The 115,343-nt window shown below is 62.0% G+C and carries 95 protein-coding genes, 1 tRNA gene and 2 pseudogenes; 52 read left to right on the forward strand and 46 right to left on the reverse strand.

The window, feature by feature from the left end; genetic code table 11:
- The coding region (locus tag CRP40_RS22095) for a hypothetical protein (RefSeq protein ID WP_204904880.1) at positions 1–276 on the forward strand (276 nt) is incomplete at its 5' end.
- 66 nt (positions 277–342) lie between these two features.
- Here CRP40_RS22095 and tyrS read toward each other — a convergent pair.
- Positions 343–1,542: a tyrosine--tRNA ligase gene (gene tyrS / locus CRP40_RS04655; protein WP_027913656.1), complete on the reverse strand. Its 1,200-nt coding sequence runs from the start codon at positions 1,540–1,542 to the stop codon at positions 343–345.
- Positions 1,543–1,755: 213 nt separating this feature from the next.
- On the opposite strand from tyrS, the gene CRP40_RS04660 reads away from it, so the two are divergent.
- The gene (locus CRP40_RS04660; RefSeq protein ID WP_027913655.1) at positions 1,756–3,177 is read left to right on the forward strand and encodes a peptidoglycan DD-metalloendopeptidase family protein; all 1,422 of its coding nucleotides are present in this window, start codon (positions 1,756–1,758) and stop codon (positions 3,175–3,177) included.
- Between the two features lie 4 nt (positions 3,178–3,181).
- Complete coding sequence (locus tag CRP40_RS04665; RefSeq protein ID WP_027913654.1) at positions 3,182–4,273, forward strand: anhydro-N-acetylmuramic acid kinase; 1,092 nt, start codon at positions 3,182–3,184, stop codon at positions 4,271–4,273.
- 63 nt (positions 4,274–4,336) lie between these two features.
- Here the strand turns inward: CRP40_RS04665 and erpA are convergent, their stop codons facing one another.
- The gene (gene erpA, locus CRP40_RS04670) at positions 4,337–4,687 is read right to left on the reverse strand and encodes an iron-sulfur cluster insertion protein ErpA (RefSeq protein ID WP_023532751.1); all 351 of its coding nucleotides are present in this window, start codon (positions 4,685–4,687) and stop codon (positions 4,337–4,339) included.
- 132 nt (positions 4,688–4,819) lie between these two features.
- Positions 4,820–5,854, reverse strand: coding sequence for an N-acetyl-gamma-glutamyl-phosphate reductase (argC, locus tag CRP40_RS04675; protein ID WP_027913653.1), 1,035 nt, complete (start codon positions 5,852–5,854; stop codon positions 4,820–4,822).
- A 141-nt stretch (positions 5,855–5,995) separates the two neighbouring features.
- Between argC and hemJ the strand changes: the two genes are divergently transcribed.
- The 5 genes from hemJ to CRP40_RS04700 all read left to right on the forward strand — a co-directional run bounded on the left by hemJ (position 5,996) and on the right by CRP40_RS04700 (position 9,537).
- Positions 5,996–6,421, forward strand: a complete 426-nt coding sequence (hemJ, locus tag CRP40_RS04680) for a protoporphyrinogen oxidase HemJ (RefSeq protein ID WP_023532455.1) — start codon at positions 5,996–5,998, stop codon at positions 6,419–6,421.
- A gap of 167 nt (positions 6,422–6,588) precedes the next feature.
- Positions 6,589–7,371, forward strand: a complete 783-nt coding sequence (locus tag CRP40_RS04685) for an SDR family oxidoreductase (protein ID WP_027913652.1) — start codon at positions 6,589–6,591, stop codon at positions 7,369–7,371.
- Positions 7,372–7,435: 64 nt separating this feature from the next.
- On the forward strand, positions 7,436–7,774 hold the full coding sequence (locus CRP40_RS04690; protein ID WP_027913651.1) for a histidine triad nucleotide-binding protein: 339 nt from the start codon (positions 7,436–7,438) through the stop codon (positions 7,772–7,774).
- 65 nt (positions 7,775–7,839) lie between these two features.
- Positions 7,840–8,487, forward strand: a complete 648-nt coding sequence (gene coq7 / locus CRP40_RS04695) for a 2-polyprenyl-3-methyl-6-methoxy-1,4-benzoquinone monooxygenase (RefSeq protein WP_027913650.1) — start codon at positions 7,840–7,842, stop codon at positions 8,485–8,487.
- Positions 8,488–8,496: 9 nt separating this feature from the next.
- Positions 8,497–9,537 carry a hypothetical protein gene (locus tag CRP40_RS04700; RefSeq protein ID WP_027913649.1) on the forward strand — a complete coding sequence of 347 codons (1,041 nt, stop codon included), beginning with the start codon at positions 8,497–8,499 and terminating at the stop codon, positions 9,535–9,537.
- Between the two features lie 36 nt (positions 9,538–9,573).
- Here CRP40_RS04700 and CRP40_RS04705 read toward each other — a convergent pair whose 3' ends face one another.
- Positions 9,574–9,996, reverse strand: a complete 423-nt coding sequence (locus CRP40_RS04705; protein WP_023532673.1) for an OsmC family protein — start codon at positions 9,994–9,996, stop codon at positions 9,574–9,576.
- A 187-nt stretch (positions 9,997–10,183) separates the two neighbouring features.
- Here CRP40_RS04705 and crp point away from each other — a divergent pair, with 187 nt between their 5' ends.
- Positions 10,184–10,828: a cAMP-activated global transcriptional regulator CRP gene (crp, locus tag CRP40_RS04710; protein ID WP_027913648.1), complete on the forward strand. Its 645-nt coding sequence runs from the start codon at positions 10,184–10,186 to the stop codon at positions 10,826–10,828.
- Here crp and CRP40_RS04715 read toward each other — a convergent pair.
- The 4 genes from CRP40_RS04715 to CRP40_RS04730 all read right to left on the reverse strand — a co-directional run bounded on the left by CRP40_RS04715 (position 10,825) and on the right by CRP40_RS04730 (position 14,148).
- Positions 10,825–11,529 (reverse strand): lipoate--protein ligase family protein, encoded by a 705-nt coding sequence (locus tag CRP40_RS04715; RefSeq protein WP_027913647.1) that lies wholly within the window; start codon positions 11,527–11,529, stop codon positions 10,825–10,827. The two genes, crp and CRP40_RS04715, sit on opposite strands and share 4 nt — an antisense overlap.
- 136 nt (positions 11,530–11,665) lie before the next feature.
- Positions 11,666–12,499: an indole-3-glycerol phosphate synthase TrpC gene (trpC, locus tag CRP40_RS04720; RefSeq protein WP_027913646.1), complete on the reverse strand. Its 834-nt coding sequence runs from the start codon at positions 12,497–12,499 to the stop codon at positions 11,666–11,668.
- Positions 12,496–13,545, reverse strand: a complete 1,050-nt coding sequence (gene trpD, locus CRP40_RS04725) for an anthranilate phosphoribosyltransferase (protein WP_027913645.1) — start codon at positions 13,543–13,545, stop codon at positions 12,496–12,498. The genes trpC and trpD overlap by 4 nt, the downstream gene beginning before the upstream one ends.
- Positions 13,546–13,554: 9 nt before the next feature.
- A complete protein-coding gene (locus CRP40_RS04730; RefSeq protein ID WP_027913644.1) occupies positions 13,555–14,148 on the reverse strand; it encodes an aminodeoxychorismate/anthranilate synthase component II in 594 nt (197 codons plus the stop codon).
- A gap of 368 nt (positions 14,149–14,516) precedes the next feature.
- Here CRP40_RS04730 and estP point away from each other — a divergent pair, with 368 nt between their 5' ends.
- Complete coding sequence (estP, locus tag CRP40_RS04735) at positions 14,517–16,397, forward strand: esterase EstP (protein ID WP_027913643.1); 1,881 nt, start codon at positions 14,517–14,519, stop codon at positions 16,395–16,397.
- Between the two features lie 245 nt (positions 16,398–16,642).
- Here the strand turns inward: estP and trpE are convergent, their stop codons facing one another.
- From trpE to CRP40_RS04780, 9 genes are all read right to left on the reverse strand, one after another.
- Positions 16,643–18,124 (reverse strand): anthranilate synthase component I, encoded by a 1,482-nt coding sequence (gene trpE, locus CRP40_RS04740; RefSeq protein WP_027913642.1) that lies wholly within the window; start codon positions 18,122–18,124, stop codon positions 16,643–16,645.
- Positions 18,125–18,193: 69 nt separating this feature from the next.
- Positions 18,194–19,012, reverse strand: a complete 819-nt coding sequence (locus tag CRP40_RS04745) for a phosphoglycolate phosphatase (RefSeq protein ID WP_027913641.1) — start codon at positions 19,010–19,012, stop codon at positions 18,194–18,196.
- Positions 19,009–19,683 (reverse strand): ribulose-phosphate 3-epimerase, encoded by a 675-nt coding sequence (rpe, locus tag CRP40_RS04750; RefSeq protein ID WP_027913640.1) that lies wholly within the window; start codon positions 19,681–19,683, stop codon positions 19,009–19,011. The genes CRP40_RS04745 and rpe overlap by 4 nt, the downstream gene beginning before the upstream one ends.
- Before the next feature lie 154 nt (positions 19,684–19,837).
- A complete protein-coding gene (locus CRP40_RS04755) occupies positions 19,838–20,665 on the reverse strand; it encodes an ABC transporter permease (RefSeq protein ID WP_023532438.1) in 828 nt (275 codons plus the stop codon).
- 11 nt (positions 20,666–20,676) lie between these two features.
- On the reverse strand, positions 20,677–21,924 hold the full coding sequence (locus CRP40_RS04760; RefSeq protein WP_027913639.1) for an ABC transporter permease: 1,248 nt from the start codon (positions 21,922–21,924) through the stop codon (positions 20,677–20,679).
- A gap of 60 nt (positions 21,925–21,984) precedes the next feature.
- The gene (locus CRP40_RS04765; protein ID WP_023532618.1) at positions 21,985–23,019 is read right to left on the reverse strand and encodes an ABC transporter substrate-binding protein; all 1,035 of its coding nucleotides are present in this window, start codon (positions 23,017–23,019) and stop codon (positions 21,985–21,987) included.
- Between the two features lie 40 nt (positions 23,020–23,059).
- Entirely contained in the window at positions 23,060–24,184 is a 1,125-nt protein-coding gene (locus tag CRP40_RS04770; protein WP_027913638.1) for an ABC transporter ATP-binding protein, read from the reverse strand.
- 291 nt (positions 24,185–24,475) lie between these two features.
- Complete coding sequence (locus tag CRP40_RS04775) at positions 24,476–25,105, reverse strand: response regulator transcription factor (RefSeq protein WP_027913637.1); 630 nt, start codon at positions 25,103–25,105, stop codon at positions 24,476–24,478.
- Entirely contained in the window at positions 25,102–27,504 is a 2,403-nt protein-coding gene (locus CRP40_RS04780) for a sensor histidine kinase (protein WP_027913636.1), read from the reverse strand. Before CRP40_RS04780 ends, CRP40_RS04775 begins: the two co-directional genes overlap by 4 nt.
- Positions 27,505–27,599: 95 nt before the next feature.
- Here CRP40_RS04780 and CRP40_RS04785 point away from each other — a divergent pair, with 95 nt between their 5' ends.
- Positions 27,600–28,598 (forward strand): alpha/beta hydrolase family protein, encoded by a 999-nt coding sequence (locus CRP40_RS04785; RefSeq protein ID WP_027913635.1) that lies wholly within the window; start codon positions 27,600–27,602, stop codon positions 28,596–28,598.
- Between the two features lie 42 nt (positions 28,599–28,640).
- Here the strand turns inward: CRP40_RS04785 and djlA are convergent, their stop codons facing one another.
- The 3 genes from djlA to CRP40_RS04800 are packed head-to-tail and all read right to left on the reverse strand — an operon-like array spanning position 28,641 to position 31,097.
- Positions 28,641–29,408, reverse strand: coding sequence for a co-chaperone DjlA (gene djlA / locus CRP40_RS04790; RefSeq protein WP_027913634.1), 768 nt, complete (start codon positions 29,406–29,408; stop codon positions 28,641–28,643).
- Position 29,409: 1 nt separating this feature from the next.
- Entirely contained in the window at positions 29,410–30,081 is a 672-nt protein-coding gene (murU, locus tag CRP40_RS04795) for an N-acetylmuramate alpha-1-phosphate uridylyltransferase MurU (protein WP_027913633.1), read from the reverse strand.
- Positions 30,078–31,097, reverse strand: coding sequence for a phosphotransferase (locus CRP40_RS04800; RefSeq protein WP_027913632.1), 1,020 nt, complete (start codon positions 31,095–31,097; stop codon positions 30,078–30,080). The genes murU and CRP40_RS04800 overlap by 4 nt, the downstream gene beginning before the upstream one ends.
- A gap of 130 nt (positions 31,098–31,227) precedes the next feature.
- Between CRP40_RS04800 and CRP40_RS04805 the strand changes: the two genes are divergently transcribed.
- The 11 genes from CRP40_RS04805 to CRP40_RS04855 all read left to right on the forward strand — a co-directional run bounded on the left by CRP40_RS04805 (position 31,228) and on the right by CRP40_RS04855 (position 45,224).
- Entirely contained in the window at positions 31,228–34,038 is a 2,811-nt protein-coding gene (locus CRP40_RS04805; protein WP_027913631.1) for an LPS-assembly protein LptD, read from the forward strand.
- Positions 34,013–35,338 (forward strand): peptidylprolyl isomerase SurA, encoded by a 1,326-nt coding sequence (gene surA, locus CRP40_RS04810; RefSeq protein ID WP_088523757.1) that lies wholly within the window; start codon positions 34,013–34,015, stop codon positions 35,336–35,338. The genes CRP40_RS04805 and surA overlap by 26 nt, the downstream gene beginning before the upstream one ends.
- Positions 35,335–36,324, forward strand: a complete 990-nt coding sequence (gene pdxA / locus CRP40_RS04815; protein ID WP_027913629.1) for a 4-hydroxythreonine-4-phosphate dehydrogenase PdxA — start codon at positions 35,335–35,337, stop codon at positions 36,322–36,324. Before surA ends, pdxA begins: the two co-directional genes overlap by 4 nt.
- Positions 36,321–37,121, forward strand: coding sequence for a 16S rRNA (adenine(1518)-N(6)/adenine(1519)-N(6))-dimethyltransferase RsmA (gene rsmA, locus CRP40_RS04820; RefSeq protein WP_027913628.1), 801 nt, complete (start codon positions 36,321–36,323; stop codon positions 37,119–37,121). Before pdxA ends, rsmA begins: the two co-directional genes overlap by 4 nt.
- Before the next feature lie 171 nt (positions 37,122–37,292).
- Positions 37,293–37,673, forward strand: a complete 381-nt coding sequence (gene apaG, locus CRP40_RS04825) for a Co2+/Mg2+ efflux protein ApaG (RefSeq protein ID WP_023532682.1) — start codon at positions 37,293–37,295, stop codon at positions 37,671–37,673.
- Positions 37,673–38,557 (forward strand): symmetrical bis(5'-nucleosyl)-tetraphosphatase, encoded by an 885-nt coding sequence (locus CRP40_RS04830; RefSeq protein ID WP_027913627.1) that lies wholly within the window; start codon positions 37,673–37,675, stop codon positions 38,555–38,557. The genes apaG and CRP40_RS04830 overlap by 1 nt, the downstream gene beginning before the upstream one ends.
- Positions 38,554–38,883, forward strand: coding sequence for a thiosulfate sulfurtransferase GlpE (glpE, locus tag CRP40_RS04835; RefSeq protein WP_023532468.1), 330 nt, complete (start codon positions 38,554–38,556; stop codon positions 38,881–38,883). The genes CRP40_RS04830 and glpE overlap by 4 nt, the downstream gene beginning before the upstream one ends.
- A gap of 282 nt (positions 38,884–39,165) precedes the next feature.
- Entirely contained in the window at positions 39,166–41,088 is a 1,923-nt protein-coding gene (locus CRP40_RS04840) for a PrkA family serine protein kinase (RefSeq protein ID WP_027913626.1), read from the forward strand.
- 138 nt (positions 41,089–41,226) lie between these two features.
- Positions 41,227–42,498, forward strand: a complete 1,272-nt coding sequence (locus CRP40_RS04845) for a YeaH/YhbH family protein (RefSeq protein WP_027913625.1) — start codon at positions 41,227–41,229, stop codon at positions 42,496–42,498.
- Positions 42,495–44,063, forward strand: coding sequence for a SpoVR family protein (locus CRP40_RS04850; protein WP_027913624.1), 1,569 nt, complete (start codon positions 42,495–42,497; stop codon positions 44,061–44,063). Before CRP40_RS04845 ends, CRP40_RS04850 begins: the two co-directional genes overlap by 4 nt.
- Positions 44,064–44,117: 54 nt before the next feature.
- A complete protein-coding gene (locus tag CRP40_RS04855; RefSeq protein ID WP_027913623.1) occupies positions 44,118–45,224 on the forward strand; it encodes a multifunctional CCA addition/repair protein in 1,107 nt (368 codons plus the stop codon).
- A gap of 93 nt (positions 45,225–45,317) precedes the next feature.
- Here the strand turns inward: CRP40_RS04855 and folK are convergent, their stop codons facing one another.
- Together folK and folB are read right to left on the reverse strand one after the other, a co-directional pair.
- The gene (folK, locus tag CRP40_RS04860; protein ID WP_027913622.1) at positions 45,318–45,827 is read right to left on the reverse strand and encodes a 2-amino-4-hydroxy-6-hydroxymethyldihydropteridine diphosphokinase; all 510 of its coding nucleotides are present in this window, start codon (positions 45,825–45,827) and stop codon (positions 45,318–45,320) included.
- Positions 45,818–46,174 (reverse strand): dihydroneopterin aldolase, encoded by a 357-nt coding sequence (gene folB, locus CRP40_RS04865; protein WP_027913621.1) that lies wholly within the window; start codon positions 46,172–46,174, stop codon positions 45,818–45,820. The genes folK and folB overlap by 10 nt, the downstream gene beginning before the upstream one ends.
- Positions 46,175–46,248: 74 nt before the next feature.
- On the opposite strand from folB, the gene plsY reads away from it, so the two are divergent.
- On the forward strand, positions 46,249–46,818 hold the full coding sequence (plsY, locus tag CRP40_RS04870; protein WP_027913620.1) for a glycerol-3-phosphate 1-O-acyltransferase PlsY: 570 nt from the start codon (positions 46,249–46,251) through the stop codon (positions 46,816–46,818).
- Positions 46,819–46,821: 3 nt separating this feature from the next.
- On the opposite strand, the gene tsaD is transcribed toward plsY, so the two are convergent.
- On the reverse strand, positions 46,822–47,847 hold the full coding sequence (gene tsaD / locus CRP40_RS04875; protein ID WP_027913619.1) for a tRNA (adenosine(37)-N6)-threonylcarbamoyltransferase complex transferase subunit TsaD: 1,026 nt from the start codon (positions 47,845–47,847) through the stop codon (positions 46,822–46,824).
- 204 nt (positions 47,848–48,051) lie between these two features.
- On the opposite strand from tsaD, the gene rpsU reads away from it, so the two are divergent.
- From rpsU to CRP40_RS04905, 6 genes and pseudogenes are all read left to right on the forward strand, one after another.
- Complete coding sequence (gene rpsU / locus CRP40_RS04880; RefSeq protein ID WP_003255575.1) at positions 48,052–48,267, forward strand: 30S ribosomal protein S21; 216 nt, start codon at positions 48,052–48,054, stop codon at positions 48,265–48,267.
- A 301-nt stretch (positions 48,268–48,568) separates the two neighbouring features.
- Positions 48,569–50,545 carry a DNA primase gene (dnaG, locus tag CRP40_RS04885; RefSeq protein WP_027913618.1) on the forward strand — a complete coding sequence of 659 codons (1,977 nt, stop codon included), beginning with the start codon at positions 48,569–48,571 and terminating at the stop codon, positions 50,543–50,545.
- Between the two features lie 67 nt (positions 50,546–50,612).
- Positions 50,613–52,460 carry an RNA polymerase sigma factor RpoD gene (gene rpoD, locus CRP40_RS04890; RefSeq protein ID WP_027913617.1) on the forward strand — a complete coding sequence of 616 codons (1,848 nt, stop codon included), beginning with the start codon at positions 50,613–50,615 and terminating at the stop codon, positions 52,458–52,460.
- A gap of 339 nt (positions 52,461–52,799) precedes the next feature.
- Positions 52,800–55,757, forward strand: a pseudogene (locus CRP40_RS04895) (EAL domain-containing protein); the annotation flags it as partial.
- Positions 55,758–55,773: 16 nt separating this feature from the next.
- Positions 55,774–55,850, forward strand: a tRNA-Ile gene (locus tag CRP40_RS04900).
- A 171-nt stretch (positions 55,851–56,021) separates the two neighbouring features.
- Positions 56,022–56,635, forward strand: a pseudogene (locus CRP40_RS04905) (site-specific integrase); the annotation flags it as partial.
- Positions 56,636–56,766: 131 nt separating this feature from the next.
- On the opposite strand, the gene CRP40_RS04910 reads toward CRP40_RS04905, so the two are convergent.
- Both CRP40_RS04910 and CRP40_RS04915 read right to left on the reverse strand, forming a co-directional pair.
- Positions 56,767–57,327: an HNH endonuclease gene (locus CRP40_RS04910; RefSeq protein WP_033694887.1), complete on the reverse strand. Its 561-nt coding sequence runs from the start codon at positions 57,325–57,327 to the stop codon at positions 56,767–56,769.
- A 399-nt stretch (positions 57,328–57,726) separates the two neighbouring features.
- Positions 57,727–58,692, reverse strand: coding sequence for a tetratricopeptide repeat protein (locus CRP40_RS04915; protein ID WP_027913615.1), 966 nt, complete (start codon positions 58,690–58,692; stop codon positions 57,727–57,729).
- A 282-nt stretch (positions 58,693–58,974) separates the two neighbouring features.
- Between CRP40_RS04915 and CRP40_RS04920 the strand changes: the two genes are divergently transcribed.
- The 11 genes from CRP40_RS04920 (at position 58,975) to CRP40_RS04970 (ending at position 70,908) form a co-directional block, all read left to right on the forward strand.
- A complete protein-coding gene (locus CRP40_RS04920) occupies positions 58,975–60,099 on the forward strand; it encodes a Fic family protein (protein ID WP_027913614.1) in 1,125 nt (374 codons plus the stop codon).
- 98 nt (positions 60,100–60,197) lie between these two features.
- On the forward strand, positions 60,198–60,659 hold the full coding sequence (locus CRP40_RS04925; RefSeq protein WP_027913613.1) for an Lrp/AsnC family transcriptional regulator: 462 nt from the start codon (positions 60,198–60,200) through the stop codon (positions 60,657–60,659).
- 184 nt (positions 60,660–60,843) lie between these two features.
- The gene (locus CRP40_RS04930) at positions 60,844–62,526 is read left to right on the forward strand and encodes an NAD(P)/FAD-dependent oxidoreductase (protein ID WP_027913612.1); all 1,683 of its coding nucleotides are present in this window, start codon (positions 60,844–60,846) and stop codon (positions 62,524–62,526) included.
- 13 nt (positions 62,527–62,539) lie between these two features.
- Positions 62,540–63,346, forward strand: a complete 807-nt coding sequence (locus CRP40_RS04935; RefSeq protein WP_027913611.1) for a carbon-nitrogen hydrolase family protein — start codon at positions 62,540–62,542, stop codon at positions 63,344–63,346.
- Between the two features lie 47 nt (positions 63,347–63,393).
- Positions 63,394–65,721 (forward strand): pyrroloquinoline quinone biosynthesis protein PqqF, encoded by a 2,328-nt coding sequence (gene pqqF / locus CRP40_RS04940; protein WP_050587293.1) that lies wholly within the window; start codon positions 63,394–63,396, stop codon positions 65,719–65,721.
- Positions 65,722–65,847: 126 nt separating this feature from the next.
- The gene (gene pqqA, locus CRP40_RS04945; protein ID WP_003243383.1) at positions 65,848–65,919 is read left to right on the forward strand and encodes a pyrroloquinoline quinone precursor peptide PqqA; all 72 of its coding nucleotides are present in this window, start codon (positions 65,848–65,850) and stop codon (positions 65,917–65,919) included.
- Between the two features lie 84 nt (positions 65,920–66,003).
- Complete coding sequence (gene pqqB / locus CRP40_RS04950; RefSeq protein ID WP_027913610.1) at positions 66,004–66,915, forward strand: pyrroloquinoline quinone biosynthesis protein PqqB; 912 nt, start codon at positions 66,004–66,006, stop codon at positions 66,913–66,915.
- A gap of 41 nt (positions 66,916–66,956) precedes the next feature.
- Positions 66,957–67,712, forward strand: a complete 756-nt coding sequence (gene pqqC, locus CRP40_RS04955; RefSeq protein WP_023532576.1) for a pyrroloquinoline-quinone synthase PqqC — start codon at positions 66,957–66,959, stop codon at positions 67,710–67,712.
- Positions 67,709–67,984 (forward strand): pyrroloquinoline quinone biosynthesis peptide chaperone PqqD, encoded by a 276-nt coding sequence (gene pqqD / locus CRP40_RS04960; RefSeq protein WP_023532357.1) that lies wholly within the window; start codon positions 67,709–67,711, stop codon positions 67,982–67,984. Before pqqC ends, pqqD begins: the two co-directional genes overlap by 4 nt.
- Positions 67,956–69,116 carry a pyrroloquinoline quinone biosynthesis protein PqqE gene (gene pqqE, locus CRP40_RS04965; RefSeq protein WP_027913609.1) on the forward strand — a complete coding sequence of 387 codons (1,161 nt, stop codon included), beginning with the start codon at positions 67,956–67,958 and terminating at the stop codon, positions 69,114–69,116. The genes pqqD and pqqE overlap by 29 nt, the downstream gene beginning before the upstream one ends.
- Positions 69,082–70,908, forward strand: coding sequence for a S9 family peptidase (locus tag CRP40_RS04970; protein WP_027913608.1), 1,827 nt, complete (start codon positions 69,082–69,084; stop codon positions 70,906–70,908). The genes pqqE and CRP40_RS04970 overlap by 35 nt, the downstream gene beginning before the upstream one ends.
- A 37-nt stretch (positions 70,909–70,945) precedes the next feature.
- On the opposite strand, the gene CRP40_RS04975 is transcribed toward CRP40_RS04970, so the two are convergent.
- Positions 70,946–71,104, reverse strand: a complete 159-nt coding sequence (locus CRP40_RS04975; protein ID WP_012316587.1) for a YqaE/Pmp3 family membrane protein — start codon at positions 71,102–71,104, stop codon at positions 70,946–70,948.
- 143 nt (positions 71,105–71,247) lie between these two features.
- Positions 71,248–72,480, reverse strand: a complete 1,233-nt coding sequence (locus CRP40_RS04980; RefSeq protein ID WP_027913607.1) for an aminotransferase class III-fold pyridoxal phosphate-dependent enzyme — start codon at positions 72,478–72,480, stop codon at positions 71,248–71,250.
- 202 nt (positions 72,481–72,682) lie between these two features.
- On the opposite strand from CRP40_RS04980, the gene CRP40_RS04985 reads away from it, so the two are divergent.
- A complete protein-coding gene (locus tag CRP40_RS04985; RefSeq protein WP_027913606.1) occupies positions 72,683–73,606 on the forward strand; it encodes a LysR family transcriptional regulator in 924 nt (307 codons plus the stop codon).
- Between the two features lie 310 nt (positions 73,607–73,916).
- On the opposite strand, the gene CRP40_RS04990 is transcribed toward CRP40_RS04985, so the two are convergent.
- From CRP40_RS04990 to bioB, 9 genes are all read right to left on the reverse strand, one after another.
- The gene (locus CRP40_RS04990) at positions 73,917–75,695 is read right to left on the reverse strand and encodes an acyl-CoA dehydrogenase C-terminal domain-containing protein (protein WP_027913605.1); all 1,779 of its coding nucleotides are present in this window, start codon (positions 75,693–75,695) and stop codon (positions 73,917–73,919) included.
- A gap of 122 nt (positions 75,696–75,817) precedes the next feature.
- Positions 75,818–77,101, reverse strand: a complete 1,284-nt coding sequence (locus tag CRP40_RS04995) for a GGDEF domain-containing protein (RefSeq protein WP_027913604.1) — start codon at positions 77,099–77,101, stop codon at positions 75,818–75,820.
- A 152-nt stretch (positions 77,102–77,253) separates the two neighbouring features.
- Positions 77,254–79,059, reverse strand: coding sequence for a phenylacyl-CoA dehydrogenase (locus CRP40_RS05000; RefSeq protein ID WP_027913603.1), 1,806 nt, complete (start codon positions 79,057–79,059; stop codon positions 77,254–77,256).
- 263 nt (positions 79,060–79,322) lie between these two features.
- Complete coding sequence (locus tag CRP40_RS05005; protein ID WP_027913602.1) at positions 79,323–79,619, reverse strand: hypothetical protein; 297 nt, start codon at positions 79,617–79,619, stop codon at positions 79,323–79,325.
- 172 nt (positions 79,620–79,791) lie between these two features.
- The gene (gene bioD, locus CRP40_RS05010) at positions 79,792–80,472 is read right to left on the reverse strand and encodes a dethiobiotin synthase (RefSeq protein WP_027913601.1); all 681 of its coding nucleotides are present in this window, start codon (positions 80,470–80,472) and stop codon (positions 79,792–79,794) included.
- A gap of 9 nt (positions 80,473–80,481) precedes the next feature.
- Entirely contained in the window at positions 80,482–81,300 is an 819-nt protein-coding gene (gene bioC / locus CRP40_RS05015) for a malonyl-ACP O-methyltransferase BioC (protein ID WP_027913600.1), read from the reverse strand.
- Positions 81,293–82,024 (reverse strand): alpha/beta fold hydrolase, encoded by a 732-nt coding sequence (locus CRP40_RS05020; RefSeq protein ID WP_027913599.1) that lies wholly within the window; start codon positions 82,022–82,024, stop codon positions 81,293–81,295. The genes bioC and CRP40_RS05020 overlap by 8 nt, the downstream gene beginning before the upstream one ends.
- Complete coding sequence (gene bioF, locus CRP40_RS05025) at positions 82,017–83,189, reverse strand: 8-amino-7-oxononanoate synthase (RefSeq protein WP_027913598.1); 1,173 nt, start codon at positions 83,187–83,189, stop codon at positions 82,017–82,019. Before bioF ends, CRP40_RS05020 begins: the two co-directional genes overlap by 8 nt.
- A gap of 1 nt (position 83,190) precedes the next feature.
- Positions 83,191–84,249 carry a biotin synthase BioB gene (gene bioB, locus CRP40_RS05030; RefSeq protein WP_023532484.1) on the reverse strand — a complete coding sequence of 353 codons (1,059 nt, stop codon included), beginning with the start codon at positions 84,247–84,249 and terminating at the stop codon, positions 83,191–83,193.
- A gap of 87 nt (positions 84,250–84,336) precedes the next feature.
- Between bioB and CRP40_RS05035 the strand changes: the two genes are divergently transcribed.
- From CRP40_RS05035 to rarD, 4 genes are all read left to right on the forward strand, one after another.
- Positions 84,337–85,071 carry a ComF family protein gene (locus CRP40_RS05035; protein WP_027913597.1) on the forward strand — a complete coding sequence of 245 codons (735 nt, stop codon included), beginning with the start codon at positions 84,337–84,339 and terminating at the stop codon, positions 85,069–85,071.
- A gap of 82 nt (positions 85,072–85,153) precedes the next feature.
- Positions 85,154–85,918 (forward strand): TOBE domain-containing protein, encoded by a 765-nt coding sequence (locus CRP40_RS05040; RefSeq protein ID WP_027913596.1) that lies wholly within the window; start codon positions 85,154–85,156, stop codon positions 85,916–85,918.
- A gap of 96 nt (positions 85,919–86,014) precedes the next feature.
- The gene (locus CRP40_RS05045; protein WP_027913595.1) at positions 86,015–86,989 is read left to right on the forward strand and encodes a serine/threonine protein kinase; all 975 of its coding nucleotides are present in this window, start codon (positions 86,015–86,017) and stop codon (positions 86,987–86,989) included.
- A gap of 62 nt (positions 86,990–87,051) precedes the next feature.
- Positions 87,052–87,939 (forward strand): EamA family transporter RarD, encoded by an 888-nt coding sequence (gene rarD / locus CRP40_RS05050; RefSeq protein ID WP_027913594.1) that lies wholly within the window; start codon positions 87,052–87,054, stop codon positions 87,937–87,939.
- Positions 87,940–88,185: 246 nt separating this feature from the next.
- On the opposite strand, the gene CRP40_RS05055 is transcribed toward rarD, so the two are convergent.
- A complete protein-coding gene (locus CRP40_RS05055) occupies positions 88,186–88,704 on the reverse strand; it encodes an ACT domain-containing protein (protein WP_027913593.1) in 519 nt (172 codons plus the stop codon).
- 444 nt (positions 88,705–89,148) lie between these two features.
- Between CRP40_RS05055 and CRP40_RS05060 the strand changes: the two genes are divergently transcribed.
- On the forward strand, positions 89,149–91,326 hold the full coding sequence (locus tag CRP40_RS05060) for a malate synthase G (protein WP_027913592.1): 2,178 nt from the start codon (positions 89,149–89,151) through the stop codon (positions 91,324–91,326).
- A gap of 67 nt (positions 91,327–91,393) precedes the next feature.
- On the opposite strand, the gene CRP40_RS05065 is transcribed toward CRP40_RS05060, so the two are convergent.
- Positions 91,394–91,846 carry a response regulator gene (locus CRP40_RS05065; RefSeq protein WP_027913591.1) on the reverse strand — a complete coding sequence of 151 codons (453 nt, stop codon included), beginning with the start codon at positions 91,844–91,846 and terminating at the stop codon, positions 91,394–91,396.
- Between the two features lie 209 nt (positions 91,847–92,055).
- Between CRP40_RS05065 and CRP40_RS05070 the strand changes: the two genes are divergently transcribed.
- The 3 genes from CRP40_RS05070 (at position 92,056) to CRP40_RS05080 (ending at position 97,607) form a co-directional block, all read left to right on the forward strand.
- Entirely contained in the window at positions 92,056–93,993 is a 1,938-nt protein-coding gene (locus CRP40_RS05070) for a putative nucleotidyltransferase substrate binding domain-containing protein (protein ID WP_027913590.1), read from the forward strand.
- Entirely contained in the window at positions 93,990–94,700 is a 711-nt protein-coding gene (locus CRP40_RS05075) for a 3'-5' exonuclease (RefSeq protein WP_027913589.1), read from the forward strand. The genes CRP40_RS05070 and CRP40_RS05075 overlap by 4 nt, the downstream gene beginning before the upstream one ends.
- Before the next feature lie 108 nt (positions 94,701–94,808).
- Entirely contained in the window at positions 94,809–97,607 is a 2,799-nt protein-coding gene (locus tag CRP40_RS05080) for a DUF6543 domain-containing protein (protein WP_027913588.1), read from the forward strand.
- Here CRP40_RS05080 and CRP40_RS05085 read toward each other — a convergent pair.
- The 8 genes from CRP40_RS05085 to glnE form a co-directional block, all read right to left on the reverse strand.
- Positions 97,580–99,022 carry a lipopolysaccharide kinase InaA family protein gene (locus CRP40_RS05085; protein ID WP_027913587.1) on the reverse strand — a complete coding sequence of 481 codons (1,443 nt, stop codon included), beginning with the start codon at positions 99,020–99,022 and terminating at the stop codon, positions 97,580–97,582. The genes CRP40_RS05080 and CRP40_RS05085 overlap by 28 nt on opposite strands.
- Positions 99,022–99,774: a lipopolysaccharide kinase InaA family protein gene (locus tag CRP40_RS05090; RefSeq protein WP_027913586.1), complete on the reverse strand. Its 753-nt coding sequence runs from the start codon at positions 99,772–99,774 to the stop codon at positions 99,022–99,024. The genes CRP40_RS05085 and CRP40_RS05090 overlap by 1 nt, the downstream gene beginning before the upstream one ends.
- A complete protein-coding gene (locus CRP40_RS05095) occupies positions 99,771–100,505 on the reverse strand; it encodes a lipopolysaccharide kinase InaA family protein (protein ID WP_027913585.1) in 735 nt (244 codons plus the stop codon). The genes CRP40_RS05090 and CRP40_RS05095 overlap by 4 nt, the downstream gene beginning before the upstream one ends.
- Entirely contained in the window at positions 100,505–101,311 is an 807-nt protein-coding gene (gene rfaP / locus CRP40_RS05100) for a lipopolysaccharide core heptose(I) kinase RfaP (RefSeq protein ID WP_027913584.1), read from the reverse strand. The genes CRP40_RS05095 and rfaP overlap by 1 nt, the downstream gene beginning before the upstream one ends.
- The gene (locus CRP40_RS05105; RefSeq protein ID WP_027913583.1) at positions 101,308–102,432 is read right to left on the reverse strand and encodes a glycosyltransferase family 4 protein; all 1,125 of its coding nucleotides are present in this window, start codon (positions 102,430–102,432) and stop codon (positions 101,308–101,310) included. Before CRP40_RS05105 ends, rfaP begins: the two co-directional genes overlap by 4 nt.
- Positions 102,432–103,490: a lipopolysaccharide heptosyltransferase I gene (gene waaC / locus CRP40_RS05110; RefSeq protein ID WP_027913582.1), complete on the reverse strand. Its 1,059-nt coding sequence runs from the start codon at positions 103,488–103,490 to the stop codon at positions 102,432–102,434. Before waaC ends, CRP40_RS05105 begins: the two co-directional genes overlap by 1 nt.
- Positions 103,491–104,540: a lipopolysaccharide heptosyltransferase II gene (gene waaF / locus CRP40_RS05115; protein WP_027913581.1), complete on the reverse strand. Its 1,050-nt coding sequence runs from the start codon at positions 104,538–104,540 to the stop codon at positions 103,491–103,493.
- A 155-nt stretch (positions 104,541–104,695) separates the two neighbouring features.
- Positions 104,696–107,629 carry a bifunctional [glutamate--ammonia ligase]-adenylyl-L-tyrosine phosphorylase/[glutamate--ammonia-ligase] adenylyltransferase gene (glnE, locus tag CRP40_RS05120; RefSeq protein WP_027913580.1) on the reverse strand — a complete coding sequence of 978 codons (2,934 nt, stop codon included), beginning with the start codon at positions 107,627–107,629 and terminating at the stop codon, positions 104,696–104,698.
- A 384-nt stretch (positions 107,630–108,013) separates the two neighbouring features.
- On the opposite strand from glnE, the gene aceE reads away from it, so the two are divergent.
- The 3 genes from aceE to CRP40_RS05140 all read left to right on the forward strand — a co-directional run bounded on the left by aceE (position 108,014) and on the right by CRP40_RS05140 (position 115,339).
- Positions 108,014–110,659, forward strand: coding sequence for a pyruvate dehydrogenase (acetyl-transferring), homodimeric type (aceE, locus tag CRP40_RS05130; RefSeq protein WP_027913579.1), 2,646 nt, complete (start codon positions 108,014–108,016; stop codon positions 110,657–110,659).
- 13 nt (positions 110,660–110,672) lie between these two features.
- The gene (gene aceF / locus CRP40_RS05135; protein ID WP_027913578.1) at positions 110,673–112,328 is read left to right on the forward strand and encodes a dihydrolipoyllysine-residue acetyltransferase; all 1,656 of its coding nucleotides are present in this window, start codon (positions 110,673–110,675) and stop codon (positions 112,326–112,328) included.
- Positions 112,329–112,651: 323 nt separating this feature from the next.
- Positions 112,652–115,339, forward strand: a complete 2,688-nt coding sequence (locus CRP40_RS05140; RefSeq protein ID WP_027913577.1) for a GGDEF and EAL domain-containing protein — start codon at positions 112,652–112,654, stop codon at positions 115,337–115,339.
- The last annotated feature ends 4 nt before the right edge of the window (positions 115,340–115,343 follow it).

A 115,343-nucleotide genomic window follows, 5' to 3' on the forward strand; every position in this document is an offset into this window, starting at 1 on the left:
TCAAGCGTTTATTTTGAAGGTTGTTTCGAGAAACTCGTTCAACTTCAACCACTTGACTCGCTTCGATCTCTCGTAGCGGGAGGCGAATTCTACAGCGTTTCAACACGCTGTCAACCTTCTTCTCAACCGCCGCCGATCTATTCGATCGTAGCCCTTTCAGCACCACCCGAACTGGCTAACTCATTGAATCTCAAGGAGTTTCGCGTTCCGATGTCGCTGGAAGTGGGGCGCATTATAAGGGGATTCGAAACCGCGTCAACCTTTAATTTCATATAAATCAAAAGCAAAGCGGGGGAGGCCCTTCGGCCTCCCCCGCTTATATAGAGACGCACAACGAACGTCTTACTCTGCTTTGAGCGTTACGCGCGCAAACGACTTCTTACCCGCCTGGCAGACATGGGTCGCACCCAGTGCCACTACAAACTCACGGTCAACCACGACGCCATCGACCTTCACAGCCCCACTGCCCAGCAGGTCCCGCGCCTGCGCCGAGTTCTTGACCAGCCCGGCACGGTTGAGCACTGCAGCAATCGGCAGCGCCTCGGTTGCAGTCACTTCGATTTCGGGCAGGTCTTCCGGCAACTCGCCTTCCTTCATACGATTACCGGCGCCACGATGAGCGTTGGCTGCGGCTTCTTCCCCATGGAACCGCGCCACGATCTCCTCCGCCAGCTGGATCTTGATGTCCCGAGGGTTCGCCCCATTGGCCACATCCATACGCAGCTGATCGATCTCCTCCATGGAGCGGAAGCTCAGCAGCTCGAAGTAACGCCACATCAAGGTGTCCGGAATCGACACGAGCTTGCTGTACATCACACCCGGCGCTTCCTGGATGCCGACATAATTACCCAGGGACTTGGACATCTTCTTGACGCCATCAAGCCCCTCAAGCAGGGGCATGGTCACGACGCTCTGAGCTTCCTGACCGTAGGCACGCTGCAATTCGCGCCCCATGAGCAGGTTGAACTTCTGGTCGGTACCGCCCAGCTCGACATCCGCCTTGAGCGCGACCGAGTCATAGCCCTGCACCAACGGATAGAGGAACTCATGAATGGCGATGGGTTGATTGGTGGTATAGCGCTTGTCGAAATCGTCACGCTCCAGCATACGGGCGACCGTGTACTGCGACGCCAGACGGATGAAGTCGGCGGGCGTCAGTGCATCCATCCAGGTGGAATTGAACGCGACCTCGGTCTTGGCCGGATCGAGAATCTTGAAGACCTGCTGTTTATAGGTCTCGGCATTGTCCAGCACCTGCTCACGGGTCAGTGGCGGACGCGTGGCACTCTTGCCACTGGGGTCGCCGATCATGCCGGTGAAGTCACCAATCAGGAACACCACGGTATGCCCCAATTCCTGGAACTGGCGCAGCTTGTTAATCAGTACCGTGTGACCGAGATGAAGGTCAGGTGCGGTAGGGTCGAAACCGGCCTTGATGCGCAAGGGCTGACCACGCTTGAGTTTTTCAACCAGCTCGGACTCCACCAGTACTTCTTCCGCACCGCGCTTGATAAGCGCCAGCTGCTCTTCAACCGACTTCATAGACAAACCCGCAAGGCTCAGATTCAGGGGGAGCCAACCATACAAGATCGGCCGTCAAATACAAGTTTTGCAAAGGAATGTGACCTGGGGACGTGCTCGCAGCGTCTACGCGCCCTTGCGTGAAAATGGTTTTGGTTATATTTTATACAGTTATTTCATCTTCATCATGTCATTCATCTATTCCATTTCACCTTTTTCAAAGTCTCCTTACCCATGACCAACGAACCGCCTAAAGCGCCTCCGCTTTATCCGAAAACACACCTGTTGGCCGCCAGCGGCATTGCCGCCCTGCTTAGCCTGGCATTGCTGGTATTCCCATCCAGCGACGTGGAAGCCAAAAAAACCACCCTCAACCTCGAGCTGGAAACCCCAGCCGAGCAACTGAAAGACGAATCCCGCGCCGCGCCGCTGGTGCAGGCATCCGGCGAGCAGGGCTCGCCGTTTGCGCAGATCGATGAGGCGGCCGCATCCACCCAGAAAGCGGAACAGCAAACCCCTCCGGCAGAAGCTGCCGCACAGCCCGCCAAGGACCCTGCCCACCGGGAAGTCACCGTCGCCAGCGGGGATACCTTGTCAACGCTGTTCGCCAAGGTCGGACTGCCGGCCAATGCCGTCCACGACATTCTTGCCAGCAGCAAGCAGGCCAAGCAGTTCAGCCAGCTCAAGCACGGCCAGGTCCTGCAGTTCGAATTGGACAAGCAAGGCCAGCTGGCCAGCTTGCACAGCAAGGTCGGCAACCTGGAAACCATCCGCCTGACCAAGACGGCCAAGGGCTACACCTTCAATCGTGAAATCAGCAAACCCGTGGTGCGCACTGCCTACGCCCATGGCGTCATCAAGAGCTCGCTCTCCGCATCGGCACAGCGCGCCGGGTTGTCCCACAGCCTGACCATGGACATGGCCAAGGTGCTGGGATACGACATCGACTTCGCCCAGGATATTCGCCAAGGTGACGAGTTCGACGTGGTCTATGAGCAGAAGGTGATGGACGGCAAAGTGGTCGGCACCGGCAATATCCTCTCGGCGCGCTTCACCAACCGCGGCAAAACCTACACGGCCGTGCGTTATACCAACAAGCAAGGCAACACCAGCTACTACACGGCCGATGGCAACAGCCTGCGCAAGGCCTTCATTCGCACACCCGTGGATTTTGCGCGCATCAGCTCTCGCTTCTCTGCCGGGCGCAAGCACCCGATTCTGAACAAGATCCGCGCCCACAAGGGGGTGGATTATGCAGCCCCGCGAGGCACGCCCATCAAGGCTGCGGGTGATGGCCGCATCGAGCTCGCCGGCCGGCGCGGCGGCTACGGCAATACGGTGATCATCCAGCACGGCAATCGGTACAAGACCTTGTACGGTCATATGCAGGGCTTTGCCAAGGGCATCAAGACCGGGGGTTCGGTCAAGCAGGGCCAGATCATCGGTTATATCGGGACCACGGGGCTTTCTACCGGGCCTCACCTGCACTACGAGTTCCAGGTCAACGGCGTGCACGTCGACCCGCTGAGCCAGAAAGTGCCGATGTCCGACCCGATCGCCAAGAACGAGCGCCAGCGTTTCCTGCAGCAAAGCCAGCCGCTGATCGCACGCATGGATCAGGAAAAAGCCACGCTACTTGCCATGAACAAACGGTGAGCCCATGGGCCTCTACCTAGGCGTGATGTCAGGGACCAGCCTGGATGGACTGGACATCGCCCTGATCGAGCAAGGCGAGCACGTCGAACTGCTCGCCACCCATTACCTGCCCATGCCAACGGAATTGCGGCAAGCGCTGCTTGACCTGTGCACGTCTGGGCCGGATGAAGTGGCGCGGGTCGCCCTCGCTGAAAACGCGTGGGCGACGGTGGCAGCGCAAGGCATACTCGATTTGCTCGACCACCACGCCTTGCAGCCCACCGACATTCGCGCCATCGGCAGCCATGGCCAGACCATTCGCCATGAGCCTGCCCGAGGTTTCACCGTGCAGATCGGCAATCCGGCGCTCCTGGCGGAGCTGTCAGGCATCACGGTCGTGGCTGACTTTCGTCGCCGTGACGTAGCAGCCGGCGGTCAGGGCGCGCCGCTCGTCCCAGCGTTCCACGAAACGTTGTTCGGCCATCTCGAACAGCCGTTGGCCATCCTGAACGTAGGCGGTTTCAGCAACCTCAGCCTGATTGCCAAGGACAAACCGGTCCGAGGTTTCGATTGCGGCCCGGGCAATGTCCTGATGGACGCCTGGATCGAGCGCAAGCGCGGCCAGGCATACGATGCCGACGGCGCCTGGGCGGCCTGTGGGGCTGTGCAACCTGCCCTGCTGGCCTCTCTCATGGCCGACCCATTCTTCGCCGGCAGTGGGCCCAAGAGTACAGGCCGTGAAGTCTTCAACCTGCGCTGGCTGGACAGCCACCTCGCTGCCCTGCCTGCTTATCGCGACGAAGACGTCCAGGCAACGCTGCTGGAGGTCAGTGCACAAAGCATCATCGATTCGCTGAGCACCGCACAGCAGGGCACCAGGACGCTTTTGGTGTGTGGGGGCGGCGCGCACAATGGCGCCTTGATGGCTCGCCTTGCAACAGGCCTGCCTGGCGTGAAGGTGTCCAGCACCGTTGAACAGGGAGTAGACCCTGACTGGGTCGAGGCCATGGCGTTCGCCTGGCTGGCGCATTGCTGCCTCGAAGGCATACCTGCCAACCGTCCCAGCGTTACAGCGGCCAAAGGCCTGCGTGTTCTGGGCGCCATCTATCCGGCTTGAGCCATTGATCTGCCCAACGAAAAACGCCGCGCTTGAGCGCGGCGTCTTGACGAGGGCATGTCGTCAGATCGAGAACGAAGAGCCACAGCCACAGGTAGTGGCGGCGTTAGGGTTCTTGATGATGAAGCGTGAGCCTTCCAGGCCTTCCTGGTAATCCACTTCGGCACCGGCCAGGTACTGGAAGCTCATCGGGTCCACGACCAGCGAAACACCCTCGCGCTCAACGATGGTGTCGTCATCGGCCACTTCTTCATCGAACGTGAAGCCATACTGGAAACCCGAGCAACCGCCACCGGTGACGAATACACGCAGTTTCAGCCGGTCATTGCCCTCTTCGGACACCAGGTTCTTCACCTTCAGCGCAGCACCGTGGGTAAATTCCAAAACCGTAGGGGTGAAGGTTTCGACGCTCATGTTGATTCTCCCGGCGCGGTGGCCGTAATAAAACTCGATGACGGCCATTATCCGCTTTCCCGAGAAAATCGGTCAACAATAGGCGACGGGCAGGTCGCGAATCAGTGCAGCCTGCCGCAAGCCTTCTTCAGCTCACGGCAACAGGCCGGCATGGCTCAGCCCCATCCGCTCATCGAGCCCGAACACGATGTTCAGGTTCTGCACGGCCTGCCCTGAAGCGCCTTTGACCAGGTTGTCGATGACCGACAGCACCACGACCAGGTCACCGCCTTGCGGACGATGAACAGCGATGCGGCAGACGTTGGCGCCGCGCACGCTGCGGGTCTCGGGGTGGCTACCCGCGGGCATCACATCCACGAAGGGCTCGTTGGCGTAGCGCTTCTCGTACAGCGCCTGAAGATCGACCGATGTGTCGGCGACGGTCGCATACAAGGTGGCATGGATGCCGCGGATCATCGGCGTCAGGTGAGGGACGAAGGTCAGCCCAATGTCCTTGCCCGCAGCCAGACGCAGGCCCTGGCTGATTTCCGGAAGGTGACGATGCCCTTTGACCGCGTAGGCCTTCATGCTCTCACCGGCTTCACAGAACAGCGACCCCACGGCCGCACCACGTCCGGCACCGCTGACACCGGACTTGCAGTCGGCGATCAAGCGCGACGCATCGGCCAAGCCAGCTTCCAGCAACGGCAGGAAACCCAGTTGAGTGGCGGTTGGGTAGCAACCCGGAACCGCGATCAGTCGTGCCTGGCGGATCTTGTCGCGGTTGACCTCGGGCAAACCATACACGGCACCGTCGAGCAGATCAGGCGCGCCGTGAGGCTGGCCGTACCACTTGGCCCATTCAACTGCGTCCTGCAGGCGGAAGTCGGCCGACAGGTCGATGACCTTGGTGCCCGCGGCCAGAAGCTCGCCCGCCAAGGCATGAGCGACACCATGCGGGGTGGCGAAAAACACCACGTCACACGCGCCCAGCGCCTTGCTGTCGGGCACGCTGAATGCAAGGCCGTCGTAATGGCCGCGCAGGTTCGGGTACATGTCGGCCACTGCTACACCCGCTTCCGAGCGCGACGTGATGACCGCCACCTCGGCCTGTGGGTGCTGAGCCAGCAGACGCAACAGTTCGACGCCGGTGTAACCCGTGCCGCCGACGATACCGACCTTGATCATAACGCTTGCCCCTTATCAACGAGCCGTCTGGAAAACGCACGATGATAGGGGCGTGATGCGTCTGTCACAACACTTCAGGTGTCCCTGAGGGCGCCTGGGCACTACTATCTGACGACCGTGAATACCTGAAGGAATGCCCCGATGCTCTACCTATGGATCAAAGCGCTGCACATTGTCAGCGTCGTATGCTGGTTTGCCGGCCTGTTCTACTTGCCACGGCTGTTCGTCTACCATGCCCAGAGCCAGGACAGCATCAGCCAGGACCGGTTCGTGACCATGGAGCGCAAGTTGTACCGAGGCATCATGAACCCGGCGATGATCGCCACCTACGTATTCGGTGCCTGGATGCTCTACCTCACGCCTGGGTGGCTGAGCCAGGGTTGGCTGCACGCCAAACTCACCCTGGTGCTTCTGCTGACCGGCTACCACCACGTGTGTGGCGCCCAGCGCAAACGCTTCGCTGCCGGCACCAACACCCGCAGCCATGTCTACTATCGCTGGTTCAACGAGGTACCTGTGCTGATCCTGCTGGCGGTCGTCATCCTGGTGGTGGTCAAACCGTTCTGAGGGTGTTGCCCAGCACTGGGCGGTGCAGCGCTAACGGCCGATCGGCATAAGCGCCACTGACAGGCCCTGCAGCGGCTCATTCCCAGGCTTGGGCGGCCCAGCAAAACGCAGCATCCACCACTGCCAAGCTGTACACTAGATGCCCTCTTCGGCCCCAGGAGCCCTGCATGACCCGTTACGCCATGATCACCGGCGCTTCCACCGGCCTGGGCCTGGCCCTGGCGGAGGCCCTGGCACGGCGCGGGCGCAACCTGATCCTGGTCGCACGCCACCGTGAAACGCTGGAGCCGGTCGCCATCGAGCTTGCCCAGCGTTTCGGCGTCGAGGTGCTGTTGCGTGCGTGCGATCTGAGCCAACCGCTGAGGCTGTCGGGGTTCGTTCTCGAGCTCGAAGAAGGCGAGCGACGCATCGATTTGCTGGTCAACTGCGCCGGTCACCGCACCTACGGGCCATTCCTGGCCCATGAGTGGGCCGACGAACAGGACCTGCTCGAAGTCAATGTGCTGGCGCTGAGCCGCTTGTGTCATGCCATCGGCAATCTGATGGCGGTACAGGGCGGCGGCCAGATCCTCAACGTTGCCGGGCTGGCCGGTGTGGCCCCTGGGCCCTGGATGGCCACCTATGCCGCCAGCAAGGCCTACGTGATGAATTTCTCCCAGGCCCTGCGCGAAGAACTCAAACCCACAGGCATCAAGGTCTCCGTGCTGTGCCCGGGACCGGTACGTTCCTCACGGCGCCGCATAGCCCGGCTCGAAGGCAAAAGCCGCTGCCTCAGCCCCGAGGAAGTGGCGCTGTACACCGTTCGCGCGCTCGCCCGCAACCGCGCCCTGATCCTGCCGGGGCGACGCAATCGCTGGCTGGCGATCGCCCCGCGGCTGCTGCCGAACTGGCTGGTGCGCAAGCTGGCAGGTGTGATTCACCGGCGTTATTGCCCAGCCGGTATGGAATAGTCGCTGGGCGAGCGGCTCCGGCCTGAGTACACTCGGCCCGGACCCTCACCATGGAGCAAGTGCTGTGGACGATTTATTCCTCAAGATCATCAACCGAGAGATCCCGGCGAAGATCATCTACGAAGATGACCAGGTTCTGGCATTTCACGACATCGCCCCCCAGGCCCCGGTGCATTTTCTGGTCATTCCGAAAAAGCACATCCGCACCCTCAACGACCTGACCGAAGAAGACAAGGGCCTGGCTGGGCACATTCTGTTCACGGCCCAGCGCCTGGCCAAGGAGCTGGGCTGCGAGGAAGGCTTTCGCGTGGTCATGAACTGCAATGAACAAGGTGGCCAGACGGTCTACCACATTCACATGCACGTGCTCGGCCAGCGCCAGATGAACTGGCCACCGGGCTGATCCACCGCAAGCGACTCGAGCGCGATTGGGTTAAACTGTCGGGCACATTCTTGCGGAGGTGCCCGATGGCTACCGAACGTCACTATTCCCCGCTCGACCGCTTGTTGCTGCAGGCCGACACCGCCATGCGCACCTTGCTGCCGTTCAGCGGCCAACCCTCTCGCCCGTCCCCGGCTATCGTCAAACCCGCCGTCGAACTCGAAGATCGGCAGGCACGCCACGTGGCAGGGCTGATGCGCATCAACCACACCGGCGAAGTCTGCGCCCAGGCGCTTTATCAAGGCCAGGCCTTGACGGCCAAGCTGCCGTCAGTGCGCAAGGCCATGGAGCGCGCTGCGGATGAGGAAATCGATCATCTGGCCTGGTGCGAACAACGGATCCGTCAACTCAACAGCCACCCCAGCGTCCTGAACCCGCTGTTCTACGGCATGTCATTCGGCATTGGCGCTTTTGCCGGGCTGGTGAGTGACAAGGTGAGCCTGGGCTTCGTGGCAGCCACCGAGCACCAGGTCTGCAAGCACCTGGATGAGCACCTGGTGCAGATCCCTGCCGAAGATGAAAAATCCCGGGCCATCCTTGAGCAGATGCGCGTCGACGAAGAACAGCACGCCGATGCGGCACTGCAAGCCGGTGGCTACCGCTTCCCTGCGCCTGTGCGTTTTGGCATGAGCCTGCTGGCCAAGGTCATGACAAAGAGCACCTATCGCATCTGAAGGCTCGCCATGACAACACGTTTCGACGCCAAGGACCTGGCGCGAGCGGTCGAGGCGGGGATTCTCCAGCCAGACCAGGAACAGGCCCTGCAAGCCTTTCTCAGCCAGCGGCATAGTGCGACGGGCAGCCTGCAGCTGGCCCATGGCGCGTTCTACTTCGGCGCACTGCTGGTCATGGGGGCCATGGGCTGGCTGCTCAATGAAGCATGGCTACGCATCGGCGACACCGCGTTGCTGGCCGTGGCCAGTGCCTACATCGGGTTGCTGACCCTGGTCGCACTCAGCCTTCAGAAGCGTAAACAACCCGTTGCGGCCGGCGTACTGGCCGCAGCCGCGGTCAGTATCGTGCCACTGGCCGTTTTCGCACTGGAGCGATTGCTCGGTTGGTGGCCGCTCGATGACGTGCAAGCCGATTACCACCAGTACTACACCCAGGTACAAGGCGGTTGGCTGGCCATGGAGGCCGCTACCGTTCTTGCAGGTGTGATGATGCTCCGCCTAGTTCCCTACCCGTTTATCGTCATGCCCATTGCCGTTGCCCTGTGGTTCATGTCGATGGACCTTACCGAGTGGGTAGTCGGCGCGCCATTCAGTTGGGAACAACGCCGGGAGGTATCCCTGTGGTTCGGATTGGCGACCTTGCTGGTGTTTCTGCTGGTCGATGGCAGAACACGGCATGATTATGCCCACTGGGGCTATCTTGCCGGTCTGGCGGCCTTCTGGGGTGGGCTGACCATGCTCGACAGCGGCAGTGAATGGGGAAAAGCCACCTACTGCCTGATAAACCTTGTGCTCATGGGGGTGGCAGTGCTGCTGCGAAGGCCCGTTTTCATGGTGTTCGGCGCACTTGGCGTTGCCGCCTACCTGGGGTACCTGGCGTATGACGTATTTGCCGAATCATTGCTGTTCCCGGTGTTGGTCAGCTTGATCGGCCTGGGCGTCATAGGGCTGGGCCTGCTTTACCAGAAACACCGGGAGCCGTTGAGCCAGTCGGTCAGAAGCGCACTGCCAGGCTGGCTATACGCAACGCTGCCAGCACTGCGCCATTGACGGTCGCCGGTACGCCACGCAGCTCGCGCCCTTTGCTCAACCCAGTTCCACGATCTCGTAGCCATGGGTGATCTCGACCCCGGCACGCTCGAGCATGATCGACGCTGAACAGTATTTTTCGGCCGAAAGCTCGACGGCACGCTTGACCTGCGCCTCTTTCAATCCCCGGCCCTTTACCACGAAATTCATGTGGATCTTGGTGAATACCTTCGGGTCTTCACCTGCGCGCTCGGCCTCAAGAAACGCTTCGCAGCTCTCCACCGCTTGGCGCGATTTCTTCAGGATGCTGACCACATCGAAACTGCTGCATCCACCCAGGCCCAGCAACAGCATCTCCATCGGCCTGACGCCCAGGTTTCGGCCGCCGGCTTCGGGTGGGCCATCCATCACCACGACGTGACCGCTGCCGGATTCGCCAAGGAACATTGCCTCACCGGCCCACTGGATACGTGCCTTCATCACCCGAACTCCTGATTTCGCAAAAAGGGTGTCAGCTTAGTCGTTGTGCCGCTGTGGGAAAAGCATGTAAGGACTCGCTTTAATGCCGAAACATTTTGTAGTGTCTGATAAGCTGGCGCCAATCGAATGGCGTTTTTCCAGCCAGCTGCCATGGATGCCCATGGACTGCACAGAACAGGATTTCGCGATGGTAGCCTCTGCCCTACCCCCAAAGATCAAGAACATCGACAAATTGCTGGTGCACTGTCAACGCCGGCGCTACAGCGCCAAGAGCAACATCATCAGTGCAGGTGAACGCGCGCAGACGTTGTCGTTCATCATCAAGGGGTCGGTCACCATCCTCATCGAAGACGAAAACGGCCATGAGATGATCATCGCCTACCTCAACAGCGGTGACTTCTTCGGTGAGCTGGGGCTGTTCGAACCGGTTGAGTCGCAGCAGCATCGCAGCGCGTGGGTTCGGGCCAAGACCGAATGCGAAGTAGCCGAAATCAGCTACGACAAGTTCCGCGAACTGGTACGACATGAGCCAGACATGCTCTATGCCGTCAGCAGCCAGATGGCCCAGCGCCTGCGCGACACTACCCGCAAAGTCGGTGACCTGGCTTTCTTCGATGTAACCGGCCGAGTTGCCCGGTGCTTGCTCGACTTGTGCAAGCAGCCCGACGCCATGACCCATCCAGACGGCATGCAGATCAAGATCACCCGCCAGGAAATCGGGCGAATCGTCGGTTGTTCACGGGAGATGGTCGGCCGCGTCCTGAAGGACCTGGAAGAACGCAGCCTGGTCCAGGTCAATGGCAAGACCATGGTGGTACACGGCACCCGCTAGCTGATGGGCACCTCAGCCAGCACCTGCGCGTACGCTTGCGACAGCTGTGCAAACCACGGCGCCGCCGGTACTACCTCATGCAGGGCGATGTGGGCATCGGGGCGGCATCGCTGTTCGAGGTTGCAGCACGTATTGAAGTGGTTGACGGCGGCTACCATCGCCTCGCGATCGTTGTCCAACAGCAATGCCCCATGTACCAGCACCACCGGGCCTTTGCCTGCGGCGCTCTGGCGCCAGCGCTGGGCGGTCCCCACCAACTTGCGGCCATTGAGGTTGACGTTGTAGCGGCCATCGCAGAATGCGCCCTCGATCTCGCCAACCGAGGCGACACCCCCCCACGCCTGCAGCACCTCGCACAGCGGCAGGCACAAGCGCTGGTAGGCTTTTTCGATACGCCCCTGATCGCCCTCACTGCGCGGGGCCGCATAGACCAGGGCAATATTTACCGTCGAATGGGACTGCGGTACAGGCTCGCCGCCGGTCTCGCGCAGCAGCACTGGCCATCCAGTGCCAGCCAGTTGCGAACTCGCCGCTTCAAAGTGCTCCAGCCGGCTCATCCTGCGAGGCATCACCAGCGCCTGATCAATGGGGCGCCAGAACAACACACCGTTATCGCGCTCGCCCCGGCAAACGGCGGCCAGCAGGTCCTGTTCAGTAGACAGCCCTTGCTCGACGGTAAGGGCCAGAGGCTGGTCAGTCATTGCTTCACCTTCAATTGAGTTACGCAGGCTGCGGCCATCATCGTAAGCGTCACAGCCTCTGCACGACTGGCATTGGGGCGCCCATGAGCCAAATGGCAGCCATGAAAAAGCCGGCAACATGGCCGGCTTGGTTCATTCAGTCCAGTTGCTGGATGGTCTTTTTCACTTGATCAGGGAAGAACAAGCGCTGGAGCTCAATCCCCGGGTTCTCAGCCCGCATGAACGCTTCACCCACCAGGAATGAATAGACGCGGTTGATTTTCATCAGCTGCACATCGGCCTGATTGAGGATGCCGCTTTCGGTAATGGCGAGCCGATCCGCGGGGATACGTGGCAGCAGGTCCAGCGTGGCCTCCAGGCTCACTTCGAAAGTGTGAAGGTTACGGTTGTTGACCCCCACCAACGGCGTGTCCAGCGTCTTGAGCGCGCGCTCCAGTTCATCACCATCATGCACTTCCACCAGCACATCGAGCCCGACCGACTTGGCCGTGGCCGCCAGCTCGGCCATTTTCACATCGTCGAGCGCCGACACGATCAGCAGCACGCAATCTGCACCCAAGGCACGGGCCTCGACGATCTGATAAGGGTCGACCATGAAGTCCTTGCGGATCACCGGCAGTGATACGGCTGCTCGCGCCTGCTGGAGGTAGTCGTCCGCCCCTTGAAAATAATCGACGTCCGTTAACACCGACAGGCAGGTTGCGCCGCCTTTCTCGTAGCTGACGGCAATGTCTGCAGGGACGAAATGCTCCCGGATCACACCTTTGCTAGGAGAGGCCTTCTTGATTTCAGCGATCACCGCTGGTTGCTTGCGCTCAGCCTGACGCAGCATGGCGTTGGCAAAACCACGGGGCGCGTCGGCCGCCTTGGCCAACTGCTCAAGTTCGCCAAGGCTTACGCGGGCACTGCGTTCAGCCACTTCTTCGAACTTGCGGGCGATGATCTTTTCCAGCACCGTTGGCACGCTCATGCTTCGTTCTCCACCTTGAATACGGCTGTAAACGCACCCAGCTCTTGCAGTTTTTCCCAGGCCAACCCGGTGTGCAGCACGTCGTGGGCAAGTTCAACGCCGGCCTTCAGGCTCATGGCGTGATCTGCGGCGTAAAGGGCTGTACCGGCATTGAGCACGATCATCTCGGCGGCCTTCTGGCCGTTCTCGGTCTTGCGTCGACCCAGCGCATCACGAATCAGCGCCAGAGACGCCTGCGAGTCCTCGACCGCCAGGCCATGAAGGCTCTGGCTCTTCATGCCCAAGTTTTCCGGTTCAACCCAGTACTCGGAAATCTCGCCATTTTTCAATTCAGCCACGAAGGTGGGCGCAGCCAGGCTGAACTCGTCCAGCCCATCCTTGGAATGCACCACCAGCACATGCTTGCTGCCCATGCGGTGCAGCACCTCGGCCAGAGGACGGCAGAGCGCCTGGGTGAAGACGCCAACCACCTGATGCTTCACACCTGCCGGATTCGTAAGCGGGCCAAGCATGTTGAACAAGGTCCTGAGCCCCAGATCGCGACGTGGCCCAGCGGCATGTTTCATGGCGCTGTGGTGACTCTGGGCGAACATGAAGCCGATACCCAGGCTGTCGATGCAGCGGGCCACTTGAACGGGTGTCAGGTTCAGGTAGATGCCAGCAGCTTCCAGCAGGTCTGCGCTGCCACTTTTGCCGGACACCGCCCGGTTGCCATGCTTGGCGACGGTGCAGCCGGCAGCGGCCAGGACGAAAGCCGATGCCGTAGACACGTTGAAGATATTGGCGCCATCGCCGCCGGTACCCACAATGTCGACCACCCCATCCAGGGTTTTGAGTTCGACCTTGTCAGCCAACTCCCGCATGACCGACACCGCGCCAACGATTTCGTCGATGCTTTCACTTTTCATGCGCATGCCCATTAGAAATGCGCCAATCTGCGCATCACTGCATTGGCCGGTCATGATCTGGCGCATCACACCGCGCATTTCCTCGGTGGAAAGGTCCAGATGGCCGACGATGCGACCCAGCGCGCTCTTGATATCCATATTCGTTCCTTAGCGGTGGCCGCCGGTCTGCTGGAGGAAATTGGCGAACAGTTCATGGCCCTGCTCGGTGAGTATCGACTCGGGGTGAAATTGCACGCCCTCGATATTCAACGTCTTGTGCCGTACCCCCATGATCTCGTCGACCGAGCCATCTTCGTGTGCGGTCCAGGCCGTCACTTCCAGGCACTCAGGCAGCGTCTCACGCTTGATCACAAGCGAATGGTAGCGGGTCACGGTCACGGGGTTGTTCAGGCCGCTGAATACGCCAAGGTCGCGATGGTGGACCGGGCTCGTCTTACCGTGCATCACCTGGCGTGCCCGCACGACATCGCCACCGAACGCCTGGCCAATGGACTGATGCCCAAGGCACACGCCCAGAATCGGCAATTTACCGGCGAAATGAAGAATGGCTTCGATGGACACACCGGCTTCGCTCGGCGTACAGGGCCCAGGCGAGACGACGATGCGCTCCGGCGCCAGGGCTTCGATCTGGGCGATGGTCATTTCGTCATTGCGAATGACCCGTACATCAGCCCCTAACTCGCCCAGGTACTGGACGACGTTGTAAGTGAATGAGTCGTAATTGTCGATCATCAGTAACATCGAATGAAACCTCTTGAACCTACTGACTTCATGATTCGAACCTTCCTGCACCTGTCGCAGGCGCAACTTAGCCGCTAATGACGTTGAGACAGGAAGGCAAACAAGGGCGGGCCGGACGAACCGGCAGAGGATAAAGTCAGGCGCGCCAACGCCAACGGGCGTGGGCCTTGATAACGCGCATCAAGAGTTTGCTGACGATCAACACAGGGTAGGTCTCGCTCATACGTCTCGGCACAGTAGCCTACCGGGGCGACGGGCGCAATATGCCCGTAAACACTGGGAAACGAATGGCATCAGGTGCGATGCACGCCGTTTTGCTAAGGTCGATGAGGTTGTCCTGATAAAAACAAAGAAAAGGATGTTTATCGATGCTCAACGTACCGTTATTGCGCGTCACCGCCGCCTCCCTGGCATTGGCCTGCGGCCAGGCATTCGCATCCCCTGACCCATACGCTTCATTGATCGTGTTCGGTGACAGCCTGAGCGACGCCGGCCAGTTCGCAGGCCTTCGCTTCACCAACCGCAACGCCGATGGCAGCTATGCACCGGTGTCGCCGATGATCCTGGGCGCTCGCCTGGGCCTGGACGCCAATGCGCTTGGGCCTTCCACATCGCCAGTCAATGCGGCGCTGGGCCTGCCCGATGGTAACAACTGGGCGGTTGGGGGCTATACCACTCGGCAGATCCTGGACTCCATCACCACCACCTCCAGCACGGTCATCCCACCCGGGCGCCCGGGCGCAGGCCTGGTGCTTCGGGAAAAGCCTGGCTATCTGGCCACCGGCCTTCGCGCCGATCCCAATGCACTGTATTACGTGACAGGCGGCGGCAACGACTTCCTGCAGGGCCTGGTCAACAGCCCAGCCGACGCCGTGGCTGCCGGCGCACGCCTGGCCGCCAGTGCTCAGGCCCTGCAACAGGGTGGTGCCCGCTACATCATGGTCTGGCTGTTGCCCGATCTTGGCCAGACGCCCAACTTCAGCGGTACGCCACAGCAAAATCCTCTGTCATTGCTGTCCGGTGCCTTCAACCAGGCACTGGTCAGCCAGCTCAGGCAAATCGACGCTCAGGTCATCCCCTTGAATGTCCCACTGTTGCTGAGCGAGGCCCTCACCAATCCCGCTCAGTTCGGGCTGGGCAGCGACCAGAACCTGATCGGTACGTGCTACAGCGGCGAAAGCTGCGTCGGCAACCCGGTGTACGGCGCCAATGGCAGCACGCCAGACCCTACGAAGTTATTGTTCAACGACGCCGTGCACCCGACCATTGCTGGCCAGCAACTGATCGCCGATTACGCCTACTCCGTTCTGGCCGCCCCTTGGGAGCTCACCCTGCTGCCCGAAATGGCCCACGCCAGCGTCAGAGCTCATCAGGATGAGCTGCGCAACCAATGGCAAGCCCCGTGGCAAGCTGTTGGTCAATGGCAGCCTTTCATCGCCGCTGGTGCCCAAGACCTGGACTTCGGCGGGCAACGCAGCGCCGCCAGTGGTGACGGCCACGGTTACAACTTGACCGTCGGCGGTAGCTACCGGGTTGACGATGCCTGGCGGCTGGGGCTGGCTGGCGGCGTGTACCGGCAGAAGCTGGAAGTGGGCAGCCATGATTCGGACTACACACTCGACAGCTACCTGGCCAGTGCCTTCGCGCAGTACCGTCAGAACCGCTGGTGGGCAGATGCGGCATTGACCGTCGGGCACCTGGATTATGACGATCTGAAACGCACCTTCGCGCTGGGGGTGAGCGAGCGTAGTGAAAAAGGCGATACCCAGGGCGAGACATGGGCCGTGTCTGGCCGACTGGGCTATAACCTGGCGCCGGACAGTGCCCGCTGGCAGCTGGCGCCATTCCTGAGCGCCGACTATGCCAGGGTCAAGGTCGATGGCTATGACGAAAGAAGTGATCGTGCGACCGCGCTGGGGTTCGATGACCAGGAGCGCACGTCACGGCGGCTGGGCCTGGGCCTGCTGGGTAGCGTGCAGGTATTGCCTGCTACCCGTGTATTTGGCGAGGTGGCCCGTGAGCACGAGTTCGAGCATGACCAGCAGGACGTACGCCTGAACTTCACCGCTCTGCCGGACAATGATTTCACGCTCGACGGGTATACCCCCCACAGCAACCTGACCCGAGCCAGCGTTGGGGTCAGTCATGAAGTGGTGGCAGGCGTGAATGTGCGTGCCGGGTACAACTGGCGCAAGAGCGATGAGCTCAAGCAACAAGGCGTGAGCCTCGGCATTAGCGTGGACTTCTAGCAGAGGACCAGCCCTGATCAACACTTGACGCTTATCGAAATCCTGAGGCTGCTGTGGCGCCTGTCGAGGCCACTCATGGACCGTTCTGTAGAAGCGGTCTTGTCGGGGCGACTGACCGGCCGCGACGGGCTGCGCAGCAGACCCAGCATGTCAGCTTCGCAGCACAACTTGTCGGGGCCGGTCCGGCGCCCCGACAAGGCCGCGCCTACAAGGGCATGGGCTGCGATATCTCAAGCGACTGCCACCTACCGCGAAGTGGTCTGTTCGGCCAATGCCACCGCGCGGAACATGGCCCGACGCTTGTTGATGGTTTCTTCCCACTCCAGCGCTGGCACCGAGTCGGCGACAATGCCACCGCCGGCCTGTACGTGCAGCTCTCCATCCTTGATCACAGCGGTACGGATGGCGATTGCCGTGTCCATGTTGCCGTTCCAGGCGAAATACCCCACTGCACCGCCATAAACCCCGCGTTTGACCGGCTCCAGCTCATCGATGATCTCCATCGCACGGATCTTGGGCGCGCCGGACAGCGTACCGGCAGGCAAAATGGCACGCAGTGCGTCCATCGCCGTCAACCCTTCGCGCAACTGGCCGGTGACGTTGGAAACGATGTGCATGACGTTGGAATAACGCTCGATCACCATCTTCTCGGTCAGGCGCACGCTGCCTGTCGACGATACGCGGCCGACATCGTTGCGCCCCAGGTCGATGAGCATCAGGTGCTCTGCAATTTCCTTGTCATCCGACAGCAAGTCGTCTTCCAGCGCGCGGTCGGCCTCCTCCGTTGCTCCGCGTGGGCGAGTACCGGCAATGGGGCGCACCGTGACCAGGTTGTCCTCGACCCGCACCAGCACTTCAGGGGAGCTGCCGACGACATGAAAGTCCCCAAAGTTGAAGAAATACATGTACGGCGTCGGGTTGAAGCAACGCAAGGCGCGATAAAGGTCGATGGGTGCTGCCTTGAAGTCGATGGACATGCGCTGCGACGGCACCACCTGCATGCAATCCCCGGCCAGGATGTATTCCTTGATACGGCCGACGGCATGCTCATAGTCATCGCGCGTATAGCTTGACCGGAATGCAGGCTCGGCGGCCTGAGGCCCGCTCAGGTCCAGCCCGCGGCGTGGCGTAATGGGCTGGCGAAGCGTTTCGAGCAGGCTTTGCAGGCGCGCCTGGCCCTGCTCGTAAGCGTGTTCCTGAGCAGGGTCCACCAGCACGATGGCGTGCATCTTGCCAGCCAGGTTGTCGAACACCACCACGGCGTCCGAGACCATCAGGAGGATGTCCGGCACCCCTAGCGGGTCCGGATTGGGGCTCGCGCCCAGACGCTTCTCCACGTAGCGCACGCAGTCATAACCGAAATAGCCGACCAGTCCACCGTTGAAGCGCGGCAGCCCGGGAACGTCGGCCACGTTGTAGCGCTGCTTGAAGGTTTCGACGAACGCCAGGGGGTCCTCGACGTCATGGCTTTCGACCTCGACACCATCCTGCAGGATGGTCACGTGGTAGCCATGGACGCGCAGCACGGTCCGCGACGGCAAACCAATCATCGAATACCGCCCCCATTTCTCGCCGCCCTGCACCGACTCGAGCAGGTAGGAGTTGGGCTGGTCAGCCAGTTTCAGGTAAATCGACAGGGGCGTATCGAAGTCGGCCAGGGTCTCGCAGGCCAGGGGGATGCGGTTATAGCCGGCAGCGGCCAGGCGCAGGAATTCTTCGCGGATCATGAGTAGCCTCGTGGCAAACAGCGTTGGTTCGGGCAAACGGATGGGCCGGCATGCGCCGGCAGGCAGGCGTCAGGCGCGCCAACGCCATCGGGCCAGGGCCTTGATGACTTTCATCCAGAATTTGCCGGTAACCGCCACGTTGGACCCTTTTTGGTCTGAGGCTTGAAGGTCCGCCAACGTTATCCCAGTGGCAGGGTCTACGCAACCGGGCAACAAAGCCCGCAGGTCATCGATCACGAGGCTGGGCGACTCTTCTTCGATAGGCCGCCCATGATTGTAGCCATAGGTCAGCCCAACGCATTGCACGCCAGCTGCCTTGGCTGCCAGCACATCGCTACGCGAATCGCCGACGAACAACGCTTGCTGCGGCGTCACGCCGGCCATCTGCATCACGAACAGCAACGCTGCTGGGTCCGGTTTCTTCTGCGCCAGGGTGTCTCCGCCGATGATCCAGCGGAAATAGCTGCCCAGCTTCATCTGGTCCAGCAAAGGCCCCACGAAGCGCTCCGGCTTATTGGTGATCAAGGCCATTTCCACGCCCCGCTTGCGCAGCCAGCGCAAGGTGTCCTGCACACCTGGGTACACGACCGTCAGGTCGTGGCTTTCGGCGTAGGCGTCCATGAACAGCGCCAAGGCCTGCTCGGCCAGGGCATCGTCCACTCCAGCGTGGTCGATGTCACCCGCCAGCGCACGACGTACCAGCACCTGCGCGCCATTGCCTACCCACTGGCGCACGGCATCGAGGCCCGCGGCGGGTCGGCCGAGTTCGAGCAGCATGCGGTCCACCGCTGCGGCCAGGTCCGGGACGGAGTCGACCAAGGTGCCATCCAGGTCGAACATCACCAGCCTGGGCAGCGCTCCTGGGAACAGCTGCTCGAAGCCGCTCATGGGCGGGCCTGTGCCAGTTCGCTGCGCATCTGGGCAATGACCTGCTGGTAGTCAGGGGCGTTGAAGATCGCCGACCCGGCCACGAACGTATCGGCACCGGCGGCGGCGATCTCGCGGATGTTGTTCACGTTGACGCCACCGTCGATTTCCAGACGAATGTCGCGGCCGCTGGCGTCGATCAGCGCGCGCGCTTCACGTAGCTTGTCGAGCGTGCCCGGAATGAACTTCTGACCACCGAAGCCTGGGTTGACGCTCATCAGCAGCACCATGTCGACCTTGTCCATCACGTATTTCAGGACGTCCAGACTGGTGGCCGGGTTGAACACCAGGCCGGCCTTGCAGCCGCCGTCCTTGATCAGTTGCAACGAACGGTCGATGTGCTGGGTCGCTTCGGGATGGAAGGTGATGTAGGTGGCGCCGGCCTCGATGAAGTCGCCGATGATACGGTCAACAGGGCTGACCATCAGGTGCACGTCGATCGGTGCGGTCACGCCGTACTTGCGCAGTGCGGAGCAGACCATGGGACCAATGGTCAGATTGGGTACGTAGTGGTTGTCCATCACGTCGAAGTGGACGATATCGGCGCCTGCGGCCAGGACATTATCGACTTCCTCGCCCAGACGGGCGAAGTCGGCGGAAAGAATGGAGGGAGCAATAGCGTAGGGCTGCATGGCGCACCTGTTGGGCAGAATCACGGTGGCGCGCATTGTAACTCAGGCAACGGGGTGAAGGCTGATTGGTATCAACGCGTGGCGAGCAGCGGTTGCAACAGGCGCTGGCTTGTCTGCCGCCACAAGGGCTGACAAGCCAGCGCAGACAGCGCTGTCAGGCCGGTTGCTGGGTCCGCAGCTTCTCGCTGCGCCCCCGCAGCCATTCCAAGGTCAGCAGCAGCACCACCGAAAAACCGATCAGCAGGGTTGCCGCAGCCGCGATGGTCGGGCTCAGGTTCTCGCGAATGCCACTGAACATCTGCCGTGGCAGGGTCGCCTGCTCTGGCCCGGCCAGGAACAAGGTCACCACCACCTCGTCGAAGGATGTGGCGAACGCAAACAAGGCCCCGGAAATCACCCCTGGTGCGATCAGCGGCAAGGTCACCCTGCGAAACGCCAGCAGCGGCGAAGCACCCAGGCTGGCAGCCGCGCGCACCAGGTTGTAGTTGAAGCCTTGCAGCGTCGCCGACACGGTGATGATGACAAACGGGACACCCAACACCGCGTGCACCAGAATCAACGAGGTGAAACTGTTGCCAAGGCCCAGAGGCGCGAAGAACAGGTAGCTGGCCACGCCAATGATCACCACCGGCACCACCATCGGTGATATCACCAGGGCCATTACCAGGGACTTACCGGGGAAGTCACCGCGGGTCAGCCCGATGGCCGCCAGCGTTCCGAAGACCATGGCCAGCACGGTCGCCGCCGGAGCTACGATGATGCTGTTCTTCAAGGCCCGCATCCACTCGGCCGAGCCGAAGAAGTCCTGGTACCACTGCAGCGAGAAGCCTTGCAGGGGGTAGACCAGGAAGCTGCCGCTGTTGAACGACAGGGGCACGATCACCAGCACCGGCAAGATCAGAAACAGCAATATCAGGCCGCAGAGAATGCGCAGGCTGTAGAACCAGACCCGCTCGATGGGCGACATGTAAGGGCTCAGCATGACAAGGCTCCTCAGCTCAGGCGCAGGCGGCTGGCGCCGACCAGCCAGCTATAGATCAGGTACAGCAGCACGGTGGCCAGCAGCAGCAGACCGCCCAGCGCGGTGGCCATGCCCCAGTTGATGCTGGTGTTGGTGTAGAACGCCACGAAATAACTGACCATCTGGTCGTTCGGGCTGCCAAGCAGCGCCGGGGTGATGTAGTAGCCGATGGCCAGAATGAACACCAGCAAGCACCCTGCCCCTACCCCGGCATAGGTCTGCGGGAAGTACACCCGCCAGAAGCTCGCGAAGGGATGGCAGCCCAGCGAGATGGCCGCGCGCATGTAGCTCGGGGAGATGCCTTTCATCACGCTGTACAACGGCAGGATCATGAACGGCAGCAGGATGTGCACCATCGAGATGTACACGCCGGTACGGTTGAAGACCAGCTCCAGCGGCTGATCGATGATGCCCATGGCCATCAGCGCGCTGTTGATCAGCCCGCCTGACTGCAGCAGCACGATCCAGGCTGCCACCCGTACCAGAATCGAGGTCCAGAACGGCAGCAAAACCAGGATCATCAACAGGTTGCTCTGGCGTGTCGGCAGGTTGGCCAGCAGGTAAGCCAGCGGATAGGCCAGCACCAGGCAGATGGCGGTGATCACCACACCCATCCACAGGGTGCGGGTGAAAATGTCCAGGTAGATGGCCTGGTCCGGCGTGGCCTTGGCCAACTCGCCCAGGTCGTCGATGCGGTGGTCCAGCGACGCCAGCAAATAGAAGGGTGTCAGGGTACTGGTATTGCGGCGAATCGCCTGCCAATAGGCAGGGTCGCCCCAGCGCTCGTCCAGCGCCTGCAAGCCGTCCTTGTAGGAGGCAGGCTCGGTCTTGAAGGGCAGCGCCCGCGCGGTCTTGGCCAACAGGCTGCGGTAGCCGGCCAGCTCCATGTTCAAGCGCTTGGACAGGTCACCCAGGGTCTGGTTCTTGCGCGATTCGGCCAAGTCCTGGCTCAACGCCTGGTAGACGTCCTCGCCCGGCAAGCCCTTGCCATCCCACTGTGTAATGATATCGACCGTGCGCGGCAAGCCGGCGACCACTTCCGGGTTACCGACGCTCTTGTACAACAGGGCTGCGATCGGCACCAGAAACACCAGCAGCAAAAACAGCGCCAGGGGCGCGATCAGCGCCTGGGCCTTCCAGCGGTTGACCCGCTCGGCGTGTTTAAGGCGCTGTTTGAGATTGGGACCGGCGCCTTCGTTGAGGGGCACTGCAATGGCCATGGCGAACTCCACGATACACACTGAAAGAGGGGCCGCAGCGCAGCCCCTTGCACTGGACGTTTACTTCTTCGCCGCCCAGGCGTTGAAACGTTGCTCCAGCTGCTCGCTGTTGTCCGCCCAGAACGCCACGTCGATCTGCACCTGGTTGGCGATGTTCTCAGGCGTGGTCGGCATGTCTTTCTTGACCTCTTCGGACAGCAGGTCGACCGCCTTGCTGTTGGCCGGGCCATAGGCGATGTTTTCGGAATAGATCTTCTGCTGTTCAGGCTGCACGCTGAAGGCGATGAATTTTTTCGCCTCGTCGCTGTTCTTGGCGCCCTTGGGAATGGCCCAGGCATCGAAGTCATAGATGCCGCCGTTCCACACCACCTTCAGGTTGCTCTCCTTCTGCACCGCAGCGATGCGCCCGTTGTAGGCCGAACTCATGACCACGTCGCCCGAGGCAAGGTACTGCGGCGGCTGGGCGCCGGCTTCCCACCACTGGATGCTCGGCTTGAGCTGGTCGAGCTTCTTGAAGGCGCGGTCCACGCCCTCTTTGGTGCCCAGCACCTTGTACACGTCCTTGGGCGCCACACCATCGGCCATCAAAGCGAATTCCAGGGTGTACTTGGCACCTTTGCGCAGGCCGCGTTTGCCTGGGAATTTCTCGGTGTCCCAGAAATCAGCCCAGCTGCTCGGGGCGGTCTTGAGCTTGTCGGCGTTGTAGGCCAGCACCGTCGACCAAACGAAGAAGCCGACACCACAAGGCTGAATCGCGCCTGGCACGTAGTCGGCCTCATTGCCAAACAGCGCCGGGTCGAGCTCTTCGAACATGCCCTCGTCGCAGCCTCGGGCCAGTTCGGGTGATTCCACCTCCACCAGGTTCCAGGAGACGCTCTTGGTGTCGACCATGGCCTTGACCTTGGCCATTTCACCGTTGTACTCACCAGCGACGATCTTGCCCTTGCCGGCCTTTTCCCACGGCTCGTAGAACGCCTTGACCTGGGCGGCCTTGTTGGCGCCGCCGAACGAGACCACGGTCAGGTCCGCAGCCATGCTCTGGCCAGCGGCGAACAGCCCCAGGGCCAGGGCGGTCAGTTTCAACTGCTTGCGCATTATTATTCTCTCCACAGTTCAGGGTTGGTGCTGCAAACCATCAATGGGCTTCGGTGATCGGATCCAGTGCACGGGCGTGTTCCACTTCCCAACCCAGTGGCACCACATCGCCCACGGCCAAGGCCGGGTCGAGTTCGGCGATGGGCTGCTTCACGAAGAAGTCGGCCTTGCCACACACTTCAAGGCGAACGCGCACGTGGTCGCCCAGGTAGATGAATTCGGCCACACGGCCGGAAAAGCGGTTGGCGCAGTGCTCACTGTGGCCGTTGAGCCGTACCCGCTCCGGGCGGATCGACAGGGTCACCGCTTCGCCTGGCTGGCCCACGTTGACCGCCAAGGCTTCGACCCGCTCGCCGCGCGCCAGCTGCACCTGGCAGCGGTTACCGTCATGGCTCAGCAAGGTGCCGTTGAGGCGGTTGTTCTCACCGATGAAGTTGGCGACGAACGTGTTGCTGGGCGCCTCATACAAGGTGCGCGGATCGGCAATCTGCTGAATTTCCCCTTGGTGGAACACCGCCACCCGATCGGACATGGTCAGCGCTTCGCCCTGATCGTGGGTCACGTACACCACGGTCACGCCCAGGCGCTGGTGGATGTGCTTGATCTCCATCTGCATGTGTTCGCGCAGTTGCTTGTCCAGCGCGCCCAGTGGCTCGTCCATCAACACCAGCTGCGGCTCGAACACCAGCGCCCGCGCCAGGGCCACGCGCTGTTGCTGCCCACCGGACAATTGGCCCGGATAGCGCTTGGCGAAGCTGTCGAGCTGAACCATGTTCAATACCCGTTTGACTCGCTCGGTGATATCGGTCTTGCTCAGGTTGCGCACGGTCAGCGGAAAGGCGAGGTTCTCGGCCACGGTCATGTGCGGGAACAAGGCGTAGTTCTGGAACACCATGCCGATATCGCGCTTGTGCGGGGGCACATTGTTGATGGAGCGACCGGCCAGCTGAATTTCCCCGGCTGTGGGGGTTTCGAAGCCGGCCAGCATCATCAGGCTGGTGGTCTTGCCGGACCCGGAAGGCCCTAGCAGGGTGAGGAACTCGCCCTTGCGGATGTCGAGGTTGAGGTTCTTGACGATCAGCGACTCGCCGTCGTAGCTCTTCTGCACACCACGGAAGCTGACCAGCGTTTCGCCGGTGGCAGCGTTCGACTTCGCCTCACTCATGCCTGCACCTTATTGTTGGATGACTGCGTGAGGCAAAGCGTAGAAGAGCCGCATCCCCCCGGAAATCGGGCGCCCAGAGAGAATGCCATCGTCCGGATGGAAGATTTGTTGTAGGGAACGCCCTACAAGCATGGCGCTTTCAGAACACAAGCCCACACAGTTTGAGGCGTTCGACCGTCAGTCCTTGAGCGCACGACCGCGCCCATGCAAGCGCCGGCGCTGCGTGCGTGCCGGCAGCCTTGGTCTACGCACCGGCTCACGACAGCGATGGCACGGCCCTGAATGTCGCAATCAGATCAGCTTGTGCTCCATCGCATACTTGACCAGCTCGGCCAGCGAATTCACTTTCAGCTTCTGCATCAAGCGCGCCTTGTGGGTGCTGATGGTCTTGCTCGATAACGCCAGTTGCTGGGCGATGTCATTGACGTTGGCGCCCTGGGCCAGGCGTTCGAACACCGAAAATTCTCGTTCCGACAGCAAGGTGTGCAACGGCCTGGATTCGGTCAGGCCCACTTCGAAGACCATGCGGTCGGCCAGCGCCGGATCGATGTAACGCCCGCCCCCAGCTACCCGACGTATCGCCGCCAGCAACAAGGCCGGGTCGCTGTCCTTGGTCGCGTACCCAGCCGCGCCGGCCTTCAGGGCGCGGGCCGCCATCTGCGCCTCATCGTGCATCGACAGCATCAGGATCGCAGGCGCATCGTGCAGGGCACGGATGCGCGGGATCGCTTCCAGGCCACTCACGCCCGGCATAGAAATATCCAGCAGCACCACGTCACACCGGATGTGCCGCAGGCTATCGAGCAACTGCTCGCCGTTTGCGGCTTCCCCTACCACCTGCATGTCCTTCGCCAGCCCGATCAACTGCTTGATCCCCTCCCGGACAATGGTGTGGTCCTCGGCCACCAGCACTCGAATCACGTTCGCTCCTCCTGCTCTAGGGCAATGGCTACGCTCAAGCGCGTGCCGTCGCCGGGCTCACTGTGCAGCACCATGCTGCCGCCCATCATCAATACCCGCTCGCGCATCCCGACCAGGCCAAAGGAGCTGGGGCGCGGCTGGTCGGGGCAGAAACCCTGCCCGTCATCACTGACCGTCATGCGCAAATGCCCGGCCTCGCGCACCAGCTCGATTTCCACGCTGTGCGCCTGGGCGTGGCGCATCACATTGGTGAGCGCTTCCTGAAGGATACGGAAAAGGCCCGTTGCCCGGGCGTCGCTCAATGCCGGCAGCTGGTCAGGAACCTGCACCAGGCAAGGAATCTGGGTGCGCGCCTCGAAGCGTCGGGCTTGCCACTCGATGGCCGAGGCAATCCCCGCATCCAGAATGGGCGGGCGCAGCGCGGTGGCGACATCGCGTACCAGCTGAAACAGCTGGCTGATCAGGCGCTTCATGGTCGTCAGCCGCTCATTGAGGCCGGGGTCCAGTTCGGCAAAGGCCAGTTCGCACATGGACACTTCGAGTTTGAGCACGGTCAGCATCTGGCCCAACTCATCGTGCACCTCGCGGGCGATTCGGGCTTTTTCCTCCTCGCGCACGCTTTCCAGGTGCGCCGAAAGTTCGCGCAGTTGCTCCTGGGAACGGGCCAGGGCCTGCTCGGCGCGCTTGCCCTGGGTGATGTCCCAGACCACCCCATCCCAGACCAGTTGGCCATTACCCAGGCGCCGGGTGCTGGCCTTGATGTCGGCCCAGCGTTGCTCGCCCTGACGCGTCAGGATGCGCCCCTGCCAGGCCCAGTCCTGCTCATTGGCCAGCGCCAGGTCCTGCACCCGGTGATAATCGGCGCGGTCGTCGGGGTGCACCAGGTTGCGCAGCCCCATCTGTGGGTGCTGGATCTCGCCAGGCGTATAACCCACCAATGCCTCACTCCCCTCGCTGACATAGGGAAATTCAAGCCCCTTTTCAGCCGGGTCCCGCTCCAGGCGAAACACCAACCCTGGCACGTTGCCAGCGATTCCCTTGAGGCGTGCCTCGCTTTCGCGCAAGGCAGCCGTGGCGCGATGGCGCTCGGTGACATCAGCCATGTACACCACCAGGTATTCCGCATCGCGAAATCGCAGGAAACTTAATGACAGCTCCACCGGCAGCAGGCAACCGTCAGCACGCAGGCATTGAGTTTCGAACTGCCCGGCACCGCTGTCGCCTGAACGCGCGCCTTTCCACAGGTCCAGCCAGCGTTCCATGCTCAGCGAGGGTTCGAAGTCTCCCAAAGGCCTTTCCAGCAAGGCGCCTTCGCCATAGCCCAGCATGCGCTCAGCGGCCGGGTTGGCATAGCGCACATGGCTGTCCCAATTGACCCACAGAATACCCACGGTGCTCTGATCGATGGCGAACTGACTCAGGCGCGAGGCTTCATCGCGCGCATGCCGCTCTACCAGTCGCTCACGGGTGGCCAACAGGCTGCGCTCCAGCTGACTCTGCTGGCGGCGCTGCCATACCAAGGTGATCAATGCGCAGATCAGCAACAGCCCCAGCAACAAGGCCAGGTTTTGCCAGAACCCTGGCGACTCGCTGATCCTGGAGTACCTGGGCTGCAACCAGCGCTGATGCAACTGTTCCAGTTCCTTGGCCGGCAATGCCTGCAAGCCACGCTCCAACACCTCGGCCAACCGTGGCCAGTCTGGCCGAGAACCCATGCGCAGCAGTTGCGGCAGGCCGATATCCCCCACGACCGCCAGTTCGCTGAACTCGCTTTCACGGGACAGGCGACTCAGTTGGGCCTCGTCCAGGACGGCATAGCTGGCCTGCCCTCCGACCACCAGTTGCAAGGCTTCACGGTCGTTCGGCACTCCCTGCAGGTTCAGGTTGCCGTAGTTGGCACGCAGGTAGTTGGCCAGTGCCCCTGGCATGCGCACGGCCACGCGCTGGGCTGCGTCCAGTTTCTCCAGCTCAACGCCCAGCGCCGCGTTGCGTGGCCCAACGATCAGCTGCGGCACGCGCATGTAGGGGTCGCTGAACAACCACAGGCGCAACGTGGCCGGTGTCTGAGTCAAGCCTGGTGCGAAGTCGATCTCCCCTGCCTGCAAGGCCCGTTCGAGACTGGCCTGGTCTGGATAATGGCGCCACGTGAGGTCCAGATGCAGCACTTTGGCCAGGCTGCTTACCAGCTCCACGTTAGCGCCGTACAGTTGCTGCAGGCGGCGGTCGAACTGGGCATAGGGGGCTTGCAGTACCAACCCAACGCGCAGGCTGCGGTGGGTGTCGAGCCACTGTTGCTGCGTCGGCTCCAGCGCGACCTCTGGCACCGCCTCAGGCCTTGCCACGGCCATCAGCGGCAGCCACAGGCAGCCGATCATCAACAGGCGATGCAATCGCTTCATCTACACGTTCGTCCACACAGGGGCGGCCATCGACCGTGGCCGTAACGGGCAAATACCATTACGCTGCCGGTATCATTCTTGCCTTGGGTTGAGACATGTTCACACTCTATCGCACGACGCTGGCAATGTGCTGCCTGGTCTCGCTCCTTCCTGTGGCTGCGCTGGCTGACGACGCACCGGCGACCCCGCCTGAGAAAGCGCCGGCAGCCACCGAAGCTGCGCCCTCGCGCCCGCCCCTGATCGAGCGCAGCCAGGAGGACGCCCAGGCACTCGAGCGCCGCGTGCCCAAGGCCGAGCAGCAAACCCTGCAAGCCGGTACTGACAGTTTCCTTGCGTTGTGGAAGGCCGCCAACGACAGCGACCCACAGGGCGCGGTGATCATCGTGCCGGGTGCTGGCGAAACGGCAGACTGGCCCAACGCCGTGGGCCCGCTGCGCCAGAAATTTCCGGATGTGGGCTGGCACAGCCTGAGCGTGAGCCTGCCTGACCTGCTGCTCGACAGCCCATTGGCACGTGTGGAAACCAAGCCCGCCACCGCGCCTGCTCAGGCCGATGGGCAAACGGCGCCTGCCAAGGACGAACCTGCCGACGCCAACGCCAACGTGGCGCAAGCCACCGCTGCCGAGCCCGAAGCGGCTCAAGGCACCGACGCCGAAGCTGCCAGCCAGCAGGCCGACCCTGCCGATGCCGAGCGCATTTTCGCCCGCCTGGACGCCGCCGTCGCGTTCGCCCAGCAACACAATGCTCGCAGTATCGTGTTGATCGGTCATGGCAGCGGCGCCTACTGGGCAGCCCGTTACCTGAGCGAAAAGCAGCCGCCAGAGGTGCAGAAGCTGGTCATGGTGGCCGCCCAGACCCCTGCCCGTGTCGAGCATGACCTGGAAAGCCTGACGCCTACCCTGAAAGTGCCCACGGCCGACATCTACTACGTGACCCGCAGCGCAGACCGTAACGCTGCGATGCAGCGCCTGCAGGCCAGCAAGCGGCAGAAAGACAGTCAATACCGCCAGTTGTCCCTGATCGCCATGCCGGGCAATCAGGCCGCCGACCAGGAACAGTTGTTTCGTCGCGTGCGGGGCTGGATGCAGCCCTGATTTCGCAGGCAGGGCAGGATCACTGCCGGCGCTCGGTGCCGGCTAGAGATCCCGGCGCTTACGGATCAGCGCGTAGGCCTGGTGCAGCTCGCGAGTTCGCTCGGTGGCTTCGCGCAGCTGCGCCTCGCTGGCGCCAGTGCCGGCCAGCTTGTCCGGGTGATGACGACTGACCAGTCGGCGATAAGCCTGTTTGACAAGTGCGCCGTCGGTATCGGTGTCCACGCCAAGCAGGCGCATCGCTGCCGCATAGGTCATGCCGACCCCTGCCATGCCAGCCGTTCGACGAGGTTCGTACTCCTGGGACATGGCCTGCACCTGGCGCCGGCTCATGCCCAGTTTGTGTCCCCAGTCCAGCAGCAGCTCACGCTCCTTGTTGCCCATCTTGCCGTCGGCCCAGACCATGCGCCAGCTGGCGCGCAAGGTGCCTTCGGCCGCATGAGGCTGCTGGCGGATCCGGCGCAGATAGCTGCCCAACCGTTCCTTGCCACCCTTGCCCCGATTGAAAGCATCGATCGCCCGCAACCTGGCCGCTTCATCCAGGTTCAGCCGGGCCATTTCCTGCCGAGCCTGCTGGATATGCTGCTCGACCACACGCCCATCGCTTTTGGCCAGGCGCCCCAGCAGCACAAACAGCAACTCTTCGTCCCTTGGCGCCGGACGCCCGCCTAACCGCTCGCGCACATCGTCCCAGCCTTGCAGGCGCAGGTGACGGTCCATCATCTGCCCCAGCAGTGCACCGAGCAGGGCACCCGGAATGCTGGCGATGGCAAACCCTGCCCCAGCCCCGATCAACGTGCCTGGCCACCACATCTCAGCGCTGCTCGCCCAGCAGACGCTCGGCCTCGGCCAGGCGCTCGACGGTACCCACATCGACCCAGTGCCCGGCAAAATGCTCACCGCTCACCTGGCCGCTGGCCATGGCCTGGCGCAGCAAGGGCGCCAACTTGAAGGCGCCAGGTGTGCAGCCTTCGAACAACGCCGGATGCAACACCGAGATACCGCTGAAGGTCAACGTGCCGGGTGCACCGTCCCCATCGACCACCTGAGTGCCGGCCAGGCGAAAATCGCCTAGGCCGTGATGCCCGGGGTTGTCCACCAGCACCAGGTGAGCCAACCCTTGCAGCGGCGCCTGTAGATGGGAGAAATCGTACTCGGTCCAGATATCACCGTTGATCAGCAGGAACGGCGCATCTCCCAGCAAGGGCAAGGCCTTGAAAATACCGCCTCCGGTCTCCAGCGGCTCGCCTTCCGGGGAATAGGCGATACGCAGGCCGTAACGGCTGCCATCGCCCAGGTGGTCCTCGATCTGCTGACCCAGCCAGGCGTGGTTGATCACCACGTCGGTGACCCCTGTCGCCGCAAGCGCCATCAGGTGGTATTCGATCAGCGGGCGCCCCGCCAGCGGTATCAGCGGCTTGGGCGTGTGCAGGGTCAGCGGGCGCATGCGCTCGCCTTTGCCTGCTGCCAGAATCATCGCCTTCATGCACGCGCTCCTGCTTGCAGGCCAGCGATCAGCTCGCCCAGCTCGGCAAGCTCCGGCCGCCGGCCGATCACTTCTTCTATATAGGCGAAGAAGCGCGGTACGTCGGCCAGATAACGCGGTTTGCCATCACGGTGGCAGATACGGGCGAAGATACCGATCACCTTCAGGTGGCGCTGTACCCCCATCAAGTCGCTGGCACGCTGGAAGGCTTCGAACGTGGCCTGCACTGGAACACCGGCGGCCTTGGCCTTGTGCCAATAGTCGTGCAGCCAACCTTCGACCCTCGCTTGCGGCCAACTGAGGAACGCATCCTTGAACAGGCAGGTGATGTCGTAGGTGACCGGGCCGTAAACGGCATCCTGGAAATCCAGCACGCCGGGGTTAGGGTCGCTCTGCATCAGGTTGCGCGGCATGAAATCGCGGTGTACCAGCACCTGCGGCTGGGCCAGGGCGCTGTCGATCAGCAACTGGCTGCATCGCTGCCACGCCGCTGCCTGCGCCTCGTCGAACGCCAGGCCAAGCGCATGCTTCACGTACCACTGGGGGAACAGTTCCACCTCCCGGCGCAGCAGTGCTTCGTCATAGCGGGGCAACGGTGCATCCATGGGCAGCGCCTGCAAGGCCAGCAGGGCATCGATGGCATCGGCGAACAGGGCATCGGCATTGTCGGCGTCGATGACGTCCAGGTAGGTCTGGCGGCCCAGGTCGCCCAGCAACAGGAAACCGCGTTCAAGGTCCTGGCCATGGATCAGCGGCACATGCACACCACCACCGGCAAGCAGGTGATCGATGGCGACGAACGGTCGGCAATCTTCCTGTGGCGGCGGTGCATCCATGATCACGAAACTGTGCCCTGCGCCTTCCCAGCGAAAATAACGGCGAAAGCTCGCATCGCTGCTGGCAGGCGTCAGGCTGCCGGCCGGCACCGGGCCCCAGGCCTGGCGCAGGAAAAGGTCTTGGAGTTGCTGGTCGAGCCACGCGGACAGTTGCTGCAGGCGTACATCGTGTTCAGGCATTACAAGGGTCTCCGACGGCCCTAGCCGTCAAGCGGGTCATGCTTTATTATCCAGCATCTTTTTCAGACCATCGAGAGGCGTGCGGCCCCACACGCGGGCAGATGGCACGCAGGAAGCCCGGACTAATAAGATGGCATTGAAATCCCCCGCGTTTCGTAGAAAGTTTCCGTTGCTCGTCACCGGCAGTCTGCTGGCCCTGCAACCTCTGGCCATGTCGCACGTCATGGCAGCCGAACAATTCGACTGCCAAGTGTCCGCCTCCGGTGGTTGGGACTGCAAGCCCAAAACCGCCGTCACCAACCTGCCACCGCGCCCGGTGCACGAGGGTGCCGCCGCTGCTGGCGGTACCGGCACCGAAGCGACGGGTGAAGCCGAGGCCGACCGGCCGATGCTGGTCACCGAGGCCAAGGGCCGTGGGCTGAAGTCGCGCAGCGAGGACTACAGCCACCTGGACTGGGTCCCGCGTGACAAGCTGACCGCCGCGCAGCTGGCCGAAACCGGCCCGTACTGCGGCGGTGCCTATGTCGAGCCGCTGCGCCCCGGCATGGCGGACACCACGCCCAAGGACGAGTCGCCGACCTACATCAACGCCAAGGTATCCAAGTACCAACAGGAGCAGCAGATTGCGACCCTGGCCGGTGACGTGGTCATGCGCCAGGGCAGCATGCAGGCCCAGGCCGACGAGGCCAACCTGTATCAGGCCGAGAACCGTGGCGAGCTCAAGGGCAACGTCAAGATCCGTGACAACGGCTCGCTGGTCGTCGGTGACCAGGCGCAGATCCAGCTCGACACCGGCGAAGCCCAGGTCGACAACGCCGAATACGTGATGCACAAGTCGCACATTCGCGGCAGTGCCCTGTACGCCAAGCGCGGTGAGAACGCCATCATCCGCCTCAAGGACGGTACGTACACCACCTGCGAACCGGGCAGCAACGCCTGGCAGCTCAAGGGCAACAACATCACCCTCAACCCGGCCACCGGGTTCGGCACTGCCACCAACGTCACGCTGCGGGTCAAGGATTTCCCGGTGTTCTACACACCGTACATCTACTTCCCGATCGACGACCGCCGCCAGTCCGGCTTCCTGCCGCCGTCGTTCAGCACCAGCAGCGACACTGGCTTCATGCTGGTCACCCCGTACTACTTCAACCTGGCGCCCAACTACGACGCCACGTTGTACCCGCGCTACATGACCAAGCGTGGCCTGTTGATGGAAGGCGAGTTCCGCTACCTGACGCCTTCGAGCGAAGGCCAGTTCGGCGGCGCCTACCTCAACGACAAGAGCGACGAGCGCAAGGACCAGACCGACTACAAAGACCAGCGCTACATGGTCAACTGGCAGCACAAGGGTGGCCTGAACGAGCGCCTGATGACCGAGGTGAACTACACCGACATCAGCGACCCGTTCTACTTCCAGGACCTTGAGTCGGACCAGATCGGCGTCGAGAACAAGGACTTCCTCGATCAGCAGGGCGCCCTGACCTATCGCGGCGACAGCTACACCGCGCGGTTGAACGTGCATGCCTACGAGGCAGCGACCATCTCGCAGATCACGCCTTACGACCGCCTGCCGCAGATCACCCTCAACGGTGTGCTGCCGTACCAGCCGGGCGGCCTGACCATGGCCTACGAAACCGAAGCGGCGCGCTTCGATCGTGACCTGAAGAACGGCCCGGTGTTCGACAAGGACGGTAATCTGGATCTCACCGCTGGCGCCGACGGTCGTCGTCTGGACCAGAACATCCAGGGTATCGAACGGGCCAACGGCACGCGCCTCAACGTGGCGCCATCGATCAGCTACCCCATGCAGGCCAGCTATGGCTACCTGACGCCGAAGCTGAAGTATGCCTACACCCAGTACGATCTTGACCTCGATAGCCAAGGCAAGGCTGACGCTGTTCGCCTTGCCAACGCCAACCCTGGTGCCTATGGCAGCTACAGCAGCTCGGTCAACCGCAGCGTCCCGATCTTCAGCGTGGACAGCGGCCTGTACTTCGACCGCAACACCTCGCTGTTCGGCAACAACTACAAGCAGACCCTCGAGCCGCGCCTGTACTACCTGAACGTTCCCTACAAGGATCAGAAGGACATCCCGCTGTTCGACACCGGTGAGACGCTGTTCAGCTATGACTCGCTGTTCCGTGACAACCGCTTCAGCGGTAGCGACCGCATCGGCGACGAGAACAAGCTCTCGCTGGGCGTGACCACCCGCTGGATCGAAGACAATGGCTTCGAGCGCCAGAACTTCAGCATCGGCCAGGCCTACTACTTCAAGGACCGCAAGGTCCAGTTGCCGGGCCTCGACTACCGTGACCGCCAGGACTCGCAGTCGGACGTCTCGCCGTACGCGCTGGTGTACAACTACTACTTCAACCGCGACTGGCGCTTCAATTCGGACTTCAACTGGGACCCGGACAGTCACAGCACCCGCTCGGGCAGTGCAATGTTCCACTACCAGCCTGAAGACAACCCGAACAAGATCGTCAACCTCGGTTATCGCTACCGTAACGACACCATCGCCTACGACTCGGCCACCGGTACGTGGAAAGTGGGTGGTGGCGACTACGGCACCCCGGGTAGCCCGAACTACATCAAGGACTACTACAAGATCCAGCAGCACGACTTCTCGGTCATCTGGCCGATCGTCCCGCAGTGGAGCGTCATCGCTCGCTGGCAGCATGACTACAACCGTAACCGCACCCTGGAAGCCATGGGCGGTTTCGAGTACGACAACTGCTGCTGGAAGCTGCGCTTGATCAACCGTTACTGGCTCGACTTCGACGACTTCAGCCAGGCACTGCCGCAGAACGAAAAAGGCGACCATGGTGTATTCCTGCAGGTCGTTCTCAAGGGCCTCGGCGGCGTCGTTGGCAACAAGGTCGAATCCTTCCTCGGCCAAGGCATTCAAGGTTACCGTGAACGTGAAGAACAAGCTTATTGATCGACTGCGCCCAGTGCTGCTGGGCGTCGCTTTGCTGAGTGGCGCGGTGCATGCCGCGGTGCAACCGCTTGATCGGGTGGTGGCCATCGTCGACAACGACGTGGTCATGCAAAGCCAACTGGACCAGCGCGTGCGGGAAGTTCAGCAGACCATCGCCAAGCGCGGCGGCAGCGTGCCGCCCAGCGGCGCCCTGCAGCAGCAGGTGCTGGAACGCCTGATCGTCGAAAACCTGCAGCTGCAGATCGGCGAGCGCTCGGGCATCCGCATCACCGACGAGGAGCTGAACCAGGCGATCGGCACCATTGCCCAGCGCAACGGCATGTCCATCGACCAGTTCCGCGCGGCCCTGGCCCATGACGGCCTGTCGTTCGACGATGCTCGCGAGCAGGTCAAGCGCGAGATGATCATCAGCCGCGTGCGTCAACGCCGGGTGGCCGAGCGCATCCAGGTGTCGGAGCAGGAAGTGAAGAACTTCCTGAATTCGGACATGGGCAAGATGCAGATGTCCGAAGAATACCGCCTGGCCAACATCCTGATCCCAACCCCGGAAGCGGCCAACTCCAGCGACATCCAGAAGGCTGCGCGCAAAGTGGGCGATGTCTACCAGCAGCTCAAGCAAGGTGCGGACTTCGGTCAGATGGCAATCGCCAACTCGGCCAGTGAGAACGCGCTCGAAGGCGGCGAGATGGGCTGGCGCAAAGCTGGTCAACTGCCTCCGGACTTTGCCAAGATGCTGAGCAGCATGCCGGTGGGTGAAATTACCCAGCCCATTCGCATCCCCAACGGCTTCATCATCCTCAAGCTTGAGGAAAAGCGTGGTGGCAGCGAGAACGTGCTGCGCGACGAGGTGCACGTGCGCCACATCCTGATCAAGCCAAGTGAAGTGCGCAGCGAAGCCGCCACTCAGCAACTGGCTGAAAAGATCTACGAGCGCATCGAAAACGGTGAAGACTTTGCCACCCTGGCCAAGAGCTTCTCGGAAGATCCGGGCTCGGCGCTCAACGGCGGTGACCTCAACTGGGTAGACCCGAACACCCTGGTGCCGGAGTTCCGCGAGCAGATGGCCAACGCCCAGCAAGGCGTGGTGACCAAGCCGTTCAAGACCCAATATGGCTGGCACGTGATGGAAGTGCTGGGCCGCCGCGCTACCGACAGCACCGAACAGGCCCGTGAACAGCAAGCCCTGAGTGTGCTGCGCAACCGCAAGTACGACGAAGAGCTGCAGACCTGGCTGCGCCAGATCCGCGACGAAGCCTACGTTGAAATCAAGCTGCCTGGCGCTGACCAGGCTGCTCAGTGAAGCCCCTGCGCTTCGCCGTCACACCCGGCGAGCCGGCGGGGATAGGGCCTGACCTATGCCTGCTGCTCGCTGCCGACGCCCAGCCCCACCCTCTGATTGCCATCTCCAGCCGTGACCTGCTCGCCGAGCGGGCCACCCAGCTGGGGCTGGACGTTAGCTTGCTGTCTGTCATGCCAGGGCAATGGCCGAGCCAACCGGCACCCGCCGGCAGCCTGTATGTGTGGGACACGCCGCTGTCTGCCCCAGTGGTGGCTGGTCAGCTGGACCAGGCCAATGCGCCATTCGTGTTGCAGACCTTGACCCGTGCCGGACAAGGCTGCCTGGACGGCCATTTCGACGGCATGATCACAGCGCCCGTGCACAAGGGCGTCATCAATGAAAGCGGTATTCCTTTTTCGGGGCATACCGAATTTCTGGCTGAGCTGACCCATACCGCCCAAGTGGTAATGATGCTGGCCACCCACGGCCTGCGCGTCGCCCTGGTCACCACCCACCTGCCGCTGCGTGACATCGCCGAGGCCATTACTGCCGAGCGCATCGAGCGCGTGACACGCATTCTGCATGCCGACATGCGCGACAAATTCGGCATCGCCAACCCTCGCATCCTGGTATGCGGCCTGAACCCCCATGCGGGCGAAGGTGGCCATCTGGGCCGCGAGGAAATCGACATCATCGAGCCTACCCTGACCCGTCTACGTGCCGAAGGCATGGACCTGCGCGGGCCACTGCCGGCCGATACCCTGTTTACCCCCAAATATCTGGAGCACTGCGACGCGGTGCTGGCGATGTACCACGACCAAGGGCTCCCCGTCCTCAAGTACAAGGGCTTCGGCGCTGCGGTCAATGTCACGCTGGGCCTGCCGATCATCCGTACCTCGGTTGATCATGGCACGGCCCTGGACCTGGCCGGCACCGGCAAGGTCGATACCGGCAGCCTGCGCGTTGCCCTGGACACCGCCTACCAGATGGCCGAGAACCGACCATGAACGAGCAATACCAACACCGGGCGCGCAAGCGTTTCGGGCAGAACTTCCTGCACGATGCAGGCATCATCGACCGCATCCTGCGTGCCATCAATGCCAAGCCAGGCGAGCATTTGCTTGAAATCGGCCCGGGCCAGGGCGCATTGACCGAAGGCCTGCTGGGCAGCGGCGCGCAACTGGATGTAGTGGAGCTGGACAAGGACCTGGTGCCGATCCTGCAGCACAAGTTTGCAGGCAACGGCAATTTCCGCCTGCACCAAGGCGACGCCCTGAAGTTCGACTTCAACCAGCTGGGGGTACCGGCACGTAGCCTCAAGGTGGTGGGCAACCTGCCCTACAACATCTCCACCCCGCTGATCTTCCACCTGCTCAGCCACGCCGACCTGATCCGCGACATGCACTTCATGCTGCAGAAGGAAGTGGTCGAGCGCATGGCCGCAGGGCCTGGGGGCGGTGATTGGGGTCGGCTGTCGATCATGGTCCAGTACCACTGCCGCGTCGAACACTTGTTCAACGTAGGGCCCGGCGCGTTCAACCCGCCGCCGAAAGTGGACTCGGCCATCGTCCGGCTGGTGCCGCACGACGTGCTGCCTCATCCGGCCAAGGACCCGCAGTTGCTTGAGCGGGTGGTGCGCGATGCGTTCAACCAACGTCGCAAGACCCTGCGCAATACCCTTAAAGGCTTGCTCGACAGCGCCGCCATCGAGGCCGCTGGGGTGGATGGTAGCCTGCGCCCCGAGCAACTGGACCTGGCGGCTTTCGTGCGCCTGGCCGACCAGTTGGCTGATCAGACGGCCTGACCGTCCCCCTGCCCCGCTGAACGCAGTCAGCACCTGCAAGCAGATCGCCGCCCCGATGCCCGGCGCCTGCTTGCGGGTCAGTCCGCCAGCGCACGTGCCCATCGCGCCGCTGGCCCTCTCCCCTCCCTATGGCCTAGACTGCATCATTGCGTCAGTTCCCAAGGCCCTTGCATGACCGACCCTCGCTATCAGATCGACGTCAGCGTCGTGACCCGTTACCTCAAAGAACAATCCGACCCCGAGAGCAGCCGTTTCGCTTTCGCCTATACCATCACCATCCATAACCATGGCTCGCTCAAAGCCAGGCTGCTGTCCCGGCACTGGCTGATCACCAACGGTGATGGTGAGGTCGAAGAGGTGCAAGGCTCTGGCGTGGTTGGTCAACAACCTACGATCGAGCCGGGCCAGAGCCACACCTACAGCAGTGGCGCCGTCATCACCACCCGCGTGGGAACCATGCAGGGGAGCTACGAGATGTTCGCCGAAGACGGCAAGCGCTTCGACGCACAGATCGCGCCGTTCCGCCTGGCAGTACCTGGGGCGCTGCACTGATGGCCACGTACGCCGTCGGTGACTTGCAAGGTTGCCTGCAGCCGCTCAAATGCCTGCTTGAACGTGTGCGCTTCGACCCGGCGGTGGATCAGCTGTGGCTGGTTGGCGACCTGGTGAACCGTGGGCCTGAGTCGCTCGAGACGCTGCGCTACCTGTATTCGATTCGCCAGTCGCTGACCTGCGTGCTGGGCAACCATGATCTGCACTTGCTTGCGGCCTGGCGCAACGTCGAACGCCTCAAGAAGAGCGACACGCTGCGTGAAATCATCGAGGCACCTGACGCCGACCAACTGCTCGACTGGCTGCGCCAGCAAAAGCTGCTGCATTACGATGAACCGCGCGGCATCGCCTTGGTACACGCGGGCATTCCGCCGCAATGGACACTGGGCAAAGCCCTGGAGCTGGCTGGCGAAGTCGAACAAGTACTGCGCGATGACAGCCGTCTGCCGCTGTACCTGGACGGCATGTATGGCAACGAGCCCGCCAAGTGGAGCAAGAACTTGGCGGGTGTCGCACGCCTGCGGGTCATTACCAATTACCTGACGCGCATGCGCTTCTGCACCGCAGAAGGCAAACTCGAATTCAAGAGCAAGGAAGGGCTGGACAGCGCACCCAAAGGGTACAAGCCCTGGTTCGCCCACAAAGGCCGGCGTTCTCGCCACGTGACGATCATATTCGGGCATTGGGCCGCCTTGCAGGGCCAGGTCAAGGAACCCGGCGTCATCGCGCTGGACACTGGCTGCGTATGGGGCGGGTCCATGACCTTGTACAACGTCGATAACGGCCAGTACCACCATTGCGATTGTGCCGATGACGGCACACTGCGCCCTGCGGCGCCAACTTCAACCCTCAACGATCAACCCGGAACAGAGCCAACCCCATGAGCGAATTCAAGCGCATCCCCCCCGAACAGGCCCTGGCCCTGCGTGCGCAAGGTGCCGTCGTGGTCGACATTCGTGACCCGCAGGCTTACGCAGCAGGTCACATCACCGGTGCCCGCCACCTGGACAACCATTCGGTCGCCGACTTCATTCGCAATGCCGACCTGGACGCACCGACGCTGGTCGTCTGCTACCACGGCAATTCGAGCCAAAGCGCGGCTGCCTACCTGGTAGGGCAAGGCTTTTCCGACGTCTACAGCGTCGATGGTGGCTTTGAGCTGTGGCGCTCCACCTACCCTGCCGAAACCGCCCAAGGCACTGAAGAATAAATTTTTCATCGTCACTGCAGCCCGCGCCATGTGCGGGCTTGAGACCGTTCTGACGAACGGTCGCTGGCAACTTCCGTCACCCACGCCCTTGACCTTGCCGATTACCAACTATCCTTAAGCGCAGGCCATCCGGAAAAAGGGGAGAGCCGGTACACCGGCGTGCGGGTCATCGGTAGCGCTATAGGGTGTTTGGGGGGTATATGGCAATCGGCAGTGCCGCTTGCATGCCAGCATCAGCTGACTGATCCGGCGTCGTCTCAACGTATCGAGCGAGGTGACGTCATGAGTATTTTTAGCCACTTCCAACAACGCTTCGAGTCCACGCGCCAGGAAGAACTCTCGCTGCAGGAGTACCTGGAACTGTGCAAGGAGGATCGTAGCGCCTACGCATCGGCATCCGAGCGCCTGTTGCTGGCCATCGGTGAGCCAGAGCTGATCGACACCTCTACCAACTCCAGGCTGTCGCGCATCTTTTCCAACAAGGTCATCCGGCGCTACCCGGCCTTTGCCGACTTCCATGGCATGGAAGAGTGCATCGACCAGATCGTGTCGTACTTCCGCCATGCCGCCCAAGGCCTGGAAGAGAAGAAACAGATTCTGTACCTGCTCGGCCCCGTGGGTGGCGGCAAATCCTCCCTGGCCGAAAAGCTCAAGCAACTCATGGAACGGGTGCCTTTCTACGCCATCAAGGGGTCGCCGGTCTTCGAATCACCGCTAGGGTTGTTCAACGCCACTGAAGACGGGGCCATCCTCGAGGAAGAATACGGCATCTCGCGGCGCTACCTGAACACCATCATGTCGCCGTGGGCCACCAAGCGCTTGCAGGAATTCGGCGGCGATATCAGCAAGTTCAAGGTGGTCAAGCTCTATCCGTCCATCCTCAACCAGATTGCCATCGCCAAGACCGAGCCTGGCGACGAGAACAACCAGGACATCTCTGCGCTCGTGGGCAAGGTGGATATCCGCAAGCTCGAAGAATTCCCGCAGAACGACGCCGACGCCTACAGCTATTCAGGCGCGCTTTGCCGCGCCAACCAGGGCCTGATGGAATTCGTCGAGATGTTCAAGGCGCCCATCAAGGTGCTCCACCCACTGCTGACCGCCACCCAGGAAGGCAACTACAACAGTACGGAAGGTTTGGGCGCCATCCCCTATTCCGGGATCCTGCTGGCGCACTCCAACGAATCCGAATGGCACACCTTCCGTAACAACAAGAACAACGAAGCCTTCATCGACCGTATCTACATCGTGAAGGTACCGTACTGCCTGCGGGTCAGCGACGAGATCCGTATCTACGACAAGTTGTTGGTCAACAGTTCGCTGTCCAAGGCCCACTGTGCCCCGGACACGTTGAAAATGCTGGCTCAGTTCACCGTCCTTTCGCGCCTCAAGGAGCCTGACAACTCCAACATCTATTCGAAGATGCGGGTGTATGACGGTGAAAACCTCAAGGACACCGATCCCAAAGCCAAGTCCATCCAGGAATACCGCGACTCGGCCGGCGTCGATGAAGGCATGAACGGCCTGTCGACCCGCTTCGCCTTCAAGATCCTGTCTAAGGTGTTCAACTTCGACCCCCATGAGGTGGCGGCCAACCCGGTGCACCTGCTGTACGTGCTTGAACAGCAGATCGAGCAGGAACAATTCCCGGCCGAGGTACGCGAACGCTACCTGCGCTACCTGAAAGAATACCTCGCCCCCCGGTACATCGAGTTCATCGGCAAGGAAATCCAGACGGCTTATCTGGAGTCCTACAGCGAGTACGGCCAGAACATCTTCGACCGTTATGTGCTGTATGCCGACTTCTGGATCCAGGACCAGGAATACCGCGACCCGGAAACCGGCGAGATTCTCAACCGCATCGCCCTGAACGAAGAGCTGGAGAAGATCGAGAAACCGGCGGGTATCAGCAACCCCAAAGATTTCCGCAACGAGATCGTCAACTTCGTACTGCGCGCCCGTGCCAACAACAATGGCAAGAACCCAAGCTGGCTCAGCTACGAGAAGCTGCGGGTGGTGATCGAGAAGAAAATGTTCTCCAACACCGAAGACTTGCTGCCCGTCATCAGCTTCAACGCCAAGGCCAGCAAAGAGGATCAACAGAAACACAACGACTTCGTCACGCGCATGGTGGAGCGTGGCTACACCGACAAGCAGGTGCGTCTGCTGTCGGAATGGTACCTGCGGGTCAGGAAATCGCAATAAAGCGGCAAGCGACAAGCCGCAGGCTTCACGCTGGCCGGCGCCGGGCACCCGTTCGGCGCCAGTGCCCGCAGCTGCGGCGGCTGCTCTTTCTTGCAGCTTGAAGCTTATGGCTTGCAGCTGCTCCCCGCAGGAGGAACCATGAGCTACGTTATCGACCGACGCCTGAATGGCAAGAACAAGAGCACGGTCAACCGCCAGCGCTTTTTGCGCAGGTACCGTGATCACATCAAGAAGGCCGTGGAAGAAGCGGTCAGTCGCCGTTCCATCACGGATATGGAGCACGGCGAACAGATCAGCATCCCTGGCCGTGATATCGACGAGCCGGTGCTGCACCATGGCCGTGGCGGCAAGCAGACCGTCGTACACCCGGGTAACAAGGAATTCACTGCAGGTGAGCATATTCCCCGTCCGCAGGGTGGCGGCGGCGGCAGTGGCCGTGGCAAGGCCGGCAACGCCGGTGACGGCATGGACGACTTCGTCTTCCAGATCACCCAGGAGGAGTTCCTCGAGTTCATGTTCGAGGACCTGGAGTTGCCAAACCTGGTCAAGCGTCACCTGACCGGTGCAGACACCTTCAAGAATGTGCGCGCAGGTATTGCAAGCGAGGGTAACCCGTCACGCATCAATATCGTACGTACGCTGCGCTCGGCCCATGCCCGGCGGATCGCATTGACCGGCAGCAGCCGTGCCCTGCTTCGCGAAGCCCAGAAAGAACTTGCCCGCCTGCGCGTCGAGGAGCCTGACAACTTCACCGACATCCAGGAAATCGAGCAGGAGATCGAGCGGCTGAAGGCGCGTATCAACCGTCTGCCCTTCCTCGACACCTTCGACCTCAAGTACAACTTGCTGGTGAAACAACCGAACCCCAGTTCAAAGGCGGTCATGTTCTGCCTGATGGACGTCTCGGGTTCGATGACCCAGGCCACCAAGGACATTGCCAAGCGCTTCTTCATCCTGCTGTATCTGTTCCTCAAGCGTAACTACGACCGGATCGAAGTCGTGTTCATACGGCACCACACCAGCGCGCGCGAAGTGGATGAGGAGGAGTTCTTCTACAGTCGCGAAACCGGCGGCACCATCGTTTCCAGTGCCTTGAAGCTGATGCAGGAAATCATGGCCGAACGCTACCCGGCCAGTGACTGGAACATCTACGCGGCCCAGGCCTCGGACGGCGACAACTGGAACGACGACTCACCCATCTGCCGCGACATCCTCACCCGGCAGATCATGCCGCACGTTCAGTACTACACTTACGTGGAAATCACCCCACGTGAACATCAGGCGCTCTGGTACGAGTACGAACGTATCGGCAATGCCTTCCCCGACACGTTCGCGCAGCAGCAATTGGTATCGGCCGGCGATATCTACCCGGTCTTCCGTGAACTCTTCCAGCGCAGGTTAGCCACATGACCGCCAGAGCACAGAGACGCCAGCCCATCTCCACCGGCTCAGAGTGGACGTTCGACCTGATCCGGACCTACGACCGGGAAATCGGCCGCCTGGCCGAACGTTACGCCCTGGACACCTACCCCAACCAGATCGAGGTGATCACCGCCGAGCAGATGATGGATGCCTACGCCTCGGTCGGAATGCCGCTGGGTTATCACCACTGGTCTTACGGCAAGCAGTTCCTCAGTACCGAGAAATCCTACAGCCGCGGGCAAATGGGGCTTGCCTACGAAATCGTCATCAACTCTGACCCCTGCATCGCCTACCTCATGGAAGAGAACACCATGTGCATGCAGGCCCTGGTGATCGCTCATGCCTGCTACGGGCACAACAGTTTCTTCAAGGGCAATTACCTGTTCCGCACCTGGACCGATGCCAGCTCCATCATCGATTACCTGGTGTTTGCCAAGCAGTACATCGCCCAGTGCGAGGAACGTCACGGGATCGATGCGGTGGAAGACCTCATCGACTCTTGCCACGCTCTGATGAACTACGGGGTGGACCGCTACAAGCGCCCCTACCCCATTTCCGCCGAGGAAGAACGTCGCCGCCAGAAGGACCGGGAGGAGCACCTCCAACGGCAGATCAACGACCTATGGCGCACCATTCCCAAAAGTGCCGACAAGGCCAGTGAGCGGGACGACATGCGTTTCCCCGCCGAACCCCAGGAAAACATCCTCTACTTCATCGAGAAGAACGCGCCACTGCTCGAACCCTGGCAGCGCGAGGTGGTGCGTATCGTGCGCAAGATCGCCCAGTATTTCTATCCGCAGCGCCAGACACAGGTGATGAACGAGGGCTGGGCGACCTTCTGGCACTACACGCTGATGAACGATCTGTATGACGAGGGGCTGATCACCGAAGGCTTCATGATGGAGTTCCTTCAGTCCCATACCAGCGTGGTCTTCCAGCCAGGTTTCGATAGCCCCTATTACAACGGTATCAATCCATACGCACTGGGCTTTGCCATGTACACCGACATTCGGCGCATATGCGAGGCACCCACGGAGGAAGATCGCCATTGGTTCCCCGACATTGCCGGCAGCGACTGGCTTTCGACCCTCAAGTTCGCCATGAGCAGCTTCAAGGACGAGAGTTTCATCCTTCAGTACCTGTCGCCCAAGGTGATGCGTGATCTGAAACTGTTCAGCATCCTGGACGATGACCAGCGGGACGAGCTTTACGTGCCTGCCATACACGATGATGCGGGTTATCGCACCATCCGTGAACAACTGGCTGCCCAATACAACCTCGGCAATCGCGAGCCGAACGTGCAGATATGGAGTGTTGATCGTCGCGGAGATCGCTCACTGACGCTTCGTCACCAGCAACACAACCGCAAGCCCTTGGGGAGTTCGACCGAAGAGGTGCTCAAACACCTGCATCGGTTGTGGGGGTTCGATATTCACCTGGAGACCGTGCAAGGCGACCAGGTGATGAAAACCCATCATATGCCGCCCCGTGGCGAGCACGGCGAAGGCTCTGACTACGGACGCCTGGACATGGCGGTCATTCACCACCTGTGATGCGCCCCCGGGCGGCCGGCAGGTTATGCTGTCGGCAATCAGGGGGAGTTACCTATGCACATTTACAAAGTGGGGGGCGCTGTACGCGACCGTCTACTCGGGCGCCCGGTCAGTGATATCGACTGGCTTGTGGTAGGCGCCACGGTTGAAGACATGCTTGCCGAAGGATTTCGCCCGGTAGGCGCCGACTTTCCGGTGTTCCTGCACCCCAAGACCGGTGAGGAATATGCGCTGGCCCGCACCGAGCGCAAGAGCGGCAGGGGCTACGGTGGGTTTACCTTTCACGCAAGCCCGGACGTCACACTGGAGCAAGACCTGATACGCCGCGACTTGACCATCAACGCGATGGCCGAGGACGCGTGCGGTACGCTCTACGATCCTTACCAGGGCAAGGCCGATCTCGATCGACGCCTGCTTCGCCACGTTTCTCCGGCGTTCGCCGAAGATCCTCTGCGTGTATTGCGCGTGGCCCGTTTTGCTGCGCGCTATGCGCCCTTGGGTTTCAAGGTGGCCAACGACACGCTGGGGTTGATGCAGCACATCAGCGCGTCGGGTGAGTTGCTGGCGTTGACGGCAGAACGCACCTGGAAGGAAATCGAGCGGGCATTGATGGAAGCGCACCCCCAGGTATTCTTCGAAGTCCTGCGAGCGTGCAATGCCCTGCAAGTGCTGCTGCCGGAACTGGAGCCTCACCCCCAGACCCTGGCCTCACTGGAACAGGCAGCCAAGCTTCAGCTTGCTTTGCCCATACGCTGGGCCTGTCTGCTGCATCCTTTGCCCACCGCGTCGATCAAAGCGCTCAATCAGCGCCTGAAAACCCCGCGAGAATGCCAGGAGCTGTCGATGCTGACCAGCCAGTGCCTGGAGCAGGCCAATCAGGCCTTTGAGCTGCCTGCCCAGGCGCTGCTGGATCTGTTGCAAACGTTCGACGTTTACCGCAGACCGCAGCGTTTCGAGGACTTTCTAGCAGCGTGCAGGGCGATCGCGCAGGGCAACGGGCGGACAGACTACCGGCAGGCAGACTACTTGCAAGGGGCTATGGCCGCTGCCCGGGCCGTGGATGTGAAGCCGCTGGTTCAGGGTGGTCTCACCGGCCAGGCATTGGGTGAGGCCTTGAAAAATGAGCGCCTGCAGGCGCTCGATGCCTACAAGGGCAGCTAGCGACGATGCCGCGCAGCTCGCTCGACCTGCGCGGCAACCCCAGCAGCAGATGGCTGACATACCGGGACTTGCATCCGACAGTACGAGCCTCCATCAGCCAGGCGTCAGTTGCAACCCACGCCACTCGAAGGCGACTGGCGCCAGCACCTGATCGATCTGCGCCTCTTGCCATACCTGCGCCATGGTCTTGCCTACACCCGGGTGCACCAGTTCAGGCGCCAGCAGCGACAACGGCCACAGCACGAAGGCATTTTTCAGAATCTCGGCCCGGGGCAGCACCAACCCGTCGAAAGTGCCATGCAGGTCGTCATACATCAGCACGTCGATATCCAGGGGTAGGCCGAGTCGATCAGGGGCATACCGGCCATTGTCGGCCTCGATGAATTTCAGCCGCCGGTCCAGTTCGATCAACGGCAACGTCGTCTGCCCGGTCACCACGAAATTGATGAACGGCCCGCTCTTGATGCCCACCGCCTGGCTTTCGAAGGCTGGCGAGCAGCGCATGTCGGTCAGGATGGCGGCCAGCGCATCGAGGCCGGCACACAGGTGGGTGTGCCGATCGACGTTGCTGCCAAGGCCTAGGTATACCGTGCTCAGAGACATCCGCGCTCGATCTCCACGCCAACACCACCACGCGCTGCCGGCACTGCGCCCGGCTTGGTGAGCTTCAGGCGTACCCAAGGAATGCCGAACTCGTCCATCAACACGGCAACGAGGCGCTCGGCGAAGGTTTCGACCAACTCGAAGCGTGCCTGCTCGGCGAACCCCTGGATACGCGTCGAAACGCTCGCGTAATCGAGCGCCAGGGCGAGGTCGTCGCCCGCGGCCGCAGGCCTGTTGTCCCAGGCAAAGCTCAGGTCAAGCCGCAGGCACTGGCGAATATCCCGCTCCCAGTCATAGGCACCAATCACGGTATCGACTTCCAGGCCTTCGATGAACACTCTGTCCAAGCACTTCTCTCCACAGCACGACAAGGGCGACTGGCGCCGTTAGAATCAGGGCGTCCTCGCCCGGAATAGTTAGCATGTTTTGGTTACTGGCGCTGCTCGCCTACCTGCTCGGCTCGCTGTCCTTCGCCATTGTCCTGAGCCGCCTTGCAGGCAGCCCGGACCCGCGTTGCAGTGGTTCGGGCAATGCCGGCGCGACCAACATGCTGCGCCTGGCAGGGCGCAAGATGGCGATCCTGACCCTGCTTGGCGACCTGTGCAAGGGGCTGTTGCCGGTAATGCTCGCCCGCCTTGCCGGGCTGGACCTGCACGCGCAGGCCTGGATCGGTATCTGCGCAGTGCTGGGCCACCTGTTCCCCGTGTACTTTCGCTTTCGCGGTGGCAAGGGCGTCGCGACCGCGGCCGGCATGCTGGTCGGCCTGTACCTGCCTGCCGCATTGCTGGCCATCGTTGCCTGGCTGCTGACCCTGTACCTCACCCGGACCAGTTCCCTGGCTGCGCTGATCGCAACACCGCTGACCCTGCCATTGCTGGCCTGGCGCCAGCCCGAGGCCCTGCTGCCGATGACGGTACTGACCGTCCTGATCGTATGGCGCCATCGCAGTAACCTGCGTGACCTGTTTGCAGGCCGCGAGCGGCACTTCTGAGCCCTACAGGGGCGGCAGCTGCTCCATCGGCCAGCGCGCCTGCACACTGATCGCCAGGTCCTGCTGCTGCCCCACCAGCAGTCGCTGGCAGCCGGCATAGGCGATCATGGCTCCGTTGTCGGTGCAGAACTGCGGACGGGCGTAATAGACATTGCCCTTGAGGTTGCCGAGCATGTCTTCCAACGAAGCGCGCAGGGCCTTGTTGGCGCTGACCCCCCCGGCGATGACCAACCGCTTGAGGCCCGTCTGCTTGAGCGCCCGCTTGCACTTGATGGTCAGAGTCTCTACCACCGCCTGCTGGAACGCCAGGGACACGTCGCAACGGGTTTGTTCGTTGTCGTCGCCAGCCTCCCGGCACTGCTGCCAGGTATTGAGGGCAAAGGTTTTCAAGCCACTGAAACTCATTGCCAGGCCTGGCCGATCGGTCATCGGTCGTGGGAACACGAACCGGCCCGGTGTGCCGCGTTCGGCAAGCCGGGCAATTTCCGGCCCACCGGGGTAGTTCAGCCCAATGAGCTTGGCGGTCTTGTCGAACGCCTCGCCGGCCGCATCGTCCAGGCTCTCGCCGAGCAACTCGTATTGACCGATGCCATCGACGCGCACCAGCTGGGTATGACCGCCGGAAACCAACAAGGCGACGAACGGAAACGCCGGCGGGTTTTCTTCCAGCATGGGCGCCAGCAGGTGGCCTTCCATGTGGTGTACACCGATGGCCGGGATATCCCAGGCAAAGGCCAGGGCCTGGGCGCAGGAGGCACCGACCAGGAGTGCGCCGACCAGCCCGGGGCCTGCGGTATAGGCGATGGCGTCGATTTCGGTGGCCACGCAGCCCGCTTCGTCCAGCACCTGGCGAATCAGCGGCAGCATGCGCTTGACGTGATCGCGCGATGCGAGCTCGGGCACCACGCCGCCGAATACGCGGTGCAGGTCGATCTGACTGAACAGCGCATCGGCCAGCAGGCCCCGCTCACTGTCGTATAATGCGACGCCGGTTTCGTCGCAGGATGTTTCCAATCCCAGTACTAGCATGGGCTCGTCCCTTGTGGGGGCTGAATTCGAAGGCGCGCATGATAGTCCCCGTGCAAGGTGCCGACCAGCGGTTTTCGATCAGAGGCTTTGCATTCCGGCTTGCTAAGGGTTAACATCCGCAACCCTTGAAAACCGACGTTCTCCAGCACACCTTTGTTTTGCCAGGAGCGCGTCTACCCCGGTAATGAATTAAGGTAGCCCTGGATGCCAGCCGTCAAAGTTAAAGAGAACGAACCCTTCGACGTAGCTCTGCGTCGTTTCAAGCGCTCCTGCGAAAAAGCCGGTGTACTGGCTGAAGTTCGTAGCCGCGAGTTTTACGAGAAGCCGACCGCAGAGCGTAAGCGTAAGGCAGCTGCCGCTGTCAAACGTCACGCCAAGAAAGTTCAGCGCGAACAGCGCCGCGCCGTTCGTCTGTACTAATACAGACGTTCATCGCAAAGCTTCTGCCCTGCCCGGTTAACCGCCGGGCGATGGCAGTGGTCGTTTCAAACTTGAGCAACTTGCTCAAGGCTCCATGCACCTGTTCAAGCACCGTGCATGCGGGCAACCTGCCTGAAACGTCAGAACTGGTCATTGTGCTGTAGGCCAGGCGTGCACGTCCGACTGACGGGCCTTATGGGCCGGCGACGAGCACTTATTCCCCGCATAGCTTCAAGCATCACCCGCTGCATTCGGCGCGTGAGCGATTAGACTTGCCAGTTGCCAGATTGACGAGACTGCCATGGCCGGGCTGATTCCCCAGAGTTTCATTGACGACCTCATCAACCGCCTCGACATCGTCGACGTGGTCAGCTCCCGTGTCCAACTGAAAAAAACCGGCAAGAATTATTCTGCCTGCTGCCCGTTCCACAAGGAAAAGACCCCGTCCTTCACCGTGAGCCCCGACAAGCAGTTCTATTACTGCTTTGGTTGCGGCGCCGGTGGCAATGCCCTTGGCTTCGTCATGGACCACGACAACCTGGATTTTCCCCAGGCCGTCGAGGAACTGGCACGCGCGGCAGGCATGGAAGTCCCGCGCGAGCAAGGCCGGCGCGACCAGAAACCGCGCCAGCCGACCGATTCCCCGTTGTATCCGCTGCTGGACGCCGCCTCGGAGTTCTACCGCCAGGCCCTGCGCAGTCACCCGACCCGCAAGGCGGCGGTGGAATACCTCAAGGGCCGCGGCTTATCCGGCGAAGTGGCGCGGGATTTTGGCCTGGGTTTCGCGCCGCCGGGCTGGGACAACCTGCTCAAGCACCTGGGTGCCGACACGCTGCAGCAGAAGGTCATGATCGATGCCGGCCTGCTGATCGAGAATGCCGAAACCGGTAAACGCTATGACCGCTTCCGCGATCGGGTGATGTTCCCGATTCGTGACAGCCGTGGCCGTATCATCGCCTTCGGCGGCAGGGTGCTAGGCGACGACAAGCCCAAGTACCTGAACTCCCCTGAAACGCCCGTGTTCCACAAGGGCCAGGAGCTGTACGGGCTGTACGAGGCCCGCAAGCACAACCGCAACCTCGACGAAATCATCGTGGTCGAGGGCTACATGGACGTGATTGCCCTGGCCCAGCAGGGCTTGCGCAACGCCGTGGCCACCCTGGGCACTGCCACCAGCGAAGAGCACCTCAAGCGCCTGTTTCGCGTGGTCCCGAGCGTACTGTTCTGCTTCGACGGCGACCAGGCCGGGCGCAAGGCGGCCTGGCGGGCGCTGGAGTCCGCCCTGTCGAACTTGCAGGACGGCCGTCGCGCGCGCTTTCTGTTCCTGCCCGAAGGCGAAGACCCGGACAGCTTGGTCCGCGCCGAAGGCACCGACGCCTTCATGGCCCGCATCAATCAGCACGCCCAACCGCTGGCCGATTACTTCTTCGAGCAGTTGAGCATCGAGGCAGACCCTCGCTCGCTCGAGGGCAAGGCGCACATGGCGACCCTGGCTGCACCGTTGATCGAAAAAATTCCGGGCGCCAACCTGCGTCAGCTGATGCGCAACCGCCTGCGGGACATCACCGGGCTCGATCCGCAGCAGGTTGAGCAACTGGCCCAGCAGGCCCCCGCGGCGCCCAGCGCAGACTACGATCCAGGCTATGACTACGACGCCATGGTCAGCTACACGCCTGATTACGGCGACATGCCGCAGCCCGATTATGCTGGCGCCCATCAGGAACAAGCCTGGACGCCAAAAAAGGCCGGCGGCAAGAAACCCTGGAGCGACAAACCCTGGGACAAGCATCGCAAGGGCGGCAAGCCGTGGCAGCGTGACGAGCCCCCGCCCCGCGTGCCGGCACCGGTCGAACCGCCTACGCTGGCGGCGCTGCGTACGCTGCTGCACCACCCGCTGCTGGCCGGCAAGGTGGAGGACGCCAGCCATTTTGCCGACGAAGAACAGCTCTACAGCCAACTGCTGGTGGCATTGATCGAAGCTGCACAGAAAAATCCTGGGCTAAGCTCAATGCAGCTGATCGCACGCTGGCATGGCACCGAACAAGGTCGCCTGCTGCGGGCCTTGGCGGAGAAGGAATGGTTGATCGTGGCCGACAACCTTGAACAACAGTTTTTCGACACCATTACTAGCTTGTCCGCTCGCCAACGTGAGCGAAGCCTGGAACAACTGCTCAGGAAATCCCGTCAAAGCGAATTGACCAGCGAGGAAAAAACCCAGCTTCTCGCCTTGTTGAGCCGGAATGTTCCCGCACAAAACCCGACCTCATCTGGCGCGTGAGGTCCATGCTCGGGTATAATCCTCGGCTTGTTTTTTGCCCGCCAAGACCTTCAGTGGATAGGGTGTTATGTCCGGAAAAGCGCAACAGCAGTCTCGTATCAAAGAGTTGATCACCCGCGGTCGTGAGCAGGGCTACCTGACTTACGCGGAGGTCAACGACCACCTGCCTGAGGATATTTCAGATCCTGAACAGGTGGAAGACATCATCCGCATGATCAACGACATGGGGATCAACGTATTCGAGAGTGCTCCGGATGCGGATGCCCTTCTGTTGGCGGAAGCCGACACCGACGAAGCCGCGGCCGAAGAAGCCGCTGCTGCGTTGGCGGCAGTTGAGACCGATATCGGCCGCACGACCGACCCGGTACGCATGTACATGCGTGAAATGGGTACGGTCGAGCTGCTGACCCGTGAAGGCGAGATCGAAATCGCCAAGCGGATCGAGGAAGGCATTCGTGAAGTCATGGGCGCCATCGCCCACTTCCCGGGCACTGTCGATTACATTCTCGGCGAGTACGACCGCGTCACCACCGAAGGTGGCCGTCTGTCGGACGTCCTCAGTGGTTACATCGATCCCGATGACAACATCGCAGCACCGACAGAGGAAGTGCCGATTCCAGGCGCCAAGACTGCCGCTGCGAAGGAAGAGTCCGAGGACGAAGAAGAAGAGTCCGACAGCGACGACGAAGAAGAGACCGAAAGCGGTCCGGACCCTGTCGTTGCGGCCCAACGCTTCGGCGCGGTATCCGATCAGCTTCAGGCCACCAACAAGGTCCTGAAGAAGAACGGCCGTGATCACAAGGAAAGCATTGCTGCCCTGCAGGCACTGGCCGATCTGTTCATGCCGATCAAGCTGGTACCCAAGCAGTTCGAAGTGCTGGTCGAGCGCGTTCGCGGCGCACTGAGCCGCCTGCGTCAGCAAGAGCGCGCCATCATGCAGCTGTGCGTGCGTGATGCCCGCATGCCGCGTGCCGACTTCCTGCGCATGTTCCCGAGCAACGAAACCGACCAGACCTGGAGCGGTGACCTTGCCAAGCGCAACACCAAATGGGCTGCGGCCTTGGGTGAAAAGGACGCAGCTATCGTTGCGTGCCAGCAGAAACTGATCGACCTTGAGACCGAAACCGGCCTGACCGTTTCCGAAATCAAGGAAATCAACCGTCGCATGTCGATTGGCGAAGCCAAGGCTCGCCGCGCCAAGAAAGAAATGGTCGAGGCGAACCTGCGTCTGGTGATCTCCATCGCCAAGAAGTACACCAACCGTGGCTTGCAGTTCCTGGACCTGATCCAGGAAGGCAACATCGGCTTGATGAAGGCTGTGGACAAGTTCGAATACCGTCGCGGTTACAAGTTCTCGACCTATGCCACCTGGTGGATTCGTCAGGCGATTACCCGCTCCATCGCCGACCAGGCACGCACCATTCGTATTCCGGTGCACATGATCGAAACGATCAACAAGCTCAACCGCATTTCCCGGCAGATGCTGCAGGAAATGGGTCGTGAGCCGACCCCGGAAGAGTTGGGCGAGCGCATGGAAATGCCTGAGGACAAGATCCGCAAGGTACTGAAGATCGCCAAAGAGCCAATCTCCATGGAAACCCCGATCGGTGACGATGAAGATTCGCACCTGGGTGACTTCATCGAGGACTCGACCATGCAGTCCCCGATCGACGTGGCCACGGTCGAGAGCCTCAAGGAAGCGACCCGCGATGTCCTGTCGGGCCTCACGGCACGTGAAGCCAAGGTCCTGCGCATGCGCTTCGGCATCGACATGAACACCGATCACACCCTTGAAGAAGTGGGTAAGCAGTTCGACGTGACCCGCGAGCGGATCCGTCAGATCGAGGCGAAGGCGCTGCGCAAGCTGCGTCACCCGACTCGAAGCGAGCACCTGCGCTCCTTCCTCGACGAGTGATGACTAACCCCGGCCCAGGCCGGGGTTTTTTCTAGGCTTCGCACACCACTGGCCATCCGTCTCCAAGGCCCTGTTAAGCCTGAAAAAACCTCCCTGACACCCATCCCAGAGGTGATTGGCCGTCTACACTCGACTCAGACCATTTGAATGCGAGAGGCCGCTATGCCCCTGATGCCGGCAATCCTGCTGGTGACCCTGAGCCTGTGGACCACGACGGGCGTTGCGCAAGTGCAACAGCCAAGTTCGGTCGCCGAGTACGTCGCCGTGGCGATGCCCAGCCCAACCACGGCGCAACCCGTCTCCCCGCAAGCCTCCGCACAGCACGGCACTGCCCGCATGTTCTGGTCCGATCTGGTGGTGTACGGCGTACCCACCGTATTGTTGCTGGTACTGGTGCTGGCCACGGTCATGCGTATCAACCGGCGCCTGAGCTCCGAAATCTCCCGGCGCATCGCACTGGAACAGGAGCTGCGCAGCAGCGAGTACCATTACCGTGGTCTGGTCGAGAGCCTTTCAGCCATCGCCTGGGAAGCGGACGTGAACGATTTCACGTACAGCTATGTATCGCCCCATGCCGAAGCTTTGCTCGGTTACCCCCTGAGCAATTGGCTAAAGCCCGGTTTCTGGCGCAGCATCGTGCACCCTGACGATGCGTTATGGGCCCAGGCCTACTGCGAAAGCGAAACTGCCGCCGGGCGCGACCACAGCCTGGATTACCGGGTGATTCGTGCCGATGGCCAAGCGTTGTGGGTGCGCAACATCGTCAGCATGATCAAGCATGGTCACCAGCCCGTCATGCGCGGCCTGATGATCGACATCAGTGAAACCAAGCGCACCGAAGATGCGCTGCGTCTGTCCGAGCAGAAGTTTGCCTCGGTGTTCCAGCAGTGCCCGGACATCTTGCTGATCGCCCGCCACAGCGACGGCTGCTTGCTGGAGGTCAACGAAGCGTTCGAGGAGCAGATAGGCCTGACGCCTGGCCAGGTCATCGGCCGGACGGCGACCGAGCTCAATCTATGGGCAGTCGAGGGTTCAGGCCCTCGCTTGCTGGAGCGCCTGCACCTGGGCGGCATCCGCAACCTGGAAATGAGCTTCAGGCGCAGCAACGGCCAGGTGTTCACAGGGCTTACGTCTGCTGAAACCTTCGAACTCGACGGCACACCTGCGCTGGTGGTCGCCGTACGGGACATCAGCCAGCTCAAGGAAACCCAGCAACAACTGCAGATTTCCGAAGAAAAGTTCGCCAAGGCGTTTCATGCCTCACCAGACGGCCTGTTGCTGTCCCGTCAGCACGATGGCTTGCTGCTGGAGGTCAACGACGGGTTTTGCCGCCTGACCGGCTACGCCCTGCACCCGACCCTGGACCAGACGTCGCTGGACCTTGGCATCTGGGTAGACCTCAATGAACGCAAGCGTCTGCTCGACCAGCTCAACCGAGAAGGCTTCGTACGCGACTTCACCTGCCATATCCGCCGTAGCGACGGGCAGATTCGCCTGTGCGAATTGTCTGCGCGCCCGCTGCCAATCGCCGGCACCGACTGTATGTTGACCATCGCCCGAGACATCACCGAGCGCCACCTGATGCAGGAAAAACTGCAACTGGCCGCCACAGTGTTCGAAAACACGGCCGAGGGCGTGCTGATCACCGACATCGACCAGCGCATCAGTGCGGTGAACCGTGCCTTCAGCGAGATCACCGGCTACAGCGAGATCGAAGCGCTGGGCCAGACCCCCCGCCTGCTCGCCTCGGGCCAGCATGACAGCGCCTTCTACGCTGCCCTGTGGCATCAACTGACCGATGAAGGGCACTGGCAGGGCGAGATTTACAACAAACGCAAGAACGGCGAGCTGTACCCTAGCTGGCTGACCATCAGTGCCGTGCGCAATGCCGAGCGCGAGATCACGCACTTCGTGGCGGTGTTCGCCGACATCTCCAGCATCAAGCACGCACAAGCCGAGCTGGACTACCAGGCACATCACGACCCCCTTACTGGCCTGCCCAACCGTACCCTGTTCGAAAATCGGCTCCAGGCCGTGCTGACCTGTGGACAACTGTCCAATCGCCAAGGCGCCGTGCTGTTCCTGGACCTGGACCGTTTCAAGCACATCAACGACAGCCTCGGCCATCCGGTAGGCGACCTGCTGCTCAAGGGCATCGCACAGCGCCTCAAAGAGCAGGTGCGCGACGTGGACACCGTGGCGCGCCTGGGGGGCGACGAATTCATCATCCTGCTGCCTGGCCTGCACAAGCCCAGTGACGCGAGCACCATCGCCAACAAGCTGCTGGCGTGTTTCAACGCCCCCTTCCAGGCCGGCGAGCATGAGTTCTTCACCAGCGCCAGCATCGGCATAAGCCTCTACCCACACGACGGCAGCGATGTCGCCACGCTCATCCGCAACGCCGATGCCGCCATGTACCGCTCCAAGGCCAAGGGGCGCAACCGGGTGGAAGTCTATACCCGCGACCTTACTGCCCAGGCCAGTGAGCGTGTTGCCCTGGAGCACGAACTGCGCCGGGCCATCGAACGCAACGAGATGAGCCTGTGCTTCCAGCCCAAGCTCAGCCTGCAAACCCAGACTCTGGTCGGTGCCGAAGCCTTGATCCGCTGGAGCCACCCGACATTTGGCGAAGTGCCACCGGAGCATTTCATCCACCTGGCAGAGGAAAACGGCACCATCCTGCAACTGGGCGATTGGGTACTGGAACAGGCCTGCCGCCAGATGCAAGTCTGGAAACAGCGTTACGAACCCTTTGGCCCGCTGTCGATCAACCTGGCCGGCGCGCAGCTTCGCCAACCCAACCTGGCACGGCGCATCGAGGCACTGCTCAAGCAACACCAACTCAAGGCCGGCGATCTACAGCTGGAGATCACCGAGAACTTCATCATGAGCCAGGCCGAAGAAGCCCTCGCGGTTCTGCACCAGTTGAAGAAATTGGGCGTGCAACTGGCGATCGACGATTTTGGCACCGGTTATTCGTCGTTGAGCTACCTCAAGCGGCTGCCGCTGGACATCCTCAAGATCGACAAATCCTTCATCCGCGGCCTGCCCGACGACCCCCACGATGCCGCTATCGCCCGCGCCATCATCGCGCTGGGCCGCAGCATGCAGCTGACCATCATTGCCGAAGGCGTCGAGAACCAGGCCCAGCAGCGATTTCTGGCTACCGAAGGCTGCGAGCAGATCCAGGGCTACATCGTCAGCCTGCCCTTGCTGCCGGAGGAATTCGCTGCGCAATTTCTTCGTATAGCACTAACGGATCTTTCGGATGGCACAGGTGCGAAACCCTCGTTATAATCGCGCCTCCTACTGAGGGCCTATAGCTCAGTTGGTTAGAGCAGAGGACTCATAATCCTTTGGTCCACGGTTCGAGTCCGTGTGGGCCCACCATACCCAAAGCCGCGCACTGCGCGGCTTTCGTGTTTTTGGCGGAACCACCTCAGATACAGTCCTATGGTCTAAAGGTACAAATTAGGTACAGTGCGGCTTCGCTTGCACGCCTTTGGACTCCTTCAGATGGCTTCAATCGTCAAAACCCCTGCCGGTTCCTAGAGGGCCGTTATCCGCAAGACCGGGTGGCCAACCAACGCCAAAACCTTCCGCACCAAACGCGATGCTGAGGATTGGTCACGACGCACCTAAGACGAGATGGTGCGCGGTGTGTACATCCAGTGCAGCGGCTCAGAGCGCATGACGCTTGAAATGGCGCTCAAGCGCTATCTGAACGACATCACTCCCACCAAGAAGCCTGCAACCAACGCGGCGAGACATCGAAAGCCAAGAAGCTCACAGAGCCCCTGGGCAAATATTCGCTTGCGGCGCTTTCTGCTGAAATTATTGCCAACTATCGCGACAAGCGCTTGAGCGAGAAAGGGCGCGTAGGAACCACCAGCAACAACGCCGTACGCCTGGAGCTTGCCCTACTCAGCCATCTATTCACCGTGGTCATCCAGGAGTGGGGCTTGGGACTCACCTTCAACCCGGTGCTGAACATTCGCAAACCAAGCCCGGGCGAAGGGCGTAATCGTCGCCTTTCTACCGATGAAGAAAGACGACTCATGGCCGCAGTGAACAAGCACAGCAATCCCATGCTTGGCTGGATCGTCAGTATCGCTTTTGAGACGGGTATGCGCTCTGCCGAGATCAGCACGCTGCGTAGACCTATGGTCGATCTGCATCGAAACTAGGCACATTTCACCTACAATCTGGCATCTCAGTATCACCAGCGATCATGAAGCTGAAGGGGTTTCTACCTACACGATCACACGGATGGTCTCGGGCCATTGCGAATCCCTCTAAAATAATTTCAGAGATTTGCCCGTACGAGTGCCGCCACCATGCTTGGTGGGGATGTCCGCCATACCTCGCGAGCGATTTGAAGGCGGCTGTATTTTTCATTCCCTACAAAGCTGCGCATGTGATCGCACTCCTGCAGACGAATGAAAAAAAACAACATGTGATCATCAATGTAGTAGAACTCGTCATGATCAAAGCCCTGGGCACGCGCAGATTCGATCAAGTAGTCTAGGTAAACGAAGGAGTCATCTAGGTTATCACCACCTTCTGCATCAACCGGCAAACGCAGATTTGGTTTTCTATTGAATGTGGCGTGTTGCCGTTCATGGCATTCGTAGCAAAGGGTGATGCCGTTGCCAGGCTGGAACCAACCATGCGGGTATAAGGCTCTACGAAAGATGTGATGGGCTTGAACACGATCATCTGAAGCACAGACGACACATTGATTGCCATCTCTAGCCTTAATGAACCGGCTCCAGAGCTGAAGACACCATTTATCCGACCGCCCCTGCTTCACAGCCAGAATCAATCTTAGCTGTTTATCAATAAGATCCAACCGCACCTCTTCCATAGCACCTCCCTTCTCACGAAACCCTACGCGAATGCTCTGCCATCGCGAGGTCTGCCTGACAATAATCAAAATGGAGGGCTGAGGTTGCCCCCAGGTATAGATTTCAGCCAGGACAGAGATGCCTTATGGATCATCATGAGTGCCTGTACATTTGGGGTACGGTACTCAGGTTGGTCAACCTTTTAAGAACTACGCTAAATCCTTTGTATTACGTGGCCTCCAGCTATGCTTACCTCCTCCAAGCCTTGAGTGATTTCGCTAGGCATAACGCCTAGCCCAGCAACTCATAATCCTTTGGTCCACGGTTCGAGTCCGTATGGGCCCACCATATTCAAAGCCGCGCACTGCGCGGCTTTCGGCTTTCTGGGTCGGCGGCGCTAGCGGCAAGGTCACCGTGGCTCAGGCCAGCAACCGGTCGATCAACGCCTGCTCGTAATCGTTGAGCGGTTGATCCTCGTAGAGCTTGTCGGAGGCCGCGACCAGCGCCTGGCCCTCGACCTCACGCCCACTGTCACCATAGACATGCCCAAGGTTCTCCAGCGACTGCAGGTTGCCGTGCTCTGAGAAGGAAATCAGGTACCAGCGCTCGGCCGCCTCGAGCTCGCCCAGTCGGTGATAGGCCACAGCCAGGTTGTGCTGGGCGTAGACGTGGTCGGACTCCAAGGCCTGCAACAACGCCTGCTTGGCCTGTTGATAGTCTTCGAGCTGCAAGTAAAGAAGGCCAAGATTGTTGTAGCCGTCGACATTGCCCAACTCGGCCGCGCGCCGGTAGGCCTGCTCAGCCTGCGGATAACGCTCTGCATGCAGATGGACGTCACCCAGCAAGTTCAACGCCTCCGGATGATCGTGGCGCACAGCCTTGTTGAGGTGTTCGACGGCAGCATCGTGATCGCCATCCTGGTAGGCCATGCTGCCCAGGTAGAAGTGGCTACGGACACAGTCGTACTCGGTGGCTTTCTGGAAGTATTGGCGGGCGGTGTCGTGGTCACCCTCCTGGAAGGCCATGCTGCCAAGGTTGTAGTGGCTGCCCGGATAGTCGTGCTCGGCAGCCCTCTGGAAGTGTCGGCGGGCAACGTCGTGATCACCGTCTTGGTAGGCCATGATGCCCAGGTTGTAGTGGCTGCCGGGATAATCACGGTCGGCGGCCCTCTGGAAGTGTCGATGAGCATTGGCGCGATCATCACGTGCCAGGCTCACCGCGCCAACGCCATTCATCCAGCGCGGGTCGTCGGGACACGCCTTGGCAAGGTTCTCGAAGCACTGCTGCGCAGCGTCCAGATCCTGTGCTCGGAACGCCGCCCAGCCCTGGTCATTGAGCGCAGTCGCCTGCTCGGCACTGAGCGTTTTTTTATTCGTGAACCACATGGTGTTTCCTGCCTTGCGAGGGTCTGCCATGTTAAGGGCGTATAGAAAAGCCAACAAGGTAATGGCTCTGCTGGGCAGGTTCGAACCACCTTCTCCGAAGCCGCGCAACTGTGCGGCTTTTCGCATTTCATATCACGTCATGGGCCCGATGCCCGTGTTGAAACCGCCCTTGAGGCCACTATGTTCCCCGCTATGCATTGGACAGTGAGCCGAATAGGCGGCATTATCGGCTCATTTAATGAGCCGAATAGGCTCGCTAATCGGCTCACGTGAACGTAACCTATGAATGACCCGCAATGGATCTGGCAGCAGCCCGGTTGGCCAGGGTTTACTTGGCAAACTGAAACACTCGCCCCACTGCTGCACGCCTGCAGCCAGGCGCAGGGCCGTCTGTTGGGGATGCTCGATGCCGCAGGGCACGAAACTGAAGTGCAGAGCAGCCTGGATGCCATGCTGCAGAACATAATCACCTCTTCCGCCATCGAGGGCGAGCAACTGAATGTTGGTTCCGTGCGCTCATCGCTGGCGCAGCGCTTAGGGTTGAACGAGGAAAGCCAATCAGCCACACCGCGATCAGAAGGCCTGGCAGCATTGCTGCTCGATGCCACTCAGGGGTATGAACAAACGCTAGACACAGAACGGCTCTTCATTTGGCACCGCTGGTTGTTTCCAAGCGATGACCCGCTGATGTCAAGACCTCTGCATATCGGCACATTGCGCGGCGATGAGCCCATGCAGGTGGTTTCCGGTCGGCTCGACCGCCCGACGGTCCACTTCGAAGCACCTGCGCGAACTGGCCTGGAAACACAAGTGGCGGATTTTCTCGTCTGGTTCGAGCGCAGTCGCCGCGATGCCAGCCTGAACCCTTTCTTGCGTGCGGGTATCGCGCATCTTTGGTTCGTTACCCTGCACCCGTTCGATGACGGTAACGGCCGCCTTACCCGCGCCCTCACCGACTTGGCGTTGGCGCAAGGTGAACGACAAGCCATCCGTTTCTATGCGATGTCCGCGAGCATTCTCGACGACCGCGCCGGTTATTACCGCATCCTGGAAGCCAGTCAGAAAAGTGGACTGGACATCACCCGTTGGCTGTATTGGTTTCTGACCACCTTGCTCAACAGCCTGGAAAAGGCTCTCGTACGTATTGATCGAGTACTGGCAAAGGCGCGATTCTGGCAGGCGCACCGCGGCCAGGGGTTATCCGCAGAGCAGGTAAAAGTACTCAACCGTCTGCTCGACGGTGGCGAGCGCGGCTTCGAGCAAGGTATCAGCGCAGCGCAGTACCAAGCCGTAGCGAAAGTTTCCAAAGCCACTGCTACTCGCCACCTCAGTGATCTTCTGGAAAAAGGCTGCATCGAACGCCTGCCCGGCGGCGGCCGCAGTACGCGTTACCAAATAGCCCAGTGAGCCTCAATGAACGTCTGAGCGCAGCGGGGCAATCCTCCTTGCCCCCACCCACCCAGCCTAGCTAGGCTACCTCCCCCTTTCGCTCGCCGAGCCACGCCATGCCAGACCCTCGCCCGTTCGCCCTGGATGAAATCGACCGCCAGCTGATCGCCCTGTTGCAGATCAATGCCCGCGAAAGCGTAGCCATGCTCGCGCGCCAGTTGGGCATCGCTCGCACCACGGTCAACTCACGGCTCGAGCGGTTGGAGAAGAACAAGGTGATTTCCGGTTATGGCGTGCGCTTGGGGCAGCAGGTGATGGGCGGTGGGCTACAAGCGTATGTGGGCATCAAGGTGCAGCCACGCTCGGGCAAAGAGGTCGTCAAACGACTAAGCGCGATGGCCGCTGTGCGGCAGTTGTGCGCAGTGAGCGGCGAGTTCGACTACGTGGCCTGGCTGCACACGGAGTCACCGGAACAACTGGACCAGTTGCTGGACCGGATCGGCAACGTCGAGGGCGTCGAAAAAACCACCACGTCGATCATCCTCAGCAGCAAGGTGGATCGCGGTCAGGCGCTTTGAAACCCAGGCTCATGAAGCCGAAATCGTCAAAGTGCTCACCTGACACGTCACTATGACCAACCCTGAGACATTTCGACCTCATTCTGCTTCTTAATAACGAAACGCCCCCTCTCTAAAATGACCGCCAGACGTCTCCTATACTCAGGCTCAGCACATCGCGCAGCCGCTCTGGCAAGGTCCTTCAATGAACAAGAACAACCGGCACCCTGACGACGGCAAGAAACCCATCACCATTTTCGGCCCGGATTTTCCATTCGCCTTCGATGACTGGCTGGAGCATCCGGCAGGCCTGGGCACGATTCCGGCGCAACGTCACGGCGAGGAAGTCGCGATCATCGGCGCCGGAATCGCCGGCTTGGTGGCCGCCTACGAGCTCATGAAACTGGGGCTCAAGCCAGTGGTGTACGAAGCCTCGAAACTGGGTGGCCGGCTGCGCTCGCAAGCCTTCAATGGCACCGATGGCATCGTCGCCGAGTTGGGTGGCATGCGCTTTCCGGTCTCGTCCACGGCGTTCTATCACTACGTGGACAAGCTAGGGTTGCAGACCAAGCCCTTCCCTAACCCGTTGAGCTCGGCCTCCAGCAGCACGGTGATCGACCTCGAAGGCCAGACCTACTACGCCGAAACCCCTGCCGATCTTCCCCAGTTGTTTCATGAAGTGGCCGACGCCTGGGCTGACGCGCTGGAAAGCGGTGCGCAATTCGCCGATATCCAGCAAGCGATCCGTGATCGCGATGTACCACGCCTCAAGGCGCTGTGGAACAAACTCGTACCGCTGTGGGACGACCGCACGTTCTACGACTTCGTCGCCACCTCGCGCTCGTTCGCCAAGCTCAGCTTCCTGCACCGCGAAGTGTTCGGCCAGGTAGGCTTCGGCACAGGCGGTTGGGACTCTGACTTCCCCAACTCGATGCTGGAAATCTTCCGGGTGGTCATGACCAACTGCGATGATCATCAGCATCTGATCGTGGGCGGCGTGGAGCAGGTACCGCAAGGTATCTGGCGTCATCGGCCCGAGCGCTGCGCCCATTGGCCCGAGGGCACCAGCTTGCGGTCCCTGCATGGCGGCGCACCCCGCACCGGGGTCAAGCGGATCCAGCGCGCTGCCGATGGCCGCCTGGCCGTCACCGACAACTGGGGTGATACCCGCCAGTACGGCGCCGTGCTCGCCACCTGCCAGACGTGGTTGCTGACCACCCAGATCGACTGCGAAGAATCGCTGTTCTCCCAGAAAATGTGGATGGCACTGGACCGCACCCGCTACATGCAGTCGTCGAAAACCTTCGTCATGGTCGACAGGCCGTTCTGGAAGGACAAGGACCCGGAAACCGGCCGCGACCTGCTGAGCATGACCCTGACCGACCGCCTGACCCGCGGCACGTACCTGTTCGATAACGGCGACGACAAGCCGGGGGTCATCTGCCTGTCCTATGCCTGGATGAGCGATGCCTTGAAAATGCTGCCACACCCGGTCGAGAAACGCGTGCAGCTGGCCTTGGACGCGCTGAAGAAGATCTATCCGAAGACCGACATCGCCGGCCACATCATTGGCGATCCGATCACGGTGTCGTGGGAAGCGGACCCGTATTTCCTCGGCGCCTTCAAAGGCGCTCTGCCCGGTCATTACCGCTACAACCAACGCATGTATGCCCACTTCATGCAAAAGGACATGCCCGCCGAGCAGCGCGGCATCTTCATTGCCGGCGACGACGTGTCCTGGACGCCTGCCTGGGTGGAGGGCGCCGTGCAGACGTCGCTCAATGCGGTGTGGGGTATCATCAATCACTTCGGCGGGCATACCCACCCCGAGAATCCGGGGCCAGGCGATGTGTTCGACGAGATCGGCCCGATCGCGCTGGCCGACTGACCCAGGAGCTGTCATGCGCATAGCCTTGTTCCAAGCGCTGCCTGGCCCGCTGGATGTGCCCGGCAACCTGCAGCGGCTGCGCGACCAGGCGCAGTTGGCGGCCGGCCAGGGCGCGTCACTGTTGGTTTGCCCGGAAATGTTTCTGACCGGCTACAACATCGGCTCGGCCCAGGTGCAGCAACTGGCCGAAGCCTGCGATGGCCCGTCAGCGCAGCACATCATGCAGACAGCGCAGACCTACGGTATCGCCATCGCCTACGGTTACCCGGAACGCGACCCAAATGGTGCCGTTTTCAACAGCGCGCAACTGATCGCTGCCGATGGCCGCACCCTGGGCAACTACCGCAAGACGCATCTGTTCGGTGAGCTTGATCGCACGATGTTCACGCAGGGGCCGGATCATTTTCCGGTCGTCGAGCTGGACGGCTGGAAAGTCGGCCTGCTGATCTGCTACGACATCGAGTTCCCGGAAAATGCCCGTCGGCTGGCCTTGGCCGGCGCCGAGCTCATCCTGGTCCCTACGGCCAACATGAAGCCTTACGACTTCGTTTGCCAGGTGACGGTGCGGGCCCGGGCCCAGGAAAACCAGTGTTACCTGGTGTATGCCAACTACTGCGGCACGGAAGACGCCATCGACTATTGCGGACAAAGCAGCATCGTCGGCCCGGATGGCGGCGTGTTGGGCATGGCAGGCCATGAAGAATGCCTGCTGCTGGCCGAGCTGGAACAGCAAGCCGTGGTGCAAGGCCGTCGAGCATTCCCCTACCTCACCGACCTGCGTCAGGCCTTGCACGGACGAACGCCTGGGCAGGATCACTGACAGCGCAGCGCTTGCAGGCTAGCATGGTCGGACCACACGGAGCCCCCATGCCTGACACCATCCGCCAGCTCACCCTTGCCAACGGCCTGCAGCTCACCCTGCGCCACGCCCCTCGTCTCAAGCGCGCCGCGGCGGCGCTCAGGGTGCACGCGGGCGGCCACGACGCCCCTGCCAAGTGGCCTGGGCTGGCGCATTTTCTCGAGCACCTGTTCTTTCTGGGTACAACGCGTTATCCCCTCGAAAATGGCCTGATGCGCTACGTGCAGGCGCTCGGCGGCCAGGTCAATGCAAGCACCCGCGAGCGGACGACGGACTTCTTCTTCGAAACCCCACCCATAGCCTTGGCGGGCGGTTTGATGCGGCTGTGCCAGATGCTGGCCGAGCCGGACCTGGCCATCGCTCGCCAACGCGACGAGCGCGAAGTGATCCACGCCGAATTCATCGCCTGGTCGCGCAGTCGTCAGGCCCAGGCGCATCATGCCTTGCTGCAATCCGTCGCGCCGGGTCATCCGTTGCGCGCCTTCCAGGCCGGTAACCGTTACACCTTACCGCTGCAAGACCCCGCCTTCCAGCAAGCACTGAGGGACTTTCACCGACGCTATTACCAGGGTGGCCAGATGGTGCTGGCGGTGAGCGGCCCTCAGTCCCTGGATGAACTGGAACAGTTGGCCGTGCCCCCCGCACAACTGTTCGCCAGCGGCACGCGCGAGCTGCAGCGCCCTCCACCCCCATTGGGCACAAGCTGCAACCCGCAACTGTTCGCTCATGACCAGATGCCGGCCGGCGCAGAGCATGCCCTAGCGCTGCTGATCAGTTGCCTGAACGACAGCCGGCCCGGTATGTGGCTCGCTGCCGCGCGCCAGCACTGCGGGTTGCAGGCCATCAAGGTTGAAACGCTCTACGCCTTCGCCGGGCAATTGCTCTGGCACATCGACCTGACGCCAGGCACCGGTGTGGCTGTTGGGCAGGCCATGGCCCTGCTTCACGGCTGGTTCGGATACATGCAGAACGCGGACTTGGCGCAGCTCAATCGAGAATTCGGGCGTTTGCAAAGGCGTCGTGAGCACAGCGCCAGCGCCATGGAGCTGGCACGCAGGGACAGCGCAGGGCTTCCCTTTACCGCGCTCGACACACAGGGCCAGCGCGCTTTTGCTGCGCTTCTGGCGAGCCTGCCCCATTCGGACCAGGGTCGCTGGCAGCTCCCTGTGAGCGAGCCGTTGCTGCACACACCGTTGCCTGAAACCGGTGAGTGGTCCTTACCCGGTGGACTGAGCATCAGCGACGCCTTGCCTGCCACGCGTCAGCACGCAGCCCTGCTTGTGCGTTGGCAGGTACCCCTTGCTTTGAAGGAATCACTGCATGCCGTTCTGGATCAAGCCCTGGCCCCACTCAAAGCGCGCTGCGAACTCGCTTCGGTACAGCTGAGTTTCGCCAGGGCCGGCCAGGGATGGGCGCTGCGCTGCGCAGGCGTAGCTTCGGCCGTGGTCACCGCCATGGGGATTGCCCTGCCATTGCTGAAGGCCCCGCCGGCCGACTGCTGGGCTGACCGCGCGGTACCACCCAGTGAGCCCATGCCCATCAGGGCACTGCTCGAGCAGTTGCCAAACGCCGTGGCAGGCCTCGACGTGCAGGCGGTGACCGTGTCACGGCAAAGCCAGGCCCAACTCGACAGGCTCTGGCAACAGGCCACCTGGCATGGGTTGGCTGTGGGTTTCGATACAGATACACAGCGGGCACTGGCAGCCGTCCTGCAAGGCCTGCCTGGACATGGCCGCGCGCCTGTTCCCGTCCCACCGCCCGCCCGTCGTTGGCACACGGTGGACGGGTACGGCAGCGAGCATGCCCTGCTGTTGTTCTGCCCTCTGCCAGCGGGCATGGAGGCAGCGGGCAGGCTGCTGGCTCACCTGCTTCAAGGCCCTGTCTATCAACGTTTGCGGGTCGAACTGCAACTGGGCTATGCGGTGTTCAGCGCCATGCGCCAGGTGGAGGGCGTGCACGGGCTGATGATCGGCGTGCAATCGCCCCACGCCAGCCCGGCCATGATCCTGGAACAGGTGGTCACCTTGTTGCGCGAGCGCGTCACGCTCGATCTTTCCTCGCAGCAACTGCTGGCCGATCAGTTCGATGAAGCGGTGATGAGCAACGCCGAGGTCGTGGAGTGGGCCTGGCAGACACACCTGGCTACACAACCCTGGACGCTGGATGGCGTACGCAGGGCTATCCTCAACGTGCGGCAGCATGATCTGGACAGGCTGAAGGACGCATTGCTCAATGGGCAGGCGCCCTGGATCTGTCTGGCCACCGCTGCCGCGCCACCTGACTTTCAGGCCAAGCAGCGCGAGATTATTGCACCTGGTGCAACGCTACTTTCCTGATACACAGTCTTCGGATGAACGGTTTTCTTGTAAGATAGCGCAACCCTGATTCAGGGAACCTCCTGCCTATGGCGGTACCCAAGTAGTAGTCAAGCGTTCCTCAACCCATTCGGAAGGAGTAATCCCATGTGGACCAAACCTGCATACACTGACCTGCGTATCGGCTTCGAAGTCACCATGTACTTCGCCAACCGCTAAGCACGGCTTAGGGTACGACGCCTCGGCCTGCCGGGGCGTTTTCGTTTTTCAGGCATGACTTTCCGCACAGCATAGAGAGCACCCATGTATATCCAGGTTCTCGGCTCGGCCGCCGGTGGCGGATTTCCGCAGTGGAACTGCAACTGCGTCAATTGCAAGGGCTTCAGGGACGGTACCCTGCGGGCCACTGCCCGCACCCAGTCATCCATCGCCCTGTCCGACGACGGTGTGCATTGGGTATTGTGCAACGCTTCGCCAGACATTCGCGCACAGCTTCAGGCCTTCGCGCCCATGCAGCCTGCCCGGGGTCTGCGCGACACCGGCATAGACGCCATCATCCTGCTGGACAGCCAGATCGACCACACCACTGGCCTGCTCAGCCTGCGCGAAGGTTGCCCGCACCCGGTGTGGTGCACCGACATGGTCCATCAGGACCTGACCACCGGCTTTCCGCTGTTCACCATGCTCAGCCACTGGAACGGCGGCCTGCAATGGAACCGTATCGAGCTTGAGGGCAGTTTCGTCATCCAGGCCTGCCCCAACCTGCGGTTCACCCCTTTCCCGCTGCGCAGTGCGGCGCCACCTTATTCGCCACACCGTTTCGACCCGCACCCAGGCGATAACCTCGGCCTGCTGGTCGAGGACACTCGCACCGGTGGCAAGCTGTTCTATGCCCCCGGCCTTGGCCAGGTGGACGAGCAACTGCTGGAGATGATGCAAGGCGCCGACTGTCTGCTGGTCGACGGCACCTTGTGGGAAGACGACGAAATGCAGCGCCGCGGCGTGGGCACGCGCACCGGCCGTGAAATGGGCCACCTGGCCCAGAACGGCGCCGGCGGCATGCTCGAGGTGCTCGACGGCTTTGCACGCCAGCGCAAAGTGCTCATCCACATCAACAACACCAACCCGATTCTCGACGAAGACTCCCCCGAGCGTGCCGAAGTGCTGCGCCGCGGTGTGGAAGTGGCCTTCGACGGCATGAGCATCGAGTTGTAACGGGCCTGCCCGCCACCTCAAGTCTTCCAGGAGCCAGCCGAATGAGCGATGCACTGCCGATGTCCCCTGCCGAGTTCGAGCAGGCCCTGCGCGCCAAGGGCGCCTACTACCACATTCACCACCCCTACCATGTGGCCATGTATGAAGGCCGTGCTACCCGCGAACAGATCCAGGGTTGGGTAGCCAACCGCTTCTATTACCAGGTCAACATCCCGATGAAGGACGCCGCCATCCTGGCCAACTGCCCGGATCGCGAGGTGCGCCGGGAGTGGATACAGCGCTTACTGGACCACGATGGCGCACCTGGTGAGGATGGCGGCATCGAAGCCTGGCTGCGACTGGGCCAGGCGGTTGGTCTTGACCCCGAGCAGTTGCGCTCACAGGAGCTGGTATTGCCGGGGGTGCGCTTTGCCGTGGACGCCTACGTCAATTTCGCCCGTCGCGCCAGCTGGCAGGAAGCGGCCAGCAGCTCGCTGACCGAGCTTTTCGCCCCGCAGATCCACCAATCGCGCCTGGACAGCTGGCCACAGCACTACCCTTGGATCGACCCGGCAGGCTACGCGTATTTCCGCACGCGCCTTGGCCAGGCTCGCCGCGACGTTGAGCATGGCCTGGCCATTACGTTGCAACACTACACCACCTGGGCTGGGCAGCAGCGTATGCTGGAAATCCTCCAGTTCAAGCTGGACATCCTGTGGAGCATGCTCGATGCCATGAGCATGGCCTACGAGCTGAACCGGCCGCCTTATCACTCCGTTACCCAGGAACGGGTATGGCATAAAGGGATCACCCTATGAATTTCGATCGTCAGCAAGTGCCCAGGTGGCGCCAGGGTTACCGCTTCCAGTACGAGCCTGCCCAGAAAGGCCATGTGCTGCTCTACCCTGAAGGCATGATCAAGCTCAACGAAAGCGCCAGCCTGATCGGAGGGCTGATCGACGGTCAGCGCGATGTGGCAGCCATCATCGACGCACTCCAGCAGCAATTCCCCGATGTGCCGGAAGTGGCCGACGATATCGAGCAGTTCATGGAGGTGGCCCGTGCCGAACACTGGATCGAGCTTGCCTGATCTGCCGCCCACGCCCGAAGTCGGCCTGCCGCTGTGGCTGCTGGCCGAGCTGACCTATCGTTGCCCGCTGCAATGCCCCTATTGCTCCAACCCTCTGGATTTCGCAGCCCAGGGCCAGGAGTTGAGCACTGCGCAGTGGTTCAAGGTCATGGCCCAGGCCCGCGAGATGGGCGCCGCGCAGATTGGGTTCTCCGGGGGCGAACCTCTGGTTCGCCAGGACCTCGCCGAGCTGATCGCCGAGGCCCGCCGGCTGGGGTACTACACCAACCTGATCACCTCCGGTATCGGCTTGACCGAGGCGCGCATCGCCGCCTTCAAGCAGGCCGGCCTGGACCATATACAGATCAGCTTTCAGGCCAGCGACGAGCAAGTGAACAACCTGCTGGCCGGCTCCCGAAAGGCGTTCGCACAAAAGTTGGAAATGGCCCGCGCCGTGAAGGCCCACGGTTACCCCATGGTGCTCAACTTCGTTACCCATCGGCACAACATCGACAAGATCGACCGCATCATCGAGCTGTGCATCGCACTGGATGCGGATTTCGTAGAACTGGCCACGTGCCAGTTCTACGGATGGGCGCACCTGAACCGGGTCGGGCTGCTGCCCACCCGTGATCAGCTGGAGCGGGCTGAGCGGATCACCAATGAATACCGCGACAAGCTCAAAGCCGAAGGCAACCCGTGCAAGCTGATCTTCGTCACGCCGGACTACTACGAGGAGCGGCCCAAGGCCTGCATGAACGGTTGGGGCAATCTGTTCCTGACCATCACTCCCGACGGCACCGCGCTGCCGTGCCATGGCGCCCGTCAGTTGCCGGTGCAGTTCCCCAATGTGCGCGACCATGACCTGCGACACATCTGGTATGAGTCGTTCGGTTTCAACCGCTTCCGTGGCTACCAATGGATGCCGGAACCCTGCCGCTCCTGCGATGAGAAGGAGAAGGACTTTGGCGGCTGCCGCTGCCAGGCCTTTATGCTCACCGGTGATGCCAGCAATGCCGACCCGGTATGCGCCAAGTCGCCCGACCATGACTTGATCCTGAAGGCCCGCGAGCAGGCGCAAAGCGCCGACCTCGCCATAGAACAGATGACTTTCCGAAATGAACGAAACTCCCGTGTCATCGCCCGAGGCTGAGTTCACCGCCGCCCAGGCTGTCGCCGCCGGCACCGATTTCGCCGAACTCAAGGTCGGTGACGCCGGCCTGTTCTGGGTCGAGTTTCGGCCTGCCGACGACGCTTGCCGCATTTGGCACTGGCATCATCACCAGGCACGCTGCCTGACCCCCGACGGCTTCAGTGTACGCAGCCGTGTCTACGAATATGGCGGGGGCAGTTTCTGCCTGGGCGGGGACGGACTGGTGTTCGTCAACGAAAAGGACCAGCAGGTTTACACCCAACCTTTGGACAACACGCCGCCGCGCGCCCTTACCCATGACCCCGCCTGCCGTTATGGCGATGTGCAATGGCATGGCGGGCAGGCCCTGGCCGTGGAGGAGCGCCATGGCGAAACCGTGGAGCACCGTCTGGTGGCCTTGGCCGAGGGCACACGTCAGGTGCTGGTCGAAGGCGCCGATTTCTACGCTTCGCCCACGGTCAGCCCGGACGGGGAGCGCCTGGCCTGGATCGAATGGGATCGCCCGGCGCAGCCGTGGACGGTAACGCGACTCATGACCTGCCGTCGCGAGGCCAGCGGCCAATGGGGGCCAGCGCAAACGGTGGCAGCGGGTGATGAATCGCTGCAGCAGCCCCGATTCGATGAGGCCAACCGCCTGTACTGCCTGTCCGATCGCGATGGTTTCTGGCAGCCGTGGGGCGAGCGTGACGACGGCTGGCAAGCGCTGGCAAGCGAGCCTGCCGACCATGCCGCAGCGCCGTGGCAACTGGGCGCCAGTACCTGGCTGGCACTCGGGCCACAGCATTACCTGGCCACTTGGTTCGAAGCAGGTTTCGGACAACTGGGTCTGCGCACGCCCGATGGTCGCACTGAGCGGTTCGCCAGCGCCTACACCCGCTTTCGGCACCTGGCCATGGACGCCACCTGCGTGTATGCCATCGCCGCCTCGCCCATCAGCCCGGCGGCGGTCATTGCGATTGCGCGTGACACTCACGAAGTGAGCATACTGGCTGGGGGCGCCGAGGTACTGCCGGCGCATCGGGTCAGCGTGCCCCACTCATTTCATTGCGGAACCGGGAGTGCGCTGGCCCATGGCTTTTTCTATCCGGCGGCAGGCAGCACTACGCCATCGCCGCTGATCGTCTTCATTCATGGTGGCCCGACCTCGGCCTGCTATCCGGTGCTCGACCCGAGGATCCAGTTCTGGACCCAACGAGGTTTTGCCGTTGCGGACCTCAACTACCGCGGCAGTAGCGGCTATGGCCGCGCGTACCGCCATGCGTTGCACCTGCGTTGGGGGCAAAGCGATGTGGAAGATGCTTGCTCAGCCGTCGAGCGCCTGGCTGCCGATGGCCTGATCGACAAGACCAAAGTGTTCATCCGTGGCGGCAGTGCCGGCGGCTACACCGCCCTCTGCGCACTGGCGTTCAGGGAGGTATTCCGGGCAGGCGCGAGCCTGTATGGCGTCAGCGACCCGGTTGCATTGGCGCGTGCCACGCACAAGTTCGAGGGTGACTACCTGGACTGGCTGATCGGTGATCCGGAACAGGATGCCGAGCGCTACCGGCAGCGCACGCCGCTCCTGCATGCCGAGCGAATCAAGGTGCCGGTGGTGTTCTTTCAAGGGGAACTGGATGCGGTCGTGGTGCCGGAGCAGACCCGCGCCATGCTCGCAGCGCTCAACGCCAATGGCATCGAGGCCCAGGCACATTTCTACGCGGGGGAGCGGCACGGGTTTCGCAAGGCCCGTAACCTTGAGCATGCGCTCGAACAGGAATGGCGATTCTACTGCAAGGTGCTTGAGCAGCATTGAACCTGCGGCTCACGGCTACCCGTGAGCCGCAGGGAATTCAACGCTTGGCGATGATGTACACCGCGTGCACGATGCCTGGGATATAGCCAAGCAAGGTCAGCAGGATGTTCAGCCAGAAGGCTCCGCCAAACCCCACCTGCAGAAACACGCCCAAGGGCGGCAGAATGATTGCGATGATGATCCGAATAATGTCCATGCGAGTCTCTCCGTAAGGGGTTACATCACAGACTCGCCGCCGCTTGCAGAGGTTCCACAGGCAAAAAAAACGCCCTGGATCGAATGTGACAGACCCAGGGCGGTGCGCAGAAACGCCAGACGGTTCGGTTGTACGTGGGTGGACTAGGCGGGCATCTTGCGCCCCGAGACCTGGGCCGCGTGCAGTCGCGCGAACGCGCGCGATAGGCGCAACAGCATTTCGTCGACGTTGCCGCGGGTCACGGTAAGCGACGGCGAGAGCCGCAGTACATCGGCCTGGGGCGCACCGACCAGCAGGCACTCTTGCAACGCTGCACGCTCAAGCGCCCGTGCCAGGGGCTCGTTGAGCTGCAATGTCCACAGCAGCCCGCTCCCGCAGACCTGGCCCTGGCCAAAGCGGCCCGCCAAGCGGCTAAGTCCCTCGCGTAGATGGCGGCCAGTGTCCTGCACGTGCTCGATGAAGCCCGCACTCAGCACCGTTTTCAGGACTGCCAGGCCTGCTGCGGCCGTCAACGCATTGCTGTACCAGGCATCCGGCAGGCCTGCCATCGGCCTGCTGCGTACCAGCAAGGCGGCCAGTGGAACGCCTCCACCCAGGCCTCCACCTAGCACCACCATGTCGGCCTGCACGCCGTACAGGGTTTCGGCCAGCAACGCACCGCAGCGGCCCATGCCGGTGTGCGCTTCATCAAGGATCAGCAGAATGCCCAGCTCGCGGCAAAGAGCCTCAGCGCCCTTGAGGTATTCCTCGGTTGCAGCAACGATTGCACCCTGGCTTTGTAACGGTTCCAGCACGACGGCTACCGTGCGCGACTCCACGGCCGCGTGCAGTGCGGCCAGGTCATTGAACGGCACATGGCTGAGAGGGGCGTGTTCGGGTGTGCAATGGCTTGCACGGCTGGCCACAGGCGCACCATACGCGGCTTCGCCGCCCTGGCGGGCAACGATGATATGGCCAGCACCGTGGCGATGGCGCTCACCCCACTGGCGAGCCAGGCGCACAGCACCTTCATGTGCCTGAGCCGTGCTGTCGAAAAGCAGGGCACGGTCACTCCCGGTTGCTTGGCAGAGCTGGTCGCGCAACGCCAGAACGCCCTCATGCGAGCGCCCCACGCCCGGGTTGATCAAGGCTTGAGCCTGGCTCGCCACCGCCTTCACCACGGGCTCTGGGCTGTGCCCCAGCGTGTTGACCCCGTCGCCTTGATTGAAGTCCAGGCACGCGCGGCCTTGGTCGTCCCAAAGCCAGGCGCCTTGCCCTCTGACGAAAACAGGTGAGCCCATCGCCGCTGTATCGGGACGAGGCCGAGCACGTGCTGGCTCATGCAATGTTTCAATCCCGACAGCACGAGCTGGACGGCGAAGGTTGAACAGATTCATCGAAGTTCTGCACGCTAGGATGATGGGCAGGGCTGGAACGGCCATGATTCAAATGAATGCCGTACCTATGAATAGGAAGTCAGGCTGCGGTAACGGTGGGGTCCGCACAAAGCCTGTAACCCGTTGTTATACAGCGATAGACTAGGCGCCGGATGCCGATTCCGACATTTCGATTTAGCAGTATTTTCAATAAGTAGAACTTATGGATTTTCGTCAACTGCGTTATTTCGTCGCGGTCTATGAAGAAGGCCATGTCGGGCGCGCCGCCGAGCGTCTGTCATTATCTCAACCGGCCCTGTCCCAGCAGATTCGCCAACTCGAGCATGGCCTGGACCTGAGCCTCTTCGAGCGCAGTAACAAGCGCCTGCTGCCTACACTGGCGGCGCACACCTTGTACAATCATGCCCTGCCCCTGCTCGACGGCCTGCAAAGGGCCCACGAAGCGATGCGAAACTTCAAAGGCCAGGCACTGCGCACCTTGGCGATCGGCGTTTTGCAAACGGTTCGGCCAAGCCTGGTACCGCAGCTTCTGGAACGACTGCGCAAGGCCCAGCCGCACCTGGTGGTGCAGATCTATGAGTTGTCGGGTCTGGAAATCGAGAAGCGCCTGATCAGTGGCACGCTGGATATCGGCATCAGCTATTTGCCCGCGCGCCAACCTGGGCTGCATGGCGTGTTGTTGTACGAGGACGAATTGCAGTTGGTCATCCCAGCGACCCACCCGCTCAAGGACTTCAAGAAGGTGTCGATCCACCAGGCGGCGGAATTGCCCATGCTGATGCTGGGCGAGGAGTTCCAGATGCGCCAGATCTGGCAGGCCCAGCTGGCCAGCCAAGGTCGTCGCCCGCAGGTTCAGGCAGAAATGAATAACATGGCAGGCATTCTCGACAGCCTGTCACACACCTCACTGGCGACCATCCTGCCGGGCCGTGCCAAGGAAGCCGAACAGGCGCAGCAAGGGCTGTTGTGGAAACCATTGAGTGAACCCAGGGTGCCCTTGAAGGTAGGGCTGGTGTTTCGTGACGCTCAGCGTCAACAGGCCTCCATCGAGCTTCTGCGTGGCCTGCTCGAAGAAGAGACCAACCTGCGCGGACCGGTGGCTGCGCCACTGGATGCACTGAGCTGAACGTGACGCACAAGAAAAACCCCGCCGAGGCGGGGTTCTTCAGACTGTTTCCCTGTGACATCCGTATCGCCCCACCATCCTGGCAGGAAATCCTTCGTCGTCTTCCTTGATCTGTCCTATGCGCTTCCTGCGCAACGTCCATGGAAGAAAGATAACCCTGGATCCAATCTGAGAACAGTGGTGAAAAGTCACCACGTGTTGTAGGAAAAGGCTTACAAAGGGTAATCATTCCTATCACCACCCTTTGTCATGGCGACCACCCTGGCGCCGAGCCCTTGCGCTACAGTCGTCTTCATCGCCTGCGCCAGTCCTAGAACTGCTCCGCATCCAGCAGGTACAGCGATTCGCTACCCGCCTTGACCGAGGCGATAAGCGAATCGACGCGGGGCAGCAAGCGAGCGAAATAGAAGCGTGCCGTGCCAAGCTTGCCTTGGTAGAACGCTTCATCACCCTCGCCTGCCAGTGCAGCCTGGGCCATCAATGCCCACATGTAGCCATAGGCGACATAGCCAAAGGCATGCAGGTATTCAACCGACGCCGCCCCGATTTCGTTCGGATTGCCCTTGGCTTGTTGCAGCACCCAGTCGGTCACGCCATCGAGCTGGTCGAGCGCCGCTTCCAAGGGGCTGGTAAACGCAGCCATGCCAGCACCGGCACCGGCAATGAACTCACGCACTTCGTTCGAAAACAGCTGGTAGTACGCGCCACCACTGGCCACCACCTTGCGGCCCATCAAGTCCAGCGCCTGGATACCGTTGGTGCCTTCGTAGATCTGGGTAATACGCACATCGCGCACCAGCTGCTCCTGACCCCATTCGCGGATATACCCGTGCCCACCGAACACTTGTTGACCGTGCAAGGTGCACTCAAGGCCCAGGTCGGTCAGAAACGCCTTGGCCACCGGGGTCAACAGCGCGACCAGCTCCTCGCTGCGCTTGCGCACGGCACTGTCTTGCGCGTATTTGGCGCTGTCCAGTTGCATGGCCACGTAGCTGGAAAACGCCCGTCCGCCCTCGGTCAGCGCCTTCATGGTCAGCAACATGCGCCGCACATCCGGGTGCACGATGATCGGGTCAGCAGGCTTTTCCTTGGCTTGGGGCCCGGTCGGTGCACGGCTTTGCAGGCGATCCCGGGCGTATTCGACAGCGTTCTGATAAGAGCGCTCGGCCGAAGCGAGCCCTTGGATGCCAACGCCGAGCCGCTCGTAGTTCATCATGGTGAACATCGCGGCCAGCCCCTTGTTGGGCTCCCCCACAATGTAACCGACCGCCTCGTCGAAATTCATTACGCAGGTGGCCGAGGCCTGGATACCCATCTTGTGCTCGATGGACCCGCAGGTCGCCGGATTGCGAGCACCCAGGCTGCCGTCTTCGTTGACCAGGAACTTGGGGACCAGGAACAGGGAGATCCCTTTGGGGCCTGCCGGTGCGTCCGGCAGCTTGGCCAGGACCAGGTGAATGATGTTCTCGGTCAGGTCGTGCTCGCCACCGGTGATGAAGATCTTGGTGCCGGTCACACGGTAGCTGCCGTCAGCCTGGGGCTCGGCCTTGGTGCGGATCATGCCAAGGTCAGTACCTGCATGAGGTTCGGTCAGGCACATGGAGCCTGCCCACACACCTGAATACATGTTCGGCAGGTACGTGTGCTTGAGCGCCTCGTCGGCGTGGGCGTTGATCGACAGGCAGGCACCTGCGGTGAGCATGGGGTACAAGCCAAACGACAGGCTGGCTGCGTTGACCATCTCCTCGACCTGGGCCGATACCGCCTTGGGCATGCCCATGCCGCCGAAGGCAGGGTCGCCACCCACGCCTACCCAGCCGCCTTGAGCATAGGTGTCGTAGGCTTCGATGAACCCGGCAGGCGTATGCACCGCGCCGTTGTCCCAGCGGCAGCCTTCCTCGTCGGCAGCGCGGCTGAGCGGTGCAATGCTGCGTGCAGTGACCTTGCCTGCCTCCTCAAGCACCGCCATGGCCGTTTCGGCATCGACCAACTCAGCCAAGCCCGGCAACTGCGCCCACTGCTGGCCCACGTTGAAGACTTCATTCAGTACGAAGCGCATGTCGCGCAGGGGCGCTTTATATTCAGCCATGACAACCTCTCGCTGGTCAGGACGGGCGGCGATGAGCATCGCAGCACGGGTAGTGGAACCAGTGTAACCGAACAACTTTTACGACACATAGGGTCATCAAGAGACTAGGTAGTCAGTTATGGTCACGCTTCCCGCACTGCTCCCCGACGATTTTTCAGGCCGTGCACCATCAAGCAATTACGCCCCGCGGCCTTGGCAGCGTACAGCGCCTGATCGGCAGCCTTGAGCACCTCTTCAACGCTGCGGTTATCGCCCTGCCGTTCGGCCACACCTACGCTGATGGTCACGGTAACCGTGTCGCCACTGCTGCCTGTGCGGCGCTGGCGGCCGGCGTTGTCATCCAGCGGACGAGCACTCTGGTCACGCAAGTGCATGGCATAGCCGGCAATCGCTTCTCGAACCGCTTCCAGATGCGGCACGCACTGGTCAGCCGTCTTGCCCGCGAACACCACGGCGAATTCTTCGCCGCCATAGCGGTAGGCGCGGCCTCCCCCCTTGACCTTGCCAAGCCGGCTGGCCACCAGCCGCAATACCTGGTCGCCCACATCATGGCCATGGGTGTCGTTGAAGCGCTTGAAATGGTCCACGTCGGCCATGGCGATCACATAGGAGCGCCCTAGTCGCTGCAGGCGCTCATTGAGCGCGCGACGGCCCGGCAACCCGGTGAGCTCGTCACGGAACGCCATCTGGTACGCTTCGTGAGCGACTGCCGTGGCAATCATCAGCATGACCTGGCTGCACATGATGTTCAGCGTGAAAGGCAACACGAACGTCTTGGGCAGCATCCAGAAAATACCGACCAGGCCCACGATCAAGGCGCCATGCAGGGGCCTGGGCGCACGCAGGTACTGTACGACGAGTAAGGCCAGCATGCCCATGAACACCGGGTAGGCCAGCTGAATCAGGCTCATCCACTGACCGTGCAAGATCGGCCAGCGGATTTCCGCCAGGCTGGCCAGCAGTGCCTCGGGAAAGCTTTGCTCGAAGCCGGCCGCCACTGCGGCCGTGGCCAACAGCACCGCACACCTGGCGACCAGGTCCTGGAGCAGGTGCGTGCGCTCCTGCCAGATGCCATAAAGGCCATACAACGCCGGTAACAGCAGGCACACGAGGTGGAAGATCACGGCAGCATCTTCACGAACGCGGCCGTTGTCTCGATAGAAGTCAGTCTGGGTATCGAGCAGGAAATAGGCGATGTAGACCGTGAGCATCAGAAACAGCTCCCGCTGGCGCCTGTACACCGCGCAATAGGCGCCGCCCATCAACAGCACGAGGGTTGGCAGCACATTGAAAAGCGATGTAAAGAAAACGCTGAGGTCCTTGACGTAAGCCGCAGCCAAGCCTGCCCCCAGCAAGACGAGAGAGGGTACGAAATGGCTTGGGCGGACAGCGTTAAGGCGAAGCAAGGGCAATTCCAACCTGGCAGACCAATAGTGGCATTGTGCCCTTAGTTGATCGGCCATTCACCTGGACACTTGAGCGCCTTTACCGTTGCCTTGCGCCAGACATAAAAAAACCGCCTGCCGGAGCAGACGGTTCGCATACGACCTGAGGTGACTCAGTAAGCCAGGCCGAAGTGTTCTTCGTCCATGGCCATCAGGTTGTCAGCACCGGACAGCATGGCAGCCACATGCGTGCGGGTACGCGGCAGGATGCGCTGGAAGTAGAAGCGTGCCGTTTGCAGCTTGGCGGTGTAGAACGCCGCTTCACTGGTACCTGCTGCCAGCTTTTCGGCAGCCAAGCGGGCAATGTCGGCCCAGAAGTAAGCCAGGCAGGCGTAGCCGGAGTACATGAGGTAGTCCACCGATGCCGCACCCACTTCCTCACGGTCCTTCATGGCAGCCATGCCCACCTTCATGGTCAGCTCGCCCCATTCCTTGTTCAACGCAGCCAGGGGCTGAACGAACTCGTTGACCGCCTCGTTGCCTTCCTGCGACTGGCAGAACTTGTGCACGATCTTGGTGAAGCCCTTGAGGGCCTCGCCTTGGGTCATCAGCACCTTGCGGCCCAGCAGGTCCAGGGCCTGGATGCCCGTGGTGCCCTCGTACAGCATGGAAATACGGCTGTCACGAACGTTCTGCTCCATGCCCCACTCGGCGATGAAGCCATGCCCACCGTAGACCTGAACCCCATGGTTGGCCGCCTCGAAGCCGACTTCGGTCATGAAGGCCTTGGCGATTGGGGTCAGGAACGCCAGCAGGGCATCGGCCTTCTTGCGCTCTTCCTCATCCTGACTGTACTTGACGATGTCCACCTGCTTGGCCGTGAAGTAGACCATCGCACGGGTGCCCTCGGCGAAGGCCTTCATGGTCAGGAGCATGCGACGTACATCCGGGTGGACGATGATCGGGTCGGCGGCCTTCTCAGGCGCCTTGGGCCCGGTCAGCGAGCGCATCTGCAGGCGCTCGCGGGCATACTTCAAGCCACCCTGGAAGGCCACTTCGGCATGGGCCAGGCCTTGCAGCGCAGTCCCCAGGCGTGCCGTGTTCATGAAGGTGAACATGCAGTTCAGGCCTTTGTTGGCCGGGCCGATCAGGTAACCGGTGGCTGCGTCGAAGTTCATCACGCAGGTGGCATTGCCATGGATACCCATCTTGTGCTCGATGGAGCCGCAGCTCACACCATTGCGCTCACCCGCTGCGCCTTCGGCGTTGGGCAGGAACTTCGGCACGATGAACAGGGAAATGCCCTTGGTGCCAGCCGGTGCATCGGGCAGGCGTGCCAGCACGATGTGCACGATGTTCTCGGCCATGTCGTGCTCACCGGCCGAAATGAAGATCTTGGTACCGCTGACCTTGTAGCTGCCATCGGCCTGGGGTTCGGCCTTGGTGCGTAGCATGCCCAGGTCGGTGCCGCAGTGCGGTTCGGTCAGGCACATGGTGCCGGTCCATTCACCCGAAACCAGCTTGGTCAGGTAGGTGTGCTGCTGTTCGGCAGTGCCGTGGGCCGAGATGGTGTTCATTGCGCCGTGGGACAAGCCTGGGTACATGCCCCACGACCAGTTGGCACCGCCCACCATTTCGCTCAGGGCCAGGCCCAGCGACTCGGGCAACCCCTGACCACCGTGCTCCACATCGTGCGCCAGGCTCGGCCAGCCGCCTTCGACGAACTGCTGGTAGGCTTCCTTGAAACCGGTCGGCGTCTTCACGCCCGCCTCGCTCCAGGTGCAGCCTTCCTGATCGCCTACGCGGTTGAGCGGCGACAGTACCTGCTCACAGAACTTCGCACCTTCCTCGAGAATCGCGTCCACCATGTCGGGCGTGGCGTCCTGGCAACCTGGCAGGCTCTGATAGTGCGCCTCGTAGCCGAGTAGCTCATCACGCACGAAGCGAATATCACGCAGGGGGGCTTTGTAGTCAGGCATCGCGATGAACCTCTAGGTGAGTTCTGTGGGGGACCGGCGCACGCGGCAGGGTCTATCAAACAGTTGTTTGAAACTTACGTTTACCGCTGGCGGATGTCAAGAAGGGCCAGAGGTGCCATTTACGCCACGAAAAATGGCGAATCCGCCATCAACGCCCACGCCACTTCGCCCGTGAGGACGGGGACGCTTCTGGCGAAGAAAAGAAAACGAGGCAGTGCAAGCCTCTGGGCGGTGTGTGGCAGGCGGGAACGCGCTATCGACCGTTAGGCGTAGGTGTCGATGATACGACCCAGCATTTCGTCGGATGCCTTGACGACTTTGGCGCCAAGCTCGACTTCGGTTCTGCCCAGCGCCATTTGCACGGTGCTGGTGGCCAGGTCCATTTGCTGACTTCTGTCGACGGCACGCAGCCGCTCGGCCTGAAAATCACTCGACTGACTGGTGGCGGAACGTTCGGCGGTGGTGTTGGCGACCTGGCTGGCGGCCTGGTCAACGCGATTCTGACCATTGTGAATGGCACCAAGGCCTGCGTAGAAGGCGGAGCTACCGGTGATTTCCATGTCAGGACTCCATCGACACTGGATGACGGTGAGGCCTCATTAAAGCAGGCCAGCTACCAAAAAGCCCGTTTAAATCGCTAATGGCTCAGTGCCACTTGATAGGCCTTGACCATACCAGCGTCAGTTAACCTTGCACACGCTTGGCCCCGCCGCTACCGCAGACACGCGCTGGTTAATCCAGCAAGTCCAGCTGCAAATGCTCGGCCACCTTGTCCGCCGTGGCTTGCTTGAGCTTGGGCACTCGGCCCAGACAAGGCGCCGGCAGCCGTTCGGCCAGGCTGGCCAGATTCTCTTCGAGCCGCGACGTTTTTGGCTCGATGATGTTCGCCACCCACCCGGCGAGCTGCAGTCCGTCCCGTTCGATGGCTTCGGCACTGAGCAGCGCGTGGCTGATGCAGCCCAGCCTTACCCCGACCACCAGGATGACCGGCAGCTGCAATGCAACGGCCAGGTCCGACAGGTTCGCCAGGCCCGAAAGCGGCACCCGCCAGCCGCCTGCGCCTTCGATCAAGGTGAAATCGGCCTGGTGCTGCAACACCGTGCGCATATCCGCCAGCAGCTGCGCCACCGCCAGCGTCACACCGGCTTCCCGCGCGGCGACATGGGGGGCGATGGCTGGCTCGAAGGCGAATGGGTTGACCTGCTCGTAGGCGAGCTTGATGGTGCTCTCGTCGATCAGCGCCAGGGCGTCGCTGTTGCGCAAGCCCTTGGCCGTCATGCTGCAGCCAGATGCCACCGGCTTGGCCCCCAGGGTGCTCAACCCCTGCAACTTCGCTGCGTGTAGAAGACCGGCTGCAATGGTGGTCTTGCCGACATCGGTGTCAGTTCCGGCAATGAAATACGCCTGACTCATGAAGTACTCCTATGCCACAGGCTTGCGCAGCACGCCGTAGACCACTTGATAAGTGGCAGGCAGCCCTTGGGGCTGGCGGTAGGCCTCGTACGCCTGGAGCATACCCTGCATGCGGGCGCGCCCGGTGAGCCCGGCAGGACGACCCGGGTTGAGGTTGTGCGCCCCCAGCGCCTTGAGTTCATGGGTCAATGTGCGCACGTGTGCATAATGCAATACATGCGGCAACTGTTGCAGTACCTGCGTTTCGAGGGCACTGGCTGCACATGAACGTTGGTATTCGTCGAAGCGCCTGAAGCGGTTGACGTGAACCTGGCCATCCACGGCCTGCCAACTGCCGCGCAATTCATCGAGCGTACCCACGCACAGGCTGCTGAAAGCCAGGACGCCGCCTGGTCGCAGAATACGCGAAGCTTCTTCCAGCACTTGGGCAAAATGGCTGCACCACTGGACGGCCAGGCTGGAAAAGACGAGATCGACGCACCCCTCCCCCAGCGGCAAGCGCTCGGCATCGCCGACGATGTAGCTTTGGGCGCCATCGGCTCGATCGCGAGCATGACGCAGCATGCCCTCGGCGATGTCCACGGCAACACCGCTTGCAGGCCCGTAACGCTCGGCAAGCACCCGGCTGAAATGGCCCGTGCCACTGCCCAGATCAAGCCAGCGAGTCGGTTCGAGGTCAGATGGCAGCATCGTCAGCAGGTTCATGCCGACCGAACGCTGCAGGGCTGCCACGCTGTCATAGCTGGCTGCCGCACGCGAAAACGACGTGGCCACCTGGCGTTTGTCGGGCAAGGCGCCAGGCAAGCCTGGCTGGGAAAGATCAGTCATCGCCACTCTCATGCAGGAAACTTTTGATACCGCTGGCCAGTTCTTGTGGGTACTCGAGCACAAACGCATGGGAACTGTCTTCGACAAGGCCCACTTCCACGTCGGGCAACAGCTCGCTCAACGCCTGCGCAGCTTCGGCTGGCACTAGGGCATCTGCGCCGGCAAAAAGATGAAGCTGCGGGCCGGCGAATGCCTCCAGCGCTGCTCGGGTATCGAGCTGGGCCAGTACCTGTAGCGCCGTAGCCAGGTACAGCGGATCGGTGTCTGGAACGCCTACACCCAGCTGGCGAAGCAAGGTGCGCGGTTGCATGGCCCCTTCGCTGCACAACGTGCGAAAGCGCTTGAGCGTGACCGACGGATGGCTGCGGCAACCATCCAGGAACGTCCCGAAGGTGTCTTCGGCCATCCCGTGAGGCCAATCGGCACGGGCCACGAAACTAGGGTTACTGGCCAGGGTGAGCAAGCCGCAACAGTGGTCGCCGCGCTTGTAGGCCAGGGCACTGGCCAGCATACCGCCCAGCGACCACCCCCCCAGCCACACATCGTTGGGTACCTTGCGATCCAGGTGCTCGACCCAACCCTGGACGTCGCAGTGATCCAGCTCCGGCATGGGCATCAGCGTCACCTGAAGCCCAGGGTCCTGGGCGCGCAGGCTGGCTGCAAGCGGCTCAAGAGAAGCGGTGCCCAGGCCCCAGCCTGGTAGCAGTACGAGTCGGTTACGCATCGGCGCGCTCCAGCTGTGGATAACACTCTGCCAATGCATTCAACAATAGCTGCACCTGAGCTGCTGTGTGGGCAGCGCTCAAGGTAACGCGCAATCGCGCACTACCGACCGCCACCGTAGGTGGCCGGATAGCGGTCACCAACAGACCGCGCTCGCGCAGTAGCTGCGACAGACGAAGCGCTTGCGCGCTGTCACCGATGACAATCGGCTGGATCGGCGTCTGGCTCTCCATCAGGCGCAAGCCCAGTTGTTCTGCGCCTTCGCGAAATTGCTGGATCAGTGCCGCCAGGTGCTCGCGTCGCCAAGGCTGTGTCCGCACCAGCTCAAGGCTCTTGAGGGTGGCGCAGGCCAAGGCGGGCGGTTGGCTGGTGGTGTAGATGTAAGGCCGGGCGAACTGGATCAGCGCTTCGATCAGCGCTTCACTGCCAGCCACGAACGCACCCGCCGTACCGCAGGCCTTGCCCAGCGTACCGACCAGTACCGGGACATCGTCCACGCCCAGGCCATAGTGCTCGACGACCCCTCCGCCGCCCACACCCAGGGTGCCCAGGCCATGGGCATCGTCCACCATCAGCCAGGCATCGCGCGCACGCGTCGCCTGGGCCAGCGCCGGCAAATCGGCCACATCACCGTCCATGCTGAACACGCCATCGGTCACGACCAATGTATTGCCCGTGGCCTTGGCCAGACGGTCGCTCAGGCTGCCGACATCATTGTGCAGGTAACGGCTGAAACGCGCGCCGCTGAGCAGGCCACCGTCGAGCAGCGAGGCGTGGTTCAGGCGATCCTGCAACACCGTATCGCCCTTGCCCACCAATGCGGTGATTACCCCCAGGTTGGCCATGTAGCCGGTGGAGAACAGCAACGCTCGCGGCCGCCCGGTGAGTTCGGCCAATGCTTGCTCAAGTTGATGGTGTGCCGTGGTATGGCCTATGACCAGATGCGAAGCCCCCCCACCCACACCCCAGCGATCAGCACCTGCCTGCCAGGCCGCGAGCACTTCAGGATGACTTGCCAGGCCCAGGTAATCGTTGCTGCAGAAAGCCAGCAGCGGCTGGCCATCGACCACTACCAGCGGCCCTTGTGGGCTTTCCAGCAAGGGGCGCTGTCGGTAGAGGTCCGCCGCGCGCCGGTCGGCCAGCCGCGCGGCCAGGTCGAAGGCCATGTCAGGCCGAAGCTGCATCGTAGAACAACGCATCGTTGCGCTGTTCGACCAGCGCCTGCTCGATCGCAGCCTGGTGGACTTCATCGGCGTGCTCTTCACCGGCTTCAGGCTTGATTCCCAGGCGTGCGAACAGCTGCATGTCCTTGTCGGCCTGCGGGTTGGCCGTTGTCAGCAACTTTTCACCGTAGAAGATCGAGTTGGCACCGGCCAGGAATGCCAAGGCCTGCATTTGCTCGTTCATCTGCTCACGGCCTGCCGAAAGGCGCACGTGCGACTTGGGCATGAGAATACGGGCCACTGCCAGCATGCGGATGAAGTCGAACGGATCGACGTCGGCCTCGTCGGCCAGCGGCGTACCGGCCACCTTGACCAGCATGTTGATCGGCACGGACTCCGGATGCTCAGGCAGGTTGGCCAGTTGAATCAGCAGGCCTGCGCGGTCATCGAGCGTCTCGCCCATGCCGAGGATGCCGCCAGAGCAGATCTTCATGCCGGCATCGCGCACATAGGCCAGGGTCTGCAAGCGCTCGGCGTAGGTGCGCGTAGTGATGATGCTGCCGTAGAACTCGGGGGAGGTATCGAGGTTGTGGTTGTAATAGTCCAGGCCCGCCTGGGCCAGCGCCTGGGTCTGCTCCTGGTCGAGCTTGCCGAGGGTCATGCAGGTTTCCAGGCCCATGGCCTTGACCCCTTTGACCATCTCCAGCACATAGGGCATGTCCTTGGCCGAAGGGTGCTTCCACGCAGCGCCCATGCAAAAGCGCGTGGAACCAATGGCCTTGGCGCGCGCGGCCTCCTCGAGCACCTTCTGCACCTCCATGAGCTTCTGCTTTTCCAGGCCGGTGTTGTAGTGCCCGGACTGCGGGCAGTACTTACAGTCTTCGGGGCAGGCACCGGTCTTGATCGACAGCAGGGTTGAGACTTGCACCCGGTTGGCGTCGAAATGCGCACGGTGTACAGCCTGGGCGTTGAAGATCAGGTCGTTGAACGGCTGTTGGAACAGCGCCTTGACCTCGGCCAGGGACCAGTCGTGACGTGTTGTTGCAGTTGTACTGGCGCTCATCGGCGTTTCCTTGTTTAGGCTCTAGCAGGCGCCGGGCAAGGAGAACGCCCGCGCTTCACGGATAGCCGAAATAGTCAGGGAAGGCCCATGAACTGTCAACTTAAGCTTAAGAAGCTGGTCTACAATTGGTCACTAGTTAACCAAATATGCGCACTATGCGGTGCCACTGCGCTCCAGCCCTACGCGCTATGCGAGCCATGTGAACAACAACTGCCCTGGCTGAATGATGACCACTGCTCACGGTGCGCCCTGCCTCTGGCCATGGCAGGCATGGAATGCGGACAGTGCAACCGCAGGCCGCCAGCATTCGAACGGGTTCTGGCACCCTGGCATTTCACATTTCCGGTGGACACCCTGATCAGTCGGTTCAAGCACAACCGTCAGTGGCCGCTGGGACGCCTGATGGCTGAGATTGCCGGTCATGCGCTGAGCCATCACTATGCCGAAGGCCTGCCCCGCCCCGACGTGCTGCTTGCTGTACCCCTGACACGGCGCCGGCTGCGTGAACGGGGGTTCAACCAGGCTGCGATGCTGGCGCGTTGGTGGTCAAGGCAACTGGCAGTGCCCTTCGTCGAACACCTGCTGGTACGCACCCGCCACACCACGGCCCAGCAGCATCTGAGCGCCAAGGCTCGATGGCGCAACCTGCGTCAGGCGTTCGCCGTATGCGGTGGCCTGCACGGCCAGCATGTCGCGCTCGTCGATGATGTACTGACCACCGGCGCGACGGCGCAGGCTGTTGCACAGGTCCTGCGCAAGGCAGGTGCCGCACGTGTAGACGTCTACTGCCTGGCACGCACACCCAAGCCCGGCTATGCATGAGCGTGCAGGCCAGTGGCGGCGACGCAGTGGTACGCTACGCCCACCCCGTACACTGGCCCATCACCGAACCGGTCGGATGCCCATGCCCTTACCTGCCCCACTGACCCATCACATTACCCGCCGCCCACAGCGCGTGGCCCTCTTGCAGCACATTGCCGAGCAGGGCTCCATCACCCGCGCCGCCAAGGCTGCCGGCATGAGCTACAAAGCTGCCTGGGATGCGATCGATGAACTCAACAACCTGGCCAGCAGCCCCTTGGTAGAGCGCAGCACTGGCGGGCGCGGCGGCGGCGGTGCACGCCTGTCTGCCGAAGGCGAACGGGTGCTGAGGCTGTATCAGCGCCTGCAAGCCTTGCAAGCTCAGTTGCTCGAAGCCACCGATGATGTGAGCGACCTTGACCTGCTCGGTCGCCTGATGCTGCGCACCAGCGCCCGGAATCAGCTGCAAGGCCAGGTCAGCGCCCTTCATCGCGTGGGGTGGCATGATCGGGTCGGCCTTGCACTGAGTGGGGGGCTGCAGATCGAAGCCTTGATCACTCATGACAGCACCGAGCGCCTTGGGCTGACCTTGGGCACGACGGTGGTGGCCTTGCTCAAGGCAGGTTGGGTGCGCCTGCTGGGCCACAGCGACGAGGCGGATCAACAGCACAATTGCCTGCAGGTGACCGTGGACTCGATTCTGACGGGCACCGATGGCCCCCACGAGGTGCGCCTTGCGCTTGGCAATGGTCAGACCCTGTGCGCCTTCGCCGAACCGGCCTGGCTGGCAGAGCACCAGGTGACCGTTGGCAGCGCCCTGCGTGCGCAGTTCTCGGCCGCCGATGTGGTGATTGGTATCCCGGCCTGACCTGTAACGGCGTTTGGCACATGGCCGAGTGCCCTGCGGCGCCTCGGTGGCCAACGCGGTAACATGGGGGCCACGCTGCCTACCGCCGGAGTCATCATGTCCCACCCGTTCGCCACACTCACCCCCGACGTGGTGCTCGACGCCGTGGAATCATTGGGGTTTCTCAGCGATGCGCGGGTATTGGCACTCAACAGCTATGAAAACCGCGTCTACCAAGTGGGCATCGAGGGCGAGCAGCCCTTGATCGCCAAGTTCTATCGACCCGGTCGCTGGAGCGATGCAGCCATCGTCGAAGAACACCGCTTCACGGCCGAATTGGCCGGCTGCGAAGTGCCGGTGGTAGCGCCTCTGCAGCATCAAGGCAACACGTTGTTCGAACACGGTGGCTTTCGCTTTACGCTGTTCCCGCGCCGTGGTGGGCATGCCCCTGAACCCGGCAACCTCGATCAGTTGTACCGCTTGGGCCAGTTGATCGGACGCCTGCATGCCGTGGCTGCCAGCCGGCCGTTCGAACACCGGGAAGCGTTGGCTGTGGATAACTTCGGGCACGCCTCACTGGACACACTGCTAAAAGGCGGGTTCGTGCCCCGGGAACTGTTGCCCGCCTTCGAATCGGTCGCGCGCGATGTACTGGCTCGAGTGGAAGCCATCTATGCCCGCACCCCGCACCAGGTCATCCGCCTGCACGGTGACTTGCACCCGGGCAACCTGATGCACCGCGACGAGATCTACCATGTGGTTGACCTGGACGACTGCCGCATGGGCCCTGCGGTACAGGACCTGTGGATGATGCTGGCAGGCAATCGGGATGAGCGTCAGGGCCAGTTGGCCGAGCTGGTCGAGGGCTACAACGAATTTCACGACTTCGACCCGCGTGAGCTGGCGTTGATCGAGCCGCTGCGTGCCCTGCGTCAACTCCACTACAGTGCCTGGCTGGCGCGTCGCTGGGACGATCCGGCATTTCCGCCCAGCTTCCCGTGGTTCGGTCAGCCTAGGTACTGGGGTGATCAGATTCTGGCGCTGCGTGAGCAAATGGCCGCCCTCGATGAAGCCCCACTCAAGTTGTTCTAGATCGACCGTCGGCGCTGTCTACAATAGCTGCCGTTAATCAGCATCTTAAGCAAGGACTCTGCATGCACGCTGCAAACCCGCGTCGCGGGTATCTACTGGGCCTGAGTGCCTACATCATCTGGGGCCTGTTCCCCCTGTACTTCAAAGCCATCCAAAGCGTCCCCGCCGTGGAGATCATCGTCCACCGTGTGCTGTGGTCAGCGCTGTTCGGCTCGATACTGCTCGCCTTCTGGAAACACCCCGGCTGGTGGCGCGACCTGCGCGACAACCCGCGGCGCTTGGCCATCCTGGCATTGAGCGGCACATTGATCGCAGCCAATTGGCTGACGTATGTCTGGTCGGTGAACAACGGACGCATGCTCGAGGCCAGCCTTGGCTACTACATCAACCCGCTGATCAACGTGCTGCTCGGCATGCTGATTCTCGGCGAGCGCTTGCGCCGTTTGCAGTGGCTGGCGGTCAGCCTGGCCGCGCTCGGCGTCATGCAACAGGTCTGGCAGGTGGGCAGCCTGCCCTGGGTATCCTTGGCACTGGCGCTGACCTTCGGGTTCTACGGGCTTATTCGCAAGCAAGCCCCCGTGGCGGCCCTGCCCGGCCTGGTTGTCGAGACCTGGATGCTGGTACCGCTGGCGCTTGGGTGGTTGCTGCTGCACCCCGGCGCGATGAGCGCGCAAGGTGAGTTCTACACCACAAGCGAGGCCTTGTGGCTGATGGCTGCAGGCCCCGTGACACTGGTGCCGCTGGTGTGTTTCAACGCTGCCGCACGGCATCTGCCCTACACCACGCTGGGCTTTCTGCAATACCTGGCGCCAACGCTGGTCTTGCTCCAGGCCATCTGGCTGTTCGACGAGCATCTATCCCCAAGCACGCTTACCGCATTCATGTTCATCTGGGCAGGGCTGGCGTTGTACAGCGTCGATGCGTGGTGGAGTTTGCGTAAAAGTCGCTGATCAAAAAACGATCATGTCTCTGTACGCCTTGATATACATGGCCTGCAGAGACATCTCCAGAGCTTATCCACACCCTCGTCCCCGCCGTTTGTGCACAACCCCCTCTGCATTGATCAATTTTCGATCAAATCTCTGCAGCCCTTGCAAGCCGGGCGCTGGGGCCCGATAGCCCCAGCTTATCCACAAGGCCGTCCTCTCTAAATCGGGATAACTTCTGCCAGAGTCTGCGGCAGTGGCGAGCCGCATTTACTCATCCGCGCGCAACCGCAACTCCACCATCAAGTCATCGGCCAGCGCTTCCAGACGTTGCTGCAACTGCTCCAGCGGCAGGGACGCGGGTAATGCCAGAAGGGCCTCGGCATGAAACAGGGGTTCGTTGCTCATCGGTGCCGGGCGTACCTCTGTGGCAATCCGTTCGACGTTCACATTCAGCTCGGCCAGCACACGGGTGATATCCCGCACGATCCCTGGCCGGTCGTTACCTACCAGTTCCATGCCAAAGGGTTTGGATGCATGGGCAGGCTCGCTGCCACTTTCGGCCAGTTGCACGCGAATGCCGTGTGCGGACAATGCCCCTAGCGCGTCCACCAACGCGTCATACCGATCCGCCGGCACTGCCACCCGCAGGATGCCGGCAAATTGCCCAGCCATGCGCGACATGCTGCTTTCCAGCCAGTTACCCTCGAAGTCGGCGATGCACTGGGCGATCCGCTCGACTTGGCCGGCCTTGTCCGGGGCGATCACGGTAAGCACAAGATGTTCCACGGAATGTTCCTCGAGTGGGGTTCAGGCCATACAGCGCCAAGGTGTCGCCACAGTATAGGCAAGGCGCGTCAACCTGCCGCAGGGCAATCCTCCTTATAAATCGTGTACTGTTTTTAGATTTATCTGGAACAATCACTCCGTTTTTTGCGAACATGGCGCTTCCTTGCAGGATCCTGTGCGACCAACAGGTCGCCTGACGGCGCTTTTAGTCTGATAGTGCCCAGCCGGCTGCTTCATGTAGTATCCGTGGGCGCGGACTACACAACGTCGTTTGAAGGTCTGTCGAGGCGCCTGTGAAGAATGCACGTTGCTTGCTGTCAGGCAGGCAAACCGCACCCAGCCGCGTCCGAGCTTGTACCGGAGGCATGCACTGGTGCCGTGCGAGGAGAAGCGCTACAGGCTCAATACAAAAGAGCGAAATAGCTGAGCAGAGTGAGGCAAGCAATGACTGGATACGTTCAAGTCGGTGGCCTTCAGGTCGCCAAAGTCCTGTACGACTTCGTGAACAACGAAGCCATCCCCGGAACCGGCATCATCGCCGAGCAGTTCTGGGCAGGTGCTGAAAAGATCATCAACGACCTCGCTCCAAAGAACAAAGCCCTCCTCGCCAAGCGCGACGAGCTGCAAGCCCAGATCGACGCCTGGCACCAGGCCCGCAAAGGCCAGGCCCACGACGCCCCGGCCTACAAGGCTTTCCTTCAGGAAATCGGTTACCTGCTGCCACAAGCCGACGATTTCCAGGCCACTACGCAAAACGTGGACGAAGAAATCGCCCACATGGCCGGTCCGCAGTTGGTGGTACCGGTCATGAATGCACGCTTTGCCCTGAACGCCGCGAATGCCCGCTGGGGCTCGCTGTACGACGCGCTCTACGGCACCGACGCCATCAGCGAGGAAGGCGGCGCCGAAAAGGGGCAAGGCTACAACAAGGTACGTGGCGACAAAGTGATCGCCTTCGCCCGTGCCTTCCTCGACGAAGCGGCACCACTGGCTGCTGGTTCGCACGTCGACTCCACGGCCTATCGCATCGAGGCTGGCCAGTTGGTCGTCACCCTCAAAGGCGGCAGCAACACGGGCCTGCGTGACGACGCCCAACTGGTCGGGTTCCACGGCGACAGCAACGCCCCCACTGCCGTGTTGCTCAAGCACAATGGCCTGCACTTCGAAATCCAGATCGATGCCAGTACCCCGGTGGGCAGCACCGATGCCGCAGGCGTCAAGGACATCCTGATGGAATCGGCACTGACCACCATCATGGACTGCGAAGACTCCGTGGCGGCAGTCGACGCCGACGACAAAGTGATCGTGTATCGCAATTGGCTGGGGCTGATGAAAGGTGACCTGGCCGAAAGCGTCAGCAAGGGCGGCAAGACGTTCACCCGCACCATGAACCCCGATCGCGAGTACGCAGCGCCGAACGGGGGCAGCGTCACGCTGCATGGTCGCTCGCTGCTGTTCGTGCGCAACGTGGGTCACCTGATGACCAACCCGGCCATCCTCGACGCGCAGGGTAACGAAGTCCCGGAAGGTATCCAGGACGGTCTGTTCACCAACCTCATGGCGCTGCACAACCTCAACGGCACCACCAGTCGCCGCAATACCCGTACCGGCAGTGTGTACATCGTCAAGCCGAAGATGCATGGCCCGGAGGAAGTGGCGTTCGCCGCCGAGATATTCAGCCGGGTCGAAGACCTGCTGGGTATGCAGCGCAATACCGTCAAGGTCGGCATCATGGACGAAGAGCGCCGCACAACGGTCAACCTCAAGTCCTGCATCAAGGCCGCTGCCGAGCGCGTGGTGTTCATCAATACGGGCTTCCTCGATCGCACGGGCGACGAAATCCATACCTCCATGGAGGCAGGCCCGGTCGTGCGCAAAGGCGCCATGAAGAACGAGAAGTGGATCGGCGCCTATGAAAACAACAACGTCGATGTAGGCCTTGCCACCGGCCTGCAAGGGCGTGCGCAGATCGGCAAGGGCATGTGGGCCATGCCCGACCTGATGGCCGCCATGCTGGAGCAGAAGATCGCTCACCCGCTGGCCGGTGCCAATACCGCGTGGGTGCCTTCGCCGACGGCAGCCACCCTGCACGCCCTGCACTACCACAAGGTGGATGTGCAGGCGCGCCAGCGCGAGCTGGCTTCGCGCACACCGGCTTCGGTCGATGACATCCTGGCCATTCCGCTGGCGACCAACCCCAACTGGTCGGACGAGGAAATCCGCAACGAGCTGGACAACAATGCCCAGGGCATCCTGGGCTACGTGGTGCGCTGGATCGATCAGGGTGTGGGTTGCTCCAAAGTGCCCGACATCAACAACGTGGGGCTGATGGAAGACCGCGCCACCTTGCGCATTTCCGCCCAGTTGCTGGCCAACTGGCTGCGACATGGTGTAGTCAGCCAGGAGCAGGTGCTCGAAAGCCTCAAGCGCATGGCGGCAGTGGTCGACAAGCAGAACGCCAACGACCCGCTGTATCGCCCGATGGCGGGCAACTTCGACGACAACGTTGCCTTCCAGGCGGCAGTCGAGCTGGTGCTCGAAGGTGCCAAGCAGCCTAACGGCTACACCGAGCCTGTGCTGCATCGCCGTCGCCGTGAGTTCAAGGCACGCAACGGGATCTGAACGACCGGCGTATAGCGTGAGCTGCTTGCAGCGTTGATCGGCGGGGCCTTCGGGCCCCGCTTGCACATCAGGCCAGCTTCAATTCGCGCTTCACCAGTTCGAGCAGTTTCGCCAGGTCGACGGGCTTCAACAGAAAGTCCACAACCCCCAGGTGCATGACATCAACGGCCTCTTTCACATCGGTATCGCCTGATACCACGATGATCGAAAGCGCAGCCCGGTCCGCTTCCTGCATCTCGCGCACCTTGTGGATAAGGTACAGCCCATCCTCGGGCTGCATCCGCAGGTCGGTGATCATCAGCGCGATGCGAGGCTCCCAATGGAGCTTGAACAGCGCCTCCTGGGCGCCATCGGCCGTCATGCCGTCGATACCCTTGCTTTTGAGATACAACATCAAGGCTTCGCTGTTGACCGGATTATCGTCGACCACGAGCACTACCGGCCGGGCAGGCGGCGGCGCACTCACAGCAGCGAGTGCCGCACGCTCTGCGTCGCTCAAGATATCGGTGTGCTCGGACATGGTCGTCTCGTATCCATTCGCTCTACTGGTAAGACCGCAGATTCTCCGACACCCAATTTACCTTTCGTCGGATTATTGACGTGTTCGTGCCCTAGACTTACGTCCAATGGGCACCACGCCCTCTGCAGGCCGACCATGAATGCCGAAAACAACAAAGCCGACCCTATAGATAGATATATATAGTTCGGCGTAGCGATACGGTCAGGTCGATGAGCAAAAAAGACGCCTACCAGCAAGCGGGTAGAACGGCAGTGCTGCAAAACATCCAGGGCACCCTGCAATTCCTGCAGCGCTTTGCGCCCTTCAACCAGATGGAGCAGAGCCATCTGGCCTACTTGGTCGAGCAGTGCCAGCTGCGCTTCTACGCCAGCGGCGAAAGCATCATCAAGCCAAGCGACGGGCCGGTCGAGCACTTCTACATCGTCAAGCAGGGCCGCGTCGTTGGTGAGCGGCAGCACCTGGTCAAACCCGGCGTCGAAACCACGTTCGAGATTACCCACGGCGAGTGTTTTCCACTGGCAGCCTTGCTCGGCGAGCGAGCCACGCGTACGGAGCACCTGGCCGGTGACGACACCTTCTGCCTGCAACTGAACAAGGCGGCATTCATCCGCGTCTTTTCCCTTTCCGAGGTGTTCCGCGATTTCGCCTTGCGAGGGGTCAGCAGTCTTCTGGATCAGGTCAACCAACAGGTCCGTCAACAGGCGGTGCAAACCCTGGGTACCCAGTATTCCCTCAATACACCGCTAGGCGAACTGGCCATGCGTCACCCCGTGGCCTGTGCCCCCGAGACACCGCTGCGCGAAGCCGTGCGGCTGATGCATGAGCAGCAGGTTGGCTCGATCGTGATCGTCGATGGGCAGCGCCAGCCGACGGGCATTTTCACCTTGCGCGATCTGCGCCAGGTGGTTGCCGCAGCCGATGCCGATCTGGGTGCACCCATTGCACGGCACATGACCGCCGCACCGTTCTACCTGAGCCCCCAGGCGAGTGCCTTCGATGCGGCCATGGCGATGACCGAGCGGCATATCGCGCACGTGTGCCTGGTGGAGAGCGGGCGGTTGTGTGGGGTGGTGTCCGAGCGCGATCTGTTTTCCCTGCAGCGGGTGGACCTTGTGCACCTGGCGCGTACCATTCGTCATGCGCCGCGCCTGGACACGCTTGTTTCCCTGCGAGGCGAAATCAGTCAGTTGGTCGAGCGCATGCTCGCCCACGGTGCCTCCTCTACGCAGATCACCCAGATCATCACCTTGCTCAACGACCACACGGTATGCCGGGTCATCGAACTGGCGCTGGCAGAACGTGGCGATCCGGGGGTGCCGTTCAGTTGGCTCTGTTTTGGCAGTGAAGGGCGGCGCGAGCAGACCCTGCACACCGACCAGGATAACGGTATCCTCTTCGACGCAGCCGATGACACCGAAGCGCAGGCCATCCGGGCGCGGCTGCTACCGTTGGCGCAGTACATCAACCAATGCCTGGCGCAGTGCGGTTTTACCCTGTGCAAGGGCAATGTCATGGCCGGCAACCCTGCGCTATGCCTGTCCCACAGTGAGTGGTCACGGCGCTTTGCCGGCTTCGTGCGTGACGCAAGCCCGGAGAACCTCCTGGGCTCGAGCATCTACTTCGACCTGCGAGTAGTCTGGGGCGACGAACACACGTGCGAGGCGTTGCGCAGCACATTGCTGACGCAGATAGCCGACAACCGTATCTTCCAACGCATGCTGGCTGACAACGCCCTGCGCCAACGCCCGCCTGTGGGGCGTCTGCGCGACTTCGTGCTGACGCGCCAGGGCACTGACAAGGCTGGCACCCTGGACCTCAAGGTTCAGGGCCTGACGCCCTTCGTCGATGGCGCACGTGTGCTGGCGCTGGCCCATGGGATCGGTGCTTGCAATACCCTGGAGCGCATCCGCCAACTGGTGGTCAAGGGTGTGATCGATCCCCTGGACGGCGCCGCCTACGAAGAGGCGTACCATTTCATCCAGCAGACCCGCATGCAGCAACATCAACGCCAGGCACGCGACAACCTGGCCTACTCCAACCGCCTGGACCCAGACAGCCTCAACCACTTGGACCGGCGCATCCTGCGCGAGTCGTTGCGCCAGGCTCAGCGGTTGCAAAGCAGCCTGGCCATGAGGTACCAGCTGTGAGCTTCTTCGCATGGCTGCGCCCCCAAGCTCCGCAACTGGCGCTTTCGCAGCGCGAACGCCTGGCGGCCTTGCCCCTACCCACCGCGCTTGGCACCTGCACCCTGCGCGAGCAGCGCTGGGTGGTACTTGACCTGGAAACCAGTGGCCTGAACACCAACCGCGATCAAGTCCTGTCCATAGGCGCAGTGGCCATCGAGGACGGGGCAGTGGACTTCTCGCAGCAGTTCGAGCGGACCCTGTACCGACCTGAGCAGAAGACCAACCCCAGCGTCCTGATACACGGCCTGGGCCCAAGCGCCCTGGCAGCGGGCTGCGACCCAGGGCACGCACTGCTTGACCTGCTCGAGTTCATTGGCACCAGCCCGGTGCTGGCTTTCCATGCGCCGTTCGATGAGCGCATGCTGGCACGGGCCCTCCGACAGAGCCTGGGTCATCGTCTGCAAATACCCTTCCTCGATGTGGCCGAGCTGGCACCCATGCTCAATCCCGACACGGTGTTGCGAGAAGCCGGTCTCGATGACTGGGTAGCGCGTTTCGAGCTGCAGGTACAAGCGCGTCATCACGCCAGCGCCGACGCACAGGTGACCGCAGAGCTGGCGTTGATTCTGTTGAGCCAGGCGCGCCGCCAGCACATCCAGAGCCCGGCGCAACTTGAGCAATGCCTGCAGAACTGGCGACGTCGGATGGCCCAGCGCCACGGCCTATAGGCAACGGGTCAGGCAGCCGGCCCTTACTACGTGATGGCGGTAGCGGGCTAGCACGCATGCCCCTGCCATATCGCCCAGGCTCGCGATCTCTCTAAAGGAGTTCGCACCATGTCATCCGTCTCACCCTTGCAACATTTCGAGTCATTCGACGCTGAAATCACTGCCCTACTGGCTCCCCTGCCCTTACCAGACCTGCAGCTTTCACCGCTGGCGGGCCGGCAACAATTCTTCGGCGCGCTGGCAGACTACTGGAACCTGCCGGACGAAGCAGGCAGCAACCGCCGTGCTCGGCTCATTGCGCTTCGGCGACAACAGCTTCAGGCCGAAATGGACCTGCGCATCGCTGACGCAACACTGGAGCCTCCGGCAGCATCGCTATTACAGATGTGCCTTGACCAACCCATGTCCTGGACTCGCCAGGGCATCGAAGCGTCCAAGCGCCCACAGCTCTATCGGCTGCTGCTCGATTGCTCAAGACCCAACTGGCGGGCCTACTTGCCCGGCGCCATACTGCTTGTACAAGGCAGTATCGAGGGACAGATGATGACGGGCGATGCGGCCGGCGGCCCAGCCTTGTTATGCAGCCTCTCCCACGGCATCGAAGCGTTCGCCGATGTCCAGAGCCTGCACCTTGAGCTGTGCGAGCGGCTGGATGATCCCCTGCAAAGTCAGCCGATGCTCAAGCTACTGGCGCCTGGTGATGCCGACCGCGCCCATAACGCACAACGACTGCGTTACGACTGGCTACCCGACGATCTAGTGGAAGTCCAGATTCAGGCCTTGATCGATGCCCAGCGGGCGCGATTGAACGCGGTATGGGGCAGCCAACCCGTGGATCAAACTGGGTTCGCCGAACGCCTGGCAACGGCCGCAGACCTGCTGCCTTGGGTGACCAGCAAGGCAGCGCTGCCGACGCGTTATGGCCTGCTGCTTGAAAAGCACGCTCCTGCCTGGCTCAAGAAGACCTCTACCCAAGGGCTCACGCATATCATGCAGACGATGCAGGAGCTGATCGTGGCCATCGATCAGGCCGCAGCGTCGGGCATTCCTACGCTTGAACAGTTCACCGAACGCAACAGCCTGCTGCAGTGGACCCGCGCCCGCCTCAGCGAGCGATTGAGACTGGACCACCAACTCGATCTGGCACCCGAACAGATCTTCATCAGCGTCACCATTGCCCGTCAGACCGGCCCGGTGATGCCTCCAGCTCAGCCCAGCAGCTATATACCCATCGCTAGCCGGCCGCAGACAGGGGACACCGTGGAGTTGGTCAGGCAAACCTACAGTCTGGATCAGTTGGCGTTGGTGAATGTGGGCTTGCTGGACCTGGACTACTGGCTGACCGCTCGAGTCCACCATAAGGACGAGACAAACATTCAAGGCTTGTCCCCTGCGCAGGCTCGGCAGATGGTCCGTGAGCTCAATGTCGGCGACAGCTATTCACGCTTTCTACGCAGCCACCTGATCGATCTGGAGCAAGGCCAGTGGCGACGGGATGCACATGCGCGAATCAACTGTGCTCGCATGCGGGCTGAAGCCGCCAAAGCCCGCTATGCCGGCCACTTCATGCCCGACCCGCTTGAGCAGGGCTATCGCTGGAGCAGGACCGTGCTCAACTACCCCGACAGCGACTGGCGCCCCCTGGTGCAAGAGAACCGCCTGAGTGTACGGCAGTTGCTGATTGCCGGGCACACCGTACAGGGGGTACTGCTGATCACGCCTGAAACACCGCAAATGCAGCGCTTTCTGGTGTATGCGCCAGATGCACCGGATCGCAGGCCTTGGCGCGAATACGCCAATGCGCGTGCGCTGATCCGATCGCTCCGCGCCAACCCGGATCTACGCACCTACGTGATGGACCGCATACCCTTGGCCCGGCGCAAAACCATCGAGCGCTTGCTGACCAAGGGCGGGCTCGCTCAGCGTCTGAGTCGCCCGGTCATCTCCGGCAATTTTTTGCACGCCTGTTATCTGGCAGAGGTCCGCGCGCTCATGTCGACGGTCGATGCCAGCACTAACACCAAACTGGAGCTGCTGGGCGAGGCCAGCCTGCATGCGTTGTGGATAATACTCGACTTGCTCAGCTTCGTGATTCCGGTACGTGGCCTGGCGCCGTTGGCATTCGCCCGCGCGGTGCTGAGCGTGCTGGACAGCCTTGAAGCGCTGGAAAAGAAAGATCGGGTAGGCGTGCTCAAGCATATGGTGGAGGCTTTTACCCACATGAGCGACGGGGTCAACAGCATCGGCGGCACGACAGTGATCAGGCGCGCCATTCGCGCCATGCCTCCCAACCCACCCTTGATGCTACCGCCTACCTTCCAGGTACGTCCGGACACCGCCAAGTTGCGTTACCGAATCGACGGCATCCATAGCGAAGGCGTGTATGAAAAGCCATCCGAACGTGCGGGACTGGCCCTCTACTACATCCAGGACAAGCAAGGCCGGTACTATCAGGTGGCGTTCGACGGTTATCGCTGGCGTGCCATAGACCCCAGGAAAACCGATGCCTACAGCAAGGTGGCGGTCAGACGGAACGCTGAAGGTGAATGGATCGTCGACTCACCCGTGCTGTGGCACGACGGCCTGCCAGACCTCAACGCATTGCTGGAGCTCTGTCAGCTTCCCGCGCCCCCAGACGGGATCCCACTGGAAGGGGCGAAGGAACTGTACGAAAGCGACGGCCAACCTTACTTGCTTGCCGGTGGCCATGCCTTGCCCGTGCGTGCCCACCTGCTGGCGGATCACTACCATCTGCTGATACCCGGACAGCCCGCTGCGACCACCACCGCATGGGCAATCCTGCGCTGGCACGACGGTCAATGGCGTATACGCGTGCGCCAACCGGGGGGAAGCAGCGACTGGCTGGCACTGCCTGCCGCTTATGCCGTCACTGTAGGCAGCACCTGATCCAGCCGTTGGTACAAGGCACTCTCAGCCGGCCAGTTGCGAAGTAGCCTCGCCCGGTCCCGAGCGAAAGCCGGCGCGAAGCTGCCCTGGCTACCGTGCTGGCACATGGCGTCCAGGTCGATCAGCGACCACCGGCCCCGCTCCCAGAACAGGTTGTGCCCCTTGAAGTCACCGTGGCTGATGCGCTCGCCGATCAGCTGTTGCATGAGCTGCACCAAGGCCTCCACCTGTTCGGCCGGCGCATCGCCCTGCTCGACGAAGGGGGCAAAGCATTCGATGAGGTCGGGGCCGTCGATGTAGTCGGTCACCAGGTAGGCGCGCGTGCGCAAACCCAGTACTCGCTGCTCCAGCACCGCCAGCGGGCGCGGGGTAGCGATGTCGAGAAACGACAGGCGATGCCCTTCGATCCACGAGTGCCAGGCCCTGCTCGGTCGCCAGAAGCGCTTGAGCCAGTGGAGGGTGTTCTTGATGTTGTAGCGTTTGATGACCCGCTTGCGGCCATCCACCTCGACCCGTGCCACGCTGGCTGCGCCGCCAGTCTTGTACAGGTGCCCACGGTCGATCAGCTCATCCGCCTGCTCAAGCACCGGCAACAGGGCCTGGGCCTCGCTACGGACCACAGCCCGCAGGCTCGTCAGGCTGCGCTCCACACTGAACAGGCTGCAATCGCGGCCGGCCTTGTTCAGGAAGTCGCGTTGGCGCCAGACGCGGATCTTGTCTATGTGCTTCTGCAACGCCTCCATCGGCAATGCATGCTCGGCATTGGCCAGCAGGTAATGCACCAGCAGCTCCTCGGTGTACGGTTCCAGGCGCTTGGGTAGCTGCGCGAAGAACACACCAAGGTTTTCCAGCACGCGAGGGCGAGAAAGCTGCTGGCCTGGCGTTTCAGCCTTGATACCGGCCCCATCGATCAGGTACAGCTTGCCTGCATGACGCAGCAGGTTGTCCAAGTGCAGGTCCTCCTGCCACAGCCCCTGCTTGTGCATCTGCGCCACAGCCGCCAGGGCCTCGCCCAGCACCTGCTGCTGCTCGTCGGCGAGCACAGGCAGGTGCTCGACCGCCGCCCAGGCATCGGCCAGGCTTTGCGCGCCATCGAGGTACTCGAACAACAGCCAGCCGCCCTCACCCTCCACCAGGCCATCGGCGAGCAGCACCGGCGTAGTCAGCCCCTGCGCGGCGAGCAGCTTCACGCCTTGCAGCTCACGCTGGAACTGGCGCGCGGCATTGCTGCCCACCAGCAATTTGGCCAGTACCGGCCTGCCACGCCATACCCCGGCCCCCACATAACGCTGGCCCGGCAGCACGCGCAGTAGACTGAGCAACTGCAGCTCGGCGCTACCGGCGGCATCGGCGAGGTTGATGGCAAGCGGCAGCGATGGGCTGCGTCCTGTGTCCTTCAGCTCGGAAAGCTGCATCAGCGAGCCTCCTTGTGATGACGGCGTTGTACCAGGCGGTTGACCCAGGTTTGGACCAGCGTGCTGTCGATGGGTTGTGCGAGGTAGGCTGCCAGCAATGTGCGTATCTCGCCGTCGCTCCATACCGGTGCCCGGCGCAGCAAGGGCTCGAGGTCCTTGAGGCGGTCGCGCATGCCGAAGAGCAAGGGCCGGGTCTTCTCCAGGTCGATCAACTGCGCCTCCCAGCCTTCTTTGCGCTTACGCAGGAAGATGTGCTTGGGGTAGAAGCAACCATGTACCTGCCCAGCACCGTGCAGCGTGCGCGCCAACTGGCCGCAGGCCTGGAGCATGCCATCGCGTACCGATGCATCGAGTTCGGACCATTGCAGCAACTGGCTGTCGAGGTCGCGCCAGTCGTCCAGCGCGCGGGTCATCAACAGTGCCCGGTGCTTGCCACCTTGCTTGCGCTCACCGTAGAACACTGCCTCCAATGCAGGAATGTGCAGCTTCTGGTAGCGAACGATATTGCGAAATTCGCGAGCGAAGGTCGGCTCGCCAAAGGGCTTGTGCAGGCTACGGGTAAGGTAGTCGCTCTGGCGCTTGAGGTAATACCCTTTGCCCTCGAGTTCCAGGCGGTACACGCTGCTCCAGCCGCCGCGGCCGGTATTGGGCTCGTCCACCGCGTCGAGTTCGAGCGCCCACAGCGCCTCGAAGTCGTCCAGGCCATGGCGCTGGAGCAACGCACGGTCTGCGCTGGCCATATAGTCGGTCATTCCCTTCCCTCGAAAAAGCCCAGTACCTGACGAATGCGCTTCTTGTCACGGGCATTGAGCCGGTCGCGGCCTCGGTACTGCAAGTAAAAGCGCAGGCGCTGGGTTGCCGAAAGGTGGTACTTGGCGACCTTGTCCAGGCAGGCCAGGTCCTTGATCAGGCGATGGCGCCACATGAACCCACGCCAGAAGTCACCCGTGGGGCAATCGATGAAGAACAGCGTCCCTTGGTCATCAACCAGCAGGTTGCGCCACTTCAAATCGTTATGGGCGAAGCGATGCTCGTGCATGACCCGGGTGTGGCGTGCCAGCTGGCGGCTGATGTGGTCCACCCAGGCGCGATCGGCCAGGCGGGCATCGTTGCGGTCGGCCAGTGCCGAGAGGTCCTCGGTGTTGGGCAGCTCGCGGGTGATCATTGCGCCACGGCCGAACGCCAGGCCATTGCGTTCGAGCCCCCAGGCGACCACATCGGCCGTGGGGATGCCCCACTTGGCGAACTGCTTGAGGTTCTGCCATTCAGCCTTGATACGTGGGCGACCCAGGTAGCGGCGCATGTGCTTGCCAGCACCGGTGTAGCGCTTGACGTAATAGTTGACGCCTTCACGCTCGACACGCACCACTTCGCTGAGCGGATCCCGGGTCAGGCGTTCGCCCTGAAGGGCGAATACCGCCTCGAGGCTGCCGAAATCATTCGCCAGGTGCGCGTAACCTGGCGCCAGTGTCCAACTGGCCATCAGAGTGCATCCCCATAGCGTTGTTTACGGTCGTAGAGTTTCTGCGCCTTGCGCTCAAGCCAGGCGAGCAGTGCAGCTTCGTCCTTCATGACCTGACGCAGCGGGCGCTGGAAGTAGCTGCGCAGAAAACGCAGTTTGTCGCGTTGGGTCAGGCCAATGTCCAGGGCTGAGAAATACAGGGCAGCCAGGTCCTTGTTGCGCCAGCGGCGGCTGATGGCTGGGCGGGTCTGGGCGCGGTGCAGGTCGATCACCGACAACTTGAAATCATCGGCCGTCACGGGCCGGTCGGTGTGCAGCAGGAAGTGACAGATGTAGCAGTCCCGGTGGTTGACGCCGGCACGGTGCATGCCACCGGTCATCTCGGCCACGCGCGTGATCAGGGCACGTTTGAGGCGTGGCGCAGGCGGCTGCCTGATCCAGTCGATGCTGAAGTCTTCCAGGCTGACGGTCGGCGCCAGTTCCTCGGTGATGATGAACGAATGCTGAGTGGCCGGGTTGCCGCCCCGCTCACCGAAAGCCACGGCCGTCATGGTTGGCACGCCAACCTGGTGCAGGCGCTCGATGGCCTGCCACTCCTGGCCGGCGCCCAACACCGGCAACTTGGCCGTGAGCAGGTTCTTGAAGATCTCGCCCCAGCCAATGCCGCGGTGGATCTTCACGAAAAAGCCTTCGCCGGCGACCTCCGTACGCAGGGTGCGGCGCCCCTCGAGCTCCCGATAGACTTCGCCCTGCAGCGCTTCTACCGCCTCGAAGGCATCGCGCCCAGCCCAAAGCCGCTTGAAGGGCTCTGCCACGATCAATTTCATGCCCCCTCCTGCCCTAGGATTACATCGGCGGCACGCTGCGGCATGCTGTAAAGGTCGGCCGTGTCGGCAAATGCCAGGCCGTTGCGCGACCAATCGGCCCGCGCGGCGGGGTCATCGAGCATACGCTGCAGGTAGCGGTTAAGCTGCTCCTGCTCGAACGGCTCGTCCAGCACCAAACCGCAGTCGGCCTCGGCGATGTAGTGGGCATAGCCGCACACGTGCGAAACCAGCACCGGCAGGCCGGCGACCAGGGCTTCAAGCAGCACGGTGCCTGTGTTCTCGTTGTAAGCCGGGTGGATCAGCAGGTCGGCGCCCAGCAGGAAGCGTGGGATATCGCTGCGCCCCTTGAGAAACTGCACCTGGTCGCCCAGGCCCAGCGTCGCGCTCTGCAACTGGAAGACCTTAGGGTCGTCCTGGCCGATCACCAGCAACCGGGTGCGCTTGCGCAAGGGCGCGGGCAATGCCGCCAACGCCTTGAGGCTGCGGTCCACGCCCTTGGTCTTGAAACCGGAACCGATCTGCACGATCAGCAACGCATCCTCGGCCAGGTCGAACTCCTTGCGCAGGTCGGCGCGAATTTCAGCAGCGTTGGGCGGCGCCCGACGATCCTGGGAAATGCCCGGTGGCAGCAGGTGAAAACGCTCGACCGGGGTGCCGTAGTGCTTGATGAACAGCGGCTGCTGCACCTCGGAAATCATCAGGATCTGGGTGCCGGCATCCTTGGCGAACACCGCCCGCTCGTATTCGGCGAAATGCCGATAGCGGCCCCAGCGGCGGTACAGGTCGCTGCGCAGGTTCTGCGCCTTGTCCTCAAAGCAGCCGTCGGCGGCGTAGTACACATCCAGCCCTGGCATCTTGTTGAAACCGATGAGCCGGTCTACCGGGCGCTTGGCCAGGTCGGCCTGCATCCAGGCGGTGAGTTTCTCGTTGCGCCGGTGATTGAAGATCGCCTTGACCGGCGCCACCAGCACTTCGAAGCCCGGCGGAATGTCGCCCTCCCAGATCAGTGTGTAGACCCGGATCTGGTGGCCGCGCTGCTGGCACTCCAGGGCTATGCGCATGAAGTCGCGCTGCAGACCGCCAAAGGGGAAGTATTTGTAAAGTACGAAAGCCAGTTGCATCAACGGACATCCTCAGCCAGCAGCAGCGCGCTCAGGCGGCTCGCTACATGCTCGGGATTGAGGCGAGTGAAACACAATGGCCACTCGCGGTTCAGATCGTACCGGCGCAGGTCTTCGGCGCTCGGTTTGTAGGTGCACTTCTTCTGCAAGCAGGGTGCGCACGGCCAGTCACTGGCCTGGTGGATCTGGGTCCGTCCATAGGCGCCGGTCAGGCCCGGATTGGTAGGGCCGAACAGCGAAAGCGTCGGTACATCGAGGGCTGCCGCCAAATGGCCCAGGCCGGTATCGACGGCGACGCAGGCCTTTGCAGCGGCCAGCACACGTGCGACGCCGGCCAGGTTCAACTTGGGCAGTACCTGGCAATGGTTCAAGCCTTGGGCGATGCGCTCGGCCCGGGCCTTCTCGGCCGGGTTGCCCCAGGGCAGGCGCACTTCCAGCCTGCGCCGGCCCATGCGCTCGGCCAGCTCGCGCCAGTAGGCCTCGGGCCAGTGCTTGGTGGTCCAGGTGGTCCCGTGCAGGAAAACCACATAGGGCGCTGCCGGCGGCAACTGCAAGCGCTCAAGGTCCAGGCCGTAACGGCCGATGCCCTCGGGCAGGTCATAGGCCAGCGCCATGGCGAACAGCTGGCGCACGCGCTCGACGGCATGCTGGCCGACCGCAACCGACAGGCGTCGGTCGTAGAAGCGGCTGGCCCAGCCCTCACGGGCCGAATACCGGTCCAGGCCTGCGACCGGCGCCTTCACGTAGCGGGTCAGCCACGCCGACTTGACCAGGCCCTGGGCATCGATCACCAAGTCGTACTGGCGTTCGCCCAGGCGCTGCTTGAAGGCCTTCCACTCGCCGCTGCGAACGGTCTGCCAGAGGTGTTTGCGCCAGCGACGGATGGCCACCGGAATGACCTGATCGACCGCCGGATGCCAGCTGGGTATCTCGGCAAAGCCTTCCTCGACGACCCAGTCGAACCGGATGCCGGGTATGGCATGGGCTGCATCGGTGAGCGCTGGCAGCGTGTGGATCACATCGCCCAGCGAGGACGTCTTGATGATCAGTACCCGCACTTAGTCGACCTCGGTCAGCACGTCGATGATGTTCGCACCGCCCAGACGGGTCAGCGCGGCGATGACCTGACCGGGTTCGAGCAGACGCAGGCAGTTGTAGTGACCGAAGCGGCAGGTGCGATCGAAACAAGGGCTGCATTCGATGCCCAGGCGCACCACCTCGACCTGGCTGGCCAGCGGCGGCGTGAAGCCAGGCGATGTCGAGCCGTATACGGCGACCAGCGGGCGATTGAGCGCCGCCGCCACATGCATCAACCCGGAATCGTTGGAGACCACGGCGTCTGCGCAGGACATCAGGTCGATCGCCTCGGCCAGGGAGGTTTCACCGGCCAGGTTCACGGACTCTTCGCGCAGGCCAGGGATCAGCCGTTCGCGGATCTGCTCACCCACTGGGTGATCACTTTTCGAGCCGAACAGCCAGACCTGCCACCCCTGGCGGATCATGGCATCGGCCACGGCGGCGTAGTGCTCGGCCGGCCAGCGCTTGGCTTCGCCGAATTCAGCGCCTGGGCACAGCGCCAGCACCGGACGGTCCAGCTCCAGGCCGAACTTGGCCAGGGCCGCCTCACGGCTGTGTGGCTCGATCTGCAGGCTGGGCTGGGGGTAGGGCTTTGGCAGCTCGGCGCCCGGGGCATAGGCCAGGGCCATGAAGCGCTCGATCATCAGCGGATAACGCGCTTTGTCCAGCTTGCGGACATCGTTGAGCAAACCGAAACGCATTTCGCCACGCCAGCCGGTGCGCTTGGGGATACCGGCAAAGAACGGCACCAGCGCCGATTTCAGCGAATTGGGCAACAAGATGGCCTGGTCGTACTGACCACTGAGCGACTTGCCGAGGCGCCGCCGCGTGGCCAGCTCCAGCGCACCGTGGCCGAGCGGGAAGCTCAAGGCCTGGCGCACCTCGGGCATGCGCTCGAGGATTGGCCGGCTCCATTCGGGGGCCAGCACATCGATCACGCAGTCGGGGTGCTGCTGTTTCAGGCACTGGAACAAGGTCTGCGCCATCACCATGTCGCCGACCCAGCTGGGGCCAATGATCAGTATTCTCATGCTAGGTCCAGAAACGCTCGGGGAGGCGACAGGCTGCGATTCAGCCTGGCCTCCCCTCTTTATATTCAGGCTATGTGGCCGACAGTGTAACACCGGGGCTGCTTCACGCCCCAATCGCGGCGGATCGTCACCCTGACGAGCCGCCGCCACAGGGTTCAGCTCAGGCCGAGCTCGCTCCAGATACGCCGCACCTGGCGGCGCTCATCGACAAACTGCGCTGCATCGATCACCCCGGCCTGCTTCTGCAGCGCCTGGCGGTGAGAGGCAGCGCGAAACGCCTTGTATACCTCGCGCAGCAGCACCGCGTCGGCAGCAGGCATCAACCCCACTTGCTCCAGCTCTTCCAGAATGCGGATGTTATCGGTCCATCGAACCAGGGCCGTATGGTCATGGGACCAGGCCAAAGCGGCGTATTGCACCATAAATTCGATATCGACGATACCGCCCGCATCCTGCTTGATGTCAAAGGGCATACCCGGGTCGAAGGCGTTGGGTGCGGTGCCGGCCACAGTGGCCTTCGTGCCCAGGCTGGCGCGCATCTTGGCGCGCATTTCACTCACTTCGATACGCAGCTTCTCAAGGTCGCGCGGTTGCCCCAGCACCTGCGCCCGCACTTTCTCGAACGCCTGGCCAACCCGCGGGCAACCCACCAGCACGCGCGCGCGGACCAGTGCCTGGTGCTCCCAGGTCCAGGCCTCGCTTTGCTGGTAGCGCTCGAATGCGCCCAGCGAGCTGACCAACAAGCCCGCGGCACCCGAGGGCCGCAGACGCATGTCCACGTCATACAACTGGCCCGAGTTGGTCTGGGTGGTCAGCAGGTGAATGATGCGTTGCCCTAGCCGCGTGAAGAACTGCGCACTGTCGATGGGCTTGGCACCGTCGGTTTCGGCCTGAGGGTCGCCATCGTGGATGAACACCAGGTCCAGGTCCGACCCATGGCCCGTTTCAAGGCCACCGACCTTGCCATAGCCGATGATGACGAATCCCGGGTCGCAGGGGATGCCGTCACTGCCCATGGGTTGACCGTGGCGGGCAACGGTCTGGCGCCAGGCCAAGGCAAGCACTTGGTCGAGGATGGCCTCGGCCAGCCACGTCAGGTAGTCGCTGACTTTCATCAACGGCAGGTTGCCACTGATTTCCGAGGCCGCCACGCGCAAGCTGTGCGCCAGCTTGAAGTGACGCAACGCCTCCATTTGCTGCTCCAGATCATCCTCTGGAATGCGCGTGAGGCGCTCGCGCAATTCGCTGGCCAACTCCGGCGCCAGTGGCGGGCTGAACAGGCGGCCTTCATTGAGCAACTCATCGAGCAACAAGGGGTAGCGTGCGATCTGCTCGGCAATCCATGGGCTGGCGGCGCACAGGGTCAGCAGACGGCGCAGGGCACCGGGGTTCTCGGTGAGCAGGACCAAGTAGGCAGAGCGCCGGGCCACGGCTTCGACCAGCGGCAGTACCCGCTCGAGCACCAGGTCGGGGTTCTCGTGCTCGACCGCCTGGGCCAGCAATCGCGGGATGAAGGCATCCAGCCGCTCGCGCCCAAGGCGCTGCATCGAACGCAACTGCGGGCTGGCGCGCAGGGCCGCCAGGCGCCGCAAGGCCTCGCCTGGCAGCGTGAAGCCGGCCTCCTCCAGCTGACGGCCAGCAGCCTCTTCATCCTGGGCCTGCTCCCACAAGGGCGACCATTCACCGCCGACCACCAACTCGCCTTCGCTTTCCTCCTCATCGGGATCGGCGATGACCTGCCGGAAGTGCCAGTCGATGCGCTCACGCCACTGACCAAGTTGAGCCTCGAAGGCTTGCCAGTCGGCGTAGCCCAGCATGTAGGCGACTCGGGCCTGATCGGTTTCGTTTTCCGGCAACATTTGCGTCTGGCGGTCGGCGATAGCCTGGATGGCGTGCTCGGTGTAGCGCAGGAATGCATAACCCTCTCGCAGCTCGGTGACCACGGCAGGGGGCAGGTAGCCTTGGCCTTCCAGGGTAGCCAGCACCTTGAGCAAGGGCCGCTGCTGCAAGCTGAGGTCGCGGCCGCCGTGAATCAGCTGGAAGGCCTGGGCGATGAACTCCACTTCGCGAATGCCGCCTGCGCCCAGCTTGATGTTGTCCGCCATGCCCTTGCGCCGCACTTCCTGCTGGATCAGCTGCTTCATGGTGCGCAGGGCCTCGATGGCCGAGAAGTCCAGGTACCGTCGGTAGACGAACGGGCGCAACATTTCCTGCAGCTGGGCGCCGGCAGCCTGATCGCCTGCCACTACCCGGGCCTTGATCATGGCGTAGCGTTCCCAGTCGCGGCCTTGGTCCTGGTAATACTGCTCCAGCGCGTTGAAGCTGAGCACCAGCGCACCGGACGACCCGTACGGGCGCAGGCGCATGTCGACGCGAAACACGAAGCCATCGACCGTGACCGGGTCCAGGGCCTTGATCAGGCGCTGCCCCAGGCGGGTGAAGAACTCCTGGTTATCCAGCGAGCGTTTCACGCCTTCGGTTTCGCCGCCTTCGGGGAATGCGAAGATCAAGTCGATGTCCGAGGAAAGGTTCAGCTCCCCCGCACCCAGCTTGCCCATGCCCAGCACCACCATGTGTTGTGGCTGGCCGCTGCGGTTGCCGATCGGCGTGCCGAATTGCTGGCAGTGGCGTGGATACAGCCACTGGTAGGCCTCATCGATGGCGGCGTCGGCCAAGTCGGAGAGATCGCGGCAGGTCTCACCGAGATCGGCCTGGCGGGTGATGTCACGCCAGATGATGCGTACCTGCTGGCGGTTGCGTTCGCGACGCAGGTTACGGGCAAGCTCGTCCTCGCTTTGCGCCGCCTGGGCAACCTTGGCCACATGGCCGCGCAGCTCGCCCTGCCCGTAGCCCCGTTCCAGCTCGCCGCTGCCCATCAGGCCGAACAGCAGCCCCGGGTCACGTTGCACCTGGGCGAGCACGAAGTCACTGACCGCCGCCACCTGATCGAACTGCCGAGCATGCTGCTCGCTCCAGCTGCCCAGGTCCAGTTCCGGGTGTGCGGCCACCGCCTCGTGCAGAAACTGTTGGTTGCGCAGGGTCAGTGGTTGAAGAACGGCAGGCAGCTGGCAAGGCAAAGGCAGGCGCATGGGCTATCCTTGATCGGCGTGAAATGGATGAGGAAAGGCGGCCAAGGGAAAGCCGGACCACGGTTGGACTGTCATACAAAAGTTGGAAATAGCTGAAAAATTCGAATTCGTGGCATGGAACATCAACAGTTACCCGTTCGTGGAACATTGCCAACCAACATGAACGTTTTTCCTCACAAGCCAGGATGCGACCAAACGTCGCACAAATGTAGTTTTACTACTGTGCCTGTCGTGCAAAAGCATGAAATGCGAAAGCAAATGTAGTAAAACTACACGGCGCCGGACGAAGATCCCGGTAATCCAAGAATTCACGACGTCTGCCCATAAGGCCAGTCGCAATCTCAGGCAATCGATTCTGGTTGCCTTTCCGCCCTGGAGCAAGCCATGCAAGACCTCGATCCAATCGAAACCCAGGAATGGCTGGATGCCCTGGAGTCGGTCCTCGACAAAGAAGGCGAAGACCGCGCTCATTACCTGATGACCCGTATGGGCGAGCTGGCCACCCGCAGTGGCTCCCAGCTGCCGTATGCGATCACCACGCCATACCGCAACACCATCCCTGTCACCCACGAAGCACGCATGCCTGGCGACCTGTTCATGGAACGCCGCATTCGCTCGATGGTGCGTTGGAACGCCCTGGCCATGGTCGTGCGCACCAACCTGAAAGACTCGGACCTGGGCGGACACATCTCCAGCTTCGCCTCCAGCGCCACCCTGTACGATATCGGTTTCAACTACTTCTTCCAGGCACCGACCGAAGAACACGGTGGCGACCTGGTCTTCTACCAGGGCCACGCCTCGCCGGGCGTCTACGCCCGCGCCTTCATGGAAGGCCGCATCAGCGAAGAGCAGATGAACAACTTCCGCCAGGAAGTCGATGGCAACGGTCTGTCCTCGTACCCACACCCTTGGCTGATGCCTGACTTCTGGCAGTTCCCGACCGTTTCGATGGGTCTGGGCCCGATCCAGGCCATCTACCAGGCACGCTTCATGAAGTACCTGGAAGCTCGTGGGTTCATTCCAGCAGGCAAGCAGAAAGTCTGGTGCTTCATGGGCGACGGCGAGTGCGACGAGCCAGAATCCTTGGGCGCGATCGCCCTGGCCGGCCGCGAGAAGCTGGACAACCTGATCTTCGTCATCAACTGCAACCTGCAGCGCCTCGACGGCCCGGTTCGCGGCAACGGCAAGATCATCCAGGAACTCGAAGGCGTGTTCCGCGGCGGTGGCTGGAACGTCAACAAAGTGGTCTGGGGTCGCTTCTGGGATCCGCTGCTGGCCAAGGACACCAACGGTGCCCTGCAACGCCGCATGGACGAAGTCATCGACGGCGAGTACCAGAACTACAAGGCCAAAGACGGCGCCTACGTGCGTGAGCACTTCTTCAACACCCCAGAGCTCAAGGCCATGGTCGAAGACCTGTCCGACGACGAGATCTGGAAGCTCAACCGCGGCGGCCATGACCCGTACAAGGTCTATGCAGCCTACCACCAGGCGGTCAACCACAAGGACCAGCCTACCGTCATCCTGGCCAAGACCATCAAGGGTTACGGTACCGGTGCCGGCGAAGCCAAGAACACCGCGCACAACACCAAGAAGGTCGATGTCGACAGCCTGCGTCACTTCCGTGACCGCTTCGATATCCCTGTCAAGGATGCGGACTTGGAGAACCTGCCGTTCTACAAGCCCGAAGAAGGTTCTGCCGAGGCCCGTTACCTGGCCGAGCGTCGTGCGGCCCTGGGCGGCTTCGTGCCTCAGCGCCGCGCCAAGAGCTTCAGCGTGCCGACCCCGCCTCTGGAAACCCTCAAGGCGATCCTGGACGGCTCGGGCGACCGTGAAATTTCCACCACCATGGCCTTCGTGCGCATCCTGGCGCAGTTGGTCAAGGACAAGGAAATCGGTCAGCGCATCGTGCCCATCATCCCTGACGAAGCCCGCACCTTCGGCATGGAAGGCATGTTCCGCCAGTTGGGCATCTACTCGTCGGTGGGTCAGCTCTACGAGCCGGTCGACAAGGACCAGGTGATGTTCTACCGCGAGGACAAGAAAGGCCAGATCCTCGAGGAAGGCATCAACGAAGCCGGCGCCATGTCGTCGTTCATCGCTGCCGGTACTTCGTACAGCTGCCACAACCAACCGATGCTGCCGTTCTACATCTTCTACTCGATGTTCGGCTTCCAGCGTATCGGCGACCTGGCCTGGGCCGCTGGCGACAGCCGTACCCGTGGCTTCCTGATCGGCGGCACCGCCGGCCGTACCACACTCAACGGCGAAGGCCTGCAGCACGAGGACGGTCACAGCCACATGATGGCCGGTACCATCCCGAACTGCCGCACCTATGATCCAACCTACGGCTACGAGCTGGCGGTGATCATCCAGGACGGCATGAAGAAGATGACCGAAGAGCAACAGGACATCTTCTACTACATCACCGTGATGAACGAGTCCTACCAGCAGCCTGCCATTCCGGCCGGTGCCGAGGAAGGCATCATCAAGGGCATGTACCTGCTTGAAGAAGACACCCGCGAAGCCGCACACCACGTGCAGCTGATGGGTTCGGGCACCATCCTGCGCGAAGTGCGCGAAGCGGCGAAGATTCTGCGTGAAGAGTTCAACGTCGGGGCCGACGTGTGGAGCGTCACCAGCTTCAATGAACTGCGTCGCGACGGCCTGGCCGTGGAACGTGCCAACCGTCTCAAGCCTGGCCAGAAGCCACAGCAGACCTACGTCGAGCAGTGCCTGAGCGGCCGCAAGGGGCCGGTCATCGCGTCCACCGACTACATGAAGCTGTTCGCCGAGCAGATCCGCCAATGGGTGCCGAGCAAAGAGTTCAAGGTCCTGGGTACCGACGGTTACGGTCGCAGCGACAGCCGCAAGAAGCTGCGTCACTTCTTCGAAGTAGACCGTCACTTCGTGGTACTGGCTGCCCTGGAAGCGCTGGCTGACCGTGGCGAGATCGAACCCAAGGTTGTGGCTGACGCCATCGTCAAGTTCGGCATCGACCCGGACAAGCGCAACCCATTGGACTGCTGAGGAGTATTTTTAAGTGAGCGAACTCATTCGCGTACCTGACATCGGCAGCGGTGAAGGTGAAATCATCGAGCTGTTCGTCAAGGTCGGTGATCGTATCGAGGCTGATCAAAGCCTGCTGACCCTGGAGTCCGACAAGGCCTCCATGGAGATTCCGGCGCCCAAGGCCGGTATCGTCAAGGAACTGAAGGTCAAGCTGGGCGATCGCCTGAAAGAAGGCGACGAGCTCCTGGTTCTGGAAGCCGAGGGAGCCGCTGATGCGGCCCCTGAGGCACCTGCCGCCGAGCAGAAGCCCGCACAGGCTGAAGCGGCCGCACCGGCGCCTGCTGCCCAAGCAGCGCCAGCGCCTGCTGCCGCCCCGGCTGCTGCCAGCGTGCAGGACATCCACGTGCCGGACATTGGCTCGTCGGGCAAGGCCAAGATCATCGAAGTGCTGGTCAAGGCAGGCGATACCGTCGAAGCCGATCAATCGCTGATCACCCTGGAGTCCGACAAGGCCTCCATGGAAATCCCGTCGCCTGCTGCTGGCGTGGTCAAGGAAGTCATTGCCAAGCTTGACGACGAAGTGGGCACAGGCGACCTGATCCTCAAGCTTGAAATCGCAGGTGCAGCGCCTGCCGCAGCGCAGGCTCCGGCCGCCGCTGCACCGGCCAAGGCCGAGGCCGAGGCCGAACCCGCCGCCGCTGCCCCTGCTGCTGCCCCGGCTGCCGCTACCCCTGCGCCAGCCGCAACCGCCCCGGCTGCCGGCAACAACGCCAAGGTGCACGCCGGCCCAGCCGTGCGTCAGCTGGCCCGTGAATTTGGCGTAGAGCTCGGCGCCGTGGCAGCGACCGGCCCACATGGCCGCATCCTGAAAGAAGACGTGCAGGTTTACGTCAAGGCCATGATGCAGAAGGCCAAGGAAGCGCCGGCAGCTGCCGGTGCAACCGGCGGCGCTGGCATTCCGCCGATTCCGGTGGTCGATTTCAGCAAGTTCGGTGAAGTCGAAGAAGTGGCCATGACCCGCCTGATGCAGGTCGGTGCTGCCAACCTGCACCGCAGCTGGCTGAACGTGCCTCACGTCACCCAGTTCGATTCGGCTGACATCACCGAGCTCGAAGCCTTCCGCGTGGCCCAGAAAGCCGTCGCAGAAAAGGCCGGCGTCAAGCTGACCGTCCTGCCGCTGTTGCTCAAGGCCTGCGCCTTCCTGCTCAAGGAACTGCCAGACTTCAACAGCTCGCTGGCACCAAGCGGCAAAGCGGTCATCCGCAAGAAATACGTGCACATCGGCTTTGCCGTGGACACGCCCGACGGCCTGCTGGTACCGGTGATCAAGAACGTCGACCAGAAGAGCCTACTGCAGCTGGCTGCCGAAGCGGCTGCACTGGCCGAGAAGGCGCGTACCAAGAAGCTCTCGGCGGACGAGATGCAGGGCGCCTGCTTCACCATCTCCAGCCTCGGCCATATTGGCGGCACCGGCTTCACGCCGATCGTCAACGCCCCTGAGGTGGCCATCCTGGGCGTCTCCAAGGCGACCATGCAGCCTGTCTGGGACGGCAAGGCCTTCCAGCCCAAGCTGATGCTGCCGCTGTCGCTGTCGTACGATCACCGTGTGATCAACGGCGCTGCCGCTGCGCGCTTCACCAAGCGTCTGGGCGATGTGCTGGGCGATATCCGCACCATGCTGCTGTAAGGCAGCGCACTGCCCCTCCCGGTGAGGGGCAGTCTCTTTTTCGAGCTGCCACGCTCGTACCTCAACCCCGTCGATTGACGGGGCTTTTTTTGCCTGGCGCAAAGTGGGCGCTGTGCGGGGACATGATGGCCCCGGTGCGCGTCGGCGTTGCCGATCATCGTTGCACAGCCGCTCTGAACAGCCGTCCTACAGATTCCGTACCCTCGGCCGATAACCTTGTTACAGCTTCGTACATGGCCGCTTGCCAGCTATAGGGACATGATGCAACCTTGCCAGATTCGACGCGGTCCAACGCGCGCGTTCCCTCTTCAAGCGAGTTTTCGATGAAAAGCCAACCCGATGCTGGCAACCGTGTGACGGGCGAGGTCGTCACGCAGTTACCCGTGCCCTCGCGGTTGGGCATGCTGCGCTTCGAAAGGCTCAATGAAGCCAGTTGGTCGTTGCTCTACCTGGACCCGGCCTGCGAGCGCCAGTTCGGCGTTCATGCCAGTGACCTCTGCGCGCTGGTCGATGCCCCTTACGCCAGCCTCATGGAACCTGAGGCCCGCTACCGGCTGCATGACGACATCCAGCTGCAACTGTCGCAACGCGGCTACTACCGTGTGCGCTACACCCTGCACACGCCAGGCGCTTCCGTGCGCATGCTGGAGGTCGGCGAAGCCTTCAAACAGCACGCCCGGCAGTTGCTGTGCGGCTACCTGAGCGTACTGGACGATCACCCGGAAGACACGGGCGAGACCGCCAGCGACCTGGAGTCACGCAACAACCGCCTGCAACTGGCCCTGCAACTGAACCAGCGTGCCCAACGTGAGCAGCTCGAGCACCTGGAGCGCGTACGCAGCCAGCAAGACCTGATCCTGCGCCTGGCCCGTCAACGCTACAGCGCCGAGAACTCGTTGCTCGAAGCCGCCGAACTGATCACCCGTAGCGCCTGTGAGATCTACAAGATCGACTGCGCCGGTATCTGGCACCTGGAAGGCCATCGGCTTGAGCCGATCACAGCCTGGTACAGCGATGTGCAAGCGCACCGGCAACCCCAGGCAATCGACGCCAGCCATTTCCCGGATTACCTCGAGGCCCTGCATGCCAGCCGTGCGATCGATGCGCACAACGCTGGGCACGATCCCCGTACACGTGCGTTGATGCAGAGCCTGGGGCCTGGCAACAAGGCCATGCTCGATGCCAGCATTCGCGTCGATGGCCAGGTGGTGGGCGTGTTGTGCCTGGAACAGGCCGGCCAGCCACGGGCCTGGCAGTCCGATGAGATCGCCTTTGCCGGCGAGCTGGCCGACCAGTTCGCCCAGGTCATTACCAATCACAACCGCCGCGCGGCGGCCAGTGCGCTGCACCTGTTCCAACGCGCCGTGGAGCAGAGCGCCAGCGCCTTCCTGCTGGTGAACCGGGATGGGCAGGTCGAGTATGTGAACCCGAGCTTCACCGCCATCACCCAATACAGCACCGAGGAAGTGCAAGGGCGTCACCTGGGTGAACTGCCCGCCCTTGAGAACCTCAACGAGCTGCTGTTCGACTCGCCTTCGAGCCTGGCCATGGGTAATAGCTGGCAGGGTGAATTCAAGAGCCGGCGCAAGAACCTGGAACCCTACTGGGGGCAGCTGTCGATCTCCAAGGTGTATGGTGACAACCGCGAGCTGACCCACTACATCGGCATCTACGAAGACGTCACCCAGAGCAAGCTGGCCCAGCAGCGCATCGAGCGGCTGGCCTACACCGACAACCTGACCAACCTGGGCAACCGTCCGGCGTTCATCCGCAGCCTGGACGAATGCTTCGCCCGGGATGTGCAGAATCCGATGTGCCTACTGCTGGTGGACATCGACAATTTCAAGCGCATCAACGACAGTCTCGGCCATCACACGGGCGACAAGTTGCTTATCAGCCTGGCCAGGCGCCTGCGCAACAGCCTGCATGCCGGCGGTATCCTGGCCCGTTTTGCCAGCAACGAATTCGCCGTGTTGCTCGACGACACCAGCCTGGAGGCCGGCCAGGGGGTTGCCCAGCAATTGTTGCGCACCCTCGACAAGCCGATGTTCGTCGATAACCAGCTGATCAATGTCACAGCATCGGTGGGCCTAGCCAGCGCTCCCCAGCATGGTGCCGACCCCACCAGCCTGATGAAGAATGCCGGGTTGGCGCTGCACAAGGCCAAGGCCAACGGCAAACACCAGGTGCAGGTGTTCACCGAGGTCCTCAACGCCGAGGCCAGCTACAAACTGTTCGTCGAAAACAACCTGCGCCGCGCATTGACCCAGAACGAGCTGGACGTGTTCTATCAGCCCAAGCTGTGCCTGCGCAGCGGCCGGCTGCTGGGCCTGGAGGCACTGTTGCGCTGGAACCATCCTGAGCGGGGCATGATCCGGCCTGACCAGTTCATCAGCGTGGCCGAAGAAACCGGTTTGATCATCCCCATTGGCAAATGGGTTGTGCGCCAATCGTGCCGCATGAGCAACGAACTGCGTGCAGCAGGGCTTGGCAATCTGCACGTCGCGATCAACCTGTCGCCCAAGCAGTTTTCCGACCCTGATCTGGTCGCCTCGATCAGCAGCATCATCAGGGAAGAAGGCTTGCCTGCGCACCAACTGGAGCTGGAGCTGACCGAAGGGTTGCTGCTCGAAGCCAGTGAGGACACCCATCGGCAACTCGACGAGCTCAAAGCCTTGGGCCTGACCCTGGCCATGGATGACTTCGGCACCGGTTATTCCTCGCTCAGCTACCTGAAGAAATTCCCGATCGACATCCTCAAGATCGACCGCAGCTTCATCAAGGACATCCCCGACAACCAGGACGACATGGAAATCACCTCGGCGGTGATCGCCATGGCCCACAACCTCAAGCTGAAGGTGGTAGCCGAAGGCATTGAAACCCCTGCGCAGCTGGGTTTCCTGCGTCGACACCGGTGTGACATCGGGCAGGGCTATCTGTTTGACCGACCTATTCCGGGGCGAGAGCTGGCAGAGCGCCTGCAACGCTATCCGCGAGGTCCAGCCGCCTGACAGC

The organism is Pseudomonas sp. URMO17WK12:I9 (genome assembly GCF_900230165.1).
GTDB lineage: Bacteria > Pseudomonadota > Gammaproteobacteria > Pseudomonadales > Pseudomonadaceae > Aquipseudomonas > Aquipseudomonas fulva.

Coding starts and splice junctions, on each gene's coding strand:
- CRP40_RS05065 (WP_027913591.1), bottom strand. CDS start 91,846: ATGTCCGAGCACACCGATATCTTGAGCGACGCAGAGCGTGCGGCACTC.
- glpE (WP_023532468.1), top strand. CDS start 38,554: ATGAGCGAATTCAAGCGCATCCCCCCCGAACAGGCCCTGGCCCTGCGT.
- CRP40_RS05085 (WP_027913587.1), bottom strand. CDS start 99,022: ATGCAGCTTTCCGAGCTGAAGGACACAGGACGCAGCCCATCGCTGCCG.
- rpoD (WP_027913617.1), top strand. CDS start 50,613: ATGTCCGGAAAAGCGCAACAGCAGTCTCGTATCAAAGAGTTGATCACC.
- CRP40_RS04980 (WP_027913607.1), bottom strand. CDS start 72,480: ATGAATCTGTTCAACCTTCGCCGTCCAGCTCGTGCTGTCGGGATTGAA.
- bioC (WP_027913600.1), bottom strand. CDS start 81,300: ATGACTGATCTTTCCCAGCCAGGCTTGCCTGGCGCCTTGCCCGACAAA.
- estP (WP_027913643.1), top strand. CDS start 14,517: ATGCTCAACGTACCGTTATTGCGCGTCACCGCCGCCTCCCTGGCATTG.
- CRP40_RS04660 (WP_027913655.1), top strand. CDS start 1,756: ATGACCAACGAACCGCCTAAAGCGCCTCCGCTTTATCCGAAAACACAC.
- CRP40_RS04910 (WP_033694887.1), bottom strand. CDS start 57,327: ATGGAAGAGGTGCGGTTGGATCTTATTGATAAACAGCTAAGATTGATT.
- CRP40_RS04850 (WP_027913624.1), top strand. CDS start 42,495: ATGACCGCCAGAGCACAGAGACGCCAGCCCATCTCCACCGGCTCAGAG.
- CRP40_RS04855 (WP_027913623.1), top strand. CDS start 44,118: ATGCACATTTACAAAGTGGGGGGCGCTGTACGCGACCGTCTACTCGGG.
- CRP40_RS05070 (WP_027913590.1), top strand. CDS start 92,056: ATGAGCAAAAAAGACGCCTACCAGCAAGCGGGTAGAACGGCAGTGCTG.
- CRP40_RS04765 (WP_023532618.1), bottom strand. CDS start 23,019: ATGCGCAAGCAGTTGAAACTGACCGCCCTGGCCCTGGGGCTGTTCGCC.
- CRP40_RS05080 (WP_027913588.1), top strand. CDS start 94,809: ATGTCATCCGTCTCACCCTTGCAACATTTCGAGTCATTCGACGCTGAA.
- coq7 (WP_027913650.1), top strand. CDS start 7,840: ATGGCTACCGAACGTCACTATTCCCCGCTCGACCGCTTGTTGCTGCAG.
- rarD (WP_027913594.1), top strand. CDS start 87,052: ATGCACGCTGCAAACCCGCGTCGCGGGTATCTACTGGGCCTGAGTGCC.
- murU (WP_027913633.1), bottom strand. CDS start 30,081: ATGAAGGCGATGATTCTGGCAGCAGGCAAAGGCGAGCGCATGCGCCCG.
- waaF (WP_027913581.1), bottom strand. CDS start 104,540: ATGAGAATACTGATCATTGGCCCCAGCTGGGTCGGCGACATGGTGATG.
- CRP40_RS05005 (WP_027913602.1), bottom strand. CDS start 79,619: ATGGAAATCACCGGTAGCTCCGCCTTCTACGCAGGCCTTGGTGCCATT.
- pqqD (WP_023532357.1), top strand. CDS start 67,709: ATGAATTTCGATCGTCAGCAAGTGCCCAGGTGGCGCCAGGGTTACCGC.
- CRP40_RS04705 (WP_023532673.1), bottom strand. CDS start 9,996: ATGAAGGCACGTATCCAGTGGGCCGGTGAGGCAATGTTCCTTGGCGAA.
- CRP40_RS04985 (WP_027913606.1), top strand. CDS start 72,683: ATGGATTTTCGTCAACTGCGTTATTTCGTCGCGGTCTATGAAGAAGGC.
- tsaD (WP_027913619.1), bottom strand. CDS start 47,847: ATGCTAGTACTGGGATTGGAAACATCCTGCGACGAAACCGGCGTCGCA.
- CRP40_RS04800 (WP_027913632.1), bottom strand. CDS start 31,097: ATGCCTGAACACGATGTACGCCTGCAGCAACTGTCCGCGTGGCTCGAC.
- trpD (WP_027913645.1), bottom strand. CDS start 13,545: ATGGATATCAAGAGCGCGCTGGGTCGCATCGTCGGCCATCTGGACCTT.
- CRP40_RS05000 (WP_027913603.1), bottom strand. CDS start 79,059: ATGCCTGACTACAAAGCCCCCCTGCGTGATATTCGCTTCGTGCGTGAT.
- CRP40_RS05045 (WP_027913595.1), top strand. CDS start 86,015: ATGTCCCACCCGTTCGCCACACTCACCCCCGACGTGGTGCTCGACGCC.
- CRP40_RS04665 (WP_027913654.1), top strand. CDS start 3,182: ATGGGCCTCTACCTAGGCGTGATGTCAGGGACCAGCCTGGATGGACTG.
- rpsU (WP_003255575.1), top strand. CDS start 48,052: ATGCCAGCCGTCAAAGTTAAAGAGAACGAACCCTTCGACGTAGCTCTG.
- CRP40_RS05105 (WP_027913583.1), bottom strand. CDS start 102,432: ATGCAACTGGCTTTCGTACTTTACAAATACTTCCCCTTTGGCGGTCTG.
- CRP40_RS04930 (WP_027913612.1), top strand. CDS start 60,844: ATGAACAAGAACAACCGGCACCCTGACGACGGCAAGAAACCCATCACC.
- argC (WP_027913653.1), bottom strand. CDS start 5,854: ATGATCAAGGTCGGTATCGTCGGCGGCACGGGTTACACCGGCGTCGAA.
- CRP40_RS04780 (WP_027913636.1), bottom strand. CDS start 27,504: ATGAAGCGATTGCATCGCCTGTTGATGATCGGCTGCCTGTGGCTGCCG.
- hemJ (WP_023532455.1), top strand. CDS start 5,996: ATGCTCTACCTATGGATCAAAGCGCTGCACATTGTCAGCGTCGTATGC.
- rfaP (WP_027913584.1), bottom strand. CDS start 101,311: ATGAAATTGATCGTGGCAGAGCCCTTCAAGCGGCTTTGGGCTGGGCGC.
- plsY (WP_027913620.1), top strand. CDS start 46,249: ATGTTTTGGTTACTGGCGCTGCTCGCCTACCTGCTCGGCTCGCTGTCC.
- CRP40_RS04975 (WP_012316587.1), bottom strand. CDS start 71,104: ATGGACATTATTCGGATCATCATCGCAATCATTCTGCCGCCCTTGGGC.
- CRP40_RS04990 (WP_027913605.1), bottom strand. CDS start 75,695: ATGGCTGAATATAAAGCGCCCCTGCGCGACATGCGCTTCGTACTGAAT.
- CRP40_RS04840 (WP_027913626.1), top strand. CDS start 39,166: ATGAGTATTTTTAGCCACTTCCAACAACGCTTCGAGTCCACGCGCCAG.
- pqqC (WP_023532576.1), top strand. CDS start 66,957: ATGAGCGATGCACTGCCGATGTCCCCTGCCGAGTTCGAGCAGGCCCTG.
- CRP40_RS05090 (WP_027913586.1), bottom strand. CDS start 99,774: ATGACCGACTATATGGCCAGCGCAGACCGTGCGTTGCTCCAGCGCCAT.
- CRP40_RS04920 (WP_027913614.1), top strand. CDS start 58,975: ATGAATGACCCGCAATGGATCTGGCAGCAGCCCGGTTGGCCAGGGTTT.
- CRP40_RS04685 (WP_027913652.1), top strand. CDS start 6,589: ATGACCCGTTACGCCATGATCACCGGCGCTTCCACCGGCCTGGGCCTG.
- CRP40_RS04970 (WP_027913608.1), top strand. CDS start 69,082: ATGAACGAAACTCCCGTGTCATCGCCCGAGGCTGAGTTCACCGCCGCC.
- CRP40_RS04700 (WP_027913649.1), top strand. CDS start 8,497: ATGACAACACGTTTCGACGCCAAGGACCTGGCGCGAGCGGTCGAGGCG.
- pqqF (WP_050587293.1), top strand. CDS start 63,394: ATGCCTGACACCATCCGCCAGCTCACCCTTGCCAACGGCCTGCAGCTC.
- CRP40_RS04785 (WP_027913635.1), top strand. CDS start 27,600: ATGTTCACACTCTATCGCACGACGCTGGCAATGTGCTGCCTGGTCTCG.
- trpC (WP_027913646.1), bottom strand. CDS start 12,499: ATGAGCGTGCCAACGGTGCTGGAAAAGATCATCGCCCGCAAGTTCGAA.
- CRP40_RS05020 (WP_027913599.1), bottom strand. CDS start 82,024: ATGCGTAACCGACTCGTACTGCTACCAGGCTGGGGCCTGGGCACCGCT.
- crp (WP_027913648.1), top strand. CDS start 10,184: ATGGTAGCCTCTGCCCTACCCCCAAAGATCAAGAACATCGACAAATTG.
- erpA (WP_023532751.1), bottom strand. CDS start 4,687: ATGAGCGTCGAAACCTTCACCCCTACGGTTTTGGAATTTACCCACGGT.
- CRP40_RS04830 (WP_027913627.1), top strand. CDS start 37,673: ATGGCCACGTACGCCGTCGGTGACTTGCAAGGTTGCCTGCAGCCGCTC.
- CRP40_RS05040 (WP_027913596.1), top strand. CDS start 85,154: ATGCCCTTACCTGCCCCACTGACCCATCACATTACCCGCCGCCCACAG.
- CRP40_RS04925 (WP_027913613.1), top strand. CDS start 60,198: ATGCCAGACCCTCGCCCGTTCGCCCTGGATGAAATCGACCGCCAGCTG.
- apaG (WP_023532682.1), top strand. CDS start 37,293: ATGACCGACCCTCGCTATCAGATCGACGTCAGCGTCGTGACCCGTTAC.
- CRP40_RS04770 (WP_027913638.1), bottom strand. CDS start 24,184: ATGAGTGAGGCGAAGTCGAACGCTGCCACCGGCGAAACGCTGGTCAGC.
- CRP40_RS04715 (WP_027913647.1), bottom strand. CDS start 11,529: ATGACTGACCAGCCTCTGGCCCTTACCGTCGAGCAAGGGCTGTCTACT.
- rsmA (WP_027913628.1), top strand. CDS start 36,321: ATGAACGAGCAATACCAACACCGGGCGCGCAAGCGTTTCGGGCAGAAC.
- CRP40_RS04915 (WP_027913615.1), bottom strand. CDS start 58,692: ATGTGGTTCACGAATAAAAAAACGCTCAGTGCCGAGCAGGCGACTGCG.
- CRP40_RS05140 (WP_027913577.1), top strand. CDS start 112,652: ATGAAAAGCCAACCCGATGCTGGCAACCGTGTGACGGGCGAGGTCGTC.
- CRP40_RS04935 (WP_027913611.1), top strand. CDS start 62,540: ATGCGCATAGCCTTGTTCCAAGCGCTGCCTGGCCCGCTGGATGTGCCC.
- aceE (WP_027913579.1), top strand. CDS start 108,014: ATGCAAGACCTCGATCCAATCGAAACCCAGGAATGGCTGGATGCCCTG.
- CRP40_RS04845 (WP_027913625.1), top strand. CDS start 41,227: ATGAGCTACGTTATCGACCGACGCCTGAATGGCAAGAACAAGAGCACG.
- bioB (WP_023532484.1), bottom strand. CDS start 84,249: ATGAGCGCCAGTACAACTGCAACAACACGTCACGACTGGTCCCTGGCC.
- djlA (WP_027913634.1), bottom strand. CDS start 29,408: ATGTGGTGGCCAGGCACGTTGATCGGGGCTGGGGCAGGGTTTGCCATC.
- CRP40_RS04760 (WP_027913639.1), bottom strand. CDS start 21,924: ATGGCCATTGCAGTGCCCCTCAACGAAGGCGCCGGTCCCAATCTCAAA.
- CRP40_RS05095 (WP_027913585.1), bottom strand. CDS start 100,505: ATGGCCAGTTGGACACTGGCGCCAGGTTACGCGCACCTGGCGAATGAT.
- CRP40_RS05060 (WP_027913592.1), top strand. CDS start 89,149: ATGACTGGATACGTTCAAGTCGGTGGCCTTCAGGTCGCCAAAGTCCTG.
- pqqB (WP_027913610.1), top strand. CDS start 66,004: ATGTATATCCAGGTTCTCGGCTCGGCCGCCGGTGGCGGATTTCCGCAG.
- folK (WP_027913622.1), bottom strand. CDS start 45,827: ATGTCTCTGAGCACGGTATACCTAGGCCTTGGCAGCAACGTCGATCGG.
- rpe (WP_027913640.1), bottom strand. CDS start 19,683: ATGCAGCCCTACGCTATTGCTCCCTCCATTCTTTCCGCCGACTTCGCC.
- CRP40_RS05035 (WP_027913597.1), top strand. CDS start 84,337: ATGAACTGTCAACTTAAGCTTAAGAAGCTGGTCTACAATTGGTCACTA.
- CRP40_RS04730 (WP_027913644.1), bottom strand. CDS start 14,148: ATGTTACTGATGATCGACAATTACGACTCATTCACTTACAACGTCGTC.
- tyrS (WP_027913656.1), bottom strand. CDS start 1,542: ATGAAGTCGGTTGAAGAGCAGCTGGCGCTTATCAAGCGCGGTGCGGAA.
- dnaG (WP_027913618.1), top strand. CDS start 48,569: ATGGCCGGGCTGATTCCCCAGAGTTTCATTGACGACCTCATCAACCGC.
- bioF (WP_027913598.1), bottom strand. CDS start 83,189: ATGGCCTTCGACCTGGCCGCGCGGCTGGCCGACCGGCGCGCGGCGGAC.
- bioD (WP_027913601.1), bottom strand. CDS start 80,472: ATGAGTCAGGCGTATTTCATTGCCGGAACTGACACCGATGTCGGCAAG.
- glnE (WP_027913580.1), bottom strand. CDS start 107,629: ATGCGCCTGCCTTTGCCTTGCCAGCTGCCTGCCGTTCTTCAACCACTG.
- CRP40_RS04755 (WP_023532438.1), bottom strand. CDS start 20,665: ATGCTGAGCCCTTACATGTCGCCCATCGAGCGGGTCTGGTTCTACAGC.
- trpE (WP_027913642.1), bottom strand. CDS start 18,124: ATGATCCGCGAAGAATTCCTGCGCCTGGCCGCTGCCGGCTATAACCGC.
- CRP40_RS04745 (WP_027913641.1), bottom strand. CDS start 19,012: ATGAGCGGCTTCGAGCAGCTGTTCCCAGGAGCGCTGCCCAGGCTGGTG.
- CRP40_RS04805 (WP_027913631.1), top strand. CDS start 31,228: ATGGCATTGAAATCCCCCGCGTTTCGTAGAAAGTTTCCGTTGCTCGTC.